The following is a 111398-nucleotide window of genomic DNA, read 5'->3' as shown; positions in this document are numbered from 1 at the left end:
GAAGACACATGGAAAAGACCATCCGCATGCTTTCGACGCTCGGCCTGATGGGCGCGATGCGCAGCCTGTCGTCCGCCTTCGAGACCGCCAGCGGCATCCACGTCGATGCCGACTTCGCGCCGACCCTGGCGCTGCTCAAGCGGCTGCGCGACGGCGAGGCCGCCGATCTCGTCATCCTCACGCGCGAGGGCCTCGACGAGGTGATCGGCGAGGGCCGTGTGATCGCCGAGAGCGCGGCCGATCTCGCGCGCTCCTTCGTCGGCATTGCCGTGCTTGCAGGGCAGGCGCATCCCGACATCGCGACCGAAGCCGCCTTGCGCAAGACGCTGCTTGCGGCGCGGTCCGTCGCCTATTCGCGGCTGGGCGCGAGCGGCGTGTACTTCGCCCAGCTGATCGTGCGGATGGGGATCGCGGCCGACATCAACGCCAAGGCCACCATCGTCGAACAGGGCTTTACCGCCGAGCGGCTCATCAGCGGCGAGGCGGATCTGGCCGTGCAGCAGATCAGTGAGCTGAAGCAGGTCGACGGCATCGAGGTCGTCGGCCCGGTCCCGCACGATTTGCAGACACCGGCCGTGTTCTCCGCCGGCCGCATGGTGAACGCGAAACATGCCGAAGCCGCGGACCGGCTGCTGCGCTACCTCGCATCGCCGGAGGTCGTGCCCGTTCTGCGTCAATCGGGACTCGAGCCTTGAATTTGCCGGGGCGGGGACGCAACGTGGTGCCCATGCGGACCTATCTTCTTGCCATTCTCCTCGCGCTTGCCGCGCCCCTCGCGGCGCATGCGCAATCGGCCGACCTCGTCCTGTGCGACCGGGTTGCGGCCGATCCCAGCGACCCCGACAAGCCGGCTGACGTGAAGGGCGTGGCGGAGGTCGCTGCCTCCGACGTCGCGACGGCCATCAGGTTCTGCAAGCAGGCCGCGCCATCCTCGCGGCGCGCGATGTTCGCGCTCGGCCGCGCCTACGCGGCCAACCGGCAGACGGCGGAGGCGATCGCCGCCTGGCGCAAGGCGGCCGACAAGGGATCGAGCGCGGCCATGGTCGAGCTCGGCGTGCTCTACGGCACCGGCGCCGGCGTTGCAAAGGATGAAGCGCAGGCGCGCAAACTGTTCGAGAAGGCGGCGCAGGCCGGCAATCCCCGCGGCGTCAGCAATCTTGCCGCGCTCGGCAGCGCCGGTGGTGCCGCGCGGGCCGATCCCGCGCAGGCGCGCGCGCTGCTGGGCAAGGCCGCCGAGACCAACGCGGAGGCGCAGTATCAGCTCGGCCTGATGCTGTCCGAGGGCACGGGCAGTGCGCAGGACGACGTCGCGGCGCGCGCGCTGTTCGAGAAGGCGGCCGCGCAAAACCATCCCGGCGCGCTGGAGCGGATGGGCGCCTTCGCGCAGGAAGGCCGCGGCGGTGCGAAGGACAAGGATGCCGCGAAAGCCTATTACGAGCGCGCCGCAGCCCTTGGCGACGAGGACGCCAAGAAGGCGTTGGAGCGGCTGCGCTGCCCCTACGCGATCAAGGACAAGCAGGGCAAGCTCGTCACCACGCTGTGCTTCTGATCAAACAGCAAGTTTGATTGAACTCGGTGTTGGCCGAGAAGCTCGTCCACCTCTCCCGTAGGGAGAGGTCGGATCGCATCTATAGATGCGGTCCGGGTGAGGGGTTTCAGTCTCACTGTGCGCCGCAGCCCCTCACCCGGATTGCTACGCAATCCGACCTCTCCCCGTCGGGGAGAGGTGGAGGCTTTCGCTTTGTCGCCTCAGCTCACTTCATGTAGTAGGCGAGATTGTTGCGGGCGTCGCGATAGGTCGACTCGAGAAAGTCGGGATATTCTGCGGCGGCCTGCGCCACGGCGCGTACGACGCAGTCCCAGAAATCGCCGTCCCATTTGAAATGCGCTTCGGCCGCGCCCTCGAATTTGACGGCGGCGATGATGGCCTGCCTGATCGCGTCGTCATCGGCACGCGGATGGGCGCGCTTCAGGTAACCGAACGTCGGCCCTTCATGGGCATGGTCGCGGTCGTAGCGGTATTTCGCCCTGAGCTGCTCCGGCGTGAGGGTGCGATTGATGCGGACCTCGTCGGCGGCCGGACGCCCTTCGATCGAATCCAGTCGGTAGCGCCAGCGCCAGAGTTCGAACGCGGCATCGAGCAGCGGTTGCTTCGCCGCGCTGGCGATGAAGCCTTCGATCTGCTCTTCGGCGGATGGTTCGGTCCGGTTCATGCCCCTTTGTCGCGTGCTTGCGCCGGCGGGTTCGAAGGACTGTCAAAGGGCAGGAACCAGCTCCGCCAAGCGCTGTTGAGATCACGACAAGCGGGAGGCCCGATCATGATCCGCAAACTGGCATCCGGCGAGTATCGCCTTTACTCGCGCAAGGTGAATCCGAAGACCGGCAAGCGTCGTAACCTCGGCACCTTCAAGAGTCGCGCAGCAGCCGAGAAGCACGAGCGCGAGGTGCAGTATTTCAAGCGTCACTAGCGCGTGGCGGGGAGCCGCGACCCCGCAAGACAAAAAAGTCGAAAAACAACCCCATGCACAGTAGCCCGGGCGCTGAAATCGCAGCGGAATCCCGTGCTGCTGATTTTACGAAATTCGTTTGACCCGTCGGGCAAGACAGGGGTATGGTGGCATCATGGCAGGAACGGGTCCGCGAGCAGCTCTGCGCGCAAAAGCCGGATGGCCTTGGTGCGGCGGCAGTGCTAGGTAGCCTCGCGATTCCTTTCCGATTTTGCGGGTTCATTGCGTTGCTGGACGGACTCTACAAGGTTGAATACGGCGTCAACGACGCGTTCGGCCGCAGCATCATGTGCCTGCATGACGGCAAGATGCTGGGCGGAAATTCGGGATTTGCGCATCTTGGCACCTATGTCGAGCGCGATGGCGAGATCATCGCCGAGGTCATCACCGAGCGGCATAATCTGGATCCGAACTACAAGCCGCTGATGGGGGCCGATGTCGCCTCGATCGGCGCACGCGGACGGCTGCATGGCAACCAGATCCGTCTCGAGGGCGGCGCGGACACCATGCCAGGCGCAAGATTCTGGGCCAATCTCACCCGGCTCGACGACGAGGCGCTGCCTCCGAGCGGTGCGGTTGGTCAGGGCGGGATCGCCAACGGGCTCTATGGGATGAGCCTGCGCGCGCTCGACGGCGTCGAGGCCGGGCTCTCCGGCGTGATGCTGCTGATCGACGGGCGCATCCTCGGCGGCGATGCGTTCTTCTACTATCTCGGCTCGTACTCTTCGGCGGACGGCCGGTGGAAGGGTGAGATCCTGAACCAGGAGCACACGCCGGCCAAGGGCGAAAATCCCGTGTTTGGCGGCTATGAGGTCGGGATCGGCTTTTCCGGGACCTGCACGGCGGATAGCGGCGAACTCGAAGGCATCGCGCTCGCCGGCAAGCGCAGCCTGCGCCTTGCGGCCTCGCTCAAGCTGATGCGAAGGGCGTAGGGCGGATACTCCATAGAAACTACGTCCGCTGCCCTAAAAAGCGGACATCGAAGGTGTTCTGGATCAACGGCGTCCTCGGGCCAACAGCAGGGGGCTGCCGCCAAGTCGCGCCTGTTTGCGAGTGTTTGCAGCGCAGTTTTCGTCCGCTGGTTGCATGGATGATGATTCTGATATAGTTTTAGGCTGATTTTGAGTTTTTGCTTTTTTTGCCTGTTAATTTTACTTACCGGGTATTGGTAATGATTTACCAGAACGTCGACAGAATTGCTGTCGGTATGCGTTTCAAGATGAGCGAGCTTGGTACCGCTCGATGCCCAGAGCTTGCCGACCGGAGTGGCATCGTCATTGACGTGAGCCGTCGTACCACAGGCATCACCGTGCTGTTGGATGGCGCCCGAAGACCAACTTGCCTGCACAGGGACTTCATATCGCCCATCTCGGACGGGGAGGTCACCGCACCTTCTATCGCTTCAGACGAGTGAGGGTCCGTGATGTTTTCAAAACCGCGCGAATGGTCGAGGCACGAGGCGCAGCGATTGACGGCTCTCGCGCGTCAGAAAACCTGCGCCGGCGACATAGCCCGTGAGCTTGATCGCCATGTCACTTCAGTCAGAAAGAAGGCACGCGAACTCGGCTTGCTGCTCCCGAAGCGGGCCGACCTCTCGCGACTACGTGGGAAGTGAAATCATTCAATGTGGCGCATCGCGCGGCACCGCCGCCTGCGACGGTATTCGTTAGGTAGAGCTCTGACGTAGGCGCGCTGCAAATGTATTCCCCTTGGCAGCCGCGCGGGGCGCAATGCCGCGCATGATGTCGCCAGCGGATGGGGCATCAACGGACGTCACGGTTTGCGGCTCGGACGGCGCGCTTCGGGCCGGAAGCGGACAGCGAATTGGCAGCTAGCGGGCACGAAGCGCCGTTTCGGGGCGAATTCCAGCAAGCTGGCGTGTCCGGCGAGGGCGGAATCCGGGCCCGGCCGGGCTTCCCCTTGGGACCGGCATGGCCTATGACGCTGCAACGCAAAAATTCCCCCAAAATGACCTCATGATCCGCCTCGACAACGTCAGCAAGCAAGCCGGCCACCAGATCCTGTTCATCGAAGCCTCCGCCGCCCTCAACAAGGGCGAGAAGATCGGGCTCGTCGGCCCGAATGGCGCCGGAAAGACCACGCTGTTCCGGATGATCGCCGGTGAGGAACTGCCCGACGAGGGGCAGGTCTCGACCGACCGCGGCATCACCATCGGCTATTTCAACCAGGACGTCGGCGAGATGAGCGGCCGCAGCGCCGTGGCCGAGGTCATGAATGGCGCAGGTCCCGTCAGCGAGGTCGCAGCCGAGTTGCGCCAGCTCGAGGCTGACATGGCCGACCCTGACAAGGCCGACCAGATGGACGAGATCATCGCGCGTTATGGCGAGGTGCAGCACGCCTTCGAGGAGCTCGACGGCTACGCGCTCGACGGCCGGGCGCGCGAAGCGCTGTCGGGCCTCGGCTTTAGCCAGGAGATGATGGACGGCGATGTCGGCAAGCTCTCGGGCGGCTGGAAGATGCGCGTGGCGCTCGCGCGGATTCTTTTGATGCGTCCCGATGTCATGCTGCTCGACGAGCCGAGCAACCATCTCGATCTGGAAAGCCTGATCTGGCTGGAAAAATTCCTGCACGACTACGAAGGCACGCTGCTGATGACCTCGCATGACCGCGAGTTCATCAACCGTGTGATCTCCAAGGTGATCGAGATCGATAGCGGCTCGCTGACGACCTATACCGGCGATTACGAATTCTACGAGCAGCAGCGCGCGCTGAACGAGAAGCAGCAGCAGGCGCAGTTCGAGCGCCAGCAGGCGATGCTCGCCAAGGAGATCAAGTTCATCGAGCGCTTCAAGGCGCGCGCATCTCACGCGGCGCAGGTGCAGAGCCGGGTGAAGAAGCTCGACAAGATCGAGCGGGTCGAGCCGCCGCGCCGCCGTCAGAGCATCGCCTTCGACTTTCCGCCGGCACCGCGCTCGGGCGAGGACGTCGTGGCGCTCAAGAGCGTCCACAAGGGCTATGGCAGCAAGCGCATCTATGACGGCCTCGATTTCATGATCCGCCGTAGGGAGCGCTGGTGCGTGATGGGCGTCAACGGCGCCGGCAAGTCAACGCTGCTCAAGCTCGTCGCGGGCGCCAGCGAGCCGGACGAGGGCACGGTGGCAGTCGGCGGCAGTGTCAAGATGGGCTATTTCGCCCAGCACGCGATGGACCTGCTCGACGGCGAGCGCACCGTGTTCCAGTCGTTGGAGGACGCGTTTCCGACCGCGGGGCAGGGCTCGTTGCGCGCGCTCGCCGGCTGCTTCGGCTTCTCCGGCGACGACGTCGAGAAGCGCTGCCGCGTGCTCTCGGGCGGCGAGAAGGCGCGCCTCGTGATGGCAAAAATGCTGTTCGATCCGCCGAATTTTCTGGTGCTGGACGAGCCGACCAACCATCTCGACCTCGCCACCAAGGAAATGCTGATCTCGGCACTGTCGGATTTCGAGGGCACCATGCTGTTCGTCTCGCACGACCGGCATTTCCTGGCGACGCTGTCGAACCGGGTGCTGGAGCTGACGCCCGAAGGCATCCACCAGTTTGGCGGCGGCTACACGGAGTATGTCGCGCGCACGGGACAGGAAGCGCCGGGGCTGCGGAGCTAGTCTTTGCTCTTGCTTGCGAGTGCCTCGATCTCGTTGGTCCAGATTCCGCCGGAATAGCCGTGCGGGAGCCGGGCGAGCAACTCCGGCGTATCGATGCCGGAGGAGAACTCGCCGCCGGTGTAAGGGCCGAGCACGAAGACCGCGCTGTTAGCGCCGTTCATCCGAGAGAGGAAGCGATCGGGCCAACCCCAGAGCCAGGGCGCGATATTGATCGGGACCAGCACCATCGCATTTCGGCAGGCGGCCGGCATCAGACCGGTCCAGCCATAGCCGATATAGCCGAGCAGGCAGCGCCGGATCGTCCCGCGCGATATCGTGCGGACCTCCGGAGTGAGGCGACGGATCACCTCGATCGGCTCATCACCACCATAGACCATGATCATCCGCCGCCGCTCGGCCGGCAATGCGTTCAGCACGGCCGCGAGCTTCTCGCCCTCGTTGGCATCGCGGCTCTTTACGTTGACGAGGAGGCGCCGGTTCGGGAAGGCGGCAAACACCTCCGAGAGCGTCGGCATCATCCCGATGCCCTTGCCGCGAAACGGGAACGTCTTGCCGCCATCGGCGGTGTAGCCATAGCCGATGTCGAGCGTTTTCAGCTTCGCCATGGCCTGCTCGCGGGTGACGCCATGGCCATCGGTGCGGCAGTCGAGCGTCCAGTCGTGGAAGACGGCGAACTCGCCGTCGGTCGTCGGGTGCACGTCGAGTTCGACGACATCGGCGCCCGCCTCGAAGCTTGCGCGCATCGAGCGAAGGGTGTTTTCGAGGTAGTCGTGCGTCGGCGGCAACATCCGCGCAGCGGTGCAGGTGTCGTTCTTGACGTCGCGCTCGTCGAAGCGTTGCGCCATGCCGCGATGGGCGAGCAAGACCGGCTTGCCGTCCCGATGCGGCGCCAGAAGGCTCGTGTTGTTGATGTAGAGGCCCGCAGCAACGACGAGCACGGCAGCCGTCGCGAATCTGAGTTTGCGGCCCACCAGATATTCCCCGTTCCGCGATGATCGCCGGTGGCGTTTGAGGTTGATTTGCGGCAACTGCCGTGCACGGCAGCTCCCATGGGCCTCGCAGCTACGCTGCCGTCGCGGACACCCATTTTCCGGCGCCGACGGCCGGATGGATCAAGCCGCTGGATGGGACGTTTGATTCAAGCGGGAGTGATCGGGGCGAACTATTAGCCGCCTAACGAGTCTCGTGTCCCGGACGCGGTGCGACACGCAGTGACGCGCCGCTGAGCCGGGACCCACTTCTTGGACGATGCGCGGAAGCATGGGCCCCGGCTCTGCAGCGCATCGCTGAAGAAGCGCTGCGCTGCGTCCGGGGCACGAGAGTGCTCTGAGTCGTGGCAGCGCCTTACGCGCTGACTTCGCACTTCTTCATGAAGCTGTTCTTGGCGGCGCCGGCGAGCGGCTTGCCGTCGGAGCCGACGGCCTTGGGCGTGCAGGCATCCGCCTTGCACTTCTTCAGGAACGACGTCTTGGCTGCGCCTGCGAGCGGCTTGCCGTCCTTGCCGACCGCCTTGCTCTCGCAGGTGTCGTCCGCGAGGGCCGAGCCCGCTGCAAAGGTGGCGACGATCGCTGCGAGAAAGATCCGCTTCATCATGGGTGTCTCCCTAAACCAGAAATGGCGTGCGGATTGGAGCCGCGAATCGTGGCGCAATCAAGCAGGATCGGCGCCGACGCGTCTTCGCGGGGTTCAATTTTTCCAGCGGTCGAGGGCGGCAATGGCCTTGACGCGCGCGTCGTTCATCGCCGCCTGATTCCCGGGCGTCGACTGCCGCCGGGACGAGGGCTCGTCGAAATCGTGGGTTGCCCCGCGATAGGCCGTGACGTCGATCGGGCTTCCGGCCTGCCGCGAGCGGTCGGCGAATTGCTGGCAGGTCTGCGGCGAGACCTCTTCGTCGTCGGCGCCGAGAAACATCGCGATTGGAGCGGCGCTGGAGATGGTCGGCGCGACCAGTGCCTTCCGTCCGCAGCCCGGATAGAACACGAGCGCGCCGCGATAACCGGCTGTCTTGTCGCCCTGCCGGATCATCACGTTCAGTGCGGTGCTGCTGCCATTGGACCAGCCCTGGAGGAAGACCTGCCTGCCGATCACGTCGCTGCGTCCGCGCAGATAAGCGAGCGCCCCCTCGGCATCGAGCGGGCGCACGGTCAGTTCGTTGACGTCGGCACGATCAGGATCGTCGTGGGTGAAGCGGTCGAAGCCGTGCGCCTTGCCGCGTGGGCCGAAACTGTCCGGGAGCAAGGCAAGGTAACCGTGCGCCGACCAATATTCGCCCCACATCCTGTGGCGCTTGGACAAGGTGGTGGCGTCGCAGGGCGAAGCGATACCGGCGCCGACGGACGTGCAGCCGGAATTGTTGTTGCTGGAGTACGGGCCGCCGCGGCCATGCAGCATGACGACGGCGGGCCAGGGGCCCGGCGTCGTTGGCTGGAACAGGTAGCCGACGAGCGCGGTGCGGTTGTCGGCGCTGCGAAAATAGACCGTCTGCGGTGCGGCTGAGACGGCCGCGACCGGCACCAGCGAGGCGACGAGGCCGATGAAGAGACGGACGAGGTGAGCTGGCAAATCGGTCGGGCCTGATCGCAACGTGATCACACGCCCCGCACGAGCAGCGCCTTGAAGTCGGCCCGCGCGCGCTGCGCCTCGGCCCTGGCGACGTCCGAGGCGTCGCCCAAGCCGAAATAGCCGTGGATCAGGCCGGGACCCTCATGATGCTTGACCCGGACGCCGGCGGCTTCGAGCGCCCGCGCGTAGGCCGCGCCCTCGTCGCGCAACGGATCGAACCAGGCGGTGGTCACGACCGCAGGTGCGACACCTGCAAGGGATGCAGCGCGCAGCGGTGAGACCCGCCAGTCCTTGGCATGGCCGGGTTCGGCGAGATAATGGCCGCAAAACCATTCCATCGTGGCGCGCGTGAGGAAATAGCCGTCGGCATTCTCCGCGCGCGAGGGATAGCGCGCGTTCTCGCGCGCATCGGCGTAAGCGCCGAGGACGTCGGTCACGGGATAGACCAGCAATTGCGCGGCGAGCTTGATGCCGGCGTCGCGGCAGGCGATCGCGGTGGCGGCTGCGAGATTGCCGCCGGCGCTGTCGCCGGCAACGCCGAGGCGTCTTGCGTCGCCGCCAAATTCCGCGACGCGGTTGAAGATGTCACTCGCCGCGGCGAAGGCATCCTCGAAGGCGCCGGGAAAACGCGTCTCCGGCGGGCGACGATAATCGACGGAGACGACGACCGCACCGGTCTCGATCGCAAGGTTGCGCGCTTGCCGGTCATGGGTCTCGATGTCGCCCGCGACCCAGCCACCGCCGTGAAAAAACACCACGGTCGGCGCGGGATCGGTGCCGATCCTGTACACGCGTGCATCGAGCGGGCCGGCGCCGCCTTTCACCTTGATATCCTGCACGGTCTCGACCGGCGGCGGCGGCACGGCCGCGCGCGATGCAGCGAGTGCGCGCAAGGAATCGCGGGCGCTCTGTGGCGTCATCGTGGCGGGATCGCGCAGCGGCAGCAGCGGAATGATCTGGGCGATGACGGGATCGAGCGGTGCGGCCATTTGCGGGTCCTCACTGGGGTCTTGCCAGGGTTCTTGGTCTTGCTTGCGGGTTAGCATAGATTTCGCGCGCCGCATCGGCAACGGCAATGCCGCGGGATGAACGGGCAGGGAGGTCTTGAGTTGGAATTCGAAGCGTTGGTCCAGTCGCGCCGCAGCGTGCGCGGCTTCAAGAACAAGCCGGTGAAACGCGCGGTGATCGAAGCGATCATCGAGAGTGCCAAGCGCGCGCCGTCGTCGATGAACACGCAGCCCTGGCATGTCCATGTGCTGACCGGCAGACCGCTGGAAGAGGTGCGCCGCCGCAACATGGAAGAGATGGTTGGCGGCGCCAAGGTCAAGCGCGACATCATCAGCCATGGCGAGTACCAGGGCGTGCATCGCACGCGGCAGGTCGATATCGCCAAGAAACTGTTCGGCGCGATGGGGATCGCGCGCGACGACAAGCCGATGCGCCAGGACTGGGTGCTGCGCGGCTTCCGCCAGTTCGACGCGCCGGTCTCGCTGGTCCTGACCTATGACCGCGTGCTCGATCCCGGCGCGGTCTGCCATTTCGATCTCGGCGCGCTCTGCTACGGCATCGTGCTCGCAGCCTGGGACCGCGGTCTCGGTTCGGTGATCAACGGACAGGGCATCATGCGCTCCGACATCGTGCGTGAGGTTGCCGGAATCCCCGAGGACGAGGTGATCATGACCTGCGTCGCGATGGGTTATCCCGACGACGGCTTTGCCGCCAACGCGGTGCGCTCGGATCGCGAGCACAACGAGGAGTTCGTACGCTACGTCGGGTTCGCCGATTAGTGCATGCAGAGGAGGGTGGTTCTCTCACCGAAATTTTTGGTGCGGAGCGCTTGGCCTCTTGCAATCTCGTTCGTGCGGGAGGAACAATATGCGGACTGAGAGGTTTGTTGCTGGCGCGAGGGAATCAACATGCGGCGGCTGGCTAGCCTGGTTCGGCGGTTCTTCGGCCCGCGGGTGCGGCGCCCCGTCGAGGATGATCCAAGTCTTCCTTTCACACCTGAAGAGTTCGGCAGGCTGATCCGCAGCGGCAGACGCGAGGACATGAAGCTGCTGGCGGAAGGACTGGCCTGCCGGTCCATTCCGCATCGAGCCCAGTATCGCGCGACGCACTGAAGCGCCGCGACAAGGAAATCGCACGGTGTCGCGGTTTCGTGGTAGGATGCGACCATCATGAGCAATCGCATCCTCGTTCTCTACGGTTCCTACCGTTCCGACCGCATGGGCATCCGCCTTGCGAATTTCGTCATCAATCGCCTGCGCGAGCGCGGCGAGGATGTCGAGTTCATCGACGCCAAGGCGATCGGCCTGCCGATGCTCGACCGCATGTACAAGGAATATCCCAAGGGCGCCGCGCCCGAGGCGCTGGAGAAGCTGGCCGGGCAGATCCGCGGCGCGGACGGTTTTGTCTTCGTCACCGGGGAATACAATTGGGGCATTCAGCCCGGATTGAAGAACCTGACCGACCATTTCCTCGAAGAATGGTTCTGGCGTCCGGCCGCGATCGTCAGCTACTCCGCCGGCCGCCTGTCCGGCGCGCGCGCCTCGACCGCCTGGCACGGCACGCTGTCGGAAATGGGAATGGTCGTGGTGTCGAGCACCATCGGCGTCGGCCCGATCGCGCAGACGCTGTCGGCGGACGCCGAGCCGATCGGCGAGGGCGGCAAGGCGCTGGAGCGTTCGTTCCCGCGCTTTGCCGACGACCTCGCATGGTGGATCGAGGCGGCCAAGGCGCAGCGGGCGCGCAAGGCGCCGCCTTATTGAGCGAGCGGCAGCCTAGGCGGCCCTGACCTCGCCGAGGAAGCGGTCGAACTGTCCGGCGAGATCGCGCGACTGGGTCGAGAGCTGCTCGGCCGCGCCCAGCACCTCCCTGGCGGCAGCTCCCGTGTCGTCGGCGGCGCGCTGCACGCCTGAGATGTTGGTGTTCACTTCCTGGGTGCCGCGGGCGGCTTCCTGCACGCTGCGGGCGATCTCCTTGGTCGCCGAGCCCTGTTCCTCGATCGCCGCGGCAATCGCGGTGCCGATCTGGTCGATCTCGCCGATGACGTCGGCGACGTTGCGGATCGCGGCCACGGTCTCGTCGCTCGCAGACTGGATTGCCGTGATCTGCTCGGAGATCTCGGTCGTGGCCTTGGCGGTCTGGCCGGCCAGCGATTTCACTTCGGACGCGACCACGGCAAAGCCGCGGCCGGCGTCGCCGGCGCGGGCGGCTTCGATGGTCGCGTTCAGCGCCAGCAGATTGGTCTGCTCGGCGATGCTCTGGATCAGGGTGACGACGTCGCCGATCTTCTGCGCGCCCTCGGCGAGCGCACGTGCCGTGTCGCCGGTGCGGCGGGCATTGTCGACGGCGCGGGCAGCGATTTCGGTGCTTTGTGCGACCTGACGGCCGATCTCCGCGATCGAGGAGGTCAGCTCTTCGGTGGCGCTGGCGACGGTCTGCACGTTGGTCGAGGTCTGCTCGGAGGCGGCGGCGACGACCGCGGCCTGGCTGTTGGTCTGGGCCGCCGTCGAGGTCATCGACTGCGCCGTGCTCTCCATGGTGGAGGAGGCCCGGGACAGGCCGCCGACCAGCTCGGTGATCTTGGCCTCGAAGGCGCGGGTGAGCTCGTCGAGCGCGTGGGCGCGGCGCATCTTGCCGTCGTTCTCGGCCTGCTTCTCGGCCGCGAGCCGGTCGGCCCGGATCATGTTGTCCTTGAACACCTGCACGGCCGCGGCCATCGCCCCGATCTCGTCGGAGCGCTCGGCGCCGGGGATCTGCTCGGCCACGTCGCCATCGGCCAGCCGCGACATCCGCGTGGTGAGGTCGACGATCGGCGCGCAGACGCGGCGGCGCACGGTCACCACGAGGCCGACGCTCGCGATCAGCACGGCAACGAGGCCCGCGAGCGCGATTGTGAAGCTGGTGCGCGCGGCCGAAGAGGCGCCGGCGAGGATCTGCTCGGCATTGTCGTAGAACGCGTCGCGGACCTCGATGATGGTGCTGAGGCCGCGCTGCGTGGCGGCGTAATAGGTGTCCATGTCGTGTTCGTACTTGCCGCTGACCGCACCGTCCTTCACCAGCTTGAGCTCGCGGCCGAACTCCTCGATATAGATCGCGTTGAACTTCTCCAGCGCAGCGGCGACGTTCGCCGGAGTTGCCGGGTTGCCGCGCAATTCGAGCAGCCCCATCACGATCTGGTCGTTGCGGCCCTGCGAGCGGCTGATCTCGGCCTTCTCCGTGTCCGTCGCCGGTTTCTTGCCCCCGACGAGATTCTTGTGCAGGCTGGAGTTGAAGCCGCCTACGTCGCGCAGCGTCATCGCGATATTGGCGTAGCTGGCCTGCCGGTAGGCGTCGCCGTTGAGGATCGCCATGCGGCGGACCTGCTCGTTGAGCAGCGAGGTCACGGCGCCGTTGAGCACGGCGTTGTCGGCGACGATCTTCTTGGCGGCGTCCTTGCGCGCCTCCGCCGGTCCCACAAGCGCCTTGTCGATGGCTTCGCGCAGCGCGGTGAATTTCGAATTGATGCCGTCGATGTTGTTGCCGGTGGTGGCGCCGTCGTCGAACGGGCCGGGCAACTCCTTGCGCAGCGCATTCATCCTGTCGCGGGCGCCGTCGGTCTGCTTGCGCAGCTTGTCCTGCTCGGCGAGCAGCGCAGGGTCGATGCTCGCAGGGCCGTAGAGGATGTTGGTCGAAAAGCCGCGCTCGGGGTTGAGATAGCGCGGGATGTCGCCGACGGCGCGGACGATCGCGAGCCGCCCCTGTGCTTCGGTGATCCGCTCCATCGTCTGGTATTTGGTCACGGCGACGTAGATGGCGAGGCCGCCGCCCACGGTCGAGAGCGAGACGATGGCGGTGGTCAGGAGCGTACCGATTTTCATGATCTGTCCGGCAATTGGCGCGGGAGAATAATTTTGCACGGAAGATAGGCAGCCGGTGTTAATCTCGGGTTTACGCTGTTTGCTGCCGGCGAGCAGGCTTGGTCCCTAGGCCTTTCGATCCAGCGCCGCGAGGATCTCCAGCGTCGCGCCGTCGCGCTCGCCTGCGAAGTACCGGGCGAGCGCCTCGCCGAAAATGGGATCATCCGACACCGCGCCGAACAGCGTCATCGAGGAGCGGAATTTGGCGTCATCAGGCGCGCCGAGGATCGCGTTGATAGTCCGTCCCTGAACGGCGAGCACGAGCCTGGTGCACTCGATCAGGCGCGGGCCAAGCACGGGGTGGGCGAGGTAGGCCTCCGCCTCCGCGCGCGAGCCGATGGCGTAGCGCTGCGCCATGGCGCTAAAGCCGAGGCCGGCGACCTGCGGGAAGATGAACCACATCCAGTGGCTCTGCTTCCGGCCCCGGGACAGCTCCCCGGTGACGGTGGGATAGACCGGGTTTTGGGCCTGAACGAACCGGTCCAGATCGAAAGGAGAGGTCATTGGATACCTTTTGGGGGGCGCCTCGCCGGTCGTGATTATGCCTAACTTTTGGCTCCCAATGTGGTAGCTGGTATAGAGTCTCCGGGTGGGGGTGGGTCCCCCGGGGGTCGATTTGGGGATCTGATGGTTTCCGACACCGCAAGAGCCGAGAGGCTGTTGTCGCGCCGCCGTATCGGGCGAGCCGAGACGCTATTGCTGTCTCTGGCCGCCGTTGCGCTGTCGCTCGGTGCTGCCGCCTGGGTTGCCGACATGGGCGATTCGACCCCGCTGGTTTCCGCCGCGCTGCCGCCAGCCAACGCCCCTTCGTTCGAGGACCGTTTTGCTTCGGCATCGGGCAGCCCGGCCGCTCGCGAGCTCGGCCTGCGGACGCTGGAGCGCTCCGCCCTGAATGCGGTTCAGACCAAGCTGCGCGATGCCAAGGCGATGCTGGCCCAGAGACTTCAGGGCGACGACTGGCGCTCGATCCTGACCGATGATGACCGGCAGCCGGTTGACGAGCGGCAGCCCTCGCAGCGCGCCGACGCCATCCCGATGCCGCGCTCGCGGCCGGTGCAGGCGGACTTCTCGGCCCAGATTGCGTCCAGCCAGGCCTATGCCGACACCACCCCCAAGGTCGACAACCGCAACTTCTTCGAAAAATTCACCGACAAGATCAAGCTGGCCTCGCTGACGCCCGACAGCGGCCTGCTCGGCAGGGCGCCGGATCTTGCCGCCCTCGGTTACGATTCGCGCACGGCGGTCTACGACATCTCGGCCAAGGCGCTTTACCTGCCGAGCGGCGTCGCGCTGGAAGCGCATTCGGGCATGGGCCCGCTGATGGACGATCCACAGCATGTCGACCAGCGCATGGTGGGCGCGACCCCGCCGGCGACCTACGATCTGAAGCCGCGCGAAAAACTGTTCCATGGTGTCCGGGCGCTCCGCCTGACTCCGACTGAGGGCACCAGCGCGCTCGGCCGCGTCGGCCTTCTCACCCACAACTACATGCTCGGGCCGCGCGGCGATTCGAACGGCTGCGTCTCGATCAAGGACTATGAGCGCTTCCTCAAGGCCTACGATAATGGCGAGTTCAACCGCCTGGTCGTGGTGCCGAGCCTGAGAGGATCGGCGACCGCCTCGCAGCGCGCCAGCACCGATTCCTGATATTTGCCTGCCGCGGCGGGGCTGCCATTTCCCCTTCGTTAAGCCGTCCTCGTCCAGAAGCAGCCCATGAGTGATCCCCAGAATTCCGAGACCCCGCTGCGTACGACGTTCAAGATCAAGCTGAACGGCGACACGCTGGCGATCGCGACCGTCGGCCAGGCCTATCAATTCCTCACCAACTTCAAGTCGGTCGAGTGGATGGAATTCCGCTCGCTGCATGAGGAAGCCATCGCGGCCCTGGAAGGCGCCGCCGGCAACGCCATGCTCGCGGTGCAGGCGACCAACGCCGTGCGGGTGCTGTTCGTCAGCGCAAAGCTGCTCTGAGAAGGGCGCCTTGTCGCCCGGACGGTGCGCAAGCGTCATCCGGGACAGGCCAGCCACATCGTTCAACCATCCGCGTGGCACGAATCCCGGATGACGCTTGCGCTCCATCCGGGCTGCGGGCCTTGCTCTCACGGCTTGAACTCGGCGACGGGAACGGGCAAACGGTCCGCGAAGACCGTGGCCTAAATCATCTATTTGAAGCCTTGCTTTAGGGAGAGACCCCATCATGAAACGCCGTACATTCCTCAAGGGCGGCGCGGTCGCGGGCGCGACGACGCTGGTTGCCGCACCTGCGATTGCCCAAGGCGCGCCCGAGATCAAATGGCGCCTGACCTCGAGCTTCCCGAAGTCGCTCGACACCATCTACGGCACGGCGCAGACCTTCGCGAAATACGTCGCCGAGGCCACCGACAACAAATTCCAGATCCAGACCTTTGCGGCGGGCGAGCTCGTCCCGGGTTTGCAGGCGCTCGACGCCGTCAGCGCGGCCTCCGTCGAGATGGCGCAGACGCCGCTCTATTTCTACATCGGCAAGGAGCCGGCGCTGGCCTATGCCACCGGCGCGCCGTTCGGCATGAACCATCGCCATCAGGAGTCCTGGTGGCATTTCGGCGGCGGCGCCGATCTCGCCAACGAGGCGCTGAAGCCATTCAAGACCCACGCCATCCTCTGCGGCAATTCCGGCACCCAGATGGGCGGCTGGTTCCGCAAGGAGATCAAGACCGTCGACGATCTCAAGGGCCTCAAATTCCGCATTGCCGGCATGGGCGGCCATGTGCTGGCGCGCCTCGGCATCGTGCCGCAGCAGCTCGCCGGCGGTGACGTCTATGCGGCACTGGAGAAGGGCTCGATCGACGCCGCCGAGTTCGTCGGTCCTTATGACGACGAGAAGCTCGGCTTCCAGAAGGTCGCCAAATACTATTACTTCCCGGGCTGGTGGGAAGGCGGCGCCATGCTGCACATGATCGTCAATGACGAGAAATGGGCAAGCTTGCCGAAACAATATCAGGCCATCGTCAACCAGGCCGCCTCGGCGGCCGGCGCCTGGATGCTCGAGAAGTACGACAGCGTGAATCCGGCGGCGCTGAAGCGGCTGATCGCCAACGGCGCCGAGCTGAAGGCGTTCCCGCAGCCGGTGCTGGAGGCCTGCTACAACGCGACCCAGGACCATCTGAACGAGCTCGCCGCCAAGAGCGACCTGTTCAAACGGACCAAGGAGAGCCACGACGCGTACATGAAGGAGCTGCTGTTCTACACGCAGATCGCGGAAAACTTCTACGACAACTACCTGCTCAGCAAGATGCGCAACAAGACCTGATTGGAAGAAGAGGGCGCGGCGCTCACGCCGCGCCCTGGAAACTGTACCGTCATTCCGGGGCGCGCCTCTTGGCGCGAACCCGGAATCCGTTTCACAACGCGTAGTGCCGCCCGATGGATTCCGGGCTCGCGACTTCGTCGCACCCCGGAATGACGGCGGAGGGAGCGGTCTACGCCGCGCCCAGGCCCAGCTTCGCATAGATGCGCCGTGCATAGGCACCGAACGCATCCGTGGTCTTCAGCGGAAGGTCGCGCGGGAAGGGCAGGTCGATCGCGAAGTAATCGGCCATCTTCGCCGGGCCCGCGGTCAGCACGGCGCAGTGCGAGGACAGGAACACCGCTTCCTGGATCGAATGCGTGACGAAGATGATGGTCTTGCCGCTCTCGCGCCAGATCCGCAGCATCTCCAGATTCATCTGCTCGCGCGTCAAGGCGTCCAGCGCGCCGAACGGCTCGTCCATCAGGATCAGTTTTGGATCGTGGATGAAGGCCCGCGCGATCGCGGTGCGCTGCTGCATGCCGCCGGAGAGCTGCTGCGGATATTTCTGCTCGTAGCCGGCAAGCCCGACCAGATTGAGCAGATCGCGCGCCCGCTCGCGCGCGGCTTTCATCGGCAGGCCGACGATCTCGGCCGGCAGCAGCACGTTGTCCAGAATGGTGCGCCATTTCAGCAGCAGTGCCTGCTGGAACACCATGCCGATGTCGCGAGTCGGATCGAACGGGCTCTTGGCATTCCCGATCTTCACGGTGCCGCCGTCGGCGCCGTGCAGGCCGGCCAGAATCTTCATCACCGTGGTCTTGCCGCAACCGGACGGGCCGACCAGCGAGACGAGCTCACCTTCCCCCACGTCCATCGTGACGTCGGAGACGGCGAGAAATTCCGCGCCGCCGCTGCGGTAGACTTTCCGGACCCCGCGCAGGCTGATGAAGGGCTCTTCCGTCATGCCAGCCATTTGCCGAGGTTGGCGGCCACGAAGGCATCGTCGCTGAGGTCGGCGTGCTCGCGGCAGACGCGGTCGATCTCCTCCTTCTGGCCGGGGCTCAGGCCCTCGGCCGGATCGAGGCACCACAGCCCCTGCACCAGGCCCTGACGCCGCAAGATCTCGTGGCAGCCGGCGATGCAGCCGTGGAAGTTGTTGGCGACGTCGAAGAAGGCGCTGTTGCAATCGGTGACGCGGGCATCGAGCGCGAGCAGATCCGCTGGCACGCTGTCCTTGTGCCGCGCCGCCTTGCAGCGCTCGAATTGCTTGATCGCGCTCGCGGTCCACACCGACCAGTGGCCGAGCAGGCCGCCCTTGAAGTAGGTCCGCGTGGTGACGCCGTTGTCGCGAAGGTCAAACGGCAGCATCAAGTCCAGCAGGATGTGATCGTCATTGCCGGTGTAGAGCGCGACGCGGTCGAGCGCACCCGCCGCCGCGACGCCGCGCAGCACGTCGAGCGTGCGGTAGCGGTTGAACGGTGCGATCTTGATCGCGATGACATTGTCGATCGAGGCAAAGCGCTGCCAGAACCGGCTCGACAGGATGACGCCGCCGACGGCCGGCTGGAGATAGAAGCCGACCAGCGGGATCTCGGCGGCGACCGCCATGCAGTGCGCGATGATCTCGTCCTCGGAGGCGTTCTTCATCGCGGCAAGGCTGAGCAGGCCGGCGTGATAGCCGATGTCGCGGGCCGTGCGCGCCTCGGCGGTTGCCTGCCGGGTTGGACCGGCAAGTCCCGCGACCATCGCCAGCGGACGCCTGGTCCAGCTCGCGGCGGTCTCGGCGGCGAGCTCCAGCACGGGACGGTAGAGGCCGACGTCGCGGATCGCGAACTGCGTCGTGTGCACGCCGACCGCAAGGCCGCCGGCGCCGGCGTCGATGTAGTAGCGCGTCAGGGCGCGCTGATGCTTCTCGTCGAGCTGGCGCCCGGCGGTGAGCGCGAGCGGATGCGCCGGCAGCACGGTGCCGTCGGCGATCAGCTTGCGGATGTCGCTGTTGATCTGGCTGTGGTGCATGATGTCCTATCCAAATTCGGGGCCGGCGACGGCGAACGGCATTTCCTCGCTGGTCGTGGTGGCGGGGCCGAGGCGCATGCGCTGGAACGGCCGTTCGATGGTCCAGCCGGATGCGGTCAATCCTTCCAGGAACGCGCCGTGTGACGCGACGGCGTCGATCAGCAGAGGGGCGGTCTCGGACCGGGCGATCGCGCCAACCAGAGCCAATGCTTCCGCGGCGTCATTCGCGAACAACGGGCCGATATGGCGGGCGGTTCTGCCGTCGCGAACCAGCGCGATGGCGCCGTTCGCGGCGACGATGCGCGAGCCGGAGCGTTGTGCGAAGGCGGAGAGGAGGGCGGTCCGGTCGAAACCGGTGGCCCGCCGGTCGCGCGCGCGAAGCGTCTCGATGGTCGCGGAAGAAGTCGGCGGCGCTTCGGCCCGCGCGGATCTCGCCAGCTTCAGCCGGCGCAATTGCAGTGTCGGCGTGAAGCCGAGCGGCCCGTAAACGGCAGCACCGTCGGGCGTTGCGTCAAGCCAGCTCGTCAGGCCGTTCTTGCGCGCCGTTTCCAGGCAGGCATCGACGAGGCGCGTTGCAAGGCCGCGGCGGCGGTGCGTCGCCGTCACCAGCACCATGCTGATCCAGGCGTTGTTGCCGGAGTAGGGCAGCAGGGCCGCGGTCGCGACCAGCCGCATGCCGTCGCGAATGCCGAACACGACGCCGTCGCGCAGGAAGATGCGCCAGTCCTCGTCGGTCTGGTTCCAGTGCGCTTCGGTCGACAGCACGAGCCCGGCGATCGCATCGTCGGCGCCGAGCTTGATGATGGACGGGGCGTCAGTAGCGGCCATCGCGCACCTCGTATTTGGTGGGCTTGCCGAGGCTCGGCATGGCGCGGGATACCCAGTCGGCGGTCCAGGCGATCAGCTGCTCGGTGTCGACCACCGGCAGGCCGAACAGCCCGACCGCCTGCGAGGTATCGGTGAGCCACGCCGTCGGCTCCTCCTTGCCGGTCAGCACCGGTGCGCGGCCAAAGCGGGCGCCGAATTTCGCCGCGAGATCGCGCACCGCCAGGATCTCGTGGCCGCTGACATTGATCGGCGAGGTCGGCGCCGTGCAATGGGCGAGGCAGCGCAGCGCCTGCGCGGACGCATCGCCCTGCCAGATGAAGTTGACATGGCCAAGGCTGACGTCGATCGGCGTGCCGGTGAGGACCTTGGTGGCGATGTCGTGCAGCACGCCGTAGCGCATGTCGATCGCGTAGTTGAGCCGGAACAGCCGGCCGGGCGTCGAAAACTTGCGTGAAAAATACTCGAACATGCGCTCGCGGCCGACGCAGGACTGGGCATATTCGCCGGGCGGGTTCGGCGCCATGTCCTCGGTCGCGCCTTGGCCGTCGACCGGCACGAAGGGATAGACGCAGCCGGTCGAGAACGCGACGATCCGCGACGACGGGAAGGCCTGCGCGACCAGCGCCGGCACATGCGCGTTCATCGCCCAGGTCAGCGACAGATCGCCCTCGGCGCCGAACTTGCGGCCGGCCATGAAGACGATGTTGGGGGCCTTCGGCAGCGCCTTGATCGCGGCCTCATCGAGCAGGTCGCAATTGATCGTCTCGACGCCGCGCCCATGCAGCCAGTCCTTGACGCCCGCGTCGCTGAAGCGCGCCACGCCGATGACGCGGCGATCGGGTGCGGCCGCTTTGGCGAGCCCCGCCAGCGTCGGGCCCATCTTGCCGGCGACGCCGAGGATCATGATGTCGCCCTCGACCTTGGCGAGGTCGTCGATCAGCGCCTGGGTCGGCCGGCACAGGAGATCGTCGAGCGCAGCGATATCCGGAATGGTCTTCGGCAGCGTCTGGCGGGTGAGGAGCATGGATCGTTCCTTTAGCTAAGTCTGCCTGGCGTCACCCACGACGAACATGCGTTCGAGGACGAGCACCAGACCGTAGAGAGCGACGCCGAGCAGCGTCAGCAGCACGACGGCCATCACCATCGCGGGCGTGTCGAGCGATGACTGCACCTGGATCATGAGGTAGCCGAGCCCGCGCTCGGAGGCGATGAACTCGCCGACGATGGCGCCGGCGACCGCCAGGATCGCGCCGACCTTCATGCCGGAGAACACGTAAGGCAGCGATCCCGGCAGCTGGATCTTGCGGAACAGCGTCCAGCGCGAGCCGCGCAGCGATTTGACGAGATCGAGCAGGTCCGGCTCGACCTCGCGCAGGCCGCGGGCGGTGGTGAGCAGGATCGGGAAGAAGCAGATGCTGAAGGCGATCAGGATGTTCGGCACGATGCCGTAGGAGAACCAGACGATCAGGAGCGGGCCGAGCGCGACCTTGGGGATCATGTTCAGCGTCACGAACAGCGGCAGCAGCACGAGGCTCACCAGCGGCGCCCAGCTGAAGATCACCGCGAGGGTGACGCCGACGAATGCGCCGAGCGCGAAGCCGCCGAGGATCTCGATCGCCGTCACCAGCGTATTGGCGCCCCAGGCATAACTCGCGGTTCCCAGCGTCTGCACGGTCGCGAGCGGAGAGGGCAGGATGAATTTCGGCACATGGAAGGCATCGACCGCGACCTGCCACAGCACGAGCACGGCGAGGTGCACGATCAGGATGATCGCAAAGTTGCGGGCCGGGCCTGCTCCGTCACCTGCCACCCTCTTGCTCCCCGTTGCTCGCGGACTCTCTGCCACGACGGCAAGCCTAACCGTCCCCGGGGCAAGTTTCAACCAGTTGGTTGATTATGGGCGGAGCGACTGGAGCACCAGGTCGACGACATGCCTGCGGCGGGCGCGGCGCTGGGCGCGGCTCGACAGGTCCTTGCCGAAGATCGCCGACAGCGTCGGCGTGTTGGAGAAGAAGAAATAGCTGAGGCCCGCAATGGAGATGTAGAGCTGGACGGGGTCGATCCCTTTGCGGAAAAGTCCGCTACGCACGCCCTCCTGGAGAATGTGGGAGACGCTCTTCACCAGCGGGGAATGCATCGCCTCCAGCCGCGTGGAACCGCGGACATGGCGGGCGCCGCCGCGGTTCTCGTCGTTCAGAAGCACAATGAAATCAGGGTGTGCCGCAAGGTGATCGAACGATGCTTCGATCAGCCGGCGGATCGCCTTGTCGGGCGGCAGGCCCTCCAGATTGAGCCTGCGCTCCTGCTCGCGGATGTCCTCATAGACCCATTCGAGCACGGCGAGGTAGAGCGCGTCCTTGTCGCCGAAATAGTGGTAGACGAGCTGCTTGTTGACGCCGGCGCGCTCGGCGATCTCGTCGACGCGGGCGCCCGCAAGGCCGTGCCGGGCGAATTCCAGGCGCGCCGCGGTGAGCAGCTTCTTGCGGGTGGCGACGGGGTCGCGCCGCTGCGGCACGGTGTCGCCAGATCGTTTTGCGGGCATTTCCAACCAAACAGTTGACAAGTGGAAGGCGGACTTGTTGCATTGGTATCCTCACAAGGGGAGAGCGACAAGCCGGGTCGCGGCATTGAGGAGACATGCGATGAAGCGTTTGCAGGCGGCGGTTGTGACCCTGATGCTCGGTTTGCCGGGCGTGCCCGCGAACGCGGGCGAGGCGGTCAACCTGATCCTGAACTGGACGCCGACGGCCGACCATTCGCCCTATTATTACGCGAAGGCGCAAGGCTGGTACGAGAAGGCCGGCATCGACCTCACCATCGAGACCGGCAAGGGCTCCGGCGTCTCCGCCGCCAAGGTCGGCTCCGGCGGCTCGCCGTTCGGCGTCGCCGATCTCGCCACCATGCTGGTGGCCAAGAGCAAGGGCGCCGACACCGTCGCGGTGATGAGCGTCTACGCCAACACCGGCCAGACCTTCTACTGGCTGAAGAGCTACGGCGTGAACGGCGTCAAGGATTTCGCCGGCCACAAGATCGGCAATCCGCCCGGGGACGCATCGCGCGTGATGTGGCCGGCCTTCGCCAAGGCCGCAGGGCTTGCGCCCGATGCGGTCGGCTTCGTCAATGTCGGGCCGACTGCGAAGATCGCAGCGCTGAAGAGCCACACCGTCGACATCATCAGCGACTTCTACAACGAGCACGACCTCAAGGTGATCGAGTTCGGCCCCGATCTCGGCTACGTCAACTGGAAGGACATCGGCCTCAACCCCTACGGCAATTCGCTGATCGTCAATGGCGCCTATCTCCAGAAGAACCCGAAGCTGGTCGAGGAGTTCGTGCGCGTCACGCAGAAGGCCTTCGCGGCCTGCGTCGCCGACGTCACCCCATGCCTGAAGGCGCTGCTCGACCAGGTCTCCGGCCTCGACAAGGAGAACCAGGAGCGCCAGTGGGAGCGCATCAAGTTCCTGATGACGGACGAGTTCACGACGACGAAGAGCCTCGGCTGGATCGACGGCGAGCGCATGAAGAAGGATTACGAGCTGGTCCAGACCTATCTCGGCATGGAGAAGCCGTTCGACGTGACGACGGCGTTCACGACCAGGATGCTGGATCCCGGCATCAAGATGGATGCGAGCAAGGTGAAGAAGTAGGGAGGCTTGTAGCCCGGATGGAGCGAAGCGAAATCCGGGGCGGTGTGCCGGTTGCGACAGGTTTCCCGGACTACGCTTCGCTCCATCCGGGCTACAGGCGGAAGCGCTCGCGTCCCATGCCGGTGTCATGCCCCGCGAAGGCGGGGCATCCAGTACGCCGCAGCCTATCGACTGACCCACTCCCGTCTCGGAGTACTGGATCGCCCGCCTGCGCGGGCGATGACAGCTATGTGCTGGGCGAGAGCGCCTGCCGAACGCCCGGCCGCTCAAGGGCCGCCCGCCCCATTCACGTAACCCCACGGAGAAATTAACCGGCCGTTAACCATCTCCGCCGCATCGTTAACCATTCAATAACAGGGAACGAGTCGGCCGATATGGAGGCTGCAGCAAAAGTCCAACGCCAAATGGTGCGCCTGCGCGGGCGCTCCTACGTGGCCTTCGTGTTCGTGCCGACGGTTCCGATCCAGGATTGGCTCCAGGAGATCGACACCACCATCGCCCGCTCGCCGGGCTTCTTCGCCGGCCGGCCCGTGGTGATCGACCTGTCCTCGGTCGATCTCAGCCAGTCCGGCATCAATCATCTGCTCACCAGCCTTCAGGACCGCAACATCCGCGTGCTCGGGATCGAGGGCGTGGAGGAGGGCCGGCTGACCCCCATGATGCCGCCGCTGCTCTCGGGCGGGCGCAGCTGCGTGGTCGAGCCGAGCGCGCCGAAGAAGGCCGAAGCGAAGGCCGAGGCCAAGCCAACCTCGCTGCTGTTAGAGGCCCCCGTGCGCTCGGGCCAGACCGTGATCTTCCCCGAAGGCGACGTCACCATCCTCGGCTCGGTCGGCTCCGGTGCCGAGGTCGTCGCCGGCGGCTCCATCCACATCTATGGCGCGCTGCGCGGCCGCGCCATGGCGGGCGTCAACGGGCACACGAGCGCGCGCATCTATTGCCAGAAAATCGAGGCCGAACTGCTTGCAATCGATGGGTTTTACCAGACTGCGGACGACATCGACGCCGCCTTGCGCGGCAAGCCGGCGCAGGCCTGGCTGCAGGGGAATACCATGCGAATTACAGCGCTGAACTGACCAGCAAAGGAGACATTTCAGATGAGTAAGGTACTGGTCGTGACATCAGGAAAGGGCGGCGTCGGCAAGACCACGACGACCGCCGCGCTGGGGGCTGCGCTCGCGCAGCGCGGCGACAAGGTCGTCGTCGTCGATTTCGACGTCGGCTTGCGCAACCTCGATCTGGTGATGGGTGCCGAACGCCGCGTGGTGTTCGACCTCATCAACGTGGTGCAGGGCGTGGCAAAGCTGCCGCAGGCGCTGATCCGCGACAAGCGGCTGGAGAATCTGTGGCTGCTGCCGGCCTCGCAAACCCGCGACAAGGACGCGCTGACGGAAGAGGGCGTGGGCAAGGTCATCGACGATCTGCGCGGGCGTTTCGACTGGGTGATCTGCGACAGCCCGGCCGGCATCGAGCGCGGCGCCTCCATGGCGATGCGCTTTGCCGACGAGGCCGTGATCGTCACCAATCCGGAAGTCTCCTCGGTGCGCGATTCCGACCGCATCATCGGCATGCTCGATTCCAAGACGGTGCGGGCCGAGAAGGGCGAGCGGGTCGAGAAGCACATCCTCATCACCCGTTACGATGCTTCGCGCGCCGCGCGCGGCGAGATGCTGACCATCGACGACATCCTCGAGATCCTGGCAACGCCCTTGCTCGGCATCATTCCCGAGAGCCAGGACGTGTTGAAGGCCTCCAACGTCGGCACACCGGTGACTCTGTCGAATGCGGACGGCGCGCCGGCGAGGGCCTATATGGACGCGGCCAAGCGCCTCTGCGGCGAGAACGTGACGATGCACGTTCCGGCCGAGCGCAGAGGTCTGATGGATCGTCTGCTGCGACGGAGGGCTGCATGAGCATGGGTCTGCTTCGACTTCTCCGCGGCAAGAAGGCCTCCGCACCCGTCGCTCGCGAACGGTTGCAGATCCTGCTTGCCCATGAACGCGGAATGCGCGGCCAGCCCGATCTGCTCGGTGTGCTGCGTGAGGAAATCCTCGCTGTCGTGTCCAGGCACGTCACGCTGGATCCGGCCAAGGTCATCGTGCGGCTCGAGCGCGGCGACGAGGTGTCGACCCTGGAGGTCGATATCGAGGTGCCCAACGATTTCGAGCGCAAGCGCGTGGCGGTCGCATAGGGGACGCGGCTGACGATTTCAGGTTTTGGGGTGGGTGAGAAGGCGGTCCGCCGGGCATGGCGGGCCGCCTTTTGTCGTCGCTGCGGGTGATCGGAACGAGACCTGCGACTTGATCGTTGTAGGAAATCCGCGGATCCACCACGCGTGCGCCGCGGTTTCATGAAACGGGAGAGCGCCCATGATGTCGGAGCTCCAAGTCCACACCGTCGCACGCCAGATGCTCGAACGGCACGGCTTCGCTGCGATTGCGAAGGCCGCCGAGCAAGCCCAGGCCTGCGAGGGCCGCGGCGAGGCCGATGAGGCCAAGGAGTGGCGTCACATCGAGGATGCCATGAAGATCATGCGTGGGCCGCACCACAGCTGATCGCCGGACGGGAAACGCCTCAGTGGTCCTCGTGCTCCGTTCCCTGCGGCTGGGACCGTTGGGTTTGCGGCTGACTGCGGTCGCCGGTCTCCTTGCAGGGAAGCTGTTCCCAGGTACCATCCGGCGCCTGCTGATACGCGCTGCAGGTGGAGGAGGGCGATTTGCCCTCGGCTTTCTGGGCGTCTGAATTCTTCGCCAGCACGGGGGCGGTCAGCACCGTGACGGCCGCGAGCGTGCCGGCGAAGGCGACATGGATCTTCCGCATGAGGGTTTCCTGTTCGAATTCGAAGAGGCCCGCATGCTGGCGAGGATTGTGACGAATATTGGCCGCGGCAGCGGTTCCGCCGCGGCGTGCTTAACGCCTGGAAAAGCCGGTTAGCCGCCCTTGCTGCGGATCAGGCCGGCGAGGTTGGTCTTCTGGGCCTCGCACCAGCCGGGCATGCCGAGGCGGCGCTGGTCCATATCGGTCGCCTGCGTCGCGACCGCGACCTCGGCCATCAGGTCGTCGTCCTGCTTCTCGCCCATCTTGCCGCCGGTATGCATCCAGGCGATCGCCTTGCGCACCTTCTCGGTGGTGCCGTCGGGCAGCTGCATCTGCTGCGCCTTCTGCACGAGGTCCTGATAGACGAGGTCCGTGTTGGGGCACTCGACCCTGGCGGCGAAGGCCTGCAAGACCATCGTCACATAGGTCGAGCGTGGATGATCCTCCGCCCGGGCCGGGGCGGCGATCAGCAACAGGCCTGCCATCAGAAAACCGTAGCGCATCCTTGGTACCTCCTCGATTTTTTTGGGAGGCTAGCGTCCGGCGCGCCGCTCCGCAATGGTGCCGGGACGCAATTGTCGCGTCTGCGTGCGGTGCGTTAAATTGGCCCCTCCCGGACCCGGAGAGCGCCATGAGCCTGTTCAGCACGCCGTTCGATCCCCAGCGCGACACGGCGCTCGTCACCGGCGCGGGCAACGGCATCGGCCGCGCGATCGCGCAGGCCCTGGTCGGCGAAGGCGTCCGGACCGTGTTCGCCGATGTGAGTGCGGAACGGGTGAGTGCCGCAATCAGTGCGAGCGAGAGGCCAGAACACGCGGTGCCCTGGGTCGGCGATCTCGCCAGGCTGGACGCCTGCGATGCGTTGCTTGCCGCTTCACATGCCGCGCTGGGGCAGGTGACGCATTTCGTGCACAGCGCCTCGCCGCCGCGGCGCGAGGCCGATCATGCGCTCGCGGTCGATCGCCGGACCTGGCAGGAGATGCACGCCGTCAACCTCGATGCAGGTTTTCACCTGGCGCGCGAGATCGCCAAGCGGCTGATCGCGGCGAAGCGGCCCGGCTCGTTCCTGTTCCTCACCTCGCTGCATGCGGACACGCCGCGCAACCTGCCGCATTACTCGACGGCGAAGGCGGGGATGGCGATGTTGGTGAAGGAGCTCGCCAAGACGTTCGGGCGCCACGACATCCGCGTCAATGCGCTGGTGCCCGGTGCGATCGCGGCCGGTGGTTTCGTCGCGGATGCCTCGCTGGCGCGGCACATCCCGCTCGGGCGTCTCGGCGAGGCAAAAGACCTTGCGCCGATGGCGCTGACCGTATTGTCGAACAGGCTTTCAGCTTACGTCACCGGCGCAGCCTTCGTCGTCGACGGCGGATTGTCGCTGACGAACTGGTTCGAAGCGCCGGTGCTGGAGTAGCTCAGCGTTGCCAGGCCGGCACGGGATCGAGCGGCGTGCGATAGAGCTCGTTGTGATCGCGATCGGTGACGCGCACCGCGCAACCCTTTTGCTGAAGCTCCGGCTTCACCTGCGACAGCTCGTTGGCCAGCTGGTGGGCGCGATCCGAGGCGACCTCGATGTCTTCGAGGATGATTCCGCCCTGATTCTTGAACTCTTCACCAACCACGAGATCGAAGTAGTAGTAAGGCATCCGAATTCCCCGCTGTGACGACCCAAGTCTCGACGACAAGTCTGGAAAACAAGTCTTCAACGGAAGTCTCAACACATGTCGGATGGTACCACTGAGTCGATCTTTATCGAATGAACGAAGCGCGCAATCTCTGTGCGTATGGCGCAGAAATGATGTGCACCGCGCAGGTGCGTTAAGATTTTATTAAATATGTCGGCGTGATCATGAAGCATGGAATTGCAACAGAACCGGGCTCCGGGAACCGGCAGTTGCAAGAGAAGGCCGTCGGCATAGATCCCGACGGCCTTTTCTCTTGGCGGATTCGTTTGTCGGAAGACGATCGAAACATCGATCTCCGTAGTCGCCCGGACTCAACGCATCACATCGAGTCGGACAGCTTGCAGCGACGCTGCGTGACCGATGCCGCGCGATCGCCTGGCGTTGGTCTAGCGCAGCGGCATTGGCGGACGCACGACAGGTCCGTCGTCATCGGCAACGGCTTGTGTCGCGGCGACCGGCGCGGCCGGCGGCGGGACCGCGGCAGCCTGCGAAGGCGGCGGCGGTGATGCGACCGGTGCGGGCGAATATGCCGGCATGTAGGTCTGCGACACGGCCGGCTTCGGCTTGCGAACCGGTGGAGCCTGAGGCCGCGGCGGTAGCGCGGAAACGCGCGCGCGCGGATCGATCGGCCTCGTCTCAGCCATCGGCTTCGGAGCGGACGGCTTCGCCATCTCGCGCGCCATCTGCTCCTGTCCGGCCTTCAACTCGGCGATGTTGGCCTTGAGCTGCTCAATCTGCTGCGCCATCGCGGCGAGATCGCGCGTCATCGATTGCACCGACTGAGCTGCTTCGGGCGGCGTTGCTGCGGGCACGGCCGCAGGCTGAGCCGCAGCCGGCGTCGGGGATGGGTCGGCTGGTTGATCGGTTGCCGCTTCCGCCGCGGGCGGAGCGGCCTGCGCGGCTGCGACCGGCGCCGTCTGTTGTGACGTCGAAGGCGTCAGCGACGAAGGCATCAGCGACGCCAATACGGGTTTCCAGTCGGCGAGCATCTGCCTCGCCACGTCGCCATGTTTCTCCCAGGCGATGGTGGCGGCCGCGCTGCCGCCCGCGAACAGAAACGTGACGAACGCGCCGCGCAGCCACTTGCCGACGGAGGATCGCTTCCGCCGGCCGTGACCATCGCTTGCAGTTACGCGCACCGCGGTGTCGACCGAGGGCGCCGCCGGCTGCGGCTCCACGACAGGAATGAACTTCGGCTCCGGATTGATCCTGGGCCCCGGCGCGAATTTCGGCTCCGGACGGGGCGTGACGTCAGGCGCCAGCGCTGGTGCAACGCTGATGGGGCGCGAGGCCAGGACGATATCCGGTGAGATCTGAACCGCGTCGTGCGGATCATTGTCCTTGACCGTGTCCTTCACGATCTCATCGACGATTTGCTTGCTGTTCAGCATCGCGAGCATCGCAGCTCCTTTGAAGCCTTCGTCGTTCGCATTGGCGCGAGCCGATCTGTTGAGGTGAGCCCCATCCCAAGTCTGATGACGCACGAGTCCAGCCGGGTTTGACCAAAGCAAGGCGAGGGGATGGAGATGATGCGACGGTCTTCTGCCGTTTGTGGTGATGGAACTCGGCCGGAAAAACACGCGGACGTGTTCCGCATTGCCTTGTTTTCAGCACGATTTTGGCAATATCTGACGCTGCTGGGGGTGCTGCGATCGCTATCGGGGGGGCCGGCGGTGCCAAGATCTGTTCTCGCTCTTTTCGTTGTTGCCCTGCTGCCGCTCGGCGGCTGCATGCAGACGACGCTTTCGCCATCGACGGATGCGAGCATGACGCCGCGCGACCGTCAGTTGCTCGCGCATACGCCATACGCGCAGGCGAACGTGCCCGAGCAATATCTCCGTCATATCGTCGATTACCCGCGCAAGGAGCAGCCGGGCACGATCCTGGTCGATACCGATGCGCGCTACCTTTATTTCGTGCTGCCCGAGGGCAAAGCGATCCGCTACGGCGTCGCGGTCGGCGAGGAAGCCATGGCCTTCTCGGGCGTCGCACGCGTCGGCCGCTTGGCGGAATGGCCCGATTGGGTTCCGACTGCGGACATCCAGGCGCGGCTTGGACCGTATCCGGCGCGCGTCGCCGGCGGTCCCGCCAATCCGCTGGGCGCGCGCGGCATCTATCTGTATGCCGGCAACAAGGACACGCTCTACCGCATCCACGGCACCAACCAGCCCGAATATATCGGGCAGGCGATCTCGTCGGGCTGCATCCGGATGCGCAACGAGGACGTGATCGATCTCTACGACCGGGTGAAGCTCAATTCGATGGTCGTGGTGCTGCCGCCCGGGCAGAACGCGCAGGCCGTGACGAGCACGCGCTGGCGCGGCTGAGGAGGGCGCTCGCTCACGACGAGACGATTGTCGTGTACACTCACGCGCCGGCAACCCGCGCGTTGTCCTAGTCTCCAGGCCGTGCGATGCGCCATTGCAGCGTCGTAGCGTTGCCGTTGGCATCGCCCGGCACCTTGTCGGCGGGTGACGTGTAGAGCGGGCGATAGCGGTATGCCCACATCTTGCTGCCGTCGTTGCGGCTGATCACGGTGAAGTCGCCGACGGCCCGGGCGTCGGCCGTCGCGGCGAGCGGAACCCAGCTTTCGACGCACTTGCCGTTGCAGTTCGACGTCTTGCCGGTGGTGTCGCGCTCGTAATAGTAGAGCGTCATGCCCTTGAGATCGACGAGCTTGGGACCCTGCTTGGTGATGACGACCTTCGCCGGCGCGGTCGTCGCCTCGGGCTTGGGCGGAGGAGCGGCATCGCCGCCGCCATGGCCGTTTGCGAGCGCATGACCGGTCGAGAGCGCGATGGCCACGGCCGCAACGAGGAACCTGAACATCCGAAACTCCCGGGCCGCAAAGTTAATCGCGCGTTAAGCGCCGAATGGGGCCGACGGTAGCAGCCGAAGGTTAGTTCCTGGTTTCGCGGCACTGCGACAATTACGGACATGGATGCGGCTTAAGCCTGCACATCGCGGAGCGGGGCGCGGCTGAGCTCGTTGCCGGCAGTGATAGCCTTGCGCAGCAGACGCATCAGCTCCTCGCCTTCCTTGGCGCTGAGGCCGCGCAGCATGATGCGCTGTGCGGACTCGACCGCCGGCGTGATCTTGCGCAGCGTGCGCCGGCCCTCGTCGGTGATCTCGAGTTCGCGGGCGCGGCGGTCGCGGCTCGAGGCGCGGCGCTCCGCCAGCCCCTTCTGCACGAGGCGATCGATCACGCCGGTGATGGTGGTACGGTCGTAGGCGATCAATCCTGCGAGCGTCACCTGGTCGAGCCCCGGATTGGCCTTGATGGTCGCGAGCGCGGCGTATTGCACCGGCGTGAGGTCGAAGCCGGCATCCCCGACCTCGGCCAGGAAGACCGCGACCGCGATCTGCTGGAACCGGCGCGCCAGATGACCGGGCATGTCGTTGTTGTCTTTCACCGAATTCTCCTCGGTCGCAGCGACGGTGCGGGAACGTTGACAAGTATACTGATAGTCAGCATACTGAGCAATATCGAAGAAGACGTTGACGGGAGAGGTGCTCATGCAATTCCATCTCAATGGATTTCAGCCGGGCGACCCTGAAATCGCCGATCCCGCCGAACGCGTTCAGGCTCCCGGCGCGGCGGGCGCCGTGCCCGAGGAGGTCGACGTCCTCATCGTCGGCTGCGGGCCCGCGGGCCTGACGCTCGCGGCCCAGCTTGCGCAATTTCCCGACATCAAGACCTGCATCATCGAGCAGAAGCCGGGCCGGCTGTCGGTCGGCCAGGCCGACGGCGTCGCCTGCCGCACCATGGAGATGTTTCACGCCTATGGCTTCAGCGAGCGCGTGCTGAAGGAAGCCTATTGGGTCAACGAGACGACGTTCTGGAAGCCGGACGAACGGCGGCCCGAGACCATCGTCCGCAGCGGCCGGGTGCAGGACGTCGAGGACGGGCTGTCGGAATTCCCGCACGTCATCCTCAACCAGGCGCGCATCCATGACGGCTTTCTCGACCTCATGCGCAAATCGCCGGCCAAGCTCGAGCCCTATTACAGCCGCCGCCTGCTCGACCTCCAGGTCGATCCGGCCGCGGGGCCTGCCGACCCTGCCGTGACCGTGCGCCTCGACCGCGTCGATGCCGGAAGCGAGGGCAAGGTCGAGACGATCAGGGCGCGCTATGTCGTCGGCTGCGACGGCGCGCGCAGCACGGTGCGCAAGTCGATCGGCCGCGAGCTGCATGGCGATTCCGCCAACCACGCCTGGGGCGTGATGGACGTGCTGGCGGTGACCGATTTTCCGGACATCCGCTTCAAGACCCTGATCCAGTCGGCGAAGGACGGCAGCCTGCTGATCATTCCGCGCGAAGGCGGCTACATGGTGCGCATCTATGTCGAGCTCGCCAAGCTCGACGTCGGCGAGCGCGTCGCGAGCCGCAACATCACCGCCGATCACGTGATCGCCAAGGCGCAGCGGATCCTGAAGCCGCATACGCTGGAGGTGAAGGAGATCGCCTGGTGGTCGGTCTACGAGATCGGCCAGCGCCTGACCGACAAGTTCGACGACGTGCCGGAGGCCGAGATCGCGACCCGCCTGCCGCGCATCTTCATCGCCGGCGATGCCTGCCATACCCACAGCCCGAAGGCGGGGCAGGGCATGAACGTCTCGATGCAGGATGCCTTCAATCTCGGCTGGAAGCTCGCCGCCGTGCTCCGCAAGCAGAGTGCGCCAAGCCTGCTGCATTCCTATTCGGCGGAGCGTCAGGCCGTTGCGAAAGAGCTGATCGACTTCGACCGCGAATGGGCGGGGATTCTGGCCTCTGCCGCCAAGGCGGGTGGCGCCGATGCCGCCAGGACGCAGGACTATTTTGTCCGCCACGGCCGCTATACGGCCGGCACCGCGACGCATTACAAGCCGTCGATCCTCACGGGGGCTGCGTCCCATCAGCACCTCGCGGAAGGCCTCGTGATCGGCAAGCGCTTCCATTCCGCGCCGATGATCCGCCTGGCGGACGCCAAGCCGGTTCATCTCGGCCACGCGGCGCAGGCCGACGGACGCTTCCGCATCTATGCATTTTCCGGTGCGGAGAATCCGGCGGCGGCCGGCTCTGCCATTCGCGCGCTGTGCAACTTTCTCACCGAGGCCAGGGAATCGCCGGTGAGGCGATATACCCCTGGAGGCGCCGACATCGACGCCGTGATCGACCTGCGGGCGGTGTTCCAGCAGGATCATCGCGAGCTCGCCGTCGAGGCGATGCCGTCGCTGCTGCTCCCGCGCAAAGGCCGCTACGGTCTGCTCGACTACGAAAAGATGTTCTGTCCGGATCTCAAGAGCGGCCACGACGTGTTTGCGATGCGCGGCATCGATCGGAAGGCCGGCTGCATGGTCGTGGTGCGGCCGGACCAGTATGTCGCGAACGTGCTGCCGCTCGACGATTTTACTGGGCTCGCGTCGTACTTCGACGGGTTCATGCTGCCGGCGAACTGACGTTCGCGGTGTTGTGCTCGTCGTGCAGATGAACGGCGGATGAATACTGAACTCCGCGCGCATTCAATCTTTCGGCTGATGCGGCGGCTCCAGGCGGAACGCTCGTTCCTCCCGCGCGTTCGGACTCGCAGAGGAGGAACACGCCATGAGACTCAGAAGCATTTTGGTTGCAGCATTGCTGCTCGCCCCGACGGCCGCGCTGGCCGCGCCTGGTATCGTCACCGTCTCGACCGGCTTGCGCGCCGGGCCGGATTCGGGATTCCCCGTGGTCGATCGCATCCCCGGGGGCGCTCGCGTCAACATCCATGGCTGCCTGCGCGGCAATGCCTGGTGCGACGTGAGCTTCTCCGACGATCGCGGCTGGGTGTCGTCGCAATATCTCGAATATCTCTACCGCAATCACTACGTCTATCTGCCCGACTATGTCGACGAGATCGACGTACCCGTCGCGCCCTTCGTGCTGAGCTCGTACTGGTCGAGCTATTATCAGGGGCGGCCCTGGTATCGCCGCCATGCCTACTGGAATAATTACTGGACCTCGCACGAGCGCTTCGCGACGCGGATGATGATCGATCCGCGCGCGGCCCGTATCGGCCGTGCGGCGACGCGCGATTCGGCGATTGCACTGGGACGCGGCGGCGCGAACGCAAAGGCCGCTCCGGCGATCTCCGGCCGTGATGCGACGACGGCACGGCGCGACGCGGCCATCGCAAAGCGCGACGTTGCGATCGCAAAGCGCGACGCTGCTGTTGCGGCGGATCGGACGCGCGCCGGGCGAAGCGATCGCCTGGTGAACACGCGGACGAGCGTGCAGCAGAACCGCAACCCGCGCGATGCGCAGGCGCGCATGGTGCACGAGCATGCGGCGAGCCGCGCCGCAACGCATGCGCAGCCGATGGCGCGTGCTCAGCCGCCGATGGCGCGTGCTCATGAAGCTCCGCGCGTGTCGGCCGCGCCTGCGGCCCGGCCCGCGACGCCGCATGTGGCGCAGCCGAACGTCAGCCACGGCTCGCCGATGAATGCGCGTGCGCAGATGCCGGCGCCGCGCGCGGCAGCACCTGCGACGCCGCATCCGGGTGGCGGTGCTGCGCACATCAACGCCCCTCCGCGTGGCGGCGCGCCGGCCGGTGGTCCCGGCGGAGGTCACGAGAAGCGCTAACGTCGTTGCGAAAGCCCGGCCCTCGTGCCGGGCTTTCTTTTCGGAGCGGCCCGGGTTCCGTGCGCGTACAATTTAAGAAAGTTCTTCGCCGGCAGATTTCATTGATCGTAATATGTCTATCCAAAGCTGTAAGCATCCACTCGGGGCAGCGGGGCACGGGAGGATGACGATGAGACAGAGTCAGGCGGAGACGCGCCGCCAAAATGTCGCGAAGCGGTCGATGACAAAAGAGGTCAAGCAGTTGACCGGCTTGATCGCCACACTGCGTGAATCGCTCGATGGCATCCGCAAGGAGCGGGCGAACGCCAAACTGTCCGGCGCCGAGATGGGTGCTCTCGACGAACGGCGCAACAATCTGCTGCTCACGATCGCGGCCCTGGACGATCGCCTGTCGGCGGTGCAGGGGCTGATTGATCTCGGCCGTCCGCACATCATCCGCGTCCATTAGCGGAGCTCGGACAGGGCGCGATCGGTTCCGTTGCTGATGTGACGGGCCGGCCCCCAGCTGCCGAATGCGGCGCGCTCGATCCTGGTCGCCCGGCTGCGGGTGCGCGGGCGCGATGCTGCCTGCGGATGGCACCAAATTGCCACGCTCCCGGCGAATTGCCGCCAAAGCCCGCTGCCACGAGGGGAGCGGGTGCAGGGGCAACGCGAGGGGATGCCGCATTGGCCTACAAAATGGTCGCAGAACGCGACAATGAGAAGTACAGTTTCGCCCGCGAGAGCCGTCTGCTCATCGTGGCGAAGGCAAGGGTGTGGGCGAGCGAGGGGTGGCGGGTCGTCATCACCGACCAGGACGGCAAGGCCTATGCGCCGGCCGAATTCGATCAATTGCTGGCGGCGTGACCGCAAGACGGGGCTAGGGGACGATATTTGACTACGCACTTTCGGCCGGGGCGCGACCTGATCGCGCCCCTGATGACTCTCGCAGCCGCCGTGGCACTGACGGCGACGGTCGCGTTCGCGCAAAATCTCGATGCCGGCAAACCGCCCGAAAAGCTGTTTGCCGATGGTTGCGCGACCTGCCATCGGAGCCCGCGCGGTCTTGCCAAGGGGCGCTTCAGCCTGACGCTGTCCTGGTTCCTGAAGGACCATTACGCGACCAGTTCCGACTCCGCCAAGGCGCTCGCCGCGTATCTGGTGTCGGTCGATGAGCCGCCGCCGCGGGCCGCAGGCAAGCCCGGCGCAAAATCATCCCGGTCCGCGCCGCGTCCGCCAAAGCCGGCGACAAGCCAGTAGTCAGCGCGAACAAGGTCGCTATCCGCGCCGGTAGGTCTGCGCGATCAGCCGGCCATGCACGGCGCGGAACTCGGCATTCATGCGCGTCTGTCCCGTCGTGACATAGGACAGCCAGGCGCCGTCGGCGGCGAGGCGCACGACATGAAGCTCGGACGTGCCGTCGGTCGCGCGGTGGCGCTTCAGCCGTCCCTTCATCCAGTCGTTCCAGAGCCGGCGCAGCGACGGATCGGTGACGACGACCATGCACAGTGCCGCCCAGGGCGTGGTAAAGCCGAACGCCTTGCCGGTGAACACCGCATTGACATAGGCGCGCGTAAAGCTGCCGCGCGGCTTGGGATCGGCTTCGATTGCGGCGTCGATCTCGGCATCGACGCGGGCGAGCAGATCCGCGAACAGGCCCTCGATCAGCGCCTGCTTGCTGCCGAAGTGATGAAACAGGCCGCCCTTGGTGACGCCGGCCGCCGCCGCCACCGCCTGCACCGTGATGCCGGAGACGCCATGGTCCATGGCAATCGCCGCAGCGTGGTCGAGCAGGGCGCGCCGCACCTGCTCGGGCTGCTTGGCGCGGCTATAGGCGCTGGCCGGCATCAATGCACCGTCGTCTCCGAGAACAGGTTGATGATGACGACCCCGGACACGATCAGCGCGATGCCGACGAAGGCCGCGGCGTCCAGCATCTGGCGGAACAGAACGAAGGAGACCGTGGCGGTCAGGATGATGCCGACCCCGCCCCAGATCGCATAGGCGATGCTCAGGGGGATCACCCGGATCGCGACCGACAGCGCGTAGAACGAGGCGACATAGAACAGCACCATGGCCAGCGTCGGCCACGGCCGCGTGAACTGCGCGGACTGCTGCAGGAAGGCGGATGCGATGACCTCGAAGACGATGGCGAGGGCAAGCGCGGTGTAGGCATTGAAGGCGGAGGTCATGACGGGCTCGGGCGTGGTGCGCACGAAAGATACCGCGCGGTAGGTATGTTTAGCACGGGAAACCTGGCTTTTGCCGGGAGGAGCTATCACGTGTGAGTGACGAGGTTGCGACACGGGCGCGGACCTGATGTTTCGCGGTCTGTCGCCGGCAAAGCAAAGCCGCCGCGCGAAGAATCGTGCGACGGCTCCGTGGTATCGCGGCAGTTCGATGTGGCGTCAGTTGATCCGCACGGACAGTTCGACGTCCTCGGCAAAGGCCGTGGACATGTAGCCGCTGCCGGGCATGCGCACGCGCGCCAGATAGTCGGGGCTGTCGTCGGCGTTGTCGGCGACGATGATCGCGCCCGGCTTGAGATGGCCTTCGACCAGCTCCAGGATCTCAAGGTAGAGCGCCTTGGCACCGTCGAGCAGCACGAGGTCGATCGTATCGGGCAGATCGGCGCTGAGCGTCTTCAGCGCATCCCCTTCGCGGATTTCGACGAGATCGAGCAGCCCGCCGGCCGAGAGGTTGTCGCGTGCCCGCGCCGCCTTGGACGGCTCGAACTCGCTGGTGATGAGGCGCCCGCCGCCATTGTCGCGCAGGCCCGCGGCAAGGTGCAGGGTCGAGATGCCGAACGAGGTGCCGAACTCGACGATCGTTCTGGCGCGGGAACTGCGCGCCAGCATGTAGAGCAGCGCGCCGGTCTCGCGGGAGACCGCGAGCGGGACGTCCTTCAGGCGTCCGTAGAGGTCGGCGTAATCGGTCTTGCTCCGCATCATCCGCGCGCGGTCGGCGTCGGACAGATCGGCGACGGCTGCGAGCGTTGCGCCCCGTGTTGCCTCGGCCTCGAGGAACAGGCGATCCAGCAGCGGCGCAAGCGATGTGATGGTTGGGGTGGTCATTCGTTGTCTCCAGGGTTCGCGAGAAAGCGCGTGCTTGCGCGGAATCTGAAATACGACTAATTCGTCGCATTTCCTATTCGCATTCCCCCAAAGCGCCATGGCCGATCGTCGAAGCCGTTCAATTTCCTCACGAAAACAGCCACAACAGGCCCGCTCCACGGGGCTGGTGGCGGCCATTCTGGATGCGGCTGTTCAGGTCCTGGCGAAGGAGGGCGCGCAGCGTTTCACGACGGCGCGGGTGGCCGAGCGGGCCGGGGTGAGCGTCGGATCGCTCTATCAATATTTTCCGAACAAGACGGCGATCCTGTTCCGCCTCCAGAGCGACGAGTGGCGGCGCACGAGCGAACTGCTGCGCGACATCCTCGCGGACCGGACGAAGCCGCCACCAGCGCGGTTGCGCGCGCTGGTGCACGCCTTCATCCGTTCCGAGTGCGAGGAGGCCGCGATCCGCACGGCGCTCAGCGACGCCGCGCCGCTCTATCGCGATGCGCCCGAGGCACACGACGCGCGGGCCGCCGGCAAGGGCATCGTCGCGGCCTTCATGCGGGAGGCGCTGCCAAAGGCATCGGATGCGGCGCGCGCTCTCGCCGGCGAGCTGATCACGACGACGCTGAGCGAGGTCGGCAAGCGCTTCTCGGAGGCGCCACACAGCGAGGCGGAGATCGCGCGCCATGCCGACGGGCTCGCCGACATGTTCTGCGCCTATCTCGGTGAACTCTCACGACGCCGAGATCATTCCTGACATCTGCGTTTGCGGCCCAATATCGTTTCGGATTTCGCCGGATCATGGGATAGCCTCGCGCCGTCCTCATCCAGCCATCGAGCGCCGCGCCATGCATGTCCTCCGTCCCCAATTCCGCATCGAGGAGCAGCGCGCGCTGGAATTCGCAAGTGAGCGCGGCTTCGGCGTGATCGTGGCGGCGGATGAGCGCGGCCCGCGCGCCTCGCACGTGCCGTTCGTGCTCGATCAGCGCGACGGGCAAGCCATCGTGCAGATCCATCTCACGGCCAGGAATCCACTCGTGCCGCTTGCGGACGGCACCAGGCGCTTCCTGCTGATCGTTGCCGGCGACGATGCCTACATCTCCAACGATTGGTACGCCTCGCAGGACAACGTCTCGACCTGGCTCTACGAGGCGGTGCACCTGTCGGGTGTGGCGCATCTGCGCGGGCTCGACGAGAACCGCGGGCACGGCGATGCGCTGCTCGCGGTCGCCGAGGCGCGGCTGCCGAAGCAGCCCTGGGGCCTCGCGCGGATGGAGCCGGACAAGCGCGAGAGCATGTTGGCTGCGATCCGGGTCATCGATCTCGTGGTCGACCAGATCGAGGGGCAGGCCAAGCTCAACCAGCACAAGAGCGATGCAGACCATGTCGCGGTCGCCGGCTACCTGGCGCAATCGGAGGAGAGCGGCCACCGCCGGCTGGCGCGGAAGATGCAGGCGCTGCGGCCGGGGCTTCGGTATGAGACGCCCTAGACTTGTAGCCCGGATTACGCCGCGCGCCATCCGGGCTACGCTTGCGTCGCGCAACAATTGACCTTACGGACCTCTGCATGCTCGTCATCTCCATTCAAAGCCAGGTGGTCCACGGCCATGTCGGCAACAGCGCGGCGGCCTATGCCATGCAGGCGGAGGGCGTGAACGTCGCGGCGGTGCCGACGACGCTGCTGTCGAACCATCCGCGCTATCCGAGCCTGCGCGGGCGGGTGCTGGAGACCGAGCTCGTCGCCGATCTTCTGAGGGGTGTGGAGGAGCGCGATCTCGTCGACGAGGCCGCGGTGCTCGTCACCGGCTATCTCGGCTCGCCCGGCAATGCCGGCGTCGTCGCCGATTTCGTCGAGCGCGCCTTGAATCGCAATTCCAGGCTCGTCTATCTCTGCGATCCCGTGATCGGGGACGACGGCCGTGTCTATGTCGCCGACGGCATTCTGGACGTGCTGCAGCACCGGCTGCTGCCGGCCGCGAACCTGACCACGCCGAACCAGTTCGAGCTCGAGCTGCTCTCTGGCATCACGATCGCGGACGCGCAGGACCTGCGCGCGGCGTGCGCGGCGCTGGCGGGGACCGGCCGCATCGACGTCGTCGCCACCGGCTGCACGCTCACGGATACGCCTGACGGGCAGGTGGAGACGATCCTCTGCGCCGACGGGCAATTGTCGCGCTTTGCGACGCCGCGCCTGCCGATACGCCCCTATGGCACCGGCGATCTCCTCACCGGCCTGATCGCGGCGCATCTGGCCAAGGGCAAGGCGATGGAGGCGGCGGTGCGGCTCGCGGTCGAGACCATCTTTGCCGTGCTGATGCGTACGCAGGAGGCGGGATCCGCCGAGATGCGCCTCGTGCCGCTGCCGACGCGGAAGCCGTAACGGTTCAGGTCGCGCGCTTGCCGGCCGATTGCGCCGACTTCTGCGGCTTGCCCTTCTGCTCGCGCGCGGCCTGTGCCTTCGGCGACCTGGCGCTGGCCACGGCCCGCGTCTTCTTCGATCTGGCGTTGGCGGCTTCCCTGCGGTCCGCCGTGCCACGCTTCGAGACATATTCCGCGCCATCGATCGGGCCGACATGCGGCGGATCGCGGCCGAGATAGGGCCTGCCGATGCCGAGCGCCTTGCCGTTGGCATCGACCCATTTCCACAGCACTTCGGTCGAGACCCAGCGCTGTGCGCGGTTGTTGCCGGCGGTCGAGACGATGTCGGCGGCCATGCCGTGACCGTAGCCGCCGCGCGTGCTGCCGCCGTGATAGGAGCGGTCGGAGGCGGCCTTCAGGCCGCTCGCGATCGACTGGCGATAGTCGTCGCGGAACGCGCTGGTGATGCCCGGCGAGAGGCCGGCGGCTTCCGCCGCGAGCAGCGTGCGGAACAGCTTCCGCTTGAAGCTCTTGTCCATGCCGCCGATGACGTAATCCATCATCGACATGCGGGCGTGCTCGGCCGCCTTCGGATCCTTCCAGCCAAAGTCCTCGTCGACCAGCTTCGTGAAGCTGCGCATTACCGTGACCGTCTTGCCCTTGCGCTTGACGGTGACGGCGCGGCGCTCCTCGACCTTGATCGAGTCCTCCTTGGGCGTGCGCTGGTAGAGCGCCCAGAGATAGCGGTCGATGCAGGTATCCATCACGAAGCATTCGTCGAGCACCGCGACGGTGTCGGCAGATGGTGACGCCTTGCTCTCGGTTGCGGCCGGCCCGGTCGCGATCGCCGCGGGCGACAGCGCGTCTGTCGTCACGATCTCGGTGGGATCGGCGGATGCGAGCTTGACGGGCTCCTGCACCGGTGCGGCCTCGCTGACGACGGGCGCCGGCTCGGGCAGGATCTGCGGCGCAGGCGGTTCGCTCGGCAAGATCAGCGCGGGATCGGCCGAGGCGAGCTTGAGGGCGGGGGCGGGCACTTCGGGCGCTGCTGCTTCAGCGCTTGCCGGCTCGGGGGACTGAGCCACCGCGGCCGCGATGTCGGCGGTCAGGGCGATGCCATCCTCGATGGTCGCAGCGCGCGGGACGTCGGCGAGGTCGAGGCGGCCGAGATCTTTCGCGCGCGAGAGGGTGGCTGCATTGGCGCCGCTGTTCTCGATGAGGGCAGGGGCATAGGCGGACAAGGAGAGCACCAGCCAGCCGGCCATGACGGCCGAGGGGCACGCGACTGCCACCAGAAGAGACCGCCGATCGTTCATGATCCCTGCCTCCAAACGGTTCTGTTCGAACACGTCTCGTCGAACAGTCTTGCACAGAAAGGCACGCAGCACCCCGATTGTTCGGAGGACGGTGTGGCGGCGCAATGGCGCAATTCGGCAAAAACAGGCTTTTCAGGCAGGTGTTGCGAAGATGCAACGCGGGTTCCATCGCGATTCCCGGGGGCTTGAGTGGAGGGAAAGCCTCCTGTGTCCCGGACGCGCTGCAACGCCATTTAGCGTTGCTGCGCTGAGCCGGGACCCATGCCGCGAAGGGGTCGGACTCGCGGGCAACATGGGCCCCGGCTCTGCAGCGCATCGCCGAAGGAGCGCTGCGCTGCGTCCGGGGCACGAGAGGGGGACTCACCTCCGCGTCCTCGCGGCGCGTTTCGCCCTAGTTTTGACCGGCGTCTCGTCGCCTCTTGTCTCGGTTGCGCGATAAATCCGAAATTCGGCAACGAAGAATATTCTTGCGCCTCCGTCCCGACGCCTCGCTGCAACCTTGTCGCGGCTTGCGCGTTGATCGGCCATGACGCATTCCTCGCTTCGTCCCATGGACGCCTTCGATCCCACCGAGCCCGCCATCCTCCACGATCTCCTCTCCGACAGGATCATCACCTGGACCGCCGATCAGGCCGATGATTATCGGCGGGCCAGCCGGGCGCGCGACGATGGGACCGTGGCCTGGAAAACCTATGTCTTTGATGGCTGGGGCAACGTGCTCGGCGGCTGAGTGCCGCCTATAAAAGCGTCATGTCGCGGCCGGCGGCGATTCGGCCAAGGCCTTGTGCGCATTAAACATATCGCCATGCGCCGGGCGCGTTGTTGCAATGCAGCAGCGCATGTCGCAATGCAGCAAATCAGGCTTAGATGTGCTCCGAAACTTCCTTCTGGAGCATCACCAATGAACAAGAAGACTCTGTCGATCGCGATCGCCGCCCTCACTCTTGCGGGCTCGACTGCCACCTTCGCCGCCGAGCTGCCGGCCTATGAGGCCAACGGTTTCCCGGTCTCCCCGTTGCAGGTTCGCGTGCTCGGTGCCGCGCAGGTCGAGCAGCGGGCCTCGGCGCCCGCCGCCAGCGTGACGGCGCTTCAGGTCAGCGTTCTGTCGCCGCGCAAGGTGAAGACCGCGACCGTGACCACCGGCAGCGCCCGCTAAGCTTCATGCGACAGGCACGGCGCGCATGCGTCGTGCCGCTTCGCCTGCATAAACACTGGAACCGCGTTCCTGACCGGAGCGCGGTTTTTCTTTGCTCGCGGGAACCGCGCGATTTCGTCGTGCTTGCGCGGATCGAGAAGCGGGGGACGAAAAAGAATCGCGCGATGGCTTCGTTGTGTACGGCCGTTCAAGACGGGTGTGATCTCCTTAATACTTGTTTCGGAGATCGCGGCGCCTGATGCGCGCGCCGCATATTGAGCGGCCAGTTCTGCAATCATACTGGAGGCCGTTTCGTGCCCGTTGCGCAAAAAGTCGTTGTCGCCAGCACCTCGCCGCGCGCGTTCATTCTCAGGCATCTGGCGCTGTTCGCGGCCGCCGCGTTGTTCGTGTTCGTGCTGAGCCTGACCTACGGCCTCGATCTCAGCCCCGGATTTTTCTGATAGCCGGACTACGAGAGTCTCCGCTCGCGCACCGCGCGTAAACTTGACGGCGAGCGGCCGTAGAGCTCGGCGAACGCGGCGTTGAAGCGGCGCAGGCTGCCGAAACCGGCCTGGAACGCGATGTCAGTCATGGTGTGACCACCGGCATCGAGCAGGCGTTTTGCGCGCTGGACGCGCAGCGTCTTGGCAAGCTGCTGCGGCGTGGCGCCGACGTGGCGCTCGAACAGCCGGGCCAGATGACGCGATGAGATGCCGAGCCGCATCGCGAGCGTCACCACCGAGCATTCGTCCAGCGCGCCCTCGTCGATCAGCTTCAACGCCCGCGCGACCGTCGAGCGCGTGCCGTTCCAGGCCGGGCAGAATGGTGCGGTTTCGGGACGACAGCGCAGGCATGGCCGGAAACCCGCGGCCTCGGCCGCGGCCGCCGTCGGATAATAGGCGACGTTGCGCGTCAGCGGCTGCTTGGCCGGGCAGACCGGGCGGCAGTAGATGCCCGTGGTCTTCACCGCCGTGAAGAAGCGGCCGTCATAACGGGGATCGCGGCGCAGGCGCGCGGCGTTGCAGGTCGCAAAGCTCAGCATGGCCGGATGATAGCGCAAGCCCGTGCAGGCGGAAGGGCCGCGGGATGACCGAGTCCGATTGTGGCGAGCCGCATTGCGCATGGCGGCCTAGAAGGCGGCCCTCATCTCAATGCAGCCGGAGAGCCCGCCGTGACCAGCCCGAAAGACGTCGTCCTGAACGCCTGGAAGACCTTTTCATCGCGTGACGCCGAGCGTATCGCCGCGCTGTTCACCGACGATGCGGAATGGATCGCGCCGAAGGGAAACGCCACCGCCGTCGCGCTCGATCACACGGATCACATGGTCGGGGCGCGGCAAATCGCGCGCTTCATTGCGCAGGACTTGCACAGGATGTTTTCGAACATCGACATCGCCTTCCGCGGCATCTACGCCGACGGCGACGTCGTCATCGTGGAGGAGCGGATGCGGGCCACGCTCCCAGGTGGCAAGCCGTACGAGAACGACTATTGCCTGGTGTTCGCGGTGGCGGGGGATCGGATCCGCGAGGTTCGGGAATACATGGACACGCGCAAGGGATGGCGGATGGTGTTCGGCGAGGAAGCATGATGCGTTGCTACAGGAATCTTCGGCGCTCCGCCGCGTGCCAGACCTGCGACGGCGTGGGTTGAGCGGATGAGCGCGCTGACATAAGGCTTGCAGATGGATCAGCGGACGAGCGGCGCTGACGCTCTCATTCAGAAGAACGACGCGGCGCCGGCGCTTCTCGGCGTCGTCTGCGGCCTGTCGGCGGCGCTGTTCTGGGCGCTCGGCTTTGCCGGCACGCGGCACGGGCTGAAGGTCGGCTTCACGCCGGTCGATCTGCTGGTGCATCGCTACGTCTGGTCGGGCATCGTGTTCCTGCCGCTGGTAGCCCGCGCCGGTATCTCCGATCTCTGCGGTATCGGCTGGGGCAGGGGACTTGCGCTGATGGTGCTTGGCGGCCCCGTGATGTCGCTGATCTCCTACACCGGCTTCCTGTTCGTGCCGCTCGGCCATGGCAGCGTGATCCAGCCGTCCTCCGCGACGCTCGGCGGCCTGCTGCTCGCCGCGATGTTCCTCAAGGAGAACATCTCCGCCTCGCGCCTTGCCGGTGCCATCGTCATCGTCGGCGGCCTCGGCGTGATCGGCGCCGAATCGATCGGCCATATCGGCGCCGACGGCGTGCAGGGCGATCTGATCTTCGTGCTGACCGGATTGATGTTCGCAGGTTTTGGCGCGCTGCTGCGTCACTGGCGCGTCTCCGCCGTCTCGGCCGCGCTCGTCATCAACGTACTGTCGCTGCTGTTGCTGCCGGTCTATCTCCTGACCGGCGGGCCCGCCCGCGTCGCTGCGATCGGCGTGAGCGAGAATGCGATCCAGGCGCTGGCGCAGGGCGTGCTCGCAGGTCCCGCCGCACTCTATCTCTTTGCCGTTTCCGTCCAGCGCCTCGGCGTCGCGCGCGCCGCAGTCTTCCCCGCTTGCGTGCCGGCGCTGACGCTGCTCACCGGCTGGCTGCTGCTCGGCGAGCCGCCGACGATGTTGCAGACGGCGGGATTGGTGACGGTGCTGTGCGGGTTTTACCTGGCGCAGCGGCAGCGGTGAACGAATCTGCCTAGCCCGGTGGAGTGCTGGCGAAATCCGGGGCTGGATGTGCGGCACTAACCCGGATTACGCTTGCGCTCTATCCGGGCTACGCTTCCGGGCACTCTGCAACTTGACGAGCCCGCGATGACCTTCCTGCTCAACATCGACGTCCCCGACGTCGAGGCCGCCACGACATTCTACACCGCCGCGTTCGGGCTGACGGTCGGCCGCCGCTTCGGCAGCGACTTCGTCGAGCTCCTGGGCTGGCCGGCGCCGATTTATCTGCTGACCAAGCGGGCGGGCACGCGAGGTGCCGGCGAGGACCGCCGCCGCTACGACCGGCACTGGACGCCGCTGCATGTCGACGTCGTCGTTGACGATGTCGATGCCGCCGTCGAGCGCGCGCTGCGCGCCGGTGCCGTGCTCGAAGCGCCCGCGCGCGATGCGCCGTATGGGCGGATCGCGATGCTGGCCGATCCGTTCGGGCACGGGTTTTGTCTGCTGGCGTTCAGCGCGCAGGGGTATGACGCGTTGATGGGCGCGTAGCGCTACGCCTTCTTCACGAACTCCGACTTCAAATTCATCGCGCCGATGCCGTCGATCTTGCAGGCGATGTTGTGGCCGTCGGTGGCGTCCTGGAGGCGGATGTTGCGGACCTTGGTGCCGCCCTTGACGACCGAGGAGGAGCCCTTGACCTTGAGGTCCTTCATCACGATGACGCTGTCGCCGTCAGTCAGCACATTGCCATGGGCATCGCGCACGCCCGTCTCCTGCGGCGCATCCGCCGCCGCTCCGGCCGCAGCGCTCCATTCATGGGCGCATTCCGGGCAGACCCAGAGATCGCGGTCCTGATAGGCGTGCTCCGACTGGCAGTTCGGGCATTTCATGGCGTCGGGCATGGGAGGTCTCGTCTCGGGTGGCGTTGCGCGGCGCACCCTAGGGGCAGAGCAGGGGAATGCAAGGGAAAGCTGGGGCTTGCGCGGGCAGGCGGTTGCCTGCCGGTGCGATGTCACCGAAACAGCGCGACGAAGATGACGTAGAGCCAGCCCAGGATGCCGTGGATGATCGCCCACAGGATCGAATGGTTGTTGGTGTAGGAGATCGCGATGGCGAGCGCCGAGCCGAAGCCGACGCCGTATTTCGCGCCCTCGACGCGGACGCCGTAATAGCGGTTGCCGTTCATGGTGATCCTTCCAGAGGGTGACGCGCAGATCGCGTCGAGCCTATCCCAAAATTGTCGTTGCAGCGAACGGCATTTCTATTCCTGCGCGCAGCGTTCCGATCTCTTGATGCAGGTCAACCTGGTCTGCTCGCACCGACCTACGCTTTCAAGCCACGCAGCAATGGCGAGGTGAAACCATGTCGCGCAGCGTTCGAATCTATATCGGCCTCGGCCTCCTGATCGCGTTGTCGGTGCTGTTTCTCATCAGTGTCGTCCACACGGCCGCGGGGGCATCGAGGCCTGCCTCACGCACGGTGGCGGAAGGACATCGCCTGGCGCAGGCGTGGTGCCAGACGTGCCACGCCATCGAGCCGCACATGGCCGGATTCTTCGACCTGGCCCCGAGCTTCCAGGCCATCGCGGACCGCAAAGGAACCACCGCGCTGTCGCTCAAGGTGTTCTGGCGGACCAGCCACCAGAACATGCCCAATCTGGTGATCTCGCCCGATCAGGCGGAAGCGCTGTCGAGCTACATCCTGAGCCTGAGAGGCGATTGAGCGCACGCCCGGAAAAAAAATGGCGAAAACAACCCCATGCACAGTAGAAATCGCCAGGGATTTCAAGGGTTCTGAAATACCGAATCCAATTTGACCCGTCGGGCAAAACAGGGGTATGATGGCATGATGGGCCAGTGCGACGGCTGAGGGCTCGTCGCCCGCCTCGAACCATTCACGCATCCATGAAGCGCGCCGTCCCCGAGACCCGGATCGCGCTGCCTTTGGTCTTGCCGATCTCCGCGCGAACCACCTCCAGGGGAGGTTGAGCGCTGACGACATCCGTCATCGCTGCGTGCCGCGCCGGCAATTGGGAAAAAATGGCAGAGCTGAGGCTGTCAATGGCATATCGGGTTAGGATGCCGCTTACCCACGGAATACACTAGGCGCCGTTTGGGGTTCGGGGTCATGTATTGGGAGGGACGATCATGGCAAGTGTTGAACAATTGCGCAGACGGGAAGGTGTGAACCTGGTCCAACTCGAGGCGGACATTGCATCGGTTCGCACGGGAAGCTCGATCGCTTCAATTGCTCTTCCTGATTACGTCGAGCACACCGAGGGGGTCACGCGCGTCGGCGCGCTCAGTGCGGAGGCGGTCGTTCGCGACTATGAGTCCGCTGCAAAAGAGATCGAGGCCATGGGCGCCGAGTTGATCGACGCCGCGCAAAAATGCGAGGCGCTGACGGCCCAGGTCCATGATGCCATCGCCTTCATGCGCGAAACGGCGGCGGGGTATCGTGAAGAGGGACGGAAGATCTTCAGGCGCATCGAAGAATGCGCGCTCTTCACGGAAGACGTCCGCAAGACCTGCGAAGAGGTCCAGCGCAGAATGAAGGACGTCTCGGTCGGCGAGACCTCCCATCAGGAGCTTGCGACGCAAGAGCACGAGCTGACCGGGATCGCAGCCAAGGTCTCGGTGTGCGAGGTCCAGTGAGGGGGGCGTAGAGCGTCGTTCGCAGGATGGGTTGAGCGCTTGCGCTCCCCCATCCTGCGAGCCGGGCTTCAAATCCAAGCTCGCTAAACGCTTACCAATCCGGATCGCCGTAGGGGTCGCCCATATAGGGCGGCGGCATCCAGGGGCCTCGCGGGGGCCTTGGCCGCCGAGGTGCGGCCGCTTGCACGTGCGGCCGTGCAGGCGCAGCCGTCTCGTTGCTCGTCACGCTCCGCACGATGGGTTTCGCGGATGCAGGCGCGGATGAAGCCGTCAGTTGCGTTTGCAGCGCCTGGACCTGCGCGGCGAGGCGCGCATTGTCCGCCGCATCCTTCTCCTGCGCCGCCTTGAGCTGTTGAATGGTGTCGGCCTGCTCGCGCAGCGTCTGCTCGTTGCGGCTTTTCAGTTGCTCGAGCTTTCCGTTGATGCTCGCAAGCTCGTTCGTGATGGTCTTGAGCGATTGCGCAAGATCAGGCGATGACTGGTCAGGCGGTGGGGCGCCAGGTGTTGAAGCGGCAGGACTTGAAGCGGCAGGTGTTGGCGCGCTTTGCGCTTCCTTGCCGGGCGGCGGTGCGGGCACCGGACTTGGCCCATCCGCGGCAGCCAGCTGCAGTGCCGGCGGCTGCGCCGGACTTTCGACCGCGGACGCTTGCGAGGGCTGACTGGCCGGCGGAGCCCATCGCGCCATGATCGACTTGCTGATCGACTTGGCCTCATCGCGATATTGCGAAGCGAAGGCGGCACCGAGAACGCCGATCGCCAGCACGAGGCCAACAAGAGCGCGCAGCATGGTTCGATCTCCCTTCAGGCCTTGATCGCGAACCCTGCTATAAGGCGCCTTGTCCCTGGGAGGCTCGGCTGCCGTCGCACCGGCGCTTGCTTGCGAGGCGCGCGGGTCTTCGCTGCCGCGTTCCATTCCGGAAACCAGCCGGTCCAGCCGCGCCAGGTCTTCTTCTGCGCTCTTGATCTGGTCGTAGGCCCGCGCCAGCCCGCCATCGGCGCGCACCTCGCCCGGCTTGGGGGCATCAGGCTTGTGGGCATCCGGCTTTTGGGTATCAGGCGTTTGGGTATCAGGTTTGGGGTCGTTCGCGTCAGGCACCGATGCGCGCTCCATCCAGTCGGGCGTTTATGGGAGTGCGGCAGTCCGATCGCCGGAAGGATAGGCCTCACATTTGTCCGACACAACGCGCGTGCGAAGGAGAAATTATGGCGGGCTACGGCTGCTGAAACAGCCGGGCGCTGCTCCCCCGGGCATCCCTGCGACGTGCTATGCTGTCGCGGGAGGAAGCGCCATGAGGGTTCCTACCGCGATACTCGCCCTGCTTCTTTCAAGTCCGGCCGCCGCCCAGGAGTGCCAGACATGCTCGATGGCCGACGCCTGCATGAAGGAGTACGTTAGGACGACGTCGGAGGCTCAGAGGGCGACCAGGCAGGCCATCCGGGATTGGAAGCAGAATCTGGACAAAAAGGCCTCCGCAGAATTGTCCAGCAGGGGCATACTCGCATTGCAAGACGCCATGGAGGCGCAGGTTCGTACGGAGCTGGAGCGCCTGAAGGAGTGCCTGGCGAAGATCAGGTAGGGCGGGGCGCAAAGGAGGATCCGATGAAATCGCTTCTGCTGCTCACGGCCAGTGGCCCGCTGCTCATTCTCACCTCACACCAGTCCCTGAACGACCAAAAGCTCCTTGGGGTGCTCAGGCAAAAAGGGATCGGCAAGTTCGTCGCGTTCGAGGTTCCCTTGTCGCTCGCCAGGGAGCGCTACGGCGGGCACTTTCACGCGGTCGAAAGCAATCTGCACGAGACCGATGATCTGAGAGTGCTCGACTTCAACGGCCAGCGGGTCTTTCAGCTCTTTCATTTCGAAGAGCTCGGTTCACCGATGCTGATAGAATCCTCGTGATCCGGTTTTGTCTCGCGGCATGATCCGCTTCGAAAGGCCCGTCATCCCGTTGCGACGGCGAAAAGGGGATGGGTTGAGCAGGGCTGTTCTCACTATGAACGATCGTTCAGGGGAACGGGCGTCGGCTCATTTCGTTGCATTGGAGGGCATGTTGAGAGGAGAACGACATGAAAACAAAGATCATTGCGCTCTCTGCTGCCGTTGTCATGGCGACGGCACCAGCCGTGTTTGCTCAGGGTGTGTCGAGCAAGACGCCAGGTCAGGAGATGCAGCAAATGGGTTCCAAGAAAGGCGAGCCGGGCGCTTCCAGCTACGCTCCTGGACATAAGAAGCATCACGCGATGCGCCACACGAAGGCCTCCAAGGTCACCAGCAAGACCACCAGCCCCGGCGCGTCGAACGTCGCTCCAGGTCAAACCACCGGCGCGAGCACGAGGCCGGCCACCGGCTCGAGCACACCGCGAGGGTACTGAAGTCTAGAGGGGACTGAAGTCCAGGCACTGACGGGACCCAACGGCACGTCGAACGTGGATAGGTTGGGCCCCGGGGCGAAACTCGTCATGCCGAATGACGGGAGCGTCATTCATGCGAGTCGAGAGCGAATTAGCTTGCCGAATTAGCTTGCCTTGCCTTGAGTCCTTTTGCACTCTCTTCGCAAGGAGGCCAACGCATGAAGAAAATGACGCTCGCGTGCGCTCTCGGAACGGCGCTGGTGCTGTGCAACCTCGGGATCTCAGGTGCTGAAGCCCGACCGCGGACGGCGCACGTCCGTGCACCACAGGAGAGGCTTGTCGTCACGGCGCCGGTGCTCAGGCCAACGCCGTGGGATTACAATGTTGTTCCACGATATCGTTATCGCCCTGAAGACGACCGGGTCGATCCCTACGGCCCGCCACTGGTGCCGTCATATGTTCGCTATGAGGGCTGGCGGTGGCCATACTGGTGGTGAAGGCCTCCGGGCGGACGCGGGACTGATTGGCGCCTGTAGCCCGGATGAGCGAAGCGATATCCGGGACGTCGTTGCCGAAGCATTCCCCGGATGTCGCTTCCGCCTTCGCTCTGCGAGCTACGGCGGACAAGCCGCTCCATCCGAGCTACGCTGGTTGGCTAACTACCGTCATCCGCCGATAGCCGCAGAAACTGCCGCTTCATCGCGTTGACCCTGGCAACATAGCCCGCGACGAGGTGATCGCCGCAGCGCTCGCCTGATATCATCTGAAACTTGCGGCGCGCATAGGCCGTGGTGGGACCCGCGCCGCAGAGATGGATGAAGGCGGCCAGATCCTGCTTCTGCTCGCGGCTGGCCTTCACATCGCCCGCGAGGCCGAGAACCATGGCCACCTGGCGGTCCAGATACACCGATGCCAGCTCGATGGCGTGGCTCGGGATCGCGCGGATGTAGAGGAAGGCAGGCCCGCATCCGGTCTCCGTGACCGCATTGCCGCGGACACAGAACCGTGCGGCTTCAGTGTAGGCCGGATCGGTCATCTGGAAGAGGCCGACGGCGCTGGAGGCGGGCCGGTAGATCGCGACCGGATTGAGGCTCAATCGCCAGCGCCAATAGGTGCGCGCCACCGGATTGCCTGAACTCTCGACCTGCGCCAGCGCGGCCAGCAATTCCGGCGTGATCGTCGCGGTGGAATGCTTGCGGAACAGCGGCCCGTATTGCCGCCAGGTCTCGGCCGGCTCCTTGTCGAGGGAGTTGCCGACGACGGCGAACAGTTCGGTTGGTTTGCGGATCAATTGATAGCCGATGTTCAGAAGCGCGATGGCCGCAAGCAGGATCAAAACGCCGCCCGCGATCCGAACCATGCGCGGCGCTCGCGCGAACGTCTTTCGCACCCAACGGGCGCTTCGCCGGAGGCCGCGAAGGCGAGGGAGGAGGCTGTTGCTTTTTCTTGGCATGGGTCTTGTGGGGAGCGGGTAGTACGGGTTGAGCCTTGCGTCGCGCACGTCAGGTACATAGCCGAAATCGGTGTGGCTCCCGCTGATGCCCATGTAGGTAAGCGTGACAGCTTCACTGTCCCGTCATGAACTCGGCAGCGAGATCGCAGGGCCCGCATTGTTCTAAATCAACAAACCCGCTCATTGGCGAATTACGCTGACGAACCGTTCCAGTCCAGGAAGGAGAGTGGTCATGTCGCGCCGAACCATCGCTTCACTTACCGCATCCGCCATCATTGGCATCGCCTGCATCGTCACTGTTTCGACTGACGCCTTCGCGTATCGACGAGGCGTTGGGGTTGGTCGCGCGGGTGTTTATCACGGCGGTGTCTATCGCGGTGGCGTCTATCGTGGTGCAGCCGTACGCCGTGGCGTTGCCGTGGGCGTCGGAGCTGCCGCGGTTGGTGCTGCTGCTTACGGGGCTTACGGAGCCTACGGAGGCTATCGCCGCTGCGGCTACGAACCCTACCCCCCTTGCTACTAGCCGGTCTTGGCGCAGCGGCCACCGAGTAACCGGTTGAGCCGCGCTTGGTGGCGGTGACAGTGCATTCAATCTGAATTGGTAGGCCGGTTAAGTGCACTGTCACCGTAGCCGCAGAACTCTGGAGCCGAAAATCAATAGCGGCCGCCGTTGCCCTTTTGCTGCGTGATCCAATCCGACAATGTTTTCGGTGTCGATTTCGCAGTCCGGCCCAGTGATGCCTTCGGATTGCCGCGGACGCCTTTCGCCGGACTGGCGCGCGGTGCTTCCATTTCGTTGACGCTCTTCAAGGCAGCAGTCGATGTCTCTGCGGCTTCCTTCTCGAGGCGCAGCTTTTTCAATCGCGCCATCTTGATGCGCTCTGCCTCGACTTCGGGTCCTTCGGACAGCCGCGGCTTGTGTAGAGCAAGCTCGGCCGGGACCAGGACACCAATAATGGTTGTCTCACCGAGCGCCTTGCAGGCTTCGAGCCGATGCAGTCCCTCGACCAGAACGAGGCGGTCTCCGTCGAGCCGAACGGAAATGGGGGCCTGTTGTCCGATGTCCAGAATACTTTCCGCGATCTCCCCGACGATCTCGGGCTTGATAGCTTTCTTCTGCTTCGTGGGAACGAAGATCTTCTCGATCGGGAAGCTCTCCGGTTTGGGCATAACTTGACTCCGCTTCTACCGGGCCCGTCGGAACCCATGCCGGTGGGTTGGGAGTTTAGGAGGGAAGAGCTCGACCGCAAAGGCTATTTCGGCGGTAGAGCATTGATGAGCATCGAAGCCGGAACCAATCTACGATTACGGCGACAGTACACTTAATTGACGCCGCCCACCAAGCGCGAGCCGAAGCCGCAGATCGGCGGGACGGAGCGAGTGAATTTAGTGCACTGTCACCGTAATCCCCGATGACAGGCTTCGCGATATCCGGGAAATGGTCGAGCGGGCAGCCTCGGATATCGCAGCGCTCATCGGGGCTACGCTCGCTGGCTCATGCGTCTTCCGGCCCCGCGGCGTCGGAACACGCAGCTGTCGTTAGTGACGTGTCGCGCGGATTTCGAGCGTCGTCTGGGTGAGCCTGGCCACGAACCCCTCAAAATGCATGACCCTTTGTCTGGTCAATTGTCCATGCAACTCGGCAATCTTCTGGGATTCGGCGATCAACGAGTCGCACACCTGTTTCGTGTACTCCATCTGAAGCTCAAAGGCCTCGACAGGTGAGCGCGCCGCCGCGAGCTTTCCCAGGAAGGTCCAGGCGTGCTCAAGCGACGTCCTCGTGTAGTCGCTATAGGCATCGGCAATCGCCTGCGTGCTGGCCTGGGAGGGTTCCACCGGTGCGACGGGCGCGCTTGCAGCGATCTCCATCCCGGAAGCCCCGCCCGGCAAGGCTGCAGCCGAGGGTACCTGCGCACCGATCTCTTGGCTCGTCTCTTGCCCTATCTCTTGCTCGGTCTCTTGCTTGTTCTCTTGGCTGATTTCCGCCGAGGCATCCGGCAATTGATGGGCCGCAGTTGCGTGTTGCTCGCCGGCCGCGGTTCGTTGCCCGGCCTTCTTCTTCCCGCCGCGCCGGCCGGATTTTCCCGTTGGCTTATTTTCGATCGCACTCAACATTGCAAATGGCTCCTGAATATTGCTGAAACCGCAAGCCTCCGTCGTGTTTGCGCTGAAATCGCGATTGGGGGTTGTCGCTTGCGTGGCGGCCATGTGGTGAGATTTTGCCGGGCATCGGCGAGGCCATCCGGCCGGGTCTTGACCGTCCTGCGCGCGAAACCATGCTCGACCGATCCGCGTCATCGATCTCGTCGTTGGCGATATCGATGAGGAAACGCTTGGTCGTTCTGTATGCAGCAAGTAGCCCGGATGAGCGTAGCGACATCCGGGACTTCGAGCGGTTGGATCCCGGATATCGCTACGCTCATCCGGGCTACGCTTGCTGAGTGCAGCATCTGCTGCCATGTACTAGTCGGTTGCGGTTTTTAGGTTTAACGCTTCGACAAGCTTTGGGCCAAGGTAACAGGTCAGGCTGTGTTCGCCGGAAGATGGGGCGCCGAAGAGAAGTCCTGCGATTGCCTGTCCAACCGCGACTTCCCACGTTTTCTGCGATCCGGCTAGCATCATGAGCACATTCCGAAGCTCCTTCAAGTTGCTTTGGTGGCGATCATAACCAGCATCTTGGAATGCTTTCATTGCGATGTACTGCGGATGGTCTGGAAACTTTGAGAGCCATTCCTGGATTGCGGTGACCATCTTGGACCAATCGACTCCAAGCAATCTTAATACGTCGTCTGACAGAATGAGATTCTCTGCAGCCCTGCAAAATAGCCGCATTCGTTTTACAATGGCTTTGTCGTCAATTTCGTATGGAGCATTATCGCGGTCTCGTAGAGAGAAAGCCTTCGGACTTTCGTAGATCGCGCCAGCGATAGCTTCGACTCGGTTCTCATACTCGTCAAGGCTCTGGATATCGCCAGCGGCGCAGGGCCAAATTTTCAGCTTTCCTTGGGATGTTCTTGCCGCTTGTTGCCAGATGCGCTCGTCGTCTTCGCCCTCAACTAACAAAATGGGATTTTGATTGAAGATGTTCGACAGAGGATGAGCGCCAAAGATCGGCAAGAGTTTGCGCAGAGAGTCCTTTATGGGCATAAAGTGGACCTCTGATTGCCCCGCGACAATGAAGCCCACATGAGCTTCCTCCTGGCCGTTCAGTGCGCCCAGAATCGCCGTGCTGTGAGTCGCGATAACGATGACAATGTCTCGGCCTCTGACGGCCTCGACGATCAGGTTCATAAGGCGCGCTTGCAAATCTGGATGCAGATGAACGTCTGGCTCGTCTAGAAATAAATAGGACGTCTTGCCCGAATACGTTTCTGAGCTGTAAGCAAAGGCTAGGATTTCGATAGCCAGACTTATCAGCTCAGATTCACCACTGCTCAAGGAGTCAGGAGTTCGCTTCGCGTCACCGTCTTTGGCTTTGATATCGAATCCCGATCCGTCACTGCGAACGACTCGCACGCGGTCAAGCAAGTTGTTTATTAGTGCTACCGTGGTGTCAAAGGAGAAGCTCAGATCTTGGCGAGCGCTGCGATCCGATTCAATTTTTCTGAGTACGAGAGTTTCCAGGCGCCGAAACTCCGTGATGCTCATTTGACGAAAGTTTTCATAGCGATTGGTTCGCCGAACATTGGCGCTCCAACTTGGATTGGTCGCAATGGTCGTCTCGATACCGCCGTCGTAGGTTAGTTGCCCGCCTCGCTCTGGTGTGATGTATCGAACAGTGCCGAAGTTGGGCAAGGATGACCCACTCTGGTCCAACTTGCGCAGAGCAGTGCTTTTGCCGGAGCCGTTCTTTCCTAGCAGCACATTGATCTTTGCTAAGTTCAGGAATCTTTGTTCGCCAACTACAATGTTCATTGCTTCATACGTTCTTTGAAAAAGGGGCGACCCTTAGGCCGCCCCTCTGTCCTACAAAACGTCAAATCTCAACGGCGCTACGAACACCCCGTCGTGCTGCCGCAAGTATCGCACTTCATGCAGGTGCCATTCCGCACCAGCGTGAAGTTGCCGCACTCGCTGCACATCTCGCCTTCGTAGCCCTTGGCCTTGGCTTCCGCGCGGCGCTCGGCCTTGGAGGGCACCAGGGTCTGCGCGGTGCCGGACTTGCTCCACTGGAGAGCCTCCAGCTTCTCCGTCGGAGAGAGGTCGTGGCTCACTTCCTGCTTCAGCGCGACCGCGCCTTCCAGGACATCGCCAACCCGTGCGCTCGCGCCGTGGGAGGCGAGAGCGGTGACCTTGCTGCCGCCGGTCGGGGCGCTGTCGTTGCCTTGCGCGACCGCGGCGGAGCCGCCGCGCATCACGACGAGGTTGTCGGTGCGGGAGCGGGTGAGGCCGCGCGACACCAGCTTGTTGGCGTGGTGGGTCTCGTCCGGCTCCTTGCCTTCCTCGACGCCCTTGCCGAGCGCGTCGAAGTTCGACTCGGTCGGATCGACATGGGCGAGATCGAAGCGCGACATGTAGCTCACCGCCAGCTCGCGGAAGACGTAGTCGAGGATCGAGGTCGCGTACTTGATGCTGTCGTTGCCCTGCACGGGGCCCGCCGGCTCGAAGCGGGTGAAGGTGAAGGCGTCGACATATTCGTCGAGCGGCACGCCGTACTGCAGGCCCAGCGACACGGCGATGGCGAAGTTGTTGATGAAGGAGCGGAGCGCCGCGCCTTCCTTGTGCATGTCGATGAAGATCTCGCCGAGACGGCCGTCGTCATACTCGCCGGTGCGCAGGTACACCTTGTGACCGCCGACGACCGCCTTCTGGGTGTAGCCCTTGCGTCGGTCAGGCATCTTCTCGCGCTCGCGCATCACGATGATGCGCTCGACCAGCTTCTCGACGATCTTTTCCGAGACCTGGGCGGTGCGCGCCGCCATCGGCTTCTCGTAGAGCGTCTCGACCGCATCGTCCTCGTCCTCATCGTCGGCGATGAGCTGCGAGTTGAGCGGCTGGCTGAGCTTGGAGCCGTCGCGATAGAGCGCGTTGGCCTTCAGCGCGAGCTTCCACGACAGCATGTAGGCGGACTTGCAGTCCTCCACCGTGGCGTCGTTCGGCATGTTGATGGTCTTGGAGATCGCGCCCGAGATGAAGGGCTGCGCCGCCGCCATCATGCGGATGTGGCTCTCGACCGACAAATAGCGCTTGCCGATCTTGCCGCAGGGATTGGCGCAGTCGAACACCGGATAGTGCTCGGCCTTGAGGTGCGGAGCACCTTCCACCGTCATCGCACCGCAGATGTGGACGTTGGCCGCCTCGATCTCGCGCTTGGTGAAGCCGACGGCCTGGAGCAGGTCGAAGCCGGGGGCTGCGATCGCCTCGGCGCCGATACCGAGCTGGTCGCGGATGAAGTCTTCGCCAAAGGTCCACTTGTTGAAGGCGAACTTGATGTCGAAGGCGGTCGGCAGGGCCTTCTCGACCTTGGCGATGGCTTCGTCCGTGAAGCCCTTGGCCTTCAGCGTCGAGGCGTTGATGCCCGGCGCGTTGGACAGCGAGCCGTGGCCGACGGCGTAGGCCTCGATCTCCGCGATCTCGCTCTCGCGATAGCCGAGCGCGCGCAGCGCCGCGGGGACCGCGCGGTTGATGATCTTGAAGTAGCCGCCGCCGGCGAGCTTCTTGAACTTCACCAGCGCGAAGTCCGGTTCGATGCCGGTGGTGTCGCAATCCATGACGAGGCCGATCGTGCCCGTGGGCGCGATGACAGTGGTCTGGGCGTTGCGATAGCCGTGCTTCTCGCCGAGCTCGAGCGCCGCATCCCAGGCCGCCTGCGCGTGGCGGACGAGGTCTGCTTGCGGGCAGGAGACGAGGTCGAGCGGCACCGGGTTGACGCTGAGCGCCTCGTAGCCGTTGGACTGGCCGTGGGCGGCGCGGCGGTGGTTGCGGATCACGCGCAGCATGTGCGCGGCGTTCTTCTTGTAGCCGGGGAAGGTGCCGAGCTCGGCGGCGATCTCCGCCGAGGTCTTGTAGGTGATGCCGGTCATCACGGCGGTCAGCGCGCCGCAGAGCGCACGGCCTTCCTTAGAGTCATAGGGCAGGCCCATGGTCATCAGCAGGCCGCCGATATTGGCGTAGCCGAGGCCAAGCGTGCGGAACTCGTAGGAGAGCTCGGCGATCGCCTTCGACGGGAACTGCGCCATCATCACCGAGATTTCGAGCACGATGGTCCAGAGCCGGCAGAGATGCTCGTAGCCCTCGACGTCGAAATGCTTGGTGGCGACGTCGTAGAACGTCAGCAGGTTCGCCGAGGCGAGGTTGCACGCCGTGTCGTCCAGGAACATGTATTCCGAGCACGGATTGGAGGCGCGGATGTCGCCGGACGCCTTGCAGGTGTGCCAGTCGTTCATGGTGGTGTTGAAGTGCAGGCCCGGGTCGGCCGACGCCCAGGCGGCGTAGCCGATCTTCTCCCAGAGGTCGCGCGCCTTCAGCGTCTTGGTCACCTTCTTGGAGGTGCGGGCGTTCAGGTTCCAGTCGCCGTCGGTCTCGACCGCGCGCAGGAAGTCGTCCTTCAGCGAGACCGAGTTGTTGGAGTTCTGGCCCGAGACGGTGAGATAGGCTTCCGAATCCCAGTCGGTGTCGTAGACGTCGAACTGGATGTCCTTGTAGCCCTGCTTGGCAAACTGGATGACGCGCTTGATGTAATTGTCAGGCACGAGGCTGCGGCGCGCGAGCTTGATCTCGCGGCGCAGCGCCGGGTTCTTCTCGGGGTCGAAGCAATCGTCGCCCGAACCTTCGCAGTTCACGCAGGCCTTCAGCACCGCCTTGAGGTGCTTCTGGTTGATCTTGGAGCCGGTGACGAGAGCTGCGACCTTCTGCTCCTCCTTCACCTTCCAGTCGATATAGGTCTCGATGTCGGGGTGATCGACGTCGACCACGACCATCTTGGCCGCGCGGCGCGTCGTGCCACCCGACTTGATCGCGCCGGCGGCGCGGTCGCCGATCTTGAGGAAGCTCATCAGGCCGGACGAGCGGCCGCCGCCGGAGAGCTTTTCGCCTTCGCCGCGCAGGCGCGAGAAGTTGGAGCCGGTGCCGGAGCCGTATTTGAACAGGCGCGCCTCGCGGACCCAGAGGTCCATGATGCCGCCCTCGTTGACGAGGTCGTCACCGACGCCCTGGATGAAGCAGGCATGCGGCTGCGGATGCTCGTAGGCCGACTTGGACTTGGTCAGCTTGCCGGTGAAGGGGTCGACGTAATAATGGCCCTGGCCGGGACCGTCGATGCCATAGGCCCAGTGCAGGCCGGTGTTGAACCATTGCGGCGAGTTCGGCGCGACCATCTGCATGGCGAGCATGTAGCGGAGCTCGTCATAGAAGGTCTGGGCGTCTTCGTCTGACGTGAAATAGCCGCCCTTCCAGCCCCAATAGGTCCAGCAGCCGGCGAGGCGGTCGAACACCTGCTTGGCGGAGAGCTCGCTGACATAGCGCTCCTTCTCGGGGAGCGCGGCGAGAGCTTCAGTGTCGGGCACGGAGCGCCACAGGAAGGAGGGGACGGATTCCTCCTCGACCTTCTTCAGGCGCGCGGCGACGCCGGCCTTGCGGAAATATTTCTGGGCGAGGACGTCCGAGGCGACCTGCGACCACTCGGTCGGCACCTCGACATTATCAAGCTTGAAGACGACCGAGCCGTCGGGATTGCGAATCTCCGACGTGGTCAGCCGGAAATCGATCCCGGCGTAAGGTGACTGTCCCGTGGTGGTGTGGCGCCGCTCAATCCGCATGGTCTTGCCCCGTCCTTATCTTTGACCGAACCGCCTCCGTTCAGGCGCCCGGGTCGACATTTCGTTTCGCGATTCCTCCCGGGCCGTCTGGCCTTAAGGCTTCGCAGTTCAGCCGGTGGATCCGGCCCAGTTTCTCCCGACGCGATTCCTCGATGCGTGCATCGATCACCCGCCGGCATGTCCACACGCATCCGCCCCAACGGGATGCGCGCGACATGCGTTCAACGCCCCACAACGTCACTTCTTCTACCGATGCCATCCGAGCCTGTTGCCGGCCCGTTCTGGCGCCCGAAAAGTCCGCTACCCGCAGGCAGACAAGCCCTTCTCCCGCTGCCTTCGTCTGGCCTGGCGGAGTGCAGTTTTGCGGACCCTTTGGGGGAGTGCCGGCGGGACGCAAACTCACTCGCGCCGAACGGACCGAAAGCTAGGACTCTCCGTTGCGCCCGTCAAGAACTAGTGCGAGTTCCTGAATCAAATACTAAATATGGTGGATTGCGGGGGATAACAGGGGGCAAGCCCGCGCCTGTTGTGGAGGCAAGTATCGGTGAGTCCTCAGGGATTCCCAACTGAAAAAATTTGCATCCCGTGGTCATGCGGACCCTTCACCCCGCTCTTCACAGGGCAGGTATATTTTTGGGCAATGGGGTTGCGCCAGCAGGACTCACGTAGCCTTACGGAAGGTGAGGGCAGGCATGCCCGGCGGGGTGGTGGTGGCATCAGCGAATCCGCGCCAAGCTGACCCCGTTTCTGCCGGGTACCCCACATGCTTGATTCGACGCGACCGGGCTTGCGACCGCGCATCGCCCCGGCCGGCCTGATGTTCCTTGCCATCACCTCGGTGGGCTGGGGTTTCAACTGGCCGGTGACGAAATTCCTGCTCGCCGAGCTGCCGCCGCTGACCTTGCGCGGCGTGACCGGCGTGCTCGGGGCGATTCTCCTGGCCGCCCTTGCCCTGGTCCGCGGCGACAGCCTGAAGGTGGCGCGGGAGATCTGGCCGCGGCTCCTGATCGCGGGCCTGCTCAACGTCACCGGCTGGATGGTGCTGATGGGGCTCGCGCTGCTCTGGCTGCCCGCCAGCGAGGCGGCGCTGATCGCCTACACCATGCCGGTCTGGGCCTCGCTGATCGCCTGGCCGGTGCTCGGCGAGCGGCCGACCGTCCTGCGCACCGTCGCGCTGGTGATGGCCTTTGCCGGCCTTGCCTCGATCATGGGCGGCAACGGCTTTGCCGCCAGCGAAGCCAAACTCCCCGGCATCGTCATGGCGCTGGCGGGCGCCGCGGGCTTTGCGCTCGGAACGGTGCTCTCGAAGAAATATCCGATCCGCCTGCCGCCGATCACGGCGGCGACCTGGCAGATCGGCGCCGGCTGCCTGCCGGTCGCCATCGCCGGGCTGCTGCTCGAGACCACGCATCTGTCGCTGGTGACACCGGTCGGCTGGCTGCTCCTGGTCTATTCGGTCGTCGGGCAGTTCTGCATCGCCTATGTCAGCTGGTTCGCAGCTCTTGCGCGCCTGCCGGCCTCCGTCGCCGCGATCGGCACCATGGCCGTGCCTGTCATCGGCGTCGTCGCTTCGGCGGTCGCGCTGGGCGAGCCGCTCGGGCCGGGCCAGATCGCCGCGCTGATCTTCACGCTCGCGGGCGTGGTGCTGGCGACGCGCTAGATTCTTGTTTGACGCGTTTTCTTTACGCGAACCGGTATCCACTTCGCTCGAAAACGTTTTAGCCCGCCATCCCGCCCCCGCCCAGCGCCTTCCTGATCATCTCCGCGAGCTGGTTGCGGCGGTAGGGTTTTGTCAGCAGCAGCACGCCGTCGTCGAGCTTGCCGTGGTGGACGATGGCGTTGTCGGTGTAGCCGGAGGTGTAGAGCACCTTCAGGCCCGGCCGCCGTTTCGCCACTTCCTCGGCGAGCTCGCGCCCGCTCATGCCGCCGGGGATGACGACGTCGGTGAAGAGGAGATCGAAGGCCTGGCCGGCCTCGATCAATTGCAGCGCGGCGCGGCTGTCGGGGGCTGCAATCGTCTGGTAGCCGAGGCTCTGCAATTGCGCAGTGACGAAGTTGCGCACCAGCGGATCGTCCTCGACCACGAAAATGGTCTCGGCGCCGCCTTCGGCCTGCGGCGCGACGGGAGCGGCCGCTTCTATCGCGCCTTCGCCCGGCGGCAGATAGAGCTTGATCGTGGTGCCGTGGCCTTCCTCGCTGTAGATCTTGATGTGGCCGCCGGACTGCTTGACGAAGCCGTAGACCATGGAGAGGCCGAGACCGGATCCCTTGCCGACCTCCTTGGTGGTGAAGAAGGGCTCGAACGCCTTCTCCTGGACGTCCTGCGGCATGCCGGTGCCGGTGTCGCTGACCGCGAGCATCACGTAAGGCCCGGGCACCACGTCCGCATTGGCCTGCGCATAGGCTTCGTCCAGCACGACGCGGTGGGTCTCCAGCAGCAGCTTGCCGCCGTTCGGCATGGCGTCGCGGGCGTTGATCGCCATGTTGAGCACGGCATTGGTGAGCCGGGACGGATCGATGTGCGAGGTCATCGGCCCCTGTTCCAGCACGGTCTCGATCTGGATCTGCTCGCCGAGGGTGGGGCGCAGCAGCTTTGCGATGTCTGATATCGCGGCGTTGATCTCGACGTTGCGCGGCTGGAGCGGCTGCCTGCGTGCGAAGGCGAGCAGGTGCTGGATCAGCTCGGCGCAGCGCTCGGCGGCATCGTCGATCAGGCGCGCCACGCGCTGGAGTCCGGGCTGCTCCTTCAGGCTCGCCACCAGCGTCTCGGTATTGCCCGAGATCACCGTCAGCATGTTGTTGAAGTCGTGCGCGACGCCGCCGGTCAGCTTGCCGATCGCATCCAGCTTCTGCGACTGTTGCAATTGCCGCTCGGTCTCGCGCGAAGTGGTCGCATCGTGATAGACCAGCACGGCGCCCGAGATTTCGCCTTGTCCGTCCCGCATCGGCCGGCCGCTGATCATGAGGTGGCGGACCTGATTGCCGCTGTGCGGGCGGACGATCATCTCCAGGTCTTCGAACTCCTCGCCGCGCAGCACGCGCACCGAAGGCAGCTCCCCGGCCTTCATCGGCGTGACGCCGTCGCCATGAAAGACGTCCGACAGCGATCGCAGATTGCCCAGGTTCATGCCGGTGCGGTGCAGCAGCATGCGCTCCGCGGCCGGATTGGACAGAAGAACGTTGCTCTCGACGTCGATGACCAGCACCGCCTCCGCCATGCTGCGAAAGGTGCTCTGGAGCACGTTGACGGACAGGCGGAGCTCGTCATGCGCGGTGACCAGATGTTCGGTGCGTTCGGCCACCGCCGCCTCGAGCTGCTCATTGGCGGCCGTTGTCTCCAGCAGCGTGCTCTTGAGCGCGCCCTCGGTGCGCCGGCTCTCGCGCATCACCATCACGACCAGCAGCAGGATCACCAGCGCGCCGGCGACATCGATGCCGAGCAGCACGATGCCGGTGCGGCGCGAATCCTGGGAGCGCGCGGCGAGCAATCGTTCTTCCTCTGCGCTCAGACGGTCGAGATTGCCCATCACCGTGTCCATCAGGCCGCGGCCCTCGGCCTTGCCCTGGAGCGCGGCAATGCCGGCATGGTCGCTTTCGGCGCGCAGGCGCATCGCCTCGGCGGCGATCTCGACCCGGCGCAGCGCCAGCGGCTCGGTGCCCTCCAGCAGCGCGACCTGATCGGGGCTGTCGCGCACGCCGCGCTTGAGGTCGGCGAGTGCCGGCGCGATCTGGGCGTGCACCGCCTGGAATTCCTCGCTGAAGGCCGGAGTGCGATAGATCTCGAAGCCGCGCGCGGCGCTCTCGGCGCGGCGCATCAGAACGCGCAGATCGGAGATCTTCTTCTGGACCTGGACGGTATGGTTGACCCAGGCCGTGTCCGACCGCGACTTGACGTCGAGACCGATCGAGGCGGCGGTGATGATCAGGAGGATTGCAAGTCCAGCACCGAGAATGACGCGCTGCGTTGGGATCAAGGGGCTTCTTTCTTGTCCTTCGGCTGTGCGTTCCCGCCCGCGCCGGCGAGACATTCCCGGATCGACGTCAGCAGCGCTTCCGGCGTGAACGGCTTGCGCAGGCAACGCGTTGCCCCGAGTTCCAGCGCCATGCGGAGGAAATCGGGAGAGGGCGAGGCGGACGATGCAAAGGCGTAGCCGGACATCGCGATCAACGGGATCGCCGGCGCGCGCTCGTGAAAGATGCGGATGGATTCGAAGCCGCGCATATGCGGCATGAAGATGTCGACCAGCATCACATCATAGGTCTGCGCTTCCAGCGCAGCCAGTCCCGTTTCACCGCCGTCGGCCAGCGTGACGTCGAAGCCCTGACGTTGGAGGAGGACCTCGATGGTCGCACCGACCATCGGATCGTCATCTACCACGAGGATACGCGGCATGACCTTTCCCAGTAGATCGAAGTCCCCATCTTGGTGATATCCGCGAATCGTATGTCGGGTCAATTTTGGATTGGATCAAGGTAGATATGCACGGTGCGGTGAATAAAGATCCGTTTGCGTCGACTTGTACGTAACCTCGCAAGGATGGAATCGGCCGCACGCGAAACGGGTGAAAGCAGAGCGCACGCGAAAACGGCGCCGCATCACTGCGACGCCGTTTCTTTCAAGCATTGCGGATGGAGTTACGGGCAGGGATGACGCAGGCCGTCATAGCCGAGATAGGTGCCCGATGCCGGGTCGTAGGACCTGTAACGCTGGGCGCAGTAGGCCGCGGAATCGCCGCCGCTGTCGGGAACGACCGCCACTGACGGCTCGTCATAGTAGCTGTCGTCGCCGTAATAGTAGGGATCGTTGTAATACCCGCCGCCATAATAGGCGTATGAGCCGAGGCCGCCGATCGCAGCACCTGCCGCAAAGCCGGGCCAGAACCCGCCGCGATGATGACGACGCCAGCCGCCGTTCCAATTGCCGCTACCGCCCTGCCAGTTGCTGCCGGCGGCCGCGACGCTGCCGGTACCCCCGCTAAAGTTCCGGGTACCGCCGCTGAAGGTAGGCGAACCGCCGCTAGGACGCACCGCTGCGGCAGCCGCAAAATTGCCGCCGCCACCGCTGATCCGCGGACCGGCGCTGAAGCTGCCACCGCCCATTCGGGCGCCGCCGCCACCGCCAATGTGAGCACCGCCACCGCCGCCGATATGGGGGCCACCGCCGCCGCCACGGCCGCCATGGAACTGCGCGAAGCTCGGTGTCGCCATCGGAAGGACCAGCGCCAATGCTGCCGCCGCGCTCAAAAGTCTCAGACTGCTCATGTTCAAACTCCTTTTCCAGGGAGCAAACCCCTCGAAAGGGGGGAGGTTCCTGGATCACGCGGGTGTGCGCGTGACGGGAGCGTCTCACCGGGCCTCTGTACCCGGCATGAACGGATCGCGTCCGATTTACGGCGGGGCGCGCATTTGCGTGGGGCAAGGCCGCACCTGCCGAACTGGACATTTCGCCGTCCGGATGGCATCAGGACCGGACGAAGCAGGGCCCTTGCCGCATGAAACAATTCTTCCTCAAGTTCTTCACCTGGTGGAGTGGCCAGACGTTTGGCACCCAGCTCTGGACCAAGCGGTACGGCGAGCTGGTCGGCCAGGACGAGCAGGGCAATCTCTACTATCGCACCCGCGGCGGGGCGATCGATCCGACGCTCGGATTCGAACGGCGCTGGGTGATCTATAACGGCTACGCCGAAGCGAGCCGCATCCCGCCGGCTTGGCATGGCTGGATTCATCACGTCGTCGATACGCCGCCGACCGAGATCAATTACCAGCCCCGCGAGTGGGAAAAGCCGCACCAGCCGAATCTCACGGGCACGGCCAACGCCTACCGTCCCTCGGGCTCGACGCTCGCCAGCGGCAAGCGGCCGAAGGCGACCGGCGACTATCAGCCCTGGACCCCCGGCTAGGCTTCCAGCCTCCGTCGAATCTTCATCTTCGGATTGGATGCTAGCGCATCCGCCTCATCCCGCTGTGGACAACGGGAACAGCGGGGATGGCGGCTGCGCGGGCGTTGTGTTCGAGCCGGCAATGCGGCTCAATGATCCCATCTTACGGAGATGGGAGACCATCGCGTTCGGTTCGGGCAACAGTTCGCGACTGTCCCGAAATGCAGCGGCTGCCGACTAGGACTCGATCGGGAGATAGGCCCCCGGTCTGGAAGTTCCGAAATCGCCCGATGAAATGTGCAGCCGCCGTAAGACAGGAAAGGCCGCTTGGGAAACCGAGCGGCCTTTTTCTGTTCAGGAGTTGTGCGAGGTCTCGTGCCCCGGACGCGGTGTAGCGCTTCTTCAGCGGTGCTCTGCGGCGCGTCACCATAGCGCGTCGAAGACGCGCGTAAACGCGCTTTAGGTGCCGCACCGCGTCCGGGACACGAGCGGAGCGAAGGCCGCGACTCCACACTCCGTCATTGCGAGCGCAGCGAAGCAATCCAGACTGCCACCGCGGAAAGATTCTGGATTGCTTCGCTGCGCTCGCAATGACGGTGCTGATGCAGCTTTCGCCAAACTACGGTCTCGCCCCCGGACGCGGCGCAGCGTTGCACGCGACACCGCGTCAGCGGCACGAGAGCAGAGGCTAGTTCACCCGCTCGGCCGCACGCTTGACCGCCTCGAGGCGGCGCGCCTGATTTGCTGCCCCGCGCTCTCTCAGCAAGGCCAGCACCTCGGCGGGCGCGGTGTCGGGCGAGCCGGACGTGAACGGCGGGGCGGGGTTGTATTCGATTTGGAGCTGGATCGCTTCCGCCGTGGTGCGGTCGACCAGGATCGACACCAGCGTCAGCGCGAAATCGATCCCGGCAGTGACGCCGCCGCCGGTGATGCGGTTGCGGTCGATGCAGACGCGCGTCTTGGTCGGCGTTGCGCCGAACTGGCCGAGCATCTCCATCGCGCTCCAATGGGTGGCCGCGCGGTAGCCCTTCAACAGGCCGGCAGCACCGAGCGCCAGCGCCCCGGTGCAGACCGAGGTGACGTACCTGGCGCCTTCGGCCTGCCTGCGCAGGAAATCCAGCACCTCTTCGTCATTGAGCAGGTCGTTGGTGCCGCCGCCGCCGGGCACGCAGATCACGTCGAGCTGCGGGCAGTCGGCGAATGTCGTGGTCGGCGTCAAGGTCAGCACGGAATCGCTCGGCACCGGCTCGATCCGCTTCCAGATCAGATGCAGCCTGGCGCCGGGAACGGCGGAGAACACCTGCAAGGGGCCGGTGAAGTCGAGCTGGGTGACGCGCGGAAACACCAAGAGTCCGATCTGGAGCGGGGACGACATCGGAAGATCCTCCAATCATGGGCTTGACGCGGGCAAATTGGCATGATGCCCTTCTGTCCAAAATGGCGTAATTCCCTCTATTTCGGACATGACCATGATCGGCATCCTGATCTTCCCGGATTTCCAGTTGCTCGATGCGGCGGGCCCGATCTCGGTGTTCGAGGTCGCAGCACGCTGCGCCGGCAAGCCGCTCGCGCTGCGGGTGCTGGCGGTGAATGCGGGACCGGTGCGCAGCTCGTCCGGCGTCGAAATGGTGGCGCGCGATTTCAAGTCGGCGAACGCCATCACGACGCTCGTCATCGCGGGCGGCGCGGGGGTGGCGGATGCCGCGCGCTGCGAGGTGACGCGTGCCTTCGTGCAGCGGCTGGCGCGGCGGGGCGTGCGGGTCGCCAGCGTCTGCTCGGGCGCCTATGTGCTGGCCGAAGCAGGTCTGCTCGACGGTCGCCGCGCCACCACGCATTGGGGCCGCACGCGCGATTTCGTCGCGCGCTATCCGAAGGTGAAGTTCGAGCCGGACCAGATCTTTACCCACGACGGCAATGTGTGGACGTCGGCGGGGATCACGGCGGGCATAGACCTCGCGCTGGCGATGGTCACAGAGGACCATGGCGAGGAGATCGCGCAGGCGGCCGCGCGCCAGCTCGTGCTCTACCATCGCCGCAGCGGCGGCCAGTCGCAATTCTCATCACTGCTGGAGTTGAAGGCGCCGAACGGCCGGTTCGGCGCGCTGTTGTCCTGGGCCCGCGAAAATCTCGATGCGCCGCTCACGGTGGAGGAGCTCGCCGATCGCGCCGGCATGAGCGCGCGGCACTTCGCCCGCGCCTTTGCCGCCGAGACCGGCACGACGCCGTCGAAAGCGATCGAGCGGCTGCGGATCGAGGTCGCGCGCGAGCGCGTGCAGTCCTCGCGCGAGGCGATCGAGCTCGTTGCGGAGGCGACCGGATTCCGCGATCCCGAGCGCATGCGGCGCGCCTTCATTCGCGCCTTCGGCCAGCCGCCCCAGGCGCTGCGGCGCGCGGCGCGGGCGGGCTAGGGCGGATATTCATAAGTCTGGTGCGCGCGTGCCAACGTAATATCGGCTCACATTAGAATCGGGATAGCGAGAGAGAAGCGGGGAATAGAGGTGTCAGGCAACGACACGGTTCGTTGGACCAAGGGGTATACGCAAACAGAGCTCGACAGGGCGCAACGTCGATTTGGCCTAGTCTTTCCTCCCGATTTGATTGCGCTGCTGAGGCGAAGGCGGCCGATGGACGGACACGACTGGACGGACGATCGAGCAATAAGACGGGCGCTGGACTGGCCCTTTGAAGGTCTTCGTGAGTCTGTCGAGAATGGACGACTGTGGTGGCCGGAATGGGGGAAGTGGCCGTCCAGTGCGCGAGCCCGGGAAGAGACGCTTCGAGACATCGTTTCCCGGGCACCGAAACTAATCCCGTTGATTGCTCACAGATACTTGCCAGAGCAGCCGCACGAGGCAGGCAACCCCGTCTTTTCCATCTATGGCATCGACGCAATTCATTACGGTGCCAATCTAAATGACTATTTCGAAAGGGAGTTCACGGGCTGGAACAGCAAACCCTGGCCCGCGCAGATCAAATACATTCCGTTCTGGTCTGAGCTTGTCGAGCGCTTTGCGCAGGACAGAAACAATTCATAATTCCGTCACTGCTGATATCGTTCGTCAGCCGGTCCTAGCTGGTGCCGCTTGTAGCCGTAGCGCTTGACGTATCCGCACGCGCTGTCAATCGCTGCGCGATTGGCATCAGCATGTACGGCGCCAGGTGAATCGGAAACTGCGTCAGCGCGAAGTAGAGCCAGGTCGTCGCCGGCAGCGCGCCTGCGGTCGCGGCCAGCATCAGCCCGAGATTGCGCTGTGACACCATCAGGCCGATCGCGAAGGCGCGCTCATGGCCGACGCGGCGGAAGATCAGTGTCGTGACGGTGAGCAGTGTGAAATAGACGGCAAAGGCGAGCAGCGCGACGCCGATCGCGAACAGGGGGGCGGCGAGGAGGTCGGTTGCGACGTCGCCCATCACCGCCGAGGCGAACACCAGCAGGATGACGATGTTGATGCCGTCGATCGGACGCTTGTGGCGCTGGATCGCCTCGGCGCCGAACAGGCGGCGGATGACGGTCGCGGCAAGCAGCGATGCCGTGAGGATTCCGAGCAGCTTCAGGCCGAGCGTGAGCGGCGAGATGCCGAGCATGCCGCCGAGAAACAGGCTCGCGAACAACGAGGCGGTGAAGGGGACGAGCGCGGTCGAGGTCACCAGCGTGACCAGCACCAGCGTGGCATCGAGGCCCATCAGCGCGGCGAGCGCCGGCGCGGCCATCATCGGCGAGGCCATGCCCTGGAGCATCAGCGCGAGAGCAAGGCCGGGCGAGCTATCGCTGAGCCCGGTTGCGTGAGCCGTCAGCCCGACGATCAGCGGCACGCCGATCGTGGTCCAGGCGGTGGCGGCCGCAACCAGCGCCGGCCGGCGCAGATGTCCATGCAGCGCGGCCAGGTCGACGCGCATGAAGGAGATGCAGAGCAGAAGGAAGATCGCTTCGGTGACGTAGGGGCGCAGCAGCGCACCGAGCGGCGGCACCGCAACCGCGATGAAGGCGATCGCTGCCACCGCGCGCGTGCCCTGGTCACCGAGCCAGGTGAGCCCGCGCAGGGGAATGGCGAAGATCGTCTTGAGGATGGAAGGCATCTCGGTCTGAGGCGGTGCGTAGCCCGGATGAGCGGAGCGACATCCGGGACAGGTGTTCTTGCGAGGTGAGAGCGATCCCGCATGTCGCTTCGCTCATGCGGGCTACGGACTACCCCAATCCCTTCAACCACGCGCCGATCTCGCTGACGGCGACATTGGCCTGTGGCAACAGCTTGCCCATGGTGAAGAAGCCGTGGAATTGGCCGGGAAAGTGCTTGTACGTGACGGGCACGCCGGCCTGCTTGAGGCGCGCGGCATATTCATCGCCTTCGTCGCGCAGGGGATCGGCGCCGGCGGTGAGCACATAGGCCGGCGGCAGGCCGGCAAGACTTGTCGCGCGCGCCGGCGAGGCGCGCCAGTCGTGGATGTCGGCGGTGCCGCCCAGATAGTGGTCGCGAAACCAGCGGATCACCGAATGCGTCAGCAGCACGCTGGTCTCGGGTTCGCTGTGGGAGCTGTGCGTCATGGCGAAATCGGTCGCCGGATAGATCAACACCTGGCCCGCGATCGCAGGGCCATTGCCGTCGCGCGCGGCGAGCGCGACGACCGCGGTGAGATTGCCGCCGGCGCTGTCGCCGCCGATCGACAGACGGGAGGCGTCGATGCCGAGCTCGCGCGCGTTCGCGGCGATCCATTTGGTCGCGGCGATGGCGTCCTCGGTGGCGGCGGGAAATTTGTGCTCGGGTGCGAGGCGGTAGTCCACCGAGATCACGATCAGCGCGGCTTCGACCGCGAGCTGGCGGCAGACGACGTCATGGGAGTCGAGATCGCCGATCACCCAGCCGCCGCCGTGGAAGAACACCAGCGCCGGCGACAGGCCGTTCTGCCGGCGCGGGTCCGTCGGCACATAGATCCGCGCCGGAGTCACCCCGTGCGGTGCCGGGATCGCCAGCGGCGCGACACGCGCAAGTTCCGGCGGCTCGGGGTTGGTGGCAAAGCGCGCCTGGGCGTAATAGGCGCGCGCCTCCGGCGCGGTCAGCGTCTCGTAGGCGGGGCGGCCGGCCTCCTGGAACGCCTTGTAGACGGCGGCGGCATCGGGATCGAGCGCAACGGGCATGGGAGCGACCTTGGGGCTTCTGGTTATCGTTGGACGGCGTGTTCAGGGGACGGGACCGCCTCGGCCCCCAGGGAAGGGGCGTCCGACTATCCCATTCGGCCGGTGGTCTGGCCAGCTGGCGGCGGGCAGGGCAGGGATGCCGCCCTTTCCCCGCCGTATTCGGCGTGTTAACCGGATGGCCTGCGAGCGGCGGTATCCCCTGTAGAATGTCCAGCAAGCCCGATTCGCTGTTGAAGCCGCGCGAGAAGATGGTTCGAACCCTTACCCTGACAGGTCTTGCGGCGCTTCTGGCCGCCACTGCGCTTACGGCTGCGACCCCCGCGCAGGCGCAGATCGGCACGATCTTCTCCGATCCGCCGCCGCTGCGGCCGCCCGGCAGCATTCCGCGCGGACAGCCGCAGCCGCAGGTGCCTGACGACGACGAGGAGGTCCCCGAGCTGCCGCCGCAGGGCCGTGTGCTGCCGTCGCGTCCGATGGCACCGCCTCCCGGGCGTCAGGGCAATGCCATGCCGGGGCCAGTGGAGACCCAGCCTCTGGCGCCGCCCCCGGGCTCCAGCGCCGCGCCACCGAACCAGCCGCCGCCCGTGGCGGTCGCGCCGCCGGGCGCCCCTCAGCCGGGCGCACCCGGTCAGCGCCAGCCCCAGCAGAAGGGCGGGCCGGGCGGTGCCGTGCCGCAGACGCCGGCGAGCCTCCAGCCCGGCGACGAGGTCGTGACCGAGCCGCCGGCCCAGAAGATCGTGAACAAGAAGGCGACCTTCTCCGGCCTCGACAAGATCACCGGCCGCATCATCAATTTCGACGAGGATATCGGCGAGACCGTCCAGTTCGGCGCGCTGCGCGTCAAGACCGACGCCTGCTACACAAGGCCGGCGACGGAAGCCGCCAACACCGACGCCTTCGTCGAGGTCGACGAGATCACCTTGCAGGGCGAAGTGAAGCGGATCTTCTCGGGCTGGATGTACGCGGCAAGCCCCGGCCTGCACGGCGTCGAGCATCCGATCTACGACATCTGGCTGACCGACTGCAAAGAGCCGCAGCAGACCATTGCGACCGCTGCGCCGGATCCCGCGACCAAGCCGGCTGCGCCGCCGCCGCCCGCGCAGAAGAAGGCCGCGCCCAAGCAGGCCGTGCAGCAGCGGCCGCCGCAGCCATTGCCGCCTCCGCAGCAACAGCAACCGGCGCCGCCACCTTCGCCGCCGGAGCAGCGGCCAGGCCTGTTCGGTATCCCCGGGTTCGGTCGCTAAGATCTCTGATTATTGCCGCGAGGCGATGATCTCGAGCGCGCGAGCGCCCGGGATCGCCTCGCCGGCCGAGAGCTCGAGGAAATCGCCGGGCTCGCCCGCCAGCGCCCTGTCGAGCAGCGCGGTGTAGCGCCGCCGCGGAATCTCGACCGCGCCGAAGCTCTTCAGATGCTCGGTGACATATTGCGTGTCGAGCAGCTCGAAACCGCCATGGATCAGCCGCGCGACCAGGTGCACCAGCGCGACCTTCGAGGCATCGCGCGCGGTGTGAAACATGCTCTCGCCGAAGAAGGCGCGTCCTAAGCTCACGCCGTAGAGCCCGCCGACGAGGTCGTCGCCCTGCCAGGCCTCGACGCTGTGGCAATGGCCGAGCTCGAACAGGCCGCCATAGAGGTCGCGGATGCGCTTGTTGATCCAGGTGTCCTCGCGCCCGGCCTGCGGCGCGGCGCAGCCGGCAATCGTGGCCTTGAACGCGGTGTTGACGGTCACGCGAAACACATCCGAACGCACGGTGCGCGCGAGCCGCGAGGCCACGCGGAATCCGTCGAGCGGGATGACGCCGCGCAATTCCGGCTCGACCCAGAACAGGGTCGGATCTTCGGCGCTCTCGGCCATCGGAAAGATGCCGCAGGCATAGGCGCGCAGCAGCACGGCCGGCGTAATTTCAGACGAAGCGGAGTCGCGCGAAGTCATGGCGCGACAATAGCAGGATCGCAATGCGGTTGCGATGGGGGCGCCGGTCAGCTCGCGGCGGCGGTATTGGTCTTGCCGGGCGCCGCGGGTACGCGGCGGAACCTGAGCAGGATGCGGGTTCCGGAATGGGCGGGGTCGCGCTCGACCGAGGCGTCGAGCTTGGTGGCCATCGCCGCGACGATGCGCTGGCCCATGCCGGTGGAGCGTGGATCGGCCTTGACGTTGTCGCCGACGCCGTCATCGGCGATCGCCAGCAGGACATTCTCGCCCTGCAGGGTCAGCTCGACATGGATCGGGCCGGCTCCGTCGGGATAGGCGTATTTCACCGCGTTCATCACCAGCTCGTTGACGATGATGCCAACGGCGACCGCACGGTCCGGATCGATCTCGATCGGCTCCGCCTTCAGCGTCAGGCGCGACATCCGGTTGCCTTCGGCCGAGCGGCGCAGGTCCTCGAGCAGCGAGTCCAGGTACTGGCTCAGGACGACGCTCTTGAGGTCCTGCGAGGTGTAGAGGCGGCGGTGCACCTGCGCGACCGCGGCGACGCGGCCCATCGCGTTGGTCAGCGCGGCCTTGACCTCTTCCTGTCCGGCGGAGCTCGCCTGAAGATGCAGCAGCGAGGCGATGATCTGGAGCGAATTGCCGACGCGGTGATTGACCTCGCGCAGCAGCAGCTCGCGCTCGGCGGCGAGCGCCGCATAGCGGTCGCGCGAGGCATGGATCTCGGCTTCGGCTTCCTCGCGCGCCTTCTGCAATTCGGCCTGCCGCAGCGCGCCCTCGGCCGCGACATGAAGCAGGGGGATGAAGTCGCCCTTGACGTCCTTGACGAGATAATCGGCCGCGCCCGCCTTCAGTGCGGTGACCGCGATGCTGGAATCCTGCGACGCGGTGACGAACACCACGGGAGGGGCGCCCGGGATCGCCATGATCTGCTCGAGCGTATCGAGGCCGTCGAGACCCGGCATGTACTGGTCGAGCGCAACGACGTCGATGCCGCCGTCGATGCTGTCCTGGGCGCGGCGGATGTGCTCGAGGCCTTCCTCGCCGCTGGCGGCATGAACGACCCTGTAGCCGCGCCGCGTCAGGCCGCGGTCGACCAGGCGCGCGAGCGCGTCGTCGTCGTCGATATACAGCAGTGTCGGTGTTCTCTGGTTCATGTGGCGGGCGGGACCTGGATGACCGAGAAGAACAGCCCGAGCTGCCGGATGGCGTTGGCGAAATTCTCGTAGTTGACGGGTTTGGTGATGTAGACGTTGCAGCCGAGCTCGTAGCAGCGCTTGATCTCCTGGGAGTCGTCGGTGGTCGTCAGCACGACCACCGGCGAGGCCTTGAGATGATTGTTTTCCTTGATCTGCTTCAGGATGTCGATCCCGCTCATATCAGGCAGGTTGAGGTCGAGCAGGATCAGGAGGGCATTTCCCTTCTGGGAAAGCCCGCTGCCGTCGGCGCCGAACAGGTGTCTCATCGCATCGGTGCCGTTGTCGAACGAGATGATCTCGTTGTTGACGCCGGAACGGCGGATGTTGCGCTCGATCAGCCGGGCGTGCCCCTCGTCGTCCTCGATCATGATGATGGTGACAGGCTGCGTCATTGGTCTGCGTTCCGGTTGCTGGCGTTCCAGGCGACGGGCAGCGTGATCGTGAACGTGCTCCCCGCGTTCAGTTCCGACGATACCGACATGGTGCCGCCAAGACGGCGCACAAGTGCACGCACATGTGCAAGACCTATGCCCTGTCCCGGCTTGTCCTGGGTTCCCGCGCGCCGGAACAGGTCGAATATCCGCTGGTGATCCTTCGGATCGATGCCGCGACCGTTGTCGCTGATCTCGAAGATAGCGTAGCCGAGCTTGGTGCGCCCGCGAATTCTGATCTCTCCGGGCACCCCGCTCTTGAGATATTTGATCGCGTTGTCGATCAGATTGGAGAAGATCTGCTCCAGGGCGAGGCGGTCGCTGACGATATTGGGCAGGGACCCGACGTGGATCTCGGCCTGCGCTTCCACGGCCTGATGCGCCAGCGTCGACACGATGGCCTCGACGAACTCGCGGATGTCGATCTTCTCCGGCCGAAATTCGCGCCGGCCCTCGCGGGTGAGGTTGAGGATCGCCGAGATCAGCCGGTCCATCTTGGCGATCGACGATTTGATGAAGCCGAGCGCCTCGGAAAAGTCCGCTGAGAGCTGCTTGTCGGGGCCTTCGAGCGCGATCTCGCCGGAAGAGCCAGATGCCAGCGGTGGTCCGTCGGCGGGGACGTGGGCGAGGCTGCTGACGCGGCGGAAGATGTCGCCGCCGAGTTCTTCAAGCTCGCTGGTGAAGCCCATGATGTTGACGAGCGGGGAACGCAGATCGTGGCTGACGATATAGGCAAAGCGCTGAATCTCGTCATTGGCCTCGCGCAGGTCCGCCGTGCGCTCGTCGACCACGGTCTCCAGGTTGACGTTGGCGTCGCGCAGGCGCGCCTCGGCCTCGTCACGGGCGCGGGCCGAGCGCCGCACCAGCCAGGTCGAGACCAGTGCCAGCAGCACGACGAGGCCGGAGCCGATGCCGGTCATCGAGGCGGCCAGCGTCTGGCTCCGGTCGGAGTTGGCGGTGCGGATCCGGAACAGCCGCTCCTCTTCGCGGATCATCGCGTTGGCCAGGTTGCTGATCGTGGTCGTGGTGTTGCCGGCGGCGGCCTCGCGGATGAGCGCCGCGGCCCTGTCGGGTTGACCCTGCTTCACGAAATCCATCTCGCGCGCGAACTGGTCGAGCCGGGTCTCGATCGCCGCGCGCAGCTTCTCGATGCTGTCGCGTTGCGCCGGATCGTCGCCGATCTGGCGGGTGAGCTTGGCGAGCGCCGGAATAATCGCTGCGACGGCCTTCTCGTGATCCGACTGGAAATCCGGGCCCTGCGTCAGGAGAAAGCCGCGGGCGCTGCTCTCGGCGCGTCGGACTTCGAGCAGCAGGGCGTTGATCTGGTTCTCCACCTCGATGGTGTGGACGACCCATTTGCTGTCTTCCCGCGCCTTGTTGACGAGATAGACCGAGCCGGCGCTGATCACGGTCAGCACCAGGAGCCCCGCCGCGATCAGCAGGATCTGCCAAAATGCGCGCCGCCGCTGCGCCTCAGCCGTCACGACGGTCTCGCCCTGTTACGCCGGTGGAGTTCAAGACGCCCCCTTGGAACTGCCCAACCGTCCAAAACGCAATTGGGGCGAAAGGGTTCCACGGGGCTGGAGGCTATTTCGCGGCGGGTTCCGCCTTGCCGGCCAAGTACTGTTCCAGCCAGTGGATGTGGTAGTCGCCGTTGATGATGTCGTCCTCGCGCACCAGCGCGCGGAACAGCGGCAGCGTGGTCTCGATGCCTTCGACCACCATCTCGTCCAGCGCCCGGCGCAGCCGCATCAGGCATTCGGCGCGCGTCTTGCCGTGCACGATCAGCTTGCCGACGAGGGAGTCGTAATAGGGCGGGATCGTGTAGCCCTGATAGACGGCGGAATCGATCCGGACGCCGAGGCCCCCGGGCGGATGGTATTGCAGGATCCGGCCGGGCGAGGGGCGGAAGGTCTCCGGATTTTCGGCGTTGATCCGGCATTCGATCGCGTGGCCGATGACCTGGACTTCCTCCTGCTTCGCCGGCAGCTCGCCGCCGGCGGCGATGCGGATCTGCTCCAGCACGAGGTCGATGTCGGTGATGCTCTCGGTGACGGGATGCTCGACCTGGATGCGGGTGTTCATCTCGATGAAGTAGAACTCGCCGTCCTCGAACAGGAACTCGATGGTGCCGACGCCGAGATATTTCATCTCGCGCATCGCTTTCGCACAGGTCTCGCCGATCTTGGCGCGCGCGGCGGCGGAGAGGACGGGCGAGGGGCCTTCCTCCCAGACCTTCTGGTGGCGGCGTTGCAGCGAGCAGTCGCGTTCTCCGAGATGGATCGCGCCGCCGCGGCCGTCGCCGAGAATCTGGATCTCGATATGGCGCGGCTTCTGGAGATATTTTTCGAGATAGACGGACGCATCGCCAAAGGCGGATTTGGCTTCGTTCGCCGCCGTCGACAGCGCCATCAGGAGGTCGGCCTCGCTGTGCGCGACCTTCATGCCGCGGCCACCGCCGCCCGCCGCCGCCTTCACCAGCACCGGAAAGCCGATCTTCCTGGCGATCGCCAGCGCATCGTCGTCGGGGCCGACCGCGCCGTCGGAGCCGGGCACCACGGGGATGCCGAGCTTCCTGGCGGTCTTCTTGGCCTCGATCTTGTCGCCCATCAGGCGGATGTGCTCGGCCTTGGGGCCGATGAAATGCAGATTGTGCTCGGAGAGGATTTCCGCGAAGCGCGCGTTCTCGGACAGGAAGCCGTAGCCGGGATGCACGGCGTCCGCCCCGGTGATCTCGCAGGCCGCGAGCAGCGCGGGCACGTTGAGATAGCTGTCCTTGGACGGCGGCGGTCCGATGCACACGCTCTCATCCGACAGGCGCACATGCATGGCGTCTGCGTCGGCGGTGGAGTGCACGGCGACGGTCGCGATCCCGAGCTCCTTGCAGGCCCTGAGGATGCGAAGGGCGATCTCGCCGCGATTGGCTATGAGGATCTTGTCGAACATGGTGTCCTTAAGGGACGAGTGGCGCGCGGAAAGCGGCGAGGGCGGCTGGCCGCCCCATGCCGTTACTCAATGATCACCAGCGGCTCACCGAACTCGACCGGCTGGCCGTCCTCGACCAGGATCTGCGTCACCGTGCCGGCGCGCAACGAGGGGATCTGGTTCATGGTCTTCATGGCTTCGATGATCAGCAGCGTCTGGCCGACCGAGACCTTGCTGCCGACCTCGATGAACGGCTTGGCGCCGGGCTCCGGCGCCCAGTAGGCGGTGCCGACCATCGGCGAGGTGACGGCGCCGGGATGCTTCGACAAATCGGCCGCGGCGGCAACGGTCGCAGCGGTGGCCACCGGCAGGCCGACGGGAGCGGCAGCGACCGGCATCGGCATGGTCGCGGCGACGCTGATGTTGCGGGCGACGCGCAGGCGCAGGCCCGCACGTTCGATCTCGATCTCGGTGAGGCTGGTCTCATCGAGCAGCAGGGCGAGCTCGCGGACGAGCGCGGAATCCTCGCTGGAAAACTTTGCGGCTGCTTTGTCGTCTGGCTGGCGCGCCATGTTCTTTGATCCGAATGTTCTGTGTGATGAGGGAGCGTCAGGCTTTGGGCTTGAGGCCGAGCTTGACGGCAAGGCCCTGGATGGCGAGGCGGTAGCCCTCGATGCCGAAACCGCAGAGCGAGGCGAAGGCCGCGCGCGCGGTGTAGGAGTGGTGACGGAAGCTCTCGCGGGCGTGGATATTGGTCACGTGCACTTCGACCGTCGGGATCTGCACCGCGAGCAGCGCATCGTGCAGCGCGATCGAGGTGTGCGAATAGCCGCCGGCATTGATGATGATGCCCTTCATCTTGCGCGCATGCGCTTCGTGGATGAAGTCGATCAACTCGCCCTCGCGGTTGGACTGCCGGCAGTCGGCCTTGAGACCGAACGCCGCCGCCGTCTCCCGGCACAGCGCCTCGACGTCGGCCAGTGTGGCATGGCCGTACTTTTCGGGCTCGCGCGTCCCCAGCATGTTGAGGTTCGGCCCGTTGAGAACGAGGATCGTGTCGGTTGCAGGTTCGGCCATTCCAATCCCGTAATCGGTGTTTCGGCGTGGCGGGGGTTATAGGTAACAAAGCGCCCTAGGGGAAGCCTTGAAGGACCTCCCAGGGGCCTTCAGGCACCTCATCCGGGGTGCAAAAACCTGTGCGGAAGCTACGGAAATTGCTTGTTAACCAGTCCAAAGCATGGCTGCCGGCGGAACGCAAAGGGGCGGGCATCGCTGCCCGCCCCCTGAGGTTGCCGTCATCCGGCCTTAGACGTCGAGGACCGCGACGATCTCATAGGTGTTCGGATCGATGATCACGATCTGCTCGCGGACCAGCACGTAGCGGTAGCTGCGCCACTCCGGATAGATCGTCACGACGCGGGACGGCAGGGCGTGCAGCTCGATGCCCTCGCGCGGCACGCGGCTGCCGACGGAGATCGAGAAGTTCACGTTGGTCACGGGGGCCACGCGCTCCTCGCGGATCACCGACGTGATCTGGGTCCGCTGCTCGGTGGAGAGCTTGGCGGCGGCGCCGGCCTGGCCGACCGTCGTCGTTGAGGACGAGGTCGAGCTCTTGCCCTCGGCCTTCATGTCGGTCGAGGTGCCCGAGCCCGGACGGTTCTCGGCGTTGCTCTTGGTGGACGTGCCGGCCTTGTTGTCCTCAGCCTTCATGTCCTTGTGGTCCTTGGCGCCGGACTTGGTCGTATCCTGGCTCATGCTCTTGGACTTGTCCTGCTGCGACTTGTCCATCTGACCCTGCGCGCGTTCGTCGGTGCGCTGGCCCTTGGTCGCGCCGGCCTTGTCCTCGGCGGCGTTCTTGTGCATCGCGCCGCCCGAGCGCTCGTCCTTCATCGCGCCTGGAGATTTCTCCTCGGCGGCCGCACCCGGCTTCGCGGTGCTGGCGCCGCCAGCCTGACCGACGGTGCCCTTTTCCTTCGTCATGGAGTCCTTGCCCGTGGCGCCGCGCTCGGCCGCACCGCCCGACGGCTGTGTTTGCTGTGCGGGCTGCGCGCCGGCGCCGCCGCTCTCGCGGTTCATGGTGCCTTGTGCGTTCGCCAGTCCGGTGCCGGCGACGAGTGCTAGCGCGGCAACCGAGATCATGAAGCGGTTCAACATCGAATTTCTCCTCACGTGTTTATTTGCGTCATTGCCCGCGCCAACAACGAAAGGAGATATCGGTTGTTCCGGAACATCAGCGGTTCCGCGGCATTTGTTTGTTGAACGCCAGATGAATGATCGTGCCGGATCGCGCCAAGGTTTGACCCAGCAAAAAAGGCCGGCTTTTCAGCCGGCCTCGTTGCATGCGCGAGTTGTGAAGCGCGTGATCAGCAGGTCGCCTTGCCGCAGCGGGCAACGCCGATCTTCTCCTTGAGGCCTTCGAGGCCGATGGCGCCGATCACGATCTGCTTGCCGATCACGTAGCTCGGCGTGCCGTTCATGCCCATCGCCTCGGCGAGCTTGAAGTTTTCCTCGATGGTGGCGCGCACCTCGGGGCTGGCGAGATCCTTCTCGATTTTCGCGGTGTCGAGACCGGCCTCCTTGGCCGCTTGCAGCGCGCGCGCCTTGTCGGCCGCGCCGCGGCCGCCGAGCAGCTTCTGGTGGAAGTCGAGATATTTCTTGCCGGTGGGATCCTGCATGCGCACGGCGACGGCGACCTGGGCGGCCTCGACGGAGCCCTGGCTCAGCACCGGAAACTCCTTCAGCACGACCTTCAGCTTCGGATCGCTCTTCATGAGGTCGAGCATGTCGGTCATCGCGCGTTTGCAATAGCCGCAATTGTAGTCGAAGAACTCGACGAAGGTGACGTCGCCCTCCTTGTTGCCGAGCACGACCTGGCGCGACGAGTTGAAGATCGCGTCCGCGTTCTGCGCGATGCTGGCCTCGTGCTTCTGCGTTTCGGCCGCGGCCTGGCGCTTGCTGAGCTCGGTCATCGCCTCCTCGAGCACCTCGGGATGGGTGACGAGGTAGTTCTTGATGATCGCCTCGATGTCGGTGCGCTGGGCATCGGAGAAGCTGTCGGCCGACGCGGGCGCGGTTGCGCCGAACATGGCGAGCGCAAACAGCGCGGGAGCAAGCAGACGCAGCGAAGGCATAGGCAAATCCTCTTATCCAAAGCAGGTTTCGGAAAACGTCCCGGCGGACTTAAAGCTCGGTGTCGTGACGTCGTGGTGTCTGGCGTCGTTCTAGCTAGTTGCGCGGCGGCTTGGCCGCCACGATGTCGTCGGCCTTGACCCATCCGGGCGTGCCGATGGCGAAACGGGTTTTCGCGCGCGTGGCGAGCTCGCGGGCGGTCTTGTTGTCGCCGCGCAAGTAAGCGGCCTGCGCCGACGCGAGATCCGCCTCGGCATAATCTCCCTTCCGGCCATAGGCCATCGCGAGCTGGGTAAAGCCGATTGGTGCTTCGGGCTCCCGTGCCACCGCGGCGCGGAGAATCCGAACGGCGTCGTCGGTGTAGGCCTTATTATCGGTTCCAACCAGAGCCTGCCCAAGTAACATCTCGATGAGGGGCGCGTTGTTCGAAAGCGCGACAGCCTTGCGCAGGGGAGCGATCGCTTCGGCGGGCTTGCCGCTCTCCAGCAAGGCCTGGCCGCGCACCTCGTAGAAGTACGGGTTGTTCGGCTGGACCTGGATCAGCGCGTCGATCTGGGCGAGCGCGCTGCGCAGATCGCCGTGCAGATAGGTGCTGATGGCGCGGGCGTAGCGCGCCGGCAGGCTGTCGTTGGTCTGGGGATAGCGGCGGTACACCGTCTCCGGCCGCTCCATGAAGGCGGAGATCTTGGCGCGCACCATGTCGTGGCGGAGCTGGAGCGCGGGATCGTCCTTCTTGTCCCAATAGGGGCTGGAGCTTGCGAACTCCTGCAGCGCGGCGACGCGCTCGGCCGGCATCGGGTGCGACTGCAGATAGGGGTCGGCGCCGCGCGCGGCGAACAGGCTCTCGCTGGTGAAGCGCTTGAAGGTCTCGTACATGCCCTTCGGCGACTGCCCCGTCGCGGTCAGGAATTTCACGCCGGCACGGTCGGCATTTTCCTCCTGCTGGCGCTGGTAGGACAGCAGCGTGCGGCGGATCATCTCCTGCGGACCGGCGAGGGCGGCCGCCCCCGCATTGGCGAGGCCGTTGTTGCCGGTGCTGCTGCGCTGGGTGCTGCCAGCGGCGATCGCGCCGGCGCCGAGCAGCATCGCGATGATCATCTGGGTCTGGGCGGTGGCGAGCTGCTCGCGCAGCTTGGACAGATGGCCGCCCGCCAGATGCCCGGTCTCGTGCGCGAGCACGCCGATGATCTGGTTCGGCGTCTCCGACTGGAGGATCGCGCCGTAATTGACGAAGATGCGGCGGCCGTCCGCGACGAACGCGTTGAACGAGCCGTCGTTGATGATCACCATCTGGATGTTCTGCTTTTCCAGACCGGCGACGCGCAGGATCGGGCGCGTATATTCGCGCAGAAGCTGCTCGGTCTCGGTGTCGCGCAAGACCGGCGGGCCCTTCTGCTGCGCCTGCGCCGCCGGGAACGGCAGCAAGGCGATCGCCGCGGCCGTGACGATGGCGGTGAGGGCGGAGGTCTTTTTGCGCAATGCGATCTGGAGCAACATCAAGCGGTCTTGGTCAAACGGGCTTGGCAAGTGGTCTCGGCAAGTGGCCTTGGCAAGTGATCTTGGCAAGCAGTTTCGTGATTGGTTTTGGCGATTGGCGGCGGACCGGATACGCGATATGGCCTATGAGCCTTGCCCCTTATGAGCCGTACAATGCGGCCAGTCTGGGGCGCAAGCGCCCCGTTCCCCGGACCGGACGGACCGGTCCGCCAGCGAATAGCAGAAATCGATGCACGATGCGACATTGAGGAACCGGTTGGGACAGTGGCTCGAGCCCTCCCGCCGTAGCGACGTTCCCCCGTTCATGGTCATGGACGTGATGGCCGCGGCGGCCCGAATCGAGGCCGCCGGGGGCCATGTCATCCATATGGAGGTCGGCCAGCCCGCCGCTGGCGCGCCGAAGACCGCGATTGCGGCCGCGCACGCGGCGCTCGAGGCAGGACGGATCGATTATACCTCCGCGCTCGGCATCCCCTCCTTGCGCGAGCGGATCGCGCGGCACTATCGCGACGGCTATGGCTGTGACGTCAGCGCCGAGCGGATCGTGGTGACGACGGGCTCCTCGGGCGGCTTCATCCTCGCCTTCCTGTCGATGTTCGAGCCTGGCGATCGCGTCGCCGTGACGGTGCCGGGCTATCCGCCGTACCGTCATATCCTCACCGCGCTCGGCTGCGAGCCGGTGCTGATCGAGACCACCAACGAGACTCGCCACGCGCTCACCGGCGAGGCGCTGCTTGCCGCCCATCGCAAGGCGCCGCTGAAGGGTGTGCTGGTCGGCAGCCCCGCCAATCCGACGGGAACGATGATGTCCCGCGAGGCGCTCTCCGGCCTGATCGCGGCGGCGGAGGATGCCAAAATCCGCTTCATCTCGGACGAGATCTATCACGGGCTCGACTATGCGTTTCCGGCGGTGACGGCGGCGGCATTGTCGGACCACGCCCTCGTGATCAACTCGTTCTCGAAGTATTTTTGCATGACGGGCTGGCGCGTCGGCTGGATGGTCGTGCCGGAGATTCTGGTGCGCCCGATCGAGCGGCTGCAGCAGAACCTGTCGATCTCGGTGCCGTCGCTGTCGCAGATCGCGGCCGAGGCCGCCTTCGACGGCGCGGCCGAGATGGAGGAGATCAAGCACGGCTATCAGGAAAACCGGCGCATCCTGATCGAGGGATTGCCCAAGGCCGGCCTCACCAGGTTCCTGCCGGCCGACGGCGCCTTCTACCTCTATGCCGATGTCTCGGACTTCACGTCCGACAGTTTCGAGTTCGCCAAGCAGATGCTGGAACAGGCCCATGTTGCGGCAACGCCCGGCCTCGATTTCGATCCGATCCATGGCCGCTCGTTCATCCGGTTCTCTTATGCGCGTTCGGCGGAGGAGATGCGGGAGGCAGTTGACCGGATCGCTCACTGGCTTAAATAGCCGCAAGTTTTCGCCCCCACCTCCGGAGTTCATCTTGTCTGACCGATCCGTCCCGTCCGCTGCTGCACCGCATTCTCCTCTCGCCGCATTGATGTGGCCGACCCGGCCGGGTGAAACCGTGGGCGGCTTCCGCGCCTTCGCGCTGATCGCGCTCGGCACAGCGCTGCTGGCGCTGTCGGCCAAGGTGAACCTGCCGCTGCCTTACGTGCCCATGACGTTGCAGACGCTGGTGGTGCTGATGATCGGCGCCGCCTATGGCTGGCGCCTTGGCAGCGCAACCATGATCGCCTACCTCGCCGAGGGCGCGCTCGGCCTGCCGGTATTCGCAGGTCCCGTGGGTGGAATTGCACCGCTGGTCGGCCCGACCGCGGGCTATCTGTTCGGTTTCATCGCTGCGGCCTTCGTGACCGGCTGGCTCGCCGAGCGCGGCTGGGATCGCAGCGTGGTGCTGCTGTTTGCCGCGATGGCCGTCGGGCACGTCGTCATTCTGGCCGCCGGGTTCGGCTGGCTGGCCTTCGGCCTCGGCCTTGGCGCGTCCAAGGCCTGGCAGGTCGGCCTTGCGCCGTTCATCGCGGCCTCGCTGGTCAAGAATGCGCTGGGCGCGACGCTGATGCCGGCGGCACGCCGGATCGTCGATCGCCGCGGGTAAAGCGCACCATTCCGAGCAGTTCCAATTGACAGGGCCGGCCAAGTTGATCTTGGCTGGCCCGGCGTTTTGAGGGGGAGTGAAACAATGACAACGACAACGATGGCGGGGGCGCCGGTCGCGCCGGCCGCAGCCAAGCCGTGGTACAAGGTTCTCTACGTCCAGGTGCTGATCGCCATCGTGCTCGGCGCCATCGTCGGCTGGCTCTGGCCGACGGTTGCCACCAACGACTGGATCAAGGCGCTCGGCGACGGCTTCATCAAGCTGATCAAGATGGTGATCGCCCCGATCATCTTCTGTACCGTCGTCTCGGGCATCGCCCACATCCAGGACGCCAAGAAGGTCGGTCGCATCGGCGTCAAGGCGCTGGTCTATTTCGAGGTCGTCTCGACCTTCGCCCTGGTGATCGGACTCATCATCGGCAATTTGGTGAAGCCGGGCGCAGGCTTCGGCAATGCGGCGGCAAACGAGGCGGCCGTTGCGAATTACGCCAAGCAGGCCGCTGGTCAGAGGTCCGTCGACTTCGTGCTGCACATCATTCCGGACACCGTGGTCGGCGCCTTCGCCCAGGGCGAGATCCTCCAGGTGCTGCTGTTCTCGGTGCTGTTCGGCTTCGCGATCATGAGCCTCGGTGAGCGCGGCCACACGATCCGCTCGTTCATCGACGATGCCGCGCATGCGGTGTTCGGCGTCATCTCCATCGTGATGCGCGCGGCACCGATCGGCGCGTTCGGTGCGATGGCCTACACCATCGGCAAGTTCGGCACCGGGGCGATCCTCAATTTGATCGGGCTGATCGCCACGTTCTACGTCACGGCCGCGCTGTTCGTGTTCGTCGTGCTCGGCATCATCGCGCGCATGGCCGGGTTCTCGATCTTCAAGTTCCTGGCCTACATCAAGGACGAGCTCCTGATCGTGCTCGGCACCTCGTCCTCGGAAAGCGCGCTGCCGTCCCTGATGGAGAAGCTGGAGCGGCTCGGCTGCTCGAAGTCGGTTGTCGGCCTCGTGGTGCCTACCGGGTACTCGTTCAACCTCGACGGCACCAACATCTACATGACGCTGGCGACGCTCTTCATCGCACAAGCGCTCGGCTACGATCTCTCCTTCAGCCAGCAGGCCACGATCCTGATCGTGGCCATGCTGACCTCGAAGGGCGCCTCCGGCATCACCGGCGCGGGCTTCATCACGCTCGCGGCGACGCTCGCCGTGGTCGACCCGCGCCTCGTGCCGGGCATGGCGATCGTGCTCGGCATCGACAAGTTCATGAGCGAATGCCGCGCGCTGACCAATCTGTGCGGCAACGGCGTGGCCTGCGTGATCGTCGCCTGGTGGGAGGGTGAGCTCGACCGTGACAAGCTCAACGCCAACCTCGCCAAGCGGATCGACCCGACGGACATGGAAACCGCGATCACGACGGACTGATCTGCCAATTGCCTGCGGCGGCGCGATGCGCCGCCGGGTCTTGAAGTAACAGGGCTGGTCGAGATCCTCGATCAGCCCTTTTTCTTTCGGCGCCCAGCCGGGCAAGGCGCACGCCTTCGCGCTCGATGTCGGAACGTCGGCGCCCGCAAATTGCGTGAACCTGCCGCCGGAGGCCGCCGACCGCATCAGGACGCTGCTCGCCGAGCGCGCCGACTGACGGAATTTGCGACCTCGCGCGTTTAACCCGCATCTCGGACCTCGAAGGGGTGGGTGGTATCGTGGGCAATGCGGCTGTGAATCCGATTGTGTTGCAGGCGGCGGAGCACTTTGCGGCGGGACGGCCGGAGCAGGCGGATGCTCTGTGCGCTGAGGTTCTGAAGGCCGACCCGGATCATGTGCCGGCGCTGCATCTGGCCGCCGTCGCTGCGTTCGTCACCGACCGCGCGAGCGAGGGCGCCGCGCTGCTCGGCCGCATCTTCAGCGTCGATCCCGAGCACGCGCCGGCGCTCGTCACGCTCGGCGACGCGCTGGCGGTGAAGGGCGAGCAGGAGGGGGCGGTGGCGGCGTTCCGGCGCGCCCTGGTGCGGCGGCCGGACGATGCGGGGCTGCACAACAAGCTCGGCGTCGCGCTCGGCGAGCTCGCCCGGTTCGACGAGGCCGAGGCCGCCTATCGCCGCGCACTGGCGCTCGATGCGCATCTGACACGGGCCTGCTTCAACCTTGCCATCGCGCTCGCGGAGCAGGGGCGGCTCGCCGAGGCCGAAGAGGCTTATCGCGCCGTCATTGCAAGGGAGCCAACCTATCGGGGTGTCTGGATCAATCTCGGCAATCTCCTCGTGGACCAGGCAAGGCTCGACGAGGCGGAAGCCGCCTATCGCCGCGCGCTCGACGAAGACCCTGACGATCCCGGGCTGCTCTGCAATCTCGGCGCCGCGCTCTATCGGCAGGGGTTGCTCGAGGACGCCATCGTCGCCTACCACCGGGCGATCGCGCGCGCGCCGGGCAATGGTCCGGCGCTGCGCCTGCTCGGTCTCGTGCTGCACGAGGCCGGCCATTTGCGCGACGCTGCCGAGATCTACCGGCGGTCCTTTGCGCGCGATGCGTCCGATCACGTGATCGCAAGCAATCTCGGTGCCTGCCTCTCCGAGCTCGGCACGCTGGACGAGGCGATTTCTGCCTGCGAGCACGCGCTGCTGCTCAAGCCGGATCACGCCCCGGCCTGGACCAATCTCGGCATCATCTTCGAGAAGCAGGAGCGGGCTGCCGACGCGGTCGCGGCGCATCGCTGCGCCGTCGTGGCCGATCCCGCCTATGCCAAGGGCCACGCCAATCTCGCGGTCGCGTTGCGCAATGCCGGCGCGATCGACGAGGCGCTCGCGGTCTCGCATCGCGCGATCGCGCTCGATCCGGAGCAGCCGCTCGCGCAGTACAATCATGCGCATTTCCTGCTGATGAACGGCGACTTCGCTGATGGCTTCGAGGCCTATCGCTGGCGGCGCAGATGCAAGACGCTGTCGGACGGCGATCCCTCGTTCACCGAGCCGGAATGGCAGGGCGAGCCGCTTGATGGCCGCACATTGCTGCTGTTCGCCGAATACGGGCTCGGCGATGCCCTGCATTTCGTGCGCTATCTGCCGATGGTGGTTGCGCGAGGCGCAAGGATCATTCTCCAGGTTCAGCCCGCGCTCGCCTCGCTGCTGCGGCAATTGCCCGACGTGACCGTGATCCCGCGCGGCGAAGTGCTGCCGCCGTTCGATCTGCAACTGCCGTTGATGAGCCTGCCGCGGATCTTCGGCACCACGCTCGACACCATTCCGGCCGACATCCCCTATCTGCATCCAGATCCCGCAAAACTGTTACGCTGGCGTGCGGCGCTCGCGGATGTGACGGCCCTGAAGGTCGGCGTGGTCTGGGCCGGAAACACCAGGCACAAGGGCGACCGACAGCGCTCGCTGTCGGCCGAAGCCGTGCTGCCGCGCCTCGTGATGCCGGGCGTGCAGCTCTACAGCCTGCAAAAGGAGCCGCGGCCCGGGGATGGCGAGGTGCTGGCGGCACTCGGCAGCAGCATCGTCGATCTTGCGCCGGCGCTCGGCGATTTCGCCGACACCGCAGCGGCGGTCGCAGCCCTCGATCTCGTCATCGCCGTCGACACGTCGGTTGCGCATCTTGCCGGCGCGCTCGGCCGCCCGGTGTGGATGCTGACGCCTTACGCGCTGGACTGGCGCTGGCTGCGCGATCGCGAGGACAGTCCGTGGTATCCGACCATGCGGCTGTTCCGGCAACGTGTCCCGCGCGAATGGGATGACCCGCTGCTGCGCCTGTCGGCCGCGCTCGCGATCCTTGCGGCAAGCGGTGAAGGCTAGAACCGCTCCGGCCGGTACGGCGTCGGATCGATCGCCGGCGTCTCGCCGCTCATCATCTCGGCGAGCAGGCGCCCGGTCGCGGGGCCCAGCGTAAAGCCCTGGTGGCCGTGGCCGAAATTCATCCAGAGGCCCGGGTGGCGCGGGGCGGGACCGAGCACCGGCAGCATGTCGGGCGTGCAAGGACGGGTGCCGAACCACGGGTCGGGCTCGACGCGTTTGCCGAGATCGATCAGCTCCCGGGCGGATGCTTCGGCACTGGCGAGCTGCACCGGCGTCGCAAGCGCGTCCGGGCTCGTCAGCTCCGCACCCGTGGTGATGCGGATGCCCTTCGCCATCGGCCCCATGGCGTAGCCGCCGGCCTTGTCGATCAGCGGCAGGTCGAGCGAAGCGCCGCCGCTGTAATGCATGTGATAGCCGCGCTTGCGGACCAGGGGAATGCGATAGCCGAATTTGTACAACAGATCGGGCGACCATGGCCCGAGTGTCACGACGGCATGGGCGGCATCGATGCGCCCCTGATCAGTGTCGACCGACCAGCCGCTCGCGGTCTGCCTCAGCGACTGCGCATCACCCAGCACGATCCTGCCGCCGAGGCGCTCGAACAGCTCGGCATAGGCCGTCACCAGTGCGCCGGGATCGGACACGGTCCAGGTGTCGAGCCAATGGATCGCGCCCGGGAGATCGTCGCGCAGGACCGGCTCGGCCTTGGCCAGCTCGCTGCCCGAGAGCACACGAAAGTTCACGCCGAACTCGTGCTGGTCTTCCTCGGCGGCCTTGATCGAGAGATCCAGTGAAGCGGCGTCGCGATACAGCGCCCGGTAGCCGGCGCGGCGGATGAGATTGTCGGCATGGGCCTCGCGAATGAGGATGTCGTGCTCCGCCGTCGCATAGGCGATCAGCCGGGCCCAGGCGTCGATCGCCTCACGATGCCGCTTCGGCGCCGAATGCCACCAGTAGCGGAGCAGGGGCTCGATATGGAGATGCAGCGACGACAGGCTGTAGCGCACGTCGTTGGTGCGGCCGGTCGCGATCTTCAGGAGCGAGGCGAGGTCGCGCGGCATCGGATAGGGGCGGACGGCTTCCGCCTGGATCATCCCGGCATTGCCGTAGCTGGTCTCGCGGCCCGGCTCCCTGCGGTCGACGAGCGTGACGGACCAGCCGCGCTGCTGGAGGTGCAGCGCCGCGCTCACGCCGATCATGCCGCCGCCGAGAACGATTGCGCTTTGCATTGGCAGAATGCTCCTGTCAGGCCGGTTGTGGTGCGAGCCTCGGCTGCGCCGTGCTGATGGTTGCCGCGACCACGACGGACAACGCCGTCATCGCCACCAGGAAACCGAAGGCGGCATCGAACGATCCGGTTCCGGTCACGATGAAGCCGATGGCGACGGGGGCGACGAAGCCCGCGCTCTGACCGCCGAGATTGACCATGCCGACGCCGGATCCGATCTGGTCGTCGCGGAGCAGTTTGGTCGGAAGCGCAATCACCGAGGCCAGCACGAAGGATTTGAAGAAGTAGACCAGCGACTGGAACACGATCAGCATCGTGATCGTCTCCGCCTTGTACATGGCGTAGAGGAAGATGCCGGTCAATGCGGAGCTGCCGATCAGCAGATATTTTTCGCGCTCGGAGAAGAACGTCGTCATCACCCAGCCGCCGATCGCGGTCGCGATCGTCGCCATCACGAACGGGATCGGCGCCACCACGCCGACGGTCTTGAGGTCGAGGCCGCGGTGCTGGAGCAGATAGAGCGGCATCCAGGAATCCAGGCCCTTGTTGACGCAGCTGAGGCCAAACCACACCACCATCAACTGCCACAGCAGCGGATTCTTCATCAGCTCGCGCATCGGCGCGCGGCTTTCGGGCTTTGCTGGCGCGCCTGCATCGGCCTTGCCCGGGCGTCCCAGATAGGGGACGAAGACGAAATAGGCCACCGCAAAGACGATGCCCGCGATGCCGATGGCGTTGAAGGCATGGCGCCAGCCGAGCCAGAGGATCAGCGGCGCCATGATCAGCGGCGCGACCATGCTGCCGGCATAGTTCGAGGACAGCAGCAGCGCCGACATCTTCGGCCGGCTATCCTTCTTGAACACTTCGGAGATGGCGCGGATGCTCGCCGGCGGAAAGCCGCCCTCGGCGATGCCGAAGATGAAGCGGATCGCGATCAGCGAGGTCAGCGACCAGGCGATGCTCGTGAACGCCGTGAACAGCGACCACATCACGATGGTGACGATCACCACATATTTCGAGCCGAAGCGGTCGGAGAGCCATCCGCCCGGCACCTGCATCGCGGCGTAGCCGAGGAAGAATGCGCTGATGACGATGCCGAGATCGGCGGCCTGGAGATTGAAGTCCTTGCCGATCTGCGCCAGCGCCAGCGAGATCGCCGCGCGGTCGATGTAGGAGATGCAGTAGGCGATGTAGAGCAGGACGAAGGCAATGACGCTGGTTTTCCTCGGCAGTTCCATCATGCTGATCTCCGTTGCGCGGGCGGTGCAGCCAGGGTTGGTGTCGGCTCATTCCCAGGTGAGGAAACCGGGCGCGGCCGACAGTGGCGGTGCTGCGGCGAGCCGTGCCAGGTCGGGTACCGGCCGGCGCAATTGCGCATCGCTTGCGAACGCGGTCTCGATGCTCGCGGCGACCGAGAGCACGATCGCGTCGCCGCCGCGCGGGCCGACGATCTGAAGGCCGAACGGCAGGCCGGCTTCGTCAAGGCCGAGCGGAATGCTGATCGCGGGGTGGCCGGGAAGCGTGACGGCATAGGCGAGCGCGAGCCAGTGGAAATAGGATTTGGTCGGCACGCCGTCGATTTCGGCGGGATAGAGTTCTGACCAGGGGCGCGGGCTCAGCGTAATGGTCGGGCTGATCAGCACGTCGCAAGTTTCAAAGAAGGTCTGATAGGCGCGATAGATCCGCGTCTGCGTCGTTGCGGCGCGCCCATGGTCCTCGAGCGTGTAGCGCAGGCCTTCCTCGACATTGGCGCGGACATTCGGGCCGAGCATTTCGGGGCGCTCTTTGTAATTCTTGCCGTGCATCGCCAGGAACAGGCCGGCGCGCAGAACCGCGAATGCGTCGTCGGCGCCGGAGCAGTCGGGTGTGGCCTCGCGGCAGTCGGCGAACAGCGGCGCGAGCTTGTTCACGCGATCGCGGAACACGCGGCGGATGGCCTGCTCGGTCGGGGCGAAGCCAAAGTCCTCCGTGAAGGCGAGGCGCAGCTTGCCGAGGTCGGCGGGACGCGGTGCGGCCCAGCGTTCGGCACGACCGCGCACAGGCTCGCCGGGCAGCGTATAGGCCAAGGGATCGCGGACATCGTCGCTCGCCATCACCGACAGCATCAGCGCGGTGTCGGCGACATTGCGCGCCATCGGTCCGTCGGTCGACAGGTTCGACCAGCCGAAGGCGCGCTTCTCGCTGGCCACGAGACCGTAGGACGGACGCATGCCGACGATGCCGGAGAAGCCGGCCGGATTGCGCAAGGAGCCGCCGGTGTCCGAGCCCGAGGCGAGCGGGGCCATGCCACAGGCGAGCGCCACCGCCGAGCCACCGGAGGAGCCGGCCGCCGAGCGCGTGGGATCGAAGGGATTGCCGGTCGCGCCGAACACGGGATTGCGGGTGTTGCCGCCGGCCGCCCATTCCGGCGTGTTGGTCTTGCCGAAGATGATCGCGCCGGCTGCGCGCAGCCGCGCGACCGAGCCCTGGTCGGCAACCGGAACATTGTCGCGCAACAGGGGGCTGCCATAGGTGGAGCGCAGGCCGGCGGTGTCCTGGGTGTCCTTGATCAGGACCGGAAGGCCGTGCAGCGCGCCGCGATCCTCGCCGCGCAGGATGGCGGCTTCGGCTGCCTTTGCCGCCTGGCGTGCGCCTGACACGTCCAATGTGACGACGGCATTCACGGCGGGATTGATGGTGGCGATGCGCGACAGGCAGGCGTCCAGCAGCTCGACGGGCGAGATCGCCCGCGCGGCCAGCAGGCGGCGCAGCTCAACGGCGCTGGAATCGCAAAGTCCGGACAATGCTAACCCCTTTCAGATTATGAAAACGATTTAGCATATCGGAAAGTAGGGGAGGCGCACCAATAATCGTCAAACCGGGGCATTTCATGCACAAATGCTGGTTCTTTTGCCCAGCCGGCCGCCAAATGGGTTTCCCAAGGTGCGTCTTGGCCGAAAAGATTAGACGGATGGGCCAACAATTTTTTCATCGCCGTGATAGGGTTGCTGCATGAGCGAGATAACGATGCCCGAAGGTGCCAATTCCCAGCTCGGCCAATGCCTCAAGGCGGCCCGCCAGGCCCGCGGCCTGACGCTCAAGCAGGTGGCGGAGCGGACCGGCATGGCGCTCTCGACCCTGTCGAAGGTCGAGAACGGCCTGATGTCGCTGACCTACGACAAGCTGCTCCAGCTCACTTCGGGCCTGAAAATGGAGATCGCCGAGCTGTTCCATCCGGCGGTCGCGGCGCCTGTGCAGGGCCGGCCGGTCACCGCGCGACGGAGCATCAGCCGGGCCGGGCAGGGTCAGGTGATCACCACCAAGTTCTACACCTACACCTATCAGTGCACCGATCTGATCGGCAAACGCATGGTGCCGATCGTGGCCGAGGTTCGTGCGCGCTCGCTGGAGGAGTTCGGCCCGCTGCTGCGCCATGGCGGCGAGGAATATTTTCTGGTGACGAGCGGACGCGTCGCCGTCCACACCGAGTTCTACGCGCCTGAAATCCTCGGTGAGGGCGACGGCATCTATCTCGACAGCACCATGGGCCACGCCTACCTCAACGCCGGCGAGGCAGCTTCCGCAAAAGGGGTCTGCCTGTGCACCAGCGAGGCGCCCGATCTCTACGACCAGCTCCGCCAGATCGCCTCGCGCGATGTGGCGCCGCTCGGTGATGACGATCTGCTGCCGTAGCGGTTCGGCGAGCGGTGAAACGAAAAACGCCCGGCTTGGCCGGGCGTTTTCTATTCCGTGTCCGACTTTACTCGCCGCCGCCGAAACGGCGGGACCACCAGCCGGCGCGGCGCGGGGCGGCCGGCGTCTCGCTTGCCGGTTCCGGTGCGGGCGCAGGTGCCGGCGCGGGCGGCGCGACCGGTTCGGTTGCCTGCGCAACCGGTGCTGCGGGCTCGCTCGGGCTGCTCGACAGGAAGCTCACCTTTTCCCGGACCGTGGAGCGACGCCGCGCGGCCTTGTCGTCAGCGGGCTCTTCTTCTGCCGTTACGACGGCAGGAGCTGGCTCAGGCTGGGCTGGCGCCTCAGCCTGCACGTCGGTACGCGGCTCAGGCTGGGTGACTTGCGGCTCGGCGGTGTGCTCGGCCTGCGCGATCGAGGGCGCAGCCTCGCCGCCAAAGCCGTCGAAATCGGCTACCGCTTCGACGGCTTCCGATGGTGACTGGGTGCCGAGTTCGTCGCCGATGGAGCCGGCAAGACCTTCCTCGCCACCGCCACGCCGACGGCGTCCGCCGCGGCGACCACGCCGGCGCCGGCGCTCACCGCCGCCCTGCTGCTCGCCACGGGCTGCCTGTTCCTCGCCTTCCTCGCCGTCCTGCTCGGACTCGGCGTCCTCATCGCCTTCGCCGGCAGCCACGGCCGCGTCGGGAAGAGTGGGGGCGCTATCCTCGCGGAGCTCGCCGTCGCGCTGGCCACCGCGGCCGCGCCGGCGACGGCGGCGCTTGCGGCGCTGACCGTCCTGCTCGGGGGCCGCCTCGCCGGCAGCCTGCTCTTCAGTGAGACCTTCGGTCTCCTCGGACTCGATCTCGGATTCCAGCTCCGGATCGAACTCCTCGTCGTCATAGGCCTCTTCAACCGCCGGGGGCGGGCTTGCCGCGGCTTGCGCCGCGAGCAGTGCCTTGGCGGCTTCGAGCGTATGCACCTGCTCGCCGCGATCGATGAGGTAGGCCTGCGGTCCGCTGACGCTCGGGTCGGCGATGACCGCCAGGGTGACCTTGAAGCCGTTTTCGAGGTCGCGCAGATGGCCGCGCTTGTGGTTCAGCACGTAGAGCGCGACGTCGGTGCGGGTGCGGACCACGAGATTGTGGGTCGCGCCCTTCATCAGGATCTCTTCGAGGCCGCGCAGAAGCTGGAGCGCAACCGAGGACACCGAGCGGACATGGCCGGTGCCGCCGCAATGCGGGCAGGGATCGGTCGAGGATTCCAGCACGCTGGCACGGATGCGCTGGCGCGACATCTCGAGCAGGCCGAAATGCGAGATGCGTCCGACCTGGATGCGCGCGCGGTCCTGCCTCAGGCAGTCGGACAGCTTGCGCTCGACCGCACGGTTGTTGCGCTTCTCGTCCATGTCGATGAAGTCGATGACGATCAGGCCGGCGAGGTCGCGCAGGCGGAGCTGGCGGGCGACCTCTTCGGCCGCTTCCAGATTGGTCTTGAGCGCGGTGTCCTCGATATGGTGCTCGCGCGTCGAGCGGCCGGAGTTGACGTCGATCGAGACCAGCGCCTCGGTCTGGTTGATCACGATGTAGCCGCCGGAGCGCAGCTGCACGGTCGGCGAGAACATCGCATCCAGCTGGCTTTCGACGCCCATCCGCGAGAACAGCGGCTGGCCGTCGCGATACTGCTTCACCGCACTGACATTGGCGGGCATCAGCATCTTCATGAAGTCGCGTGCTTCGCGGTAGCCGGATTCGCCGGCAACCGAGATCTCGTCGATCTCCTTGTTGTAGAGGTCGCGCAGCGAGCGCTTGATCAGCGAGCCTTCCTCATAGACGAGGGTCGGGGCCTGCGACTTCAGCGTCAGGTCGCGCACCGTCTCCCACATCCGGATCAAATATTCGAAGTCGCGCTTGATCTCGGGCTTGGTGCGGGCGGCGCCGGCGGTGCGCAGGATGATGCCCATGCCCTCGGGCACGTCGAGATCCTGCACCACTTCCTTCAGACGCGAGCGGTCCTGGGCGCTGGTGATCTTGCGGCTGATGCCGCCGCCGCGCGCGGTGTTCGGCATCAAGACGGCGTAGCGGCCGGCGAGCGAGAGATAGGTCGTCAGCGCTGCGCCCTTGTTGCCGCGCTCTTCCTTGACGACCTGCACCAGCATGACCTGGCGGCGCTTGATGACTTCCTGGATCTTGTACTGGCGGCGCGGACGGAAGGTGCGCTCCGGCACTTCCTCCATCACGTCGTCGCCGCCAACGGATTCGACGACTTCCTCTTCGGCTTCCTCGCCGTCGTCATCCTCCTCGTCGTCGTCCTCGCCCGTCGCGTCGCCTTCGTGATGCTGAGCTTCCGTGCTCTCGCCGGCAGCGTACACGGCATCAGCCGGTTCGGCGGCGGCGGTGACGGCTTCGGCCAGAGCTTCTGCGTGCGCTTCGGAGGTCGCTTCCTGCGGTTCGGCAGCGGCCTCGGCCGCGACCACCGGTTCGGCGCCAACGGCCGCGACAGGCGCGGGCGTCTCGTCGCCATGATCATGGTCGTGATGATCGTGCCCGCCGTCATGACCATGGTCGTCATGATCGTGAGCGTGATCGTGATGATGGTCGTCGTGCCCGTGTTCATGGTGATCATGATCGTGGTGATCATGTTCGTTGTGATCATGGGCATCGTGCTCGCCGTGATGCTCCGCGTCGGCGTGCAGATGCTCGCCCTCATGCGGAGCGCCTTCGGCGTTGGCGGCGCTCGGCTCGCCATCGACCGGCTGGGCCGCGGGGTCGGCGCCGGCGTCGAGACCTTCGACGATGTCGCTGCGGACGCGTTCGCCATGACCGCGGCGGCGGGCATTGCGGTGACGCGAGCGACGGCGGCCGTGCGAGCGGTTCTCGCTCTCTTCCTCGGCCTCGCGATGGGCCTGTTCCTCGGCCTCGATCAGCGCCTGCCGGTCGGCAACCGGGATCTGGTAGTAGTCGGGATGGATTTCGCTGAAGGCGAGGAAGCCGTGGCGATTGCCGCCATATTCGACGAAGGCGGCCTGGAGCGAGGGTTCGACCCTTGTGACCTTGGCGAGGTAGATATTCCCGCGCAGTTGCTTGCGTTGCGCAGTCTCGAAATCAAACTCTTCGACGCGATTGCCGCGGACCACGACAACCCGGGTCTCCTCCGGGTGGGTGGCATCGATCAACATCTTGTTGGGCATGTCTTAACTCTTGGCGGCGGCGGGCGCGATACACCGTGGGCGCGTATCGCGCCGCCGGGTGACGCGACGGTCCACCTGATTCGGGGGTGAGGGGAAGGCCGAAACGCCGTCTCTCGCGCCTTGCCGGACCGGAAGCTTCAGGACCACGGCGGCGCGCGGGATTATCACTCCGCAGCGTCGCGAATGATCCTTCAGAATTCGTCGGCACAGTCTGGCGCATCAAGCGTCGGCCCGTATGAAACATTGGGCGGCGGGGCCGCCCCTCAATCAGTTGCTGCTGGCCAGGCATGGCGCGAGCGCGCTCGCCTTGGGGATCACGAACCGCTCCCTTGGGATCAAGGGACCGGGTAATGGGTTATGTCGCTGTCCGAACCGTCCCGGAAACGTGGTACCCGGGAACCGTCCGCCGCCGGGGCTTGGCCCGCCCAACCTCGCTGCCGCGCACCGCGCTGGTCTTAGAGGAGAACGGAAAACGCTGGAATTCCCAAACCTTGAGAGTTCCGGCGCTGCACCGGGAGGCTGAATGCGACACAACCGGAAATATCGGCCGTCAGCATTCCGTACATACGAGGAATGGGACATCCGTGCAAGGGAGCGTCGCACGGCGGTCACAGTCAGCGAGTTTCGCGTGCCTGTCATTAAGGATCGATTAACCCTGTGGTTCTATTGCGTTAAAAAGCTGCTCGGAGGCACGGAATCGGTGGCGAGCCGCGCAAATCAAAGGGTCTTGCTGGGATGCGTGCTCCTGTGCGCCGCAGCATTGCCATGTGCTGATTCCTCGCGCCTGAGCGCTGCGGAAAGCCAGCCGCAACCCACTGTTGCGGCAGCGAATTATCCAATCGCCTCGGCCGCCCGGCTGGCTGGCGATGGCAAGCAGACCCGCTTCATCCTCGACATCGACCAGACCGTCAGCTTCCGCGCCGTCACGCTCGCCGACCCGTACCGGGTGGTGGTCGACGTGCCCCAAGTCAATTTTCAGCTGCCTGCGGGGACCGGGTCCGGGGGGCGGGGGCTGGTCAAGGCCTTCCGCTATGGGCTCGTCATGCCCGGCGGCTCGCGAATCGTGTTCGACCTGACGGGGCCGGCCAAGATCGCCAATTCCTACGTGCTGGAGGCAGCCAACGGCCAGCCGGCCAGGCTCGTGCTCGAGCTGGAGGAGGTCGACCGCGCCGCCTTCGTGCAATCGCTCGCCCCTGAGAACCGCCCCGAGCTGCGGCCCGCGATCGCCGATGCGCCGCCCGCCACGGTGCCCGCGACGGCGGCCCCGGAAACGGCGCAGCAGAAGGCCGATGGCCGGCCGGTCATCGTGATCGACCCCGGCCATGGCGGCATCGACAACGGCACGCAGTCGAGCGGCGAGAGCGAGAAGAACCTGGTGCTGGCCTTCGGTCTGGCGCTGCGCGACCGGCTGGAAAAGGCCGGCAAATACCGTGTTGTGATGACGCGGAACGACGACACGTTCATCCCGCTCAACGACCGGGTCAAAGTCGCCCGCAACCTCAAGGCCGCGCTGTTCGTCTCGATTCATGCCGACGCGCTGCCGCGCGCCGAGGGGGATGCCCAGGGCGCCACCATCTATACGCTGTCCGACAAGGCCTCGGACGCCGAGGCCCAACGTCTGGCTGATGCGGAAAACCGCGCGGACGCGATCGCCGGCTTCAACCTCGCGGAGGAGCCGACCGATGTCGCCGACATCCTGATCGATTTGACGCAGCGGGAAACCCGCACATTTTCAAACCGTTTTGCGCATGTGCTGATGGGCGAAATGAAGTCGACCGTGCGGATGCACAAGCATCCGCTGAAATCGGCCGGCTTCCGGGTGCTGAAGGCGCCGGACGTGCCGTCGGTGCTGGTCGAGATCGGTTATGTCTCAAATAAGGGCGATCTCGGGCATCTTGTCTCCGAGGGCTGGCGGTCCCGCGCCGTGGGCTCGATGGCGCAAGCCATCGACGGGTTCCTGGCCAAACGGCTGGCGACCGCCGGATCGTCGAATTGACGACCGGGGGATCGTCGAATTGAGAAAGGGTTTTTCCGTCCCGCCGCAAAAGCCCTAGTTTGGCCACAGCGGGCGATTTATAAAAACGCCGCAGGGGGTTCCGGAATCGGCGAGAATCCCGTTCGGCGAGCGTCTTAGGTCCGGCACTGACGTAATTGAGTAGGCCGGTGAATTCGCGACGTGAGTTTGGCGCCTGTTTTGGTGGGCGCCTTGGGCTGATCTTCGGGCTGATCCAGAGTTTGAACGGATAAACAGATAATGCGCTTGCTGGTGCGGTTCATGGGCTTCCTGTTCGCCGCGGGAACGGTGGTGTTCCTTGTCGGTGTCGGGGCCGTGGCGGGCCTGATCTGGCATTTCTCCAAGGACTTGCCGGACTACTCTCAGCTTCAGGATTACGAGCCGCCGGTGATGACGCGTGTGCACGCGGTCGACGGTTCGCTGCTCGGCGAATACGCCAAGGAGCGGCGGCTGTATCTGCCGATCCAGGCGGTGCCGAAGCTCGTGATCAACGCCTTCCTCGCGGCCGAGGACAAGAATTTCTACGAGCATGGCGGCATCGACTACACCGGCATGGCGCGCGCAGGTCTGGTCTACATCCAGAACTACGGCTCCAACCGGCGTCCGCAGGGCGCCTCCACCATCACCCAGCAGGTCGCCAAGAACTTCCTTCTGACCAACGAGGTCTCCTTCGCGCGCAAGATCAAGGAAGCCTTGCTGGCGATGCGGATCGAGAAGACCTATTCGAAGGACAAGATCCTCGAGCTGTATCTGAACGAAATCTATCTGGGCCTGGGTGCCTACGGCATCGCGGCCGCCTCGCTGGTCTATTTCGACAAGTCGGTGAACGAGCTGACGGTGGCGGAAGCCGCCTATCTCGCGGCGTTGCCGAAGATGCCGGCGACGCTGCATCCGGTGCGTAACCGCGACCGCGCCATCGAGCGCCGCAACTACGTGGTCGACCGTCTCCAGGAGAACGGCTGGATCAAGCAGGCCGACGCCGAGAAGGCGCGCAAGGAGCCGCTGGCCGTCACCAACAGGTCCAACGGCGCCCACACCTTCGCCGGCGAATATTTCGCCGAGGAGGTCCGCCGCGACATCTTCGAGCGCTACGGCGAGAAGAAGCTTTACGAGGGCGGTCTGTCTGTCCGCACCACGCTCGATCCGAAGATCCAGGTCATGGCGCGCAAGACCATGGTCGCGGGCCTCGTGAACTATGACGAGCAGCAGGGCTATCGCGGCGCCATGAGCAAGCTCGATACGTCGGGCGATTGGGGCGTCAAGCTCGCCGAGATCAAGTCGCTCTCCGACATCTCGCCGTGGCGCATGGCGGTGGTGCTGGAGACCAGCGACCAGTCGGCGCGCATCGGCTTCCAGCCGAGCCGCGAGCTCGGCGGCGCCATCAGCAAGCAGCGTGAGACCGGCCTGATCACGCTCGACGGCATCAAATGGGCAAGGGCGGCCACCGGCCCTGCGAAGGGCAGGGCGGCAACGGCGGTGTCGCAGGTGCTCCAGCCCGGCGACGTGATCTATGCCGATCCGCTCTACAAGGACGGCAACCCGGTCGAGGGACAGTACCGGCTGCGCCAGATCCCCGAAGTGTCGGGCGCGATGGTGGTGATGGACCCCTGGACCGGCCGCGTGCTCGCGATGGTCGGCGGCTTCTCGTTCGACCAGAGCCAGTTCAACCGCGCCACCCAGGCCTACCGGCAGCCCGGTTCGTCGTTCAAGCCGATCGTCTATTCGGCCGCGCTCGACAACGGCTATACGCCCTCGACCGTGGTGCTCGACGCGCCGATCGAAATCGACCAGGGCCAGGGCGCCGGCGTGTGGCGGCCGGAAAACTTCTCCTCGGGCAAGTTCCAGGGGCCGGTGACGCTGCGCAACGCGCTGCGGCAGTCGCTCAACACCGTGACGGTGCGCCTCGCGCAGGACATCGGCATGCCCCTGATCGGCGAATATGCCCGCCGCTTCGGCGTCTATGACGAGCTGCCGAACTATCTCTCCTACGCGCTCGGCGCCGGCGAGACCACGGCGATGCGCATGGTCACGGCCTATTCGATGCTGGCCAATGGCGGTCGCCGGGTGAAGCCGACCCTGATCGACCGTATCCAGGATCGCTACGGCCGCACCATCTTCAAGCACGACCAGCGCGAATGCCGCGGCTGCGACGCGCCGGGCGGCTGGAAGAACCAGGCCGAGCCGCAGCTGATCGACCGCCGCGAGCAGGTGCTCGACTCCATGACCGCCTATCAGATCACCGAGCTGATGGAAGGCGTGGTCCAGGCCGGTACCGCGACCGTGGTCAAGGAGGTCGGCAAGCCGATCGCCGGCAAGACCGGTACGACCAACGAGGCCAAGGATGCCTGGTTCGTCGGCTTCTCGCCCGACGTCGCCGTCGCCATCTATATGGGTTACGACAAGCCGCGTGCGCTCGGCAAAGGCAACGCTGCGACCGGCGGCCATCTGGCTGCTCCCATCGCGCGCGATTTCCTCAAGCTCGCACTCGCCGACAAGCCGGCGGTCCCGTTCAAGGTGCCGGCCGGCATCAAGCTCGTGCGCGTCGTCGCCAAGAGCGGCATGCGCGCCGGTCCGGGCGAGACCGGCGGAACCATCCTCGAAGCCTTCAAGCCGGGCACCGCGCCGCCGGACAATTATTCGGTCATCGGCGTTGCCGACGCCGACGGGCGCATGCCGGCGTCGCAGCAGCAGCAGCCGGATTCCGGCTTCTTCATGCGGCCCGGCACCGGCGGGCTCTACTAGGGCTTAGGACAAGACAGACGTTCTTTGCGGCGGCGGTTGCGCTTTGCAGCCGCCGCCGCTACATCCCGATCTTAAATTGCACGCGGAACCAATTCCGCGAGACCAGAGAACAACATGCGCGCCGAAATCGAACGGTTGGTAGAAGAGATCAAGCAGTCAGTCGGGCTGCTGAGGAGGCATCTTTGACGTCGAGAAATCGACGGCGCGCCTCGCTGAGCTGAACAAGCTCGCAGAAGATCCCAACCTCTGGAACGATCCCCAGAAGGCCCAGAAGCTGATGCAGGAGCGGACCTCGCTGGAGGATTCGCTCTCGGGCATCGGCAAGGTCGAGCAGGAGCTCGAAGACGACATCGGCATGATCGAGCTCGGCGAGGCAGAGGGCGATGACGGCGTCGTCGCCGAAGCCGAAGCTGCGCTGAAGGCCCTGAAGAAGGAAGTCGCGCGGCGCGAACTCGAGGCGCTACTGTCGGGCGAAGCCGACCGCTTCGATTCCTATCTCGAGGTCCATGCCGGTGCCGGCGGCACCGAGAGCCAGGACTGGGCGCAGATGCTGCTGCGCATGTACACGCGCTGGGCGGAGACGCACGGCTTCAAGGTCGAGTACCTCGAAGAATCCGAGGGCGAAGAAGCCGGCATCAAGTCCGCGACCATCCAGGTCTCCGGCCACAACGCCTATGGCTGGCTCAAGACCGAAGCCGGCGTGCACCGGCTGGTGCGCATCTCGCCGTTCGATTCCAACGCGCGGCGGCACACCTCGTTTTCGAGCGTGCAGGTGTTCCCGGTCATCGACGACAGCATCAAGATCGACATCAAGGAATCCGACGTCCGCACCGACACCATGCGCTCGGGCGGTGCCGGCGGCCAGCACGTCAACAAGACCGAATCCGCGGTGCGGCTGACGCATATCCCGACCGGTGTCGCGGTGGTCTGCCAGGCCGGCCGCTCCCAGCACAAGAACCGGGCTCAGGCCTGGGACATGCTGCGGGCCCGTCTCTATGAAATCGAGCTGAAGAAGCGTGAGGAGAAGGCCGCCGCCGACCAGGCCGCCAAGACCGATATCGGCTGGGGCCATCAGATCCGCTCCTACGTGCTGCAGCCCTATCAGATGGTGAAGGATCTGCGCACGGGCGTGCAGACCTCCGACACCTCGGGCGTGCTCAACGGCGAACTCGACGAGTTCATGGCCGCGACGCTGGCGCAGCGCGCCTTCGGCACCCCTGGCGCCGACATCGAGGACGTTGATTAGCCATGCCCCGCGTCGCCTTCATCGGGCTTGGACGGATGGGCCATGGCATGGCCGGCCGTTATCTCGATGCCGGCTTCACGGTGACGCTGTGGAATCGCAGCAAGTCCAAGGCTGAGGATCTGATCGCGCGCGGCGCGCAATGGGCGACCTCGCCCGAGGATGCCGCGATCGATGCCGATGCGGTCGTGACCATGGTCGCCGACGACGAGGCCTCGCGCGCGGTCTGGCTGGGGCCGAAGGGCGCGGCCAAGACGGCCAAGGCCGGCACCATCGCGATCGAATGCTCCACCGTCTCCTATGACCACGCGCGCGAGATGGGTCGCGAGCTCAACACGCGCGGGCTGATCTACATCGACTGCCCGGTGACGGGATTGCCGGACGCCGCGGCCGCCGGAAAGCTGACCTTGCTGGTCGGCGCAGATGCAGCCGACCTCGATCGCGTGCGGCCCTATCTCGAACCGATCGGCTCGACCATCCGCCATTTCGGCGCGGTCGGCGCCGGCACGGTCTACAAGCTCATCAACAATTTGATGGGCGCGATCCAGATTGCCGGCCTTGCCGAAGGGCTCGCGATCGCCGAGCAGGCCGGGCTCGACATGAACCTGGTGCTGGAGTCGATCCAGGCCGGCGTTGCCGCAAGCCCGCAGGTGCAGCGTCATTCCAAGCGCATGGTTGCCCGCGACTTCGGCGGCGCGACGTTCACGGCGGCGCTACGGCACAAGGATGCCGCCTACGCCGTGAAGCTCGCCGAGACACTGCTCGCCGACAAGCCGCTGGTGGCACGCGCCGCGGTCGAATCCTACGCGCGGGCGAAGGCTGCGATGCCTGATGACGACGAAGGCAAGATGATCGAGCTGGTGTCGCGGCCGAAGAAGCCGTCCTAGCCGGTCGCATCAACATGGGGCAGCCTCGGTCGCCCTATCGCTTCTGAACACGGGAATTCCAAACCTCATCGGAAATCGGGTGGCAAAGCGCGTCGCGCCGTACTAGGCGGAGGTCAACTGCCGATGTGAGACGCCATGCCCCCGAACGACAACCGGATCGACGCGCGAGACTGGTCGCTGCTCGCCGTGCTCTCGGTCCTCTGGGGCGGCTCGTTCTTCTTCAACGGCGCGGCACTGCGGGAAATGCCGCCGCTGACGCTGGTGTTGCTGCGCGTTGCGCTGGGTGCGGCCATTCTGCTACCGCTCCTGCGCGCGCAAGGGATCAGCTTGCCGACGGGTGTCACAGGCTGGAAACCGTTCTTCGTGATCGGGCTGCTCAACAACGTCATCCCGTTCTCGCTGATCGTGATCGGCCAGACCTTCATTCCAAGCGGGCTGGCCTCGATCCTGAATGCCACCACACCGCTGTTCACGGTGATCGTCATGGCGATGGCGGGCGAGGAAGCCTTGCAGATGCGGCGGGTTGCCGGTGTGGCTCTGGGCGTCGTCGGCGTGGTCATCCTGCGCGGATGGGGCATCGAGACGAGGCCGGAGCAGGGGTTCGGCATTCTGCTCTGCCTGGGCGGTGCGTTCAGCTATGGCTTCGCGGCGCTGGCGGCGCGGCGGTTGTTGAAGGACTCGGCTCCGCTTGGAACGGCGACTTTTCAACTGATGGCCTCAACGGTGATGATGGCGGTTGTCGCTGGCGTGATGGAGCAGCCATGGCATCTGCCGATGCCGGGCCTCACAACCTGGCTCGCGGTGCTTGGCCTTGCCGGCCTGTCGACGGCGCTCGCCTACATCGTCTTCTTTCAGATCCTGCGGCGTTCGGGCGCGACCAATGTCATGCTGGTGACGCTGCTCATTCCCACTACCGCCATTCTGCTGGGATGGCTGGTGCTGGGCGAGCCGATCTCCATGCGCGAGATCGCGGGCGCCATCGTCATCGGCAGTGCGTTGCTCGTGATCGACGGGCGCGCTCTCAGGATGTTGCAGCGCGACGCGTAAGTTCCCCGCGTTTCATCTTACGGAAAATCGTATTGCTTGCCAGCGGCAAGCCACCTTGCGACACTCTCCGCAAAACAAGACTACAAAACATAGGGGAGAGAACGATGCCGGGTCGTCGCGAAAGCCTTGCTGCCCTCGCCATGCTTGTTGCCGGAGTGCTGGTCACAGCACCGGCCTCGGCGCAGAAGAAATACGACCCCGGCGCCACCGACACCGACATCAAGATCGGCAACATCATGCCCTATAGCGGGCCGGCGTCCTCCTATGGCGTGATCGGCAAGACCGAAGCCGCGTTCTTCAGGATGATCAACGACCAGGGCGGCATCAACGGCCGCAAGATCAACTTCATCAGCTATGACGATGCCTATTCGCCGCCGAAGGCGATCGAGCAGGCGCGCAAGCTGGTCGAGAGCGACGAGGTCTTGCTGATCTTCCAGCCGCTCGGCACGCCCTCGAACTCCGCGATCATGAAATACATGAACGCCAAGAAAGTGCCGCAGCTCTTCGTCGCCTCCGGCGGCACCAAGTTCGGTGACCCCAGGAACTTTCCCTGGACCATGGGCTTCCAGCCCAACTACCAGAGTGAGGGGCGGATCTACGCAAAGTACATCCGCGATCATTTCCCCGACAGCAAGATCGCGGTGTTCTGGCAGAACGACGACGCCGGCAAGGACCAGTTCAAAGGTCTGAAGGACGGGCTCGGCGACAAGGCCGGCATGATCATCGCCGACAAGTCCTACGAGGTCAGCGATCCCTCGATCGACTCGCAGATCGTCGCACTGCATGACTCCGGCGCGGATATTTTCTTCTCGTGGGCCGCGCCGAAAGGTTCGGCGCAGGCGATCCGCAAAGTCGGCGAGCTCGGCTGGAAGCCAAAGTTCTTCCTGGCCAACACGGCCACGTCGATCGCTTCGGTGCTGAAGCCCGCCGGGCTCGACTATTCCAGGGACATCATCTCGACCGCGTATCTGAAGGACCCGACCGATCCGACCTGGGACAAGGACCCGGCAGTGCTGGCATGGCGCGCATTCATGGACAAATATTACCCCGAAGGCGACAAGGCGAATGCCAACAACCTGTACGGCTACGTGCAGGCCGAGGCGATGGCGCAGGTCCTGAAACAGTGCGGCGACAATCTCACCCGCGAGAACGTCATGAAGCAGGCCGCGACCCTGAAGGATTTCCACACCGATTTGATGCTGCCAGGCATCATGGTCAACACCTCACCCGATGATTACTTCCCGATCGAGCAGATGCAGTTGATGCGCTTCAACGGGCAGGCCTGGGAGCTGTTCGGCGACGTCATCACCGGTGAAGTCGGCCACGAACGCAGCCAGTAGTCACCGCCGGCTGCTCGAGCGTTTTCAAGCGAAGTGGACACCGGTTCGCGTAAAGAAAACGCGTTAAAGCGAGAATCTAGAGCTTGCGTTCCGATGCCATCGGAACGGAAGCTCCAGCTTTGGCTTTCAGGGTCATGCCGCCGGCGACGCCGACGCCGAGCACATACATCCAGCCCTCGTGGAAATCGAACAGATGCGAGTTCAGCAGCGAGCTCGCGATGTTCTGCCCGACGACCACCAGGCCGATCCAGGCGGCAAGGCCTTCGCCCAGGAACAGGCGAAGCTGCGCGATCCACATCGCGTAAAGCAGGATGACGCCCAGGAGGCCCCATTGCACGGCGACATTGAGGGTCTGGTTGTGCGGATTGCTGACGATCTCCGCATCGAGGCTGCTCTCGTCCGTGGCGGCGCGTTCGAACTGGCGCTTGATCGAGCCGGTGCCATGGCCGATCAGAGGGGCCTCGGCAAAGGCATGCAGTGACTTGCGCCAATAGGTCAGCCGCTGCGCGGTCGAGGCGCGGCTGATGTCTTCATGGCCATGGCTGTATTCGACGGCGATGTCCGTGATGCGCTGGCGCAGATAGGACGATGTCGTCCAGGCGAGCGCGCTCGCGGCGACCGTGCCCGCGAGCAGGACCAGCGCTGCCCGCCGGCTCAGATGCTTCCAGGCGAACAGGGCCAGCAGCACCGCGATGCAGAGCAGGGCCGTGCGCGCCGAGGCCACGAACACCATGTTGGCGGCGAACAGCAGGATCAATGCCAGGCAGGCGGTCGCCGTGATCGCGCGTCCGCCGCGCCAGAAGGTGAGCGCCGGCAGCGCCAGCGCAAAGGCGCAGAGCGTGAACTCCTGGCTCTGGTCGATGTAGTTCTTGACGGGAACGCCTGCTGACGCCGTCGCGGCGATCTTCCAGGCGGGATTGAGCAGCACGATCCAGGAGAACACCGCAAGCAGCGCGCTGGAGGCGAGAAAAGCAAGGCAAACCCAAGAACCGCGTTCCGACCGGCTGAAATGGTAGAGCAGCGGCGGAATCAGCACGAGCTTTGCGACCGGCTTGATCGCATGCAGCCGGTCGGGCCAGGCGCCGTCCGACCACAGCACACCGAGGAGTGCGAGCAGCAGCAGTGCGAACGGCAGGCCAAACGCCGGCCGCGTCAGCGCGCGCGCATAGTCGCGCCAGTCGATGGTCGGCGTGACCGCCAGCAGCCAGAGTCCGACGAAGATCGAAGGTGCCGTGGTCGACCATGGCAGCGACGCCGCGATCAGGATGGCGAACACATCTGCCGCCCGGGCCAGTGCGGCCGAGTGACCCAGGGTCTGCCATCGGCCGCGCCCGCCTTGCGGATCGGCGGGACCGGACCATGTCGCGGATTCCGCGGTCACGATGCGAGTTGTGCGGCGACGAGGCTTTCCGTGGGCATCTCGTGCCCGAGGAAATCGCGGGCCTGGGTCTCGTAACCGAAGCGTTCGGCAAGCTCGTGGCGCCTCGCGCGGATCTTGCCGCGCCACTCCTCCTGCCGCGTCAGCGCGCGGGTGACGGAGGCGGCGATCGAGTCGGTCGAGAACGGGTCGAAATAATCGGCGAGATCGCCCGCGACCTCGTGGAACACCACGATATCCGAGCACAGCACCGGCGTGGTCGCGGCCAGCGCCTCGATGATCGGCACGCCAAAGCCTTCGGCAAAGCTCGGCATGATCAGGCCATGCGCCTCCGCGATCAGGGCGGCCTTCTCGTGCTCGTCGACATAGCCGGCGAAGCGGACGTTCGGCGGGAGATTGCGCATCCGGCCGGTCTCGCCGGCATAGCCGATCACGACGAGGTCGGCCTGGGGCACGCCACGGAAGGCACGGATGACAGTGGCGACATTCTTGCGCGGTTCGTTCGAGACGATGACGACAAAGCTCGGCCGCCCCGGACGCCCCGACGGGGCTGGGAGGTGCAGGACATCCGGGGCGTCGAACCGGGTGCGGGGATACACGACCCGCGCCGGTAGGTGCGCAAATTGCGGCAACAGTTCCCTGAACCGCATCATGCTGTAGTTTGAAACGAAGGCGAGCTCGTCGGCCTGGCGCAGGCTGGTGAGGAGCCGCGACAGGAACAGCCGCGTGGCGACGTCGCTGAGCTTGAGGTCGGTGAGCGGCAAGAGGTCGTGGACGACGCAGATCACCTTGGCGTCCGGCCTGCGCCGGATCGCGACCCGCGTCGGGGTGTCCACGACGATGACGTCGTAGTCGCGCGCATCGACCCGCGGCGGCGGCAGCAGGAAGAAGGCCGAGGAGTCCTGATAGCTGTAGAAGCCGGGCTCGAGCTGGAAGTCGCGGAACAGCTCGAGATGGCGCAGGTCCGGCGGGACGTATTCGAGCGCGGCCGTCCGGTTCTCGATCAGCCGGGCGTTGAGGCCACGCAGCCCGACGGCGCGCAGCAGGCAGACGATGTAGTCCCACGACACCGACATGGTGGCCTTGTGGCGGATCCAGTCGAGCGTGCGGCGCAGGCCGCCACGCACGACCGGCTCGCCCATATTGACCTCGTCGAGGAAACGGTACAGCGCGAGCAGCTCGATGTTGCGCGATTGCGCCGGGAACAGCCTGGTGCGCCGCTCGCGCCGCCGCAGCTTGCGATAGCGCCGCGTGGTCTCCACCAGCAGCGTCAGCTCGTGACCCTCGGCCGCGAGCGAGCGCATCAATTCGCGCGTGAAGTGGAAGATGCCGCGCTTGTGGTTGGGCTCGCCCAGCGCTTCGGAGACGACAAGGATGTTCTGTTTCATGCGCGTTTCTCGCGGAGCTCAAGGGCGTGTCTGGCCGGCGGCTCGACCGTGACGGTCGAGGCGATGCGGCCGTGATCGAGATTGATGATGCTGGTGCAGGTGCGGCGCAGCAGCGGCTGGTCGTGCGAGGCGATGATCACGATCGCCGCCTGCGACACGAGGTTCAACAGCCGTTCCTGTGCCTTCTCCGCAAAGTGCTCGTCGACAACGCTGAGCCATTCGTCGAGCAGGAGGATGTCGGCCGGGAAGGCGGTGGCGGTCGCAAACAGCACCCGCATCAGCATTCCCGAGGAGAACATCCGCAGCGGCAGCCGCTGCATGCGGGCCTCGAGCTCGGTGAAGGCCCAGATCTCGTCGATCACCTCGCGGGTCGGCTTGCGGCCGCTGATCCGCAGCAGCAGCGCGATGTTGTCCTCGGCCACGAAATCCAGGTTGACGCCGGCGTTCAGGCCGAGCAGGGGCACGATGTTGCCCTGGACCGCGATGCTGCCGCTGCTCGGCGGATAGACGCCGGCGATCAGCCGCAGCAGCGTCGACTTGCCGGAGCCGTTGGGACCGGCAAGCCCGATGCGGGCGCCGGCTTCGGCCTCGATCGTGACGTTGTCGACGGCGCGGATGATCCGCATCTCGCCCGGCTCGCGGATGATGTGCCCGAGCAGCCGCCGTTTCAGCGAGAAGTCGTAGGCGCCGTAGAGCGGATAGTCGAGACAGATGTTGCGAAGGCTGATCGAGACCATGCGTCAGATCCAGAATGCCGCTTTGCGCAGGTGGACCAGCGTCAGGCCGCTCGCGACGATCAGCAGCGCCAGCGCGACGAGGACGTAGACGATGCTGACGGGATCGACATGGCCGCCCACCAGCGGCTCGCGCCACACCGCGAACAGATGCGTCAGCGGATTGAGCCGCATCACCGTCGAGCGGTGGTTGATCATGTCCGACGACCAGATCACGGGCGAGGCGAGAAAGGCGAGCATCAGGGTGGATTCGATGATCGGCTTGAGGTCGCGATAGCGCGTTGCCAAGGCGCCGAGGACGAGGCTGAGGGCGAAGGTGCAGGCCACGAAGAGGAGGAGGCCGGGCAGCGCCGCCAGCGCGTGAGAAAGGTCATGTGGCGAGAGGAGAAGCCACAGCACCAGCGGCACGCAGGCGTTATGGAGCGCGAACAGCGCCTGGCGGAACGTGCATTGCAGCAGGAAGATGACGGGCGGCAGCGCCCGGTCGCGGATCAGGCTCGCGGAGTTCTGGAGCGCCGTGGTCGCATCGAGCACCACGCTGTTGAGGAAGGTCCAGGCCGTCATCGACAGCGCCAGCATCGGCAGGCGCGCCAGCATGTTGGCGTTCGACATCTGCCCGATCACCGAGCCGAGCACCGCGACCACGATCGCCATCTGGAGTGACATCCAGAACGGGCCGAGCAGCGAGCGGACATAGCGGTGCCGCATGTCGGACCAGGCCAGCGCCGCCGCGATCCGGACGCTGTCGAGCCGGCCGGTCGCCTGCGGCGGCTCGGAGGTTGCCGATCGCTCCTCGCTCGGAGCGGCGACAGCGTCGCGGTAGACGGTCTCCATGCCCTGCTTGAAGGCGGCGGCCGAATAGCGGGTGAGGGCGCGCGTGCGCGCCGCAAGTCCCATGCGGCGGCGGCGCTCGGGATCGCGGATCAGGGTGTCGATGGCCTCACCCAGCTTCTCGGCATCGCCGGGCGGTACGGTGATCGCCTCCATGCCGTGGCGAGCGACGCGCGGCACCGCGGTGTCGAGCGCCGTGTTCACGACCGGGCGGCCGGCGGCCATGGCCTCGAGCTGGACGAGGCCGAAGGTCTCGGCATTGGTCACCGACGGCATCACGAAGACGTCGGCGAGGCACATCAGCTTGATGCGTTCGCAATCGTTCACCGAGCCGATCAGGCGGACGCGGTCAGCGAGGCCGAGCTCCTGGATCAGTTGCTCGAGCCGCGGCCGCTCGGCGCCCTCGCCGATGATCCAGGTCTCGAAATTGTGCGCAGCCGCCGCGCGGATCAGCACGTCGAAGCCCTTGTAGGGCACCAGCCGGCCGCAGGCGAGCACCAGCCTGCCGCGATCATTGACATGGTGCGGCTCGATCTTCGGCCAGTCGTAACCCGTGGTGTCGATGCCGAACGGCACGACGTGGCATTTGTCCTCGAATTCGCGCAGCAACGGCGTGTTGTCGACCAGCACGTGGTCCGAGACGATGATCGCCTTGGCGCGACGCAGCGTTCGCCGCATCAGGGGTTCGATGAACCAGCGCAGGCCGGCATGGGTGACGATGTCGGCGTGCCAATGCACCACCAGCGGCCGCTTGGCGCCGAAGCCGAAGGCGAAGACGAGGTCGGCGAGCGGGAAGGGGGCGTGAAGCGCGAGCAGGTCGTGCTCGGCGATCTTGCGCCACAGCCGCCAGGGATAGGCGGGAGCGGCGGGGAGCGACAGCACGTTGCCGAACGAGCGCACGCGCTCGACCGGCACGTCGTTGACGACGATCTCGCGCCGCTCCGCCGATTGCGAGCACACCAGCACGGCGGAGGCGAAAGCGTCCTTCAGGCTCGCGCAGATGTCGCGGATCACCGTGAGCGTGCCGCCGAACAGGTCGGGATAGTAGATCTTGAAGATGTGCAGCACCGACGGACGGCGCGGGGACTCGCTGATGTGATGCATGGCGGCGGTCAGCCTGCGAGCAGCGCTGCAACGAACGGTGCGGCCAGCACCGAGATGAAGACGACGCCGCGCAGAAGCGCCGGCAGCATCGGTTCGATCGCGCCGCGCCCCCAATCGGGGGCCGGCATAGCACGCAGCGAAATGGAATTGCGGACCAAGCGGTCGGCCATGGGTGTGAGTCCCTCTACGTCGCGCCCTCAGTGGCGTCTCGTATATGTGGGAAAATTTACCACGTCAATCGCCAAGTGGAAAAAAGTGGGATTGTGTCCCACGTCACGGATCGGTACAATTCGGACATGAATGCCAAGTCCGGGTCCAAGGTCGCCGACAAGTCGAGCGCGCCACAGCCGAATGCTGCGGGGAAGCTGCACGCGCCGCTGGCGCGGCTGCTGCGCCCGCTCGTGCGGCTGTGCATCCGCAGCGGCATGACCTTTCCGGCGCTGGCGCAACTGCTTCGCGAGCTTTTCGTCAACGTCGCCGAGCACGATTTCGCACTGGAAGGAAAAGAGCAGACCGACAGCCGCGTCAGCCTGCTCACCGGCATTCACCGCAAGGAGGTGGCTCGGCTGCGCGGCGCCGGCACGCCCGTGCACGAGGCGCCGGCGGCAGTCTCGCTGACGAGTGCCGTGATCGCGCGCTGGCTCGCCGCGCCGGAGTTCACCGACGCGAAAGGCGAGCCGCGCGCGCTGCCGCGTACGGCCGAGGGCGATGCGCCGTCGTTCGAGCAGCTCGTCGCCTCCGTCACCAAGGACGTGCGCCCGCGTGCGGTGCTCGACGAATGGATCGACCGCAAGCTCGTCACGATCAACGACGCTGACGAGATCGAGCTGGTCGAGGCGGCCTTCGTCCCAACCGGCGAGGACGACAGCAAGTGGCACTATCTCGGCCGCAATCTGCACGACCATATCGCGGCGGCCGCGCAAAACGTCTCAGGTGCAGCGCCGCGCTTCCTCGAACGCGCGGTGCACTACAACAACATCTCGCCGAAGCTGGCGCGGCGCCTCGAGGCACGCTCGCGCGAGGTCGCCATGGACGCGCTGAAGACCGCCAACCGCGAAGCCAACCGCGCGCTCGCCAAGGACAAGGGCGGCGACGCCCGCTGGAATTTTGGCATCTACATCTATTGCGAGGATGCTGACGAAGAGGGCGAGGCCAGGGAAACCGGCAAGGAAACCGGCAAGGAAAGCACCAAGGAAAGCGGCAAGGAGGGCGGTTCTTCATGAGCCGGCCGCCGCTCATCTCCCGCCGTCTGCTGCTGACGGGATTCTGGCTCGCCGGCACGGCCATTGCCCGCGCGCAGGTCAAGCGCGGCACCGATCAGGGCATCGGCGGCACCGGAATCACGCGGGGCGACGATCACGGCATCGGCGGCACCGGCATCGTCGGCGTGATCCAGCGCTTCGGCAGCATCTACGTCAACGGCGAGCGCATCACCTATGCGAGCGACGTTCCGGTCCGAATCGACGGCGAGGCGGCCAGCGCCAATTCGCTGCGCATCGGCCAGCTCGCGCGCGTGGTTGCGACCCGCCAGGCCGACGGCACGCTGGTCACGCGCAACATCGCGATCGCGAGCGAGGTCTCG

Annotated in this window: 114 protein-coding genes (1 of these 114 running past the window's edge); 56 read left to right on the top strand and 58 right to left on the bottom strand. The window is 65.5% G+C overall.

All coding sequences use genetic code 11. The features are described 5' to 3' along the window. Positions 1-8 precede the first annotated feature (8 nt). Positions 9-695: a substrate-binding domain-containing protein gene (locus BM118_RS04745; protein WP_092182681.1), complete on the top strand. Its 687-nt coding sequence runs from the start codon at positions 9-11 to the stop codon at positions 693-695. A gap of 32 nt (positions 696-727) precedes the next feature. Beyond that, positions 728-1549 (top strand): tetratricopeptide repeat protein, encoded by an 822-nt coding sequence (locus BM118_RS04740; protein WP_177234014.1) that lies wholly within the window; start codon positions 728-730, stop codon positions 1547-1549. Positions 1550-1754: 205 nt separating this feature from the next. Here BM118_RS04740 and BM118_RS04735 read toward each other — a convergent pair whose 3' ends face one another. Continuing rightward, positions 1755-2213 (bottom strand): hypothetical protein, encoded by a 459-nt coding sequence (locus tag BM118_RS04735; RefSeq protein ID WP_092182677.1) that lies wholly within the window; start codon positions 2211-2213, stop codon positions 1755-1757. 105 nt (positions 2214-2318) lie between these two features. On the opposite strand from BM118_RS04735, the gene BM118_RS04730 reads away from it, so the two are divergent. The 3 genes from BM118_RS04730 (at position 2319) to BM118_RS04715 (ending at position 6106) form a co-directional block, all read left to right on the top strand. Continuing rightward, the gene (locus BM118_RS04730; RefSeq protein ID WP_007609497.1) at positions 2319-2468 is read left to right on the top strand and encodes a hypothetical protein; all 150 of its coding nucleotides are present in this window, start codon (positions 2319-2321) and stop codon (positions 2466-2468) included. 266 nt (positions 2469-2734) lie between these two features. Continuing rightward, positions 2735-3439, top strand: coding sequence for a hypothetical protein (locus tag BM118_RS04725; protein ID WP_177234013.1), 705 nt, complete (start codon positions 2735-2737; stop codon positions 3437-3439). 1044 nt (positions 3440-4483) lie between these two features. Next, entirely contained in the window at positions 4484-6106 is a 1623-nt protein-coding gene (locus tag BM118_RS04715) for an ABC-F family ATP-binding cassette domain-containing protein (RefSeq protein WP_092182673.1), read from the top strand. On the opposite strand, the gene BM118_RS04710 is transcribed toward BM118_RS04715, so the two are convergent. The 4 genes from BM118_RS04710 to BM118_RS04695 all read right to left on the bottom strand — a co-directional run bounded on the left by BM118_RS04710 (position 6103) and on the right by BM118_RS04695 (position 9657). Beyond that, positions 6103-7077: a glycerophosphodiester phosphodiesterase family protein gene (locus BM118_RS04710; protein WP_092182671.1), complete on the bottom strand. Its 975-nt coding sequence runs from the start codon at positions 7075-7077 to the stop codon at positions 6103-6105. The two genes, BM118_RS04715 and BM118_RS04710, sit on opposite strands and share 4 nt — an antisense overlap. Before the next feature lie 373 nt (positions 7078-7450). Beyond that, positions 7451-7699, bottom strand: a complete 249-nt coding sequence (locus BM118_RS04705) for a hypothetical protein (RefSeq protein WP_092182669.1) — start codon at positions 7697-7699, stop codon at positions 7451-7453. Between the two features lie 93 nt (positions 7700-7792). After that, on the bottom strand, positions 7793-8668 hold the full coding sequence (locus BM118_RS04700; RefSeq protein WP_177234012.1) for a dienelactone hydrolase family protein: 876 nt from the start codon (positions 8666-8668) through the stop codon (positions 7793-7795). A gap of 26 nt (positions 8669-8694) precedes the next feature. Further along, on the bottom strand, positions 8695-9657 hold the full coding sequence (locus BM118_RS04695; protein WP_092182667.1) for an alpha/beta hydrolase: 963 nt from the start codon (positions 9655-9657) through the stop codon (positions 8695-8697). A gap of 120 nt (positions 9658-9777) precedes the next feature. Between BM118_RS04695 and BM118_RS04690 the strand changes: the two genes are divergently transcribed. From BM118_RS04690 to BM118_RS04680, 3 genes are all read left to right on the top strand, one after another. Then, on the top strand, positions 9778-10455 hold the full coding sequence (locus tag BM118_RS04690) for a nitroreductase (protein WP_092182665.1): 678 nt from the start codon (positions 9778-9780) through the stop codon (positions 10453-10455). Between the two features lie 129 nt (positions 10456-10584). After that, complete coding sequence (locus BM118_RS04685; protein ID WP_092182663.1) at positions 10585-10788, top strand: hypothetical protein; 204 nt, start codon at positions 10585-10587, stop codon at positions 10786-10788. Between the two features lie 57 nt (positions 10789-10845). Further along, complete coding sequence (locus tag BM118_RS04680; RefSeq protein ID WP_025575402.1) at positions 10846-11436, top strand: NADPH-dependent FMN reductase; 591 nt, start codon at positions 10846-10848, stop codon at positions 11434-11436. Positions 11437-11448: 12 nt separating this feature from the next. Here BM118_RS04680 and BM118_RS04675 read toward each other — a convergent pair whose 3' ends face one another. Both BM118_RS04675 and BM118_RS04670 read right to left on the bottom strand, forming a co-directional pair. Further along, positions 11449-13530, bottom strand: coding sequence for a methyl-accepting chemotaxis protein (locus BM118_RS04675; protein WP_092182660.1), 2082 nt, complete (start codon positions 13528-13530; stop codon positions 11449-11451). A gap of 105 nt (positions 13531-13635) precedes the next feature. Next, positions 13636-14073 (bottom strand): DUF1810 domain-containing protein, encoded by a 438-nt coding sequence (locus BM118_RS04670; protein ID WP_092182658.1) that lies wholly within the window; start codon positions 14071-14073, stop codon positions 13636-13638. Positions 14074-14265: 192 nt separating this feature from the next. Between BM118_RS04670 and BM118_RS04665 the strand changes: the two genes are divergently transcribed. From BM118_RS04665 to BM118_RS04655, 3 genes are all read left to right on the top strand, one after another. Further along, entirely contained in the window at positions 14266-15216 is a 951-nt protein-coding gene (locus BM118_RS04665) for a DUF2778 domain-containing protein (protein ID WP_177234134.1), read from the top strand. Between the two features lie 66 nt (positions 15217-15282). Next, positions 15283-15540: a hypothetical protein gene (locus BM118_RS04660; protein ID WP_027542512.1), complete on the top strand. Its 258-nt coding sequence runs from the start codon at positions 15283-15285 to the stop codon at positions 15538-15540. A gap of 226 nt (positions 15541-15766) precedes the next feature. Continuing rightward, positions 15767-16858, top strand: a complete 1092-nt coding sequence (locus BM118_RS04655; RefSeq protein WP_092182654.1) for a TRAP transporter substrate-binding protein — start codon at positions 15767-15769, stop codon at positions 16856-16858. A gap of 169 nt (positions 16859-17027) precedes the next feature. Here BM118_RS04655 and BM118_RS04650 read toward each other — a convergent pair whose 3' ends face one another. The 6 genes from BM118_RS04650 to BM118_RS04625 form a co-directional block, all read right to left on the bottom strand. After that, positions 17028-17810 carry an ABC transporter ATP-binding protein gene (locus tag BM118_RS04650; protein WP_092182652.1) on the bottom strand — a complete coding sequence of 261 codons (783 nt, stop codon included), beginning with the start codon at positions 17808-17810 and terminating at the stop codon, positions 17028-17030. Next, positions 17798-18853 (bottom strand): dihydrodipicolinate synthase family protein, encoded by a 1056-nt coding sequence (locus BM118_RS04645; RefSeq protein WP_092182650.1) that lies wholly within the window; start codon positions 18851-18853, stop codon positions 17798-17800. The genes BM118_RS04650 and BM118_RS04645 overlap by 13 nt, the downstream gene beginning before the upstream one ends. 6 nt (positions 18854-18859) lie before the next feature. Next, positions 18860-19681 carry a GNAT family N-acetyltransferase gene (locus tag BM118_RS04640; protein ID WP_092182648.1) on the bottom strand — a complete coding sequence of 274 codons (822 nt, stop codon included), beginning with the start codon at positions 19679-19681 and terminating at the stop codon, positions 18860-18862. Beyond that, the gene (locus BM118_RS04635) at positions 19668-20705 is read right to left on the bottom strand and encodes an NAD-dependent epimerase/dehydratase family protein (RefSeq protein ID WP_092182646.1); all 1038 of its coding nucleotides are present in this window, start codon (positions 20703-20705) and stop codon (positions 19668-19670) included. The genes BM118_RS04640 and BM118_RS04635 overlap by 14 nt, the downstream gene beginning before the upstream one ends. A gap of 15 nt (positions 20706-20720) precedes the next feature. Beyond that, positions 20721-21491, bottom strand: a complete 771-nt coding sequence (locus tag BM118_RS04630) for an ABC transporter permease (RefSeq protein ID WP_092182644.1) — start codon at positions 21489-21491, stop codon at positions 20721-20723. Between the two features lie 84 nt (positions 21492-21575). Then, positions 21576-22223 (bottom strand): TetR/AcrR family transcriptional regulator, encoded by a 648-nt coding sequence (locus tag BM118_RS04625; protein ID WP_027542519.1) that lies wholly within the window; start codon positions 22221-22223, stop codon positions 21576-21578. A gap of 100 nt (positions 22224-22323) precedes the next feature. Here BM118_RS04625 and BM118_RS04620 point away from each other — a divergent pair, with 100 nt between their 5' ends. The 5 genes from BM118_RS04620 to BM118_RS04595 all read left to right on the top strand — a co-directional run bounded on the left by BM118_RS04620 (position 22324) and on the right by BM118_RS04595 (position 25880). Continuing rightward, complete coding sequence (locus BM118_RS04620; RefSeq protein WP_092182642.1) at positions 22324-23328, top strand: ABC transporter substrate-binding protein; 1005 nt, start codon at positions 22324-22326, stop codon at positions 23326-23328. A gap of 374 nt (positions 23329-23702) precedes the next feature. Beyond that, the gene (minC, locus tag BM118_RS04610; protein ID WP_025575382.1) at positions 23703-24401 is read left to right on the top strand and encodes a septum site-determining protein MinC; all 699 of its coding nucleotides are present in this window, start codon (positions 23703-23705) and stop codon (positions 24399-24401) included. Positions 24402-24422: 21 nt separating this feature from the next. Next, a complete protein-coding gene (gene minD / locus BM118_RS04605; RefSeq protein WP_025575380.1) occupies positions 24423-25238 on the top strand; it encodes a septum site-determining protein MinD in 816 nt (271 codons plus the stop codon). After that, entirely contained in the window at positions 25235-25516 is a 282-nt protein-coding gene (minE, locus tag BM118_RS04600; protein WP_092182639.1) for a cell division topological specificity factor MinE, read from the top strand. The genes minD and minE overlap by 4 nt, the downstream gene beginning before the upstream one ends. Positions 25517-25694: 178 nt before the next feature. Continuing rightward, on the top strand, positions 25695-25880 hold the full coding sequence (locus BM118_RS04595; protein ID WP_092182637.1) for a hypothetical protein: 186 nt from the start codon (positions 25695-25697) through the stop codon (positions 25878-25880). 19 nt (positions 25881-25899) lie between these two features. Here the strand turns inward: BM118_RS04595 and BM118_RS04590 are convergent, their stop codons facing one another. Together BM118_RS04590 and BM118_RS04585 are read right to left on the bottom strand one after the other, a co-directional pair. Next, positions 25900-26145: a hypothetical protein gene (locus tag BM118_RS04590; RefSeq protein WP_092182635.1), complete on the bottom strand. Its 246-nt coding sequence runs from the start codon at positions 26143-26145 to the stop codon at positions 25900-25902. A 110-nt stretch (positions 26146-26255) separates the two neighbouring features. Beyond that, positions 26256-26645 (bottom strand): hypothetical protein, encoded by a 390-nt coding sequence (locus tag BM118_RS04585; protein ID WP_092182633.1) that lies wholly within the window; start codon positions 26643-26645, stop codon positions 26256-26258. Positions 26646-26773: 128 nt separating this feature from the next. On the opposite strand from BM118_RS04585, the gene BM118_RS04580 reads away from it, so the two are divergent. Then, on the top strand, positions 26774-27556 hold the full coding sequence (locus tag BM118_RS04580) for an SDR family NAD(P)-dependent oxidoreductase (protein ID WP_177234011.1): 783 nt from the start codon (positions 26774-26776) through the stop codon (positions 27554-27556). A 1-nt stretch (position 27557) separates the two neighbouring features. Here BM118_RS04580 and BM118_RS04575 read toward each other — a convergent pair whose 3' ends face one another. Then, positions 27558-27788: a DUF6894 family protein gene (locus tag BM118_RS04575; protein ID WP_028171187.1), complete on the bottom strand. Its 231-nt coding sequence runs from the start codon at positions 27786-27788 to the stop codon at positions 27558-27560. 425 nt (positions 27789-28213) lie between these two features. Continuing rightward, positions 28214-29227: a hypothetical protein gene (locus BM118_RS04570; RefSeq protein WP_177234010.1), complete on the bottom strand. Its 1014-nt coding sequence runs from the start codon at positions 29225-29227 to the stop codon at positions 28214-28216. 273 nt (positions 29228-29500) lie between these two features. Between BM118_RS04570 and BM118_RS04565 the strand changes: the two genes are divergently transcribed. Next, the gene (locus tag BM118_RS04565) at positions 29501-30154 is read left to right on the top strand and encodes a L,D-transpeptidase (protein WP_092182629.1); all 654 of its coding nucleotides are present in this window, start codon (positions 29501-29503) and stop codon (positions 30152-30154) included. Between the two features lie 67 nt (positions 30155-30221). On the opposite strand, the gene BM118_RS04560 is transcribed toward BM118_RS04565, so the two are convergent. After that, the gene (locus tag BM118_RS04560) at positions 30222-30656 is read right to left on the bottom strand and encodes a COG4315 family predicted lipoprotein (protein WP_092182627.1); all 435 of its coding nucleotides are present in this window, start codon (positions 30654-30656) and stop codon (positions 30222-30224) included. 119 nt (positions 30657-30775) lie between these two features. After that, positions 30776-31240 carry a MarR family winged helix-turn-helix transcriptional regulator gene (locus BM118_RS04555; protein WP_092182625.1) on the bottom strand — a complete coding sequence of 155 codons (465 nt, stop codon included), beginning with the start codon at positions 31238-31240 and terminating at the stop codon, positions 30776-30778. A gap of 103 nt (positions 31241-31343) precedes the next feature. On the opposite strand from BM118_RS04555, the gene BM118_RS04550 reads away from it, so the two are divergent. From BM118_RS04550 to BM118_RS04530, 5 genes are all read left to right on the top strand, one after another. After that, positions 31344-33266, top strand: coding sequence for an FAD-binding monooxygenase (locus BM118_RS04550; RefSeq protein WP_177234009.1), 1923 nt, complete (start codon positions 31344-31346; stop codon positions 33264-33266). A gap of 145 nt (positions 33267-33411) precedes the next feature. Then, positions 33412-34425: an SH3 domain-containing protein gene (locus tag BM118_RS04545; RefSeq protein WP_092182621.1), complete on the top strand. Its 1014-nt coding sequence runs from the start codon at positions 33412-33414 to the stop codon at positions 34423-34425. A 169-nt stretch (positions 34426-34594) separates the two neighbouring features. Beyond that, positions 34595-34873, top strand: coding sequence for a hypothetical protein (locus BM118_RS04540; RefSeq protein ID WP_177234008.1), 279 nt, complete (start codon positions 34595-34597; stop codon positions 34871-34873). 218 nt (positions 34874-35091) lie between these two features. Continuing rightward, a complete protein-coding gene (locus BM118_RS04535) occupies positions 35092-35271 on the top strand; it encodes a hypothetical protein (RefSeq protein WP_092182617.1) in 180 nt (59 codons plus the stop codon). Between the two features lie 72 nt (positions 35272-35343). Beyond that, the gene (locus BM118_RS04530) at positions 35344-35664 is read left to right on the top strand and encodes a hypothetical protein (RefSeq protein WP_092182614.1); all 321 of its coding nucleotides are present in this window, start codon (positions 35344-35346) and stop codon (positions 35662-35664) included. 18 nt (positions 35665-35682) lie between these two features. On the opposite strand, the gene BM118_RS04525 is transcribed toward BM118_RS04530, so the two are convergent. From BM118_RS04525 to BM118_RS04515, 3 genes are all read right to left on the bottom strand, one after another. Continuing rightward, entirely contained in the window at positions 35683-36252 is a 570-nt protein-coding gene (locus BM118_RS04525; RefSeq protein WP_092182612.1) for a TetR/AcrR family transcriptional regulator, read from the bottom strand. Beyond that, positions 36252-36596, bottom strand: a complete 345-nt coding sequence (locus BM118_RS04520) for a DMT family transporter (protein WP_092182610.1) — start codon at positions 36594-36596, stop codon at positions 36252-36254. The genes BM118_RS04525 and BM118_RS04520 overlap by 1 nt, the downstream gene beginning before the upstream one ends. Before the next feature lie 216 nt (positions 36597-36812). Further along, the gene (locus BM118_RS04515) at positions 36813-37478 is read right to left on the bottom strand and encodes an O-methyltransferase (protein ID WP_092182608.1); all 666 of its coding nucleotides are present in this window, start codon (positions 37476-37478) and stop codon (positions 36813-36815) included. Between the two features lie 97 nt (positions 37479-37575). On the opposite strand from BM118_RS04515, the gene BM118_RS04510 reads away from it, so the two are divergent. From BM118_RS04510 to pdxY, 3 genes are all read left to right on the top strand, one after another. Continuing rightward, a complete protein-coding gene (locus BM118_RS04510; RefSeq protein ID WP_092182606.1) occupies positions 37576-38220 on the top strand; it encodes a TetR/AcrR family transcriptional regulator in 645 nt (214 codons plus the stop codon). A gap of 91 nt (positions 38221-38311) precedes the next feature. Then, positions 38312-38953 (top strand): FMN-binding negative transcriptional regulator, encoded by a 642-nt coding sequence (locus BM118_RS04505; protein ID WP_092182604.1) that lies wholly within the window; start codon positions 38312-38314, stop codon positions 38951-38953. Between the two features lie 77 nt (positions 38954-39030). Further along, the gene (pdxY, locus tag BM118_RS04500; RefSeq protein WP_092182602.1) at positions 39031-39843 is read left to right on the top strand and encodes a pyridoxal kinase; all 813 of its coding nucleotides are present in this window, start codon (positions 39031-39033) and stop codon (positions 39841-39843) included. A 4-nt stretch (positions 39844-39847) separates the two neighbouring features. Here the strand turns inward: pdxY and BM118_RS04495 are convergent, their stop codons facing one another. Further along, positions 39848-41137, bottom strand: coding sequence for a hypothetical protein (locus BM118_RS04495; RefSeq protein ID WP_092182600.1), 1290 nt, complete (start codon positions 41135-41137; stop codon positions 39848-39850). A gap of 526 nt (positions 41138-41663) precedes the next feature. Between BM118_RS04495 and BM118_RS04490 the strand changes: the two genes are divergently transcribed. Continuing rightward, entirely contained in the window at positions 41664-41867 is a 204-nt protein-coding gene (locus BM118_RS04490) for a hypothetical protein (protein ID WP_092182598.1), read from the top strand. A gap of 171 nt (positions 41868-42038) precedes the next feature. After that, entirely contained in the window at positions 42039-42293 is a 255-nt protein-coding gene (locus tag BM118_RS04485; RefSeq protein WP_092182596.1) for a hypothetical protein, read from the top strand. On the opposite strand, the gene BM118_RS39945 is transcribed toward BM118_RS04485, so the two are convergent. Then, on the bottom strand, positions 42290-42571 hold the full coding sequence (locus BM118_RS39945; protein WP_143099420.1) for a hypothetical protein: 282 nt from the start codon (positions 42569-42571) through the stop codon (positions 42290-42292). The genes BM118_RS04485 and BM118_RS39945 overlap by 4 nt on opposite strands. A 15-nt stretch (positions 42572-42586) precedes the next feature. Between BM118_RS39945 and BM118_RS41185 the strand changes: the two genes are divergently transcribed. Then, a complete protein-coding gene (locus tag BM118_RS41185) occupies positions 42587-42733 on the top strand; it encodes a hypothetical protein (RefSeq protein ID WP_177234007.1) in 147 nt (48 codons plus the stop codon). An 8-nt stretch (positions 42734-42741) separates the two neighbouring features. Here the strand turns inward: BM118_RS41185 and BM118_RS04475 are convergent, their stop codons facing one another. Continuing rightward, a complete protein-coding gene (locus BM118_RS04475; RefSeq protein ID WP_092184258.1) occupies positions 42742-43314 on the bottom strand; it encodes a bifunctional transcriptional activator/DNA repair enzyme AdaA in 573 nt (190 codons plus the stop codon). A 129-nt stretch (positions 43315-43443) separates the two neighbouring features. On the opposite strand from BM118_RS04475, the gene BM118_RS04470 reads away from it, so the two are divergent. The 3 genes from BM118_RS04470 (at position 43444) to BM118_RS04460 (ending at position 45402) form a co-directional block, all read left to right on the top strand. Further along, positions 43444-43860, top strand: coding sequence for a nuclear transport factor 2 family protein (locus BM118_RS04470; RefSeq protein WP_092182592.1), 417 nt, complete (start codon positions 43444-43446; stop codon positions 43858-43860). A gap of 93 nt (positions 43861-43953) precedes the next feature. Next, positions 43954-44874 (top strand): DMT family transporter, encoded by a 921-nt coding sequence (locus tag BM118_RS04465; RefSeq protein ID WP_092182590.1) that lies wholly within the window; start codon positions 43954-43956, stop codon positions 44872-44874. A gap of 126 nt (positions 44875-45000) precedes the next feature. After that, positions 45001-45402: a VOC family protein gene (locus tag BM118_RS04460; RefSeq protein WP_092182588.1), complete on the top strand. Its 402-nt coding sequence runs from the start codon at positions 45001-45003 to the stop codon at positions 45400-45402. 2 nt (positions 45403-45404) lie between these two features. Here the strand turns inward: BM118_RS04460 and BM118_RS04455 are convergent, their stop codons facing one another. Beyond that, positions 45405-45755 carry a zinc ribbon domain-containing protein YjdM gene (locus BM118_RS04455; RefSeq protein ID WP_177234006.1) on the bottom strand — a complete coding sequence of 117 codons (351 nt, stop codon included), beginning with the start codon at positions 45753-45755 and terminating at the stop codon, positions 45405-45407. 110 nt (positions 45756-45865) lie between these two features. Beyond that, positions 45866-46039, bottom strand: coding sequence for a hypothetical protein (locus tag BM118_RS41180; RefSeq protein WP_018644642.1), 174 nt, complete (start codon positions 46037-46039; stop codon positions 45866-45868). Positions 46040-46215: 176 nt separating this feature from the next. Here BM118_RS41180 and BM118_RS04450 point away from each other — a divergent pair, with 176 nt between their 5' ends. Both BM118_RS04450 and BM118_RS04445 read left to right on the top strand, forming a co-directional pair. Then, positions 46216-46575 carry a c-type cytochrome gene (locus tag BM118_RS04450; protein WP_177234005.1) on the top strand — a complete coding sequence of 120 codons (360 nt, stop codon included), beginning with the start codon at positions 46216-46218 and terminating at the stop codon, positions 46573-46575. Positions 46576-46985: 410 nt separating this feature from the next. After that, positions 46986-47507 carry a hypothetical protein gene (locus tag BM118_RS04445; protein WP_244550054.1) on the top strand — a complete coding sequence of 174 codons (522 nt, stop codon included), beginning with the start codon at positions 46986-46988 and terminating at the stop codon, positions 47505-47507. A gap of 91 nt (positions 47508-47598) precedes the next feature. Here BM118_RS04445 and BM118_RS04440 read toward each other — a convergent pair whose 3' ends face one another. Then, positions 47599-48618, bottom strand: a complete 1020-nt coding sequence (locus tag BM118_RS04440; RefSeq protein WP_092182582.1) for a hypothetical protein — start codon at positions 48616-48618, stop codon at positions 47599-47601. A gap of 178 nt (positions 48619-48796) precedes the next feature. Here BM118_RS04440 and BM118_RS04435 point away from each other — a divergent pair, with 178 nt between their 5' ends. From BM118_RS04435 to BM118_RS04425, 3 genes are all read left to right on the top strand, one after another. After that, positions 48797-49084, top strand: coding sequence for a hypothetical protein (locus tag BM118_RS04435; RefSeq protein WP_092182580.1), 288 nt, complete (start codon positions 48797-48799; stop codon positions 49082-49084). 23 nt (positions 49085-49107) lie between these two features. Beyond that, the gene (locus BM118_RS04430; RefSeq protein ID WP_028171212.1) at positions 49108-49404 is read left to right on the top strand and encodes a hypothetical protein; all 297 of its coding nucleotides are present in this window, start codon (positions 49108-49110) and stop codon (positions 49402-49404) included. 167 nt (positions 49405-49571) lie between these two features. Continuing rightward, on the top strand, positions 49572-49877 hold the full coding sequence (locus BM118_RS04425; RefSeq protein ID WP_092182578.1) for a hypothetical protein: 306 nt from the start codon (positions 49572-49574) through the stop codon (positions 49875-49877). 634 nt (positions 49878-50511) lie between these two features. Here the strand turns inward: BM118_RS04425 and BM118_RS04415 are convergent. The 5 genes from BM118_RS04415 to BM118_RS04390 all read right to left on the bottom strand — a co-directional run bounded on the left by BM118_RS04415 (position 50512) and on the right by BM118_RS04390 (position 59066). Beyond that, complete coding sequence (locus BM118_RS04415) at positions 50512-51309, bottom strand: transglycosylase SLT domain-containing protein (RefSeq protein ID WP_092182574.1); 798 nt, start codon at positions 51307-51309, stop codon at positions 50512-50514. 654 nt (positions 51310-51963) lie between these two features. Beyond that, the gene (locus tag BM118_RS04405) at positions 51964-52479 is read right to left on the bottom strand and encodes a ParB N-terminal domain-containing protein (protein WP_092182572.1); all 516 of its coding nucleotides are present in this window, start codon (positions 52477-52479) and stop codon (positions 51964-51966) included. A 369-nt stretch (positions 52480-52848) separates the two neighbouring features. Further along, on the bottom strand, positions 52849-53517 hold the full coding sequence (locus tag BM118_RS04400; RefSeq protein ID WP_244550053.1) for a phasin family protein: 669 nt from the start codon (positions 53515-53517) through the stop codon (positions 52849-52851). A 255-nt stretch (positions 53518-53772) separates the two neighbouring features. Continuing rightward, positions 53773-55224, bottom strand: a complete 1452-nt coding sequence (locus BM118_RS04395) for an AAA family ATPase (RefSeq protein WP_092182570.1) — start codon at positions 55222-55224, stop codon at positions 53773-53775. Positions 55225-55301: 77 nt separating this feature from the next. After that, complete coding sequence (locus BM118_RS04390) at positions 55302-59066, bottom strand: vitamin B12-dependent ribonucleotide reductase (RefSeq protein WP_092182569.1); 3765 nt, start codon at positions 59064-59066, stop codon at positions 55302-55304. Between the two features lie 763 nt (positions 59067-59829). On the opposite strand from BM118_RS04390, the gene BM118_RS04380 reads away from it, so the two are divergent. Continuing rightward, positions 59830-60726, top strand: coding sequence for a DMT family transporter (locus BM118_RS04380; RefSeq protein WP_092182565.1), 897 nt, complete (start codon positions 59830-59832; stop codon positions 60724-60726). Positions 60727-60784: 58 nt separating this feature from the next. On the opposite strand, the gene BM118_RS04375 is transcribed toward BM118_RS04380, so the two are convergent. The 3 genes from BM118_RS04375 to BM118_RS04365 all read right to left on the bottom strand — a co-directional run bounded on the left by BM118_RS04375 (position 60785) and on the right by BM118_RS04365 (position 64328). Next, a complete protein-coding gene (locus tag BM118_RS04375) occupies positions 60785-63040 on the bottom strand; it encodes a CHASE3 domain-containing protein (RefSeq protein WP_092182563.1) in 2256 nt (751 codons plus the stop codon). Further along, positions 63037-63459, bottom strand: a complete 423-nt coding sequence (locus BM118_RS04370) for a response regulator (protein ID WP_092182561.1) — start codon at positions 63457-63459, stop codon at positions 63037-63039. Before BM118_RS04370 ends, BM118_RS04375 begins: the two co-directional genes overlap by 4 nt. A 242-nt stretch (positions 63460-63701) precedes the next feature. Further along, positions 63702-64328 carry a BA14K family protein gene (locus BM118_RS04365; protein WP_092182559.1) on the bottom strand — a complete coding sequence of 209 codons (627 nt, stop codon included), beginning with the start codon at positions 64326-64328 and terminating at the stop codon, positions 63702-63704. Between the two features lie 230 nt (positions 64329-64558). Here BM118_RS04365 and BM118_RS04360 point away from each other — a divergent pair, with 230 nt between their 5' ends. After that, a complete protein-coding gene (locus BM118_RS04360) occupies positions 64559-64966 on the top strand; it encodes an NADH:ubiquinone oxidoreductase subunit NDUFA12 (protein ID WP_092182557.1) in 408 nt (135 codons plus the stop codon). Positions 64967-65633: 667 nt separating this feature from the next. Here the strand turns inward: BM118_RS04360 and BM118_RS04355 are convergent. Beyond that, a complete protein-coding gene (locus BM118_RS04355; RefSeq protein WP_092182555.1) occupies positions 65634-66320 on the bottom strand; it encodes a DJ-1/PfpI family protein in 687 nt (228 codons plus the stop codon). 94 nt (positions 66321-66414) lie between these two features. Here BM118_RS04355 and BM118_RS04350 point away from each other — a divergent pair, with 94 nt between their 5' ends. Both BM118_RS04350 and BM118_RS04345 read left to right on the top strand, forming a co-directional pair. Further along, the gene (locus BM118_RS04350) at positions 66415-67353 is read left to right on the top strand and encodes a GlxA family transcriptional regulator (protein WP_092184253.1); all 939 of its coding nucleotides are present in this window, start codon (positions 66415-66417) and stop codon (positions 67351-67353) included. A 216-nt stretch (positions 67354-67569) separates the two neighbouring features. Next, positions 67570-67980, top strand: coding sequence for a hypothetical protein (locus BM118_RS04345; protein ID WP_244550052.1), 411 nt, complete (start codon positions 67570-67572; stop codon positions 67978-67980). Positions 67981-68014: 34 nt separating this feature from the next. On the opposite strand, the gene BM118_RS04340 is transcribed toward BM118_RS04345, so the two are convergent. Further along, the gene (locus BM118_RS04340; RefSeq protein ID WP_092182551.1) at positions 68015-69022 is read right to left on the bottom strand and encodes a Na+-dependent transporter; all 1008 of its coding nucleotides are present in this window, start codon (positions 69020-69022) and stop codon (positions 68015-68017) included. 109 nt (positions 69023-69131) lie between these two features. Then, positions 69132-70079, bottom strand: coding sequence for an alpha/beta hydrolase (locus tag BM118_RS04335; protein WP_092182549.1), 948 nt, complete (start codon positions 70077-70079; stop codon positions 69132-69134). Positions 70080-70285: 206 nt separating this feature from the next. On the opposite strand from BM118_RS04335, the gene BM118_RS04330 reads away from it, so the two are divergent. Further along, positions 70286-71323 (top strand): DUF2155 domain-containing protein, encoded by a 1038-nt coding sequence (locus BM118_RS04330; protein WP_177234004.1) that lies wholly within the window; start codon positions 70286-70288, stop codon positions 71321-71323. Positions 71324-71332: 9 nt separating this feature from the next. Here the strand turns inward: BM118_RS04330 and aat are convergent, their stop codons facing one another. From aat to BM118_RS04280, 10 genes are all read right to left on the bottom strand, one after another. Next, positions 71333-72013: a leucyl/phenylalanyl-tRNA--protein transferase gene (gene aat, locus BM118_RS04325; protein WP_092182544.1), complete on the bottom strand. Its 681-nt coding sequence runs from the start codon at positions 72011-72013 to the stop codon at positions 71333-71335. Positions 72014-72060: 47 nt separating this feature from the next. Then, positions 72061-73170: a sensor histidine kinase gene (locus BM118_RS04320; RefSeq protein ID WP_092182542.1), complete on the bottom strand. Its 1110-nt coding sequence runs from the start codon at positions 73168-73170 to the stop codon at positions 72061-72063. Next, positions 73167-73604 carry a response regulator gene (locus BM118_RS04315; protein ID WP_092182540.1) on the bottom strand — a complete coding sequence of 146 codons (438 nt, stop codon included), beginning with the start codon at positions 73602-73604 and terminating at the stop codon, positions 73167-73169. The genes BM118_RS04320 and BM118_RS04315 overlap by 4 nt, the downstream gene beginning before the upstream one ends. Continuing rightward, positions 73601-75127, bottom strand: a complete 1527-nt coding sequence (locus tag BM118_RS04310; protein WP_092182538.1) for a sensor histidine kinase — start codon at positions 75125-75127, stop codon at positions 73601-73603. The genes BM118_RS04315 and BM118_RS04310 overlap by 4 nt, the downstream gene beginning before the upstream one ends. A gap of 103 nt (positions 75128-75230) precedes the next feature. After that, positions 75231-76589 carry an acetyl-CoA carboxylase biotin carboxylase subunit gene (gene accC / locus BM118_RS04305; RefSeq protein WP_092182536.1) on the bottom strand — a complete coding sequence of 453 codons (1359 nt, stop codon included), beginning with the start codon at positions 76587-76589 and terminating at the stop codon, positions 75231-75233. Positions 76590-76651: 62 nt separating this feature from the next. Next, positions 76652-77140, bottom strand: coding sequence for an acetyl-CoA carboxylase biotin carboxyl carrier protein (accB, locus tag BM118_RS04300; RefSeq protein WP_092182534.1), 489 nt, complete (start codon positions 77138-77140; stop codon positions 76652-76654). A gap of 37 nt (positions 77141-77177) precedes the next feature. Next, complete coding sequence (gene aroQ, locus BM118_RS04295) at positions 77178-77645, bottom strand: type II 3-dehydroquinate dehydratase (protein ID WP_092182532.1); 468 nt, start codon at positions 77643-77645, stop codon at positions 77178-77180. Between the two features lie 228 nt (positions 77646-77873). Continuing rightward, positions 77874-78722: a DUF1236 domain-containing protein gene (locus BM118_RS04290; protein WP_092182530.1), complete on the bottom strand. Its 849-nt coding sequence runs from the start codon at positions 78720-78722 to the stop codon at positions 77874-77876. 209 nt (positions 78723-78931) lie between these two features. After that, the gene (locus BM118_RS04285) at positions 78932-79699 is read right to left on the bottom strand and encodes a DsbA family protein (protein WP_092182528.1); all 768 of its coding nucleotides are present in this window, start codon (positions 79697-79699) and stop codon (positions 78932-78934) included. A 94-nt stretch (positions 79700-79793) separates the two neighbouring features. After that, positions 79794-81194: a M48 family metalloprotease gene (locus BM118_RS04280; protein ID WP_092182526.1), complete on the bottom strand. Its 1401-nt coding sequence runs from the start codon at positions 81192-81194 to the stop codon at positions 79794-79796. A gap of 229 nt (positions 81195-81423) precedes the next feature. Here BM118_RS04280 and BM118_RS04275 point away from each other — a divergent pair, with 229 nt between their 5' ends. The 4 genes from BM118_RS04275 (at position 81424) to BM118_RS04260 (ending at position 87042) form a co-directional block, all read left to right on the top strand. Beyond that, positions 81424-82611, top strand: coding sequence for a pyridoxal phosphate-dependent aminotransferase (locus BM118_RS04275; RefSeq protein WP_092182524.1), 1188 nt, complete (start codon positions 81424-81426; stop codon positions 82609-82611). 91 nt (positions 82612-82702) lie between these two features. Beyond that, positions 82703-83260, top strand: coding sequence for a biotin transporter BioY (locus BM118_RS04270; protein WP_092182522.1), 558 nt, complete (start codon positions 82703-82705; stop codon positions 83258-83260). Between the two features lie 84 nt (positions 83261-83344). Further along, positions 83345-84679 carry a dicarboxylate/amino acid:cation symporter gene (locus BM118_RS04265; RefSeq protein ID WP_092182520.1) on the top strand — a complete coding sequence of 445 codons (1335 nt, stop codon included), beginning with the start codon at positions 83345-83347 and terminating at the stop codon, positions 84677-84679. Positions 84680-84972: 293 nt separating this feature from the next. Further along, entirely contained in the window at positions 84973-87042 is a 2070-nt protein-coding gene (locus BM118_RS04260; protein ID WP_244550051.1) for a tetratricopeptide repeat protein, read from the top strand. Here the strand turns inward: BM118_RS04260 and BM118_RS04255 are convergent. From BM118_RS04255 to BM118_RS04245, 3 genes are read right to left on the bottom strand one after another with little or no spacing between them, the layout of a single operon-like run. Beyond that, complete coding sequence (locus BM118_RS04255; protein ID WP_092182516.1) at positions 87039-88271, bottom strand: NAD(P)/FAD-dependent oxidoreductase; 1233 nt, start codon at positions 88269-88271, stop codon at positions 87039-87041. The two genes, BM118_RS04260 and BM118_RS04255, sit on opposite strands and share 4 nt — an antisense overlap. A gap of 16 nt (positions 88272-88287) precedes the next feature. After that, on the bottom strand, positions 88288-89511 hold the full coding sequence (locus tag BM118_RS04250) for an MFS transporter (RefSeq protein ID WP_092182514.1): 1224 nt from the start codon (positions 89509-89511) through the stop codon (positions 88288-88290). Between the two features lie 45 nt (positions 89512-89556). Beyond that, positions 89557-91053, bottom strand: a complete 1497-nt coding sequence (locus tag BM118_RS04245; protein ID WP_092182512.1) for an amidase — start codon at positions 91051-91053, stop codon at positions 89557-89559. A 208-nt stretch (positions 91054-91261) separates the two neighbouring features. On the opposite strand from BM118_RS04245, the gene BM118_RS04240 reads away from it, so the two are divergent. Next, positions 91262-91942, top strand: a complete 681-nt coding sequence (locus BM118_RS04240; RefSeq protein WP_092182510.1) for a helix-turn-helix domain-containing protein — start codon at positions 91262-91264, stop codon at positions 91940-91942. A gap of 67 nt (positions 91943-92009) precedes the next feature. Here the strand turns inward: BM118_RS04240 and BM118_RS04235 are convergent, their stop codons facing one another. After that, positions 92010-94289 carry an Rne/Rng family ribonuclease gene (locus tag BM118_RS04235; RefSeq protein ID WP_283806353.1) on the bottom strand — a complete coding sequence of 760 codons (2280 nt, stop codon included), beginning with the start codon at positions 94287-94289 and terminating at the stop codon, positions 92010-92012. On the opposite strand from BM118_RS04235, the gene BM118_RS42535 reads away from it, so the two are divergent. From BM118_RS42535 to BM118_RS04205, 7 genes are all read left to right on the top strand, one after another. Then, a complete protein-coding gene (locus tag BM118_RS42535; protein WP_283806352.1) occupies positions 94251-95198 on the top strand; it encodes a hypothetical protein in 948 nt (315 codons plus the stop codon). The genes BM118_RS04235 and BM118_RS42535 overlap by 39 nt on opposite strands. 610 nt (positions 95199-95808) lie before the next feature. After that, complete coding sequence (locus tag BM118_RS04230) at positions 95809-97104, top strand: N-acetylmuramoyl-L-alanine amidase (RefSeq protein ID WP_092182505.1); 1296 nt, start codon at positions 95809-95811, stop codon at positions 97102-97104. 258 nt (positions 97105-97362) lie between these two features. After that, positions 97363-99864, top strand: coding sequence for a penicillin-binding protein 1A (locus BM118_RS04225; protein ID WP_092182503.1), 2502 nt, complete (start codon positions 97363-97365; stop codon positions 99862-99864). Between the two features lie 114 nt (positions 99865-99978). Further along, a protein-coding gene (gene prfB, locus BM118_RS04220; RefSeq protein ID WP_143099419.1) for a peptide chain release factor 2 occupies positions 99979-101110 on the top strand; the annotation gives its coding sequence in 2 pieces (ribosomal slippage) (positions 99979-100047 and positions 100049-101110; 1131 coding nt in all). Positions 101111-101112: 2 nt separating this feature from the next. Next, entirely contained in the window at positions 101113-101994 is an 882-nt protein-coding gene (locus BM118_RS04215; RefSeq protein WP_092182499.1) for an NAD(P)-dependent oxidoreductase, read from the top strand. A 135-nt stretch (positions 101995-102129) separates the two neighbouring features. Further along, the gene (locus BM118_RS04210; RefSeq protein ID WP_092182497.1) at positions 102130-103041 is read left to right on the top strand and encodes a DMT family transporter; all 912 of its coding nucleotides are present in this window, start codon (positions 102130-102132) and stop codon (positions 103039-103041) included. A 104-nt stretch (positions 103042-103145) separates the two neighbouring features. Then, positions 103146-104381, top strand: a complete 1236-nt coding sequence (locus tag BM118_RS04205; protein ID WP_092182494.1) for an ABC transporter substrate-binding protein — start codon at positions 103146-103148, stop codon at positions 104379-104381. 76 nt (positions 104382-104457) lie between these two features. Here the strand turns inward: BM118_RS04205 and BM118_RS04200 are convergent, their stop codons facing one another. The 5 genes from BM118_RS04200 to BM118_RS41175 are packed head-to-tail and all read right to left on the bottom strand — an operon-like array spanning position 104458 to position 109986. After that, positions 104458-105762 carry an O-antigen ligase family protein gene (locus tag BM118_RS04200; protein WP_092182492.1) on the bottom strand — a complete coding sequence of 435 codons (1305 nt, stop codon included), beginning with the start codon at positions 105760-105762 and terminating at the stop codon, positions 104458-104460. Then, on the bottom strand, positions 105759-107147 hold the full coding sequence (locus tag BM118_RS04195; RefSeq protein WP_177234003.1) for a glycosyltransferase family 4 protein: 1389 nt from the start codon (positions 107145-107147) through the stop codon (positions 105759-105761). The genes BM118_RS04200 and BM118_RS04195 overlap by 4 nt, the downstream gene beginning before the upstream one ends. After that, positions 107144-107884 (bottom strand): ABC transporter ATP-binding protein, encoded by a 741-nt coding sequence (locus BM118_RS04190; RefSeq protein ID WP_092182490.1) that lies wholly within the window; start codon positions 107882-107884, stop codon positions 107144-107146. The genes BM118_RS04195 and BM118_RS04190 overlap by 4 nt, the downstream gene beginning before the upstream one ends. 3 nt (positions 107885-107887) lie before the next feature. Next, positions 107888-109816 carry a glycosyltransferase gene (locus BM118_RS04185; RefSeq protein ID WP_092182488.1) on the bottom strand — a complete coding sequence of 643 codons (1929 nt, stop codon included), beginning with the start codon at positions 109814-109816 and terminating at the stop codon, positions 107888-107890. Positions 109817-109824: 8 nt separating this feature from the next. Beyond that, positions 109825-109986 carry a hypothetical protein gene (locus BM118_RS41175; protein ID WP_177234002.1) on the bottom strand — a complete coding sequence of 54 codons (162 nt, stop codon included), beginning with the start codon at positions 109984-109986 and terminating at the stop codon, positions 109825-109827. Between the two features lie 126 nt (positions 109987-110112). Between BM118_RS41175 and BM118_RS04180 the strand changes: the two genes are divergently transcribed. Together BM118_RS04180 and BM118_RS04175 are read left to right on the top strand one after the other, a co-directional pair. Continuing rightward, on the top strand, positions 110113-111039 hold the full coding sequence (locus BM118_RS04180; protein WP_177234001.1) for a DUF6502 family protein: 927 nt from the start codon (positions 110113-110115) through the stop codon (positions 111037-111039). Beyond that, positions 111036-111398 carry the 5' end (the start) of a DUF5666 domain-containing protein gene (locus tag BM118_RS04175; RefSeq protein ID WP_092182484.1) on the top strand. 822 nt of this gene lie beyond the right edge of the window, so the window shows 363 of its 1185 coding nt (coding positions 1-363); the start codon lies at positions 111036-111038; its stop codon lies off the right edge, out of view. The genes BM118_RS04180 and BM118_RS04175 overlap by 4 nt, the downstream gene beginning before the upstream one ends.

Origin of the sequence: Bradyrhizobium sp. cf659, from assembly GCF_900113725.1 — a bacterium.
In the GTDB taxonomy this organism is placed as follows: domain Bacteria; phylum Pseudomonadota; class Alphaproteobacteria; order Rhizobiales; family Xanthobacteraceae; genus Bradyrhizobium.
The sequence above is the reverse complement of the archived record's forward strand: the minus strand, read 5'-3'. Positions and strand labels throughout refer to the sequence as shown.

Coding starts and splice junctions, on each gene's coding strand:
- aat (WP_092182544.1), bottom strand. CDS start 72,013: ATGACTTCGCGCGACTCCGCTTCGTCTGAAATTACGCCGGCCGTGCTG.
- BM118_RS04520 (WP_092182610.1), bottom strand. CDS start 36,596: ATGACCTCCGCCTTCAATGCCTACACCGCGCTTGCCCTCGCCATCGTC.
- BM118_RS04640 (WP_092182648.1), bottom strand. CDS start 19,681: ATGGCCGCTACTGACGCCCCGTCCATCATCAAGCTCGGCGCCGACGAT.
- BM118_RS04515 (WP_092182608.1), bottom strand. CDS start 37,478: ATGACCACCCCAACCATCACATCGCTTGCGCCGCTGCTGGATCGCCTG.
- BM118_RS41175 (WP_177234002.1), bottom strand. CDS start 109,986: ATGGCCGACCGCTTGGTCCGCAATTCCATTTCGCTGCGTGCTATGCCG.
- BM118_RS04635 (WP_092182646.1), bottom strand. CDS start 20,705: ATGCTCCTCACCCGCCAGACGCTGCCGAAGACCATTCCGGATATCGCT.
- BM118_RS04590 (WP_092182635.1), bottom strand. CDS start 26,145: ATGCGGAAGATCCATGTCGCCTTCGCCGGCACGCTCGCGGCCGTCACG.
- BM118_RS04680 (WP_025575402.1), top strand. CDS start 10,846: ATGAGCAATCGCATCCTCGTTCTCTACGGTTCCTACCGTTCCGACCGC.
- minD (WP_025575380.1), top strand. CDS start 24,423: ATGAGTAAGGTACTGGTCGTGACATCAGGAAAGGGCGGCGTCGGCAAG.
- BM118_RS04505 (WP_092182604.1), top strand. CDS start 38,312: ATGCATGTCCTCCGTCCCCAATTCCGCATCGAGGAGCAGCGCGCGCTG.
- BM118_RS04210 (WP_092182497.1), top strand. CDS start 102,130: ATGCCCCCGAACGACAACCGGATCGACGCGCGAGACTGGTCGCTGCTC.
- BM118_RS04240 (WP_092182510.1), top strand. CDS start 91,262: ATGAGCGAGATAACGATGCCCGAAGGTGCCAATTCCCAGCTCGGCCAA.
- BM118_RS04280 (WP_092182526.1), bottom strand. CDS start 81,194: ATGTTGCTCCAGATCGCATTGCGCAAAAAGACCTCCGCCCTCACCGCC.
- BM118_RS04705 (WP_092182669.1), bottom strand. CDS start 7,699: ATGATGAAGCGGATCTTTCTCGCAGCGATCGTCGCCACCTTTGCAGCG.
- BM118_RS04560 (WP_092182627.1), bottom strand. CDS start 30,656: ATGTTCAGGTTCCTCGTTGCGGCCGTGGCCATCGCGCTCTCGACCGGT.
- BM118_RS04290 (WP_092182530.1), bottom strand. CDS start 78,722: ATGTTGAACCGCTTCATGATCTCGGTTGCCGCGCTAGCACTCGTCGCC.
- BM118_RS04360 (WP_092182557.1), top strand. CDS start 64,559: ATGAAACAATTCTTCCTCAAGTTCTTCACCTGGTGGAGTGGCCAGACG.
- BM118_RS04645 (WP_092182650.1), bottom strand. CDS start 18,853: ATGCACCACAGCCAGATCAACAGCGACATCCGCAAGCTGATCGCCGAC.
- BM118_RS04585 (WP_092182633.1), bottom strand. CDS start 26,645: ATGCGCTACGGTTTTCTGATGGCAGGCCTGTTGCTGATCGCCGCCCCG.
- BM118_RS04405 (WP_092182572.1), bottom strand. CDS start 52,479: ATGCCCAAACCGGAGAGCTTCCCGATCGAGAAGATCTTCGTTCCCACG.
- BM118_RS04745 (WP_092182681.1), top strand. CDS start 9: ATGGAAAAGACCATCCGCATGCTTTCGACGCTCGGCCTGATGGGCGCG.
- BM118_RS04455 (WP_177234006.1), bottom strand. CDS start 45,755: ATGCCCGACGCCATGAAATGCCCGAACTGCCAGTCGGAGCACGCCTAT.
- BM118_RS04545 (WP_092182621.1), top strand. CDS start 33,412: ATGAGACTCAGAAGCATTTTGGTTGCAGCATTGCTGCTCGCCCCGACG.
- BM118_RS04400 (WP_244550053.1), bottom strand. CDS start 53,517: ATGGCCGCCACGCAAGCGACAACCCCCAATCGCGATTTCAGCGCAAAC.
- BM118_RS04435 (WP_092182580.1), top strand. CDS start 48,797: ATGAGGGTTCCTACCGCGATACTCGCCCTGCTTCTTTCAAGTCCGGCC.
- BM118_RS04625 (WP_027542519.1), bottom strand. CDS start 22,223: ATGCCCGCAAAACGATCTGGCGACACCGTGCCGCAGCGGCGCGACCCC.
- BM118_RS04740 (WP_177234014.1), top strand. CDS start 728: ATGCGGACCTATCTTCTTGCCATTCTCCTCGCGCTTGCCGCGCCCCTC.
- BM118_RS04575 (WP_028171187.1), bottom strand. CDS start 27,788: ATGCCTTACTACTACTTCGATCTCGTGGTTGGTGAAGAGTTCAAGAAT.
- BM118_RS04490 (WP_092182598.1), top strand. CDS start 41,664: ATGACGCATTCCTCGCTTCGTCCCATGGACGCCTTCGATCCCACCGAG.
- BM118_RS04650 (WP_092182652.1), bottom strand. CDS start 17,810: ATGGCTGGCATGACGGAAGAGCCCTTCATCAGCCTGCGCGGGGTCCGG.
- minC (WP_025575382.1), top strand. CDS start 23,703: ATGGAGGCTGCAGCAAAAGTCCAACGCCAAATGGTGCGCCTGCGCGGG.
- BM118_RS04695 (WP_092182667.1), bottom strand. CDS start 9,657: ATGGCCGCACCGCTCGATCCCGTCATCGCCCAGATCATTCCGCTGCTG.
- BM118_RS04530 (WP_092182614.1), top strand. CDS start 35,344: ATGACTCTCGCAGCCGCCGTGGCACTGACGGCGACGGTCGCGTTCGCG.
- BM118_RS04190 (WP_092182490.1), bottom strand. CDS start 107,884: ATGGTCTCGATCAGCCTTCGCAACATCTGTCTCGACTATCCGCTCTAC.
- BM118_RS04475 (WP_092184258.1), bottom strand. CDS start 43,314: ATGCTGAGCTTTGCGACCTGCAACGCCGCGCGCCTGCGCCGCGATCCC.
- accC (WP_092182536.1), bottom strand. CDS start 76,589: ATGTTCGACAAGATCCTCATAGCCAATCGCGGCGAGATCGCCCTTCGC.
- BM118_RS04655 (WP_092182654.1), top strand. CDS start 15,767: ATGAAACGCCGTACATTCCTCAAGGGCGGCGCGGTCGCGGGCGCGACG.
- BM118_RS04345 (WP_244550052.1), top strand. CDS start 67,570: ATGGACGGACACGACTGGACGGACGATCGAGCAATAAGACGGGCGCTG.
- BM118_RS04685 (WP_092182663.1), top strand. CDS start 10,585: ATGCGGCGGCTGGCTAGCCTGGTTCGGCGGTTCTTCGGCCCGCGGGTG.
- BM118_RS04185 (WP_092182488.1), bottom strand. CDS start 109,816: ATGCATCACATCAGCGAGTCCCCGCGCCGTCCGTCGGTGCTGCACATC.
- BM118_RS04450 (WP_177234005.1), top strand. CDS start 46,216: ATGTCGCGCAGCGTTCGAATCTATATCGGCCTCGGCCTCCTGATCGCG.
- BM118_RS04675 (WP_092182660.1), bottom strand. CDS start 13,530: ATGAAAATCGGTACGCTCCTGACCACCGCCATCGTCTCGCTCTCGACC.
- BM118_RS04595 (WP_092182637.1), top strand. CDS start 25,695: ATGATGTCGGAGCTCCAAGTCCACACCGTCGCACGCCAGATGCTCGAA.
- BM118_RS04250 (WP_092182514.1), bottom strand. CDS start 89,511: ATGATGGAACTGCCGAGGAAAACCAGCGTCATTGCCTTCGTCCTGCTC.
- BM118_RS04465 (WP_092182590.1), top strand. CDS start 43,954: ATGGATCAGCGGACGAGCGGCGCTGACGCTCTCATTCAGAAGAACGAC.
- BM118_RS04275 (WP_092182524.1), top strand. CDS start 81,424: ATGCACGATGCGACATTGAGGAACCGGTTGGGACAGTGGCTCGAGCCC.
- BM118_RS04365 (WP_092182559.1), bottom strand. CDS start 64,328: ATGAGCAGTCTGAGACTTTTGAGCGCGGCGGCAGCATTGGCGCTGGTC.
- BM118_RS04180 (WP_177234001.1), top strand. CDS start 110,113: ATGAATGCCAAGTCCGGGTCCAAGGTCGCCGACAAGTCGAGCGCGCCA.
- BM118_RS04425 (WP_092182578.1), top strand. CDS start 49,572: ATGAAAACAAAGATCATTGCGCTCTCTGCTGCCGTTGTCATGGCGACG.
- BM118_RS04580 (WP_177234011.1), top strand. CDS start 26,774: ATGAGCCTGTTCAGCACGCCGTTCGATCCCCAGCGCGACACGGCGCTC.
- BM118_RS04390 (WP_092182569.1), bottom strand. CDS start 59,066: ATGCGGATTGAGCGGCGCCACACCACCACGGGACAGTCACCTTACGCC.
- BM118_RS04380 (WP_092182565.1), top strand. CDS start 59,830: ATGCTTGATTCGACGCGACCGGGCTTGCGACCGCGCATCGCCCCGGCC.
- BM118_RS04550 (WP_177234009.1), top strand. CDS start 31,344: ATGCAATTCCATCTCAATGGATTTCAGCCGGGCGACCCTGAAATCGCC.
- BM118_RS04540 (WP_177234008.1), top strand. CDS start 34,595: ATGAGACAGAGTCAGGCGGAGACGCGCCGCCAAAATGTCGCGAAGCGG.
- BM118_RS04370 (WP_092182561.1), bottom strand. CDS start 63,459: ATGCCGCGTATCCTCGTGGTAGATGACGATCCGATGGTCGGTGCGACC.
- BM118_RS04340 (WP_092182551.1), bottom strand. CDS start 69,022: ATGCCTTCCATCCTCAAGACGATCTTCGCCATTCCCCTGCGCGGGCTC.
- aroQ (WP_092182532.1), bottom strand. CDS start 77,645: ATGGCCGAACCTGCAACCGACACGATCCTCGTTCTCAACGGGCCGAAC.
- BM118_RS39945 (WP_143099420.1), bottom strand. CDS start 42,571: ATGATTGCAGAACTGGCCGCTCAATATGCGGCGCGCGCATCAGGCGCC.
- BM118_RS04495 (WP_092182600.1), bottom strand. CDS start 41,137: ATGAACGATCGGCGGTCTCTTCTGGTGGCAGTCGCGTGCCCCTCGGCC.
- BM118_RS04620 (WP_092182642.1), top strand. CDS start 22,324: ATGAAGCGTTTGCAGGCGGCGGTTGTGACCCTGATGCTCGGTTTGCCG.
- accB (WP_092182534.1), bottom strand. CDS start 77,140: ATGGCGCGCCAGCCAGACGACAAAGCAGCCGCAAAGTTTTCCAGCGAG.
- BM118_RS04715 (WP_092182673.1), top strand. CDS start 4,484: ATGATCCGCCTCGACAACGTCAGCAAGCAAGCCGGCCACCAGATCCTG.
- BM118_RS04735 (WP_092182677.1), bottom strand. CDS start 2,213: ATGAACCGGACCGAACCATCCGCCGAAGAGCAGATCGAAGGCTTCATC.
- BM118_RS04320 (WP_092182542.1), bottom strand. CDS start 73,170: ATGAACCAGAGAACACCGACACTGCTGTATATCGACGACGACGACGCG.
- BM118_RS04730 (WP_007609497.1), top strand. CDS start 2,319: ATGATCCGCAAACTGGCATCCGGCGAGTATCGCCTTTACTCGCGCAAG.
- BM118_RS04335 (WP_092182549.1), bottom strand. CDS start 70,079: ATGCCCGTTGCGCTCGATCCCGATGCCGCCGCCGTCTACAAGGCGTTC.
- BM118_RS04430 (WP_028171212.1), top strand. CDS start 49,108: ATGAAATCGCTTCTGCTGCTCACGGCCAGTGGCCCGCTGCTCATTCTC.
- BM118_RS04285 (WP_092182528.1), bottom strand. CDS start 79,699: ATGCCTTCGCTGCGTCTGCTTGCTCCCGCGCTGTTTGCGCTCGCCATG.
- BM118_RS04355 (WP_092182555.1), bottom strand. CDS start 66,320: ATGTCGTCCCCGCTCCAGATCGGACTCTTGGTGTTTCCGCGCGTCACC.
- BM118_RS04525 (WP_092182612.1), bottom strand. CDS start 36,252: ATGCCGGCCAGCGCCTATAGCCGCGCCAAGCAGCCCGAGCAGGTGCGG.
- BM118_RS04510 (WP_092182606.1), top strand. CDS start 37,576: ATGGCCGATCGTCGAAGCCGTTCAATTTCCTCACGAAAACAGCCACAA.
- BM118_RS04215 (WP_092182499.1), top strand. CDS start 101,113: ATGCCCCGCGTCGCCTTCATCGGGCTTGGACGGATGGGCCATGGCATG.
- BM118_RS04395 (WP_092182570.1), bottom strand. CDS start 55,224: ATGAACATTGTAGTTGGCGAACAAAGATTCCTGAACTTAGCAAAGATC.
- BM118_RS04255 (WP_092182516.1), bottom strand. CDS start 88,271: ATGCAAAGCGCAATCGTTCTCGGCGGCGGCATGATCGGCGTGAGCGCG.
- BM118_RS41180 (WP_018644642.1), bottom strand. CDS start 46,039: ATGAACGGCAACCGCTATTACGGCGTCCGCGTCGAGGGCGCGAAATAC.
- BM118_RS04225 (WP_092182503.1), top strand. CDS start 97,363: ATGCGCTTGCTGGTGCGGTTCATGGGCTTCCTGTTCGCCGCGGGAACG.
- BM118_RS04570 (WP_177234010.1), bottom strand. CDS start 29,227: ATGCTCGCGATGCTGAACAGCAAGCAAATCGTCGATGAGATCGTGAAG.
- BM118_RS04440 (WP_092182582.1), bottom strand. CDS start 48,618: ATGGAGCGCGCATCGGTGCCTGACGCGAACGACCCCAAACCTGATACC.
- pdxY (WP_092182602.1), top strand. CDS start 39,031: ATGCTCGTCATCTCCATTCAAAGCCAGGTGGTCCACGGCCATGTCGGC.
- BM118_RS04415 (WP_092182574.1), bottom strand. CDS start 51,309: ATGCCAAGAAAAAGCAACAGCCTCCTCCCTCGCCTTCGCGGCCTCCGG.
- BM118_RS04270 (WP_092182522.1), top strand. CDS start 82,703: ATGTGGCCGACCCGGCCGGGTGAAACCGTGGGCGGCTTCCGCGCCTTC.
- BM118_RS04315 (WP_092182540.1), bottom strand. CDS start 73,604: ATGACGCAGCCTGTCACCATCATCATGATCGAGGACGACGAGGGGCAC.
- BM118_RS04205 (WP_092182494.1), top strand. CDS start 103,146: ATGCCGGGTCGTCGCGAAAGCCTTGCTGCCCTCGCCATGCTTGTTGCC.
- BM118_RS04265 (WP_092182520.1), top strand. CDS start 83,345: ATGACAACGACAACGATGGCGGGGGCGCCGGTCGCGCCGGCCGCAGCC.
- minE (WP_092182639.1), top strand. CDS start 25,235: ATGAGCATGGGTCTGCTTCGACTTCTCCGCGGCAAGAAGGCCTCCGCA.
- BM118_RS04485 (WP_092182596.1), top strand. CDS start 42,039: ATGAACAAGAAGACTCTGTCGATCGCGATCGCCGCCCTCACTCTTGCG.
- BM118_RS04460 (WP_092182588.1), top strand. CDS start 45,001: ATGACCTTCCTGCTCAACATCGACGTCCCCGACGTCGAGGCCGCCACG.
- BM118_RS04350 (WP_092184253.1), top strand. CDS start 66,415: ATGATCGGCATCCTGATCTTCCCGGATTTCCAGTTGCTCGATGCGGCG.
- BM118_RS04330 (WP_177234004.1), top strand. CDS start 70,286: ATGTCCAGCAAGCCCGATTCGCTGTTGAAGCCGCGCGAGAAGATGGTT.
- BM118_RS04660 (WP_027542512.1), top strand. CDS start 15,283: ATGAGTGATCCCCAGAATTCCGAGACCCCGCTGCGTACGACGTTCAAG.
- BM118_RS04195 (WP_177234003.1), bottom strand. CDS start 107,147: ATGAAACAGAACATCCTTGTCGTCTCCGAAGCGCTGGGCGAGCCCAAC.
- BM118_RS04670 (WP_092182658.1), bottom strand. CDS start 14,073: ATGACCTCTCCTTTCGATCTGGACCGGTTCGTTCAGGCCCAAAACCCG.